This window comes from Jiangella alkaliphila, assembly GCF_900105925.1.
GTDB classification, from domain to species: domain Bacteria; phylum Actinomycetota; class Actinomycetes; order Jiangellales; family Jiangellaceae; genus Jiangella; species Jiangella alkaliphila.
In genome coordinates this window covers 6,931,962-7,047,304 of the sequence record NZ_LT629791.1, presented here as the reverse complement: position 1 = coordinate 7,047,304, position 115,343 = coordinate 6,931,962, and the positions used below count along the sequence as shown (strand labels likewise).

General features: G+C 72.8%; 98 protein-coding genes (2 of these 98 cut by a window edge). 52 read left to right on the top strand and 46 right to left on the bottom strand.

The features are described from left to right. The 3 genes in view from BLV05_RS32425 to BLV05_RS32415 are tightly spaced (at most 11 nt apart) and all read right to left on the bottom strand, a layout consistent with a single transcriptional unit that may run on beyond the window. Window positions 1–122, bottom strand: the start of a protein-coding gene (locus tag BLV05_RS32425; protein WP_046771079.1) for an SRPBCC family protein. The gene continues 331 nt to the left of window position 1, outside the view; only the first 122 of its 453 coding nucleotides appear in the window; the start codon lies at window positions 120–122; its stop codon lies beyond the left edge, outside the window. A gap of 11 nt (window positions 123–133) precedes the next feature. After that, window positions 134–460: a sulfatase-like hydrolase/transferase gene (locus BLV05_RS32420; RefSeq protein ID WP_046771078.1), complete on the bottom strand. Its 327-nt coding sequence runs from the start codon at window positions 458–460 to the stop codon at window positions 134–136. Then, on the bottom strand, window positions 457–2,529 hold the full coding sequence (locus BLV05_RS32415; RefSeq protein WP_152690938.1) for a glycogen debranching N-terminal domain-containing protein: 2,073 nt from the start codon (window positions 2,527–2,529) through the stop codon (window positions 457–459). Before BLV05_RS32415 ends, BLV05_RS32420 begins: the two co-directional genes overlap by 4 nt. A 133-nt stretch (window positions 2,530–2,662) precedes the next feature. On the opposite strand from BLV05_RS32415, the gene BLV05_RS32410 reads away from it, so the two are divergent. The 5 genes from BLV05_RS32410 (at window position 2,663) to BLV05_RS32390 (ending at window position 8,290) form a co-directional block, all read left to right on the top strand. Then, window positions 2,663–3,721, top strand: coding sequence for a LacI family DNA-binding transcriptional regulator (locus BLV05_RS32410; protein WP_046771076.1), 1,059 nt, complete (start codon window positions 2,663–2,665; stop codon window positions 3,719–3,721). Window positions 3,722–3,753: 32 nt separating this feature from the next. Then, complete coding sequence (locus BLV05_RS32405; protein WP_197683438.1) at window positions 3,754–4,998, top strand: sugar ABC transporter substrate-binding protein; 1,245 nt, start codon at window positions 3,754–3,756, stop codon at window positions 4,996–4,998. A 1-nt stretch (window position 4,999) separates the two neighbouring features. After that, a complete protein-coding gene (locus BLV05_RS32400) occupies window positions 5,000–6,076 on the top strand; it encodes a carbohydrate ABC transporter permease (RefSeq protein WP_082155587.1) in 1,077 nt (358 codons plus the stop codon). Beyond that, window positions 6,073–7,002, top strand: a complete 930-nt coding sequence (locus BLV05_RS32395) for a carbohydrate ABC transporter permease (RefSeq protein WP_082155586.1) — start codon at window positions 6,073–6,075, stop codon at window positions 7,000–7,002. Before BLV05_RS32400 ends, BLV05_RS32395 begins: the two co-directional genes overlap by 4 nt. 766 nt (window positions 7,003–7,768) lie before the next feature. Next, the gene (locus tag BLV05_RS32390; protein ID WP_152690937.1) at window positions 7,769–8,290 is read left to right on the top strand and encodes an AAA family ATPase; all 522 of its coding nucleotides are present in this window, start codon (window positions 7,769–7,771) and stop codon (window positions 8,288–8,290) included. A gap of 7 nt (window positions 8,291–8,297) precedes the next feature. Here BLV05_RS32390 and BLV05_RS32385 read toward each other — a convergent pair whose 3' ends face one another. Both BLV05_RS32385 and BLV05_RS32380 read right to left on the bottom strand, forming a co-directional pair. Continuing rightward, complete coding sequence (locus BLV05_RS32385; protein WP_197683437.1) at window positions 8,298–11,237, bottom strand: helix-turn-helix transcriptional regulator; 2,940 nt, start codon at window positions 11,235–11,237, stop codon at window positions 8,298–8,300. Between the two features lie 53 nt (window positions 11,238–11,290). Next, a complete protein-coding gene (locus tag BLV05_RS32380; RefSeq protein ID WP_083421458.1) occupies window positions 11,291–11,506 on the bottom strand; it encodes a hypothetical protein in 216 nt (71 codons plus the stop codon). A 212-nt stretch (window positions 11,507–11,718) separates the two neighbouring features. Between BLV05_RS32380 and BLV05_RS32375 the strand changes: the two genes are divergently transcribed. The 3 genes from BLV05_RS32375 (at window position 11,719) to BLV05_RS32365 (ending at window position 17,671) form a co-directional block, all read left to right on the top strand. After that, entirely contained in the window at window positions 11,719–13,152 is a 1,434-nt protein-coding gene (locus tag BLV05_RS32375; RefSeq protein ID WP_046771073.1) for an NAD-dependent malic enzyme, read from the top strand. A 55-nt stretch (window positions 13,153–13,207) separates the two neighbouring features. After that, the gene (locus tag BLV05_RS32370) at window positions 13,208–13,765 is read left to right on the top strand and encodes a YqgE/AlgH family protein (RefSeq protein WP_046771139.1); all 558 of its coding nucleotides are present in this window, start codon (window positions 13,208–13,210) and stop codon (window positions 13,763–13,765) included. Between the two features lie 63 nt (window positions 13,766–13,828). Continuing rightward, the gene (locus BLV05_RS32365; protein ID WP_046771072.1) at window positions 13,829–17,671 is read left to right on the top strand and encodes a HEAT repeat domain-containing protein; all 3,843 of its coding nucleotides are present in this window, start codon (window positions 13,829–13,831) and stop codon (window positions 17,669–17,671) included. Window positions 17,672–17,685: 14 nt separating this feature from the next. Here the strand turns inward: BLV05_RS32365 and BLV05_RS32360 are convergent, their stop codons facing one another. From BLV05_RS32360 to BLV05_RS32350, 3 genes are all read right to left on the bottom strand, one after another. Then, window positions 17,686–17,982 carry a hypothetical protein gene (locus BLV05_RS32360; protein WP_046771071.1) on the bottom strand — a complete coding sequence of 99 codons (297 nt, stop codon included), beginning with the start codon at window positions 17,980–17,982 and terminating at the stop codon, window positions 17,686–17,688. Beyond that, complete coding sequence (locus BLV05_RS32355; RefSeq protein ID WP_046771070.1) at window positions 17,969–19,069, bottom strand: calpain family cysteine peptidase; 1,101 nt, start codon at window positions 19,067–19,069, stop codon at window positions 17,969–17,971. Before BLV05_RS32355 ends, BLV05_RS32360 begins: the two co-directional genes overlap by 14 nt. An 80-nt stretch (window positions 19,070–19,149) precedes the next feature. Further along, window positions 19,150–19,410 (bottom strand): DUF3039 domain-containing protein, encoded by a 261-nt coding sequence (locus BLV05_RS32350; protein WP_046771069.1) that lies wholly within the window; start codon window positions 19,408–19,410, stop codon window positions 19,150–19,152. A gap of 64 nt (window positions 19,411–19,474) precedes the next feature. On the opposite strand from BLV05_RS32350, the gene BLV05_RS32345 reads away from it, so the two are divergent. Beyond that, window positions 19,475–20,923, top strand: coding sequence for an MFS transporter (locus tag BLV05_RS32345; RefSeq protein WP_046771068.1), 1,449 nt, complete (start codon window positions 19,475–19,477; stop codon window positions 20,921–20,923). Window positions 20,924–21,029: 106 nt separating this feature from the next. Next, the gene (locus BLV05_RS32340) at window positions 21,030–22,805 is read left to right on the top strand and encodes a DEAD/DEAH box helicase (protein WP_046771067.1); all 1,776 of its coding nucleotides are present in this window, start codon (window positions 21,030–21,032) and stop codon (window positions 22,803–22,805) included. 78 nt (window positions 22,806–22,883) lie between these two features. Here the strand turns inward: BLV05_RS32340 and BLV05_RS32335 are convergent, their stop codons facing one another. Together BLV05_RS32335 and BLV05_RS32330 are read right to left on the bottom strand one after the other, a co-directional pair. Beyond that, window positions 22,884–24,404, bottom strand: a complete 1,521-nt coding sequence (locus BLV05_RS32335) for a golvesin C-terminal-like domain-containing protein (protein WP_046771066.1) — start codon at window positions 24,402–24,404, stop codon at window positions 22,884–22,886. Between the two features lie 232 nt (window positions 24,405–24,636). Beyond that, entirely contained in the window at window positions 24,637–26,079 is a 1,443-nt protein-coding gene (locus tag BLV05_RS32330) for a helix-turn-helix transcriptional regulator (protein ID WP_052762854.1), read from the bottom strand. A gap of 115 nt (window positions 26,080–26,194) precedes the next feature. On the opposite strand from BLV05_RS32330, the gene aceA reads away from it, so the two are divergent. Next, window positions 26,195–27,484, top strand: coding sequence for an isocitrate lyase (gene aceA / locus BLV05_RS32325; RefSeq protein ID WP_046771065.1), 1,290 nt, complete (start codon window positions 26,195–26,197; stop codon window positions 27,482–27,484). 64 nt (window positions 27,485–27,548) lie between these two features. Here aceA and BLV05_RS32320 read toward each other — a convergent pair whose 3' ends face one another. The 4 genes from BLV05_RS32320 to dhaK (BLV05_RS32305) all read right to left on the bottom strand — a co-directional run bounded on the left by BLV05_RS32320 (window position 27,549) and on the right by dhaK (BLV05_RS32305) (window position 32,662). Further along, window positions 27,549–30,458, bottom strand: a complete 2,910-nt coding sequence (locus BLV05_RS32320; RefSeq protein WP_046771064.1) for a beta-L-arabinofuranosidase domain-containing protein — start codon at window positions 30,456–30,458, stop codon at window positions 27,549–27,551. Between the two features lie 184 nt (window positions 30,459–30,642). Then, window positions 30,643–31,041: a dihydroxyacetone kinase phosphoryl donor subunit DhaM gene (gene dhaM / locus BLV05_RS32315; RefSeq protein ID WP_046771063.1), complete on the bottom strand. Its 399-nt coding sequence runs from the start codon at window positions 31,039–31,041 to the stop codon at window positions 30,643–30,645. Next, window positions 31,038–31,667 carry a dihydroxyacetone kinase subunit DhaL gene (gene dhaL, locus BLV05_RS32310; protein WP_046771062.1) on the bottom strand — a complete coding sequence of 210 codons (630 nt, stop codon included), beginning with the start codon at window positions 31,665–31,667 and terminating at the stop codon, window positions 31,038–31,040. The genes dhaM and dhaL (BLV05_RS32310) overlap by 4 nt, the downstream gene beginning before the upstream one ends. Before the next feature lie 2 nt (window positions 31,668–31,669). Then, entirely contained in the window at window positions 31,670–32,662 is a 993-nt protein-coding gene (gene dhaK, locus BLV05_RS32305) for a dihydroxyacetone kinase subunit DhaK (protein ID WP_046771061.1), read from the bottom strand. A gap of 98 nt (window positions 32,663–32,760) precedes the next feature. Here dhaK (BLV05_RS32305) and BLV05_RS32300 point away from each other — a divergent pair, with 98 nt between their 5' ends. Continuing rightward, complete coding sequence (locus BLV05_RS32300; RefSeq protein WP_046771060.1) at window positions 32,761–33,402, top strand: IclR family transcriptional regulator; 642 nt, start codon at window positions 32,761–32,763, stop codon at window positions 33,400–33,402. Between the two features lie 15 nt (window positions 33,403–33,417). Here BLV05_RS32300 and BLV05_RS32295 read toward each other — a convergent pair whose 3' ends face one another. Together BLV05_RS32295 and BLV05_RS32290 are read right to left on the bottom strand one after the other, a co-directional pair. Then, a complete protein-coding gene (locus tag BLV05_RS32295) occupies window positions 33,418–35,226 on the bottom strand; it encodes a hypothetical protein (protein ID WP_046771059.1) in 1,809 nt (602 codons plus the stop codon). A gap of 37 nt (window positions 35,227–35,263) precedes the next feature. Continuing rightward, the gene (locus BLV05_RS32290) at window positions 35,264–35,761 is read right to left on the bottom strand and encodes a hypothetical protein (RefSeq protein WP_046771058.1); all 498 of its coding nucleotides are present in this window, start codon (window positions 35,759–35,761) and stop codon (window positions 35,264–35,266) included. Window positions 35,762–35,919: 158 nt separating this feature from the next. Here BLV05_RS32290 and BLV05_RS32285 point away from each other — a divergent pair, with 158 nt between their 5' ends. Then, window positions 35,920–37,392 (top strand): FAD-dependent oxidoreductase, encoded by a 1,473-nt coding sequence (locus BLV05_RS32285; RefSeq protein WP_046771057.1) that lies wholly within the window; start codon window positions 35,920–35,922, stop codon window positions 37,390–37,392. Here the strand turns inward: BLV05_RS32285 and BLV05_RS32280 are convergent, their stop codons facing one another. Beyond that, entirely contained in the window at window positions 37,393–37,857 is a 465-nt protein-coding gene (locus BLV05_RS32280; protein ID WP_046771056.1) for an Lrp/AsnC family transcriptional regulator, read from the bottom strand. Window positions 37,858–37,979: 122 nt separating this feature from the next. On the opposite strand from BLV05_RS32280, the gene hppD reads away from it, so the two are divergent. Beyond that, window positions 37,980–39,188, top strand: coding sequence for a 4-hydroxyphenylpyruvate dioxygenase (hppD, locus tag BLV05_RS32275; RefSeq protein ID WP_046771055.1), 1,209 nt, complete (start codon window positions 37,980–37,982; stop codon window positions 39,186–39,188). Here hppD and BLV05_RS32270 read toward each other — a convergent pair. Both BLV05_RS32270 and BLV05_RS32265 read right to left on the bottom strand, forming a co-directional pair. Then, complete coding sequence (locus BLV05_RS32270) at window positions 39,133–39,735, bottom strand: hypothetical protein (protein WP_197683436.1); 603 nt, start codon at window positions 39,733–39,735, stop codon at window positions 39,133–39,135. The two genes, hppD and BLV05_RS32270, sit on opposite strands and share 56 nt — an antisense overlap. A 27-nt stretch (window positions 39,736–39,762) precedes the next feature. After that, window positions 39,763–41,979: a preprotein translocase subunit SecA gene (locus tag BLV05_RS32265; protein WP_197683435.1), complete on the bottom strand. Its 2,217-nt coding sequence runs from the start codon at window positions 41,977–41,979 to the stop codon at window positions 39,763–39,765. A gap of 100 nt (window positions 41,980–42,079) precedes the next feature. On the opposite strand from BLV05_RS32265, the gene BLV05_RS32260 reads away from it, so the two are divergent. Genes BLV05_RS32260 through BLV05_RS32250 form a run of 3 tightly spaced genes read left to right on the top strand, consistent with a single transcriptional unit; the run spans window position 42,080 to window position 44,878 of the window. Beyond that, entirely contained in the window at window positions 42,080–43,501 is a 1,422-nt protein-coding gene (locus BLV05_RS32260) for a M1 family metallopeptidase (RefSeq protein ID WP_052762851.1), read from the top strand. A gap of 40 nt (window positions 43,502–43,541) precedes the next feature. Continuing rightward, a complete protein-coding gene (locus tag BLV05_RS32255; protein ID WP_046771053.1) occupies window positions 43,542–43,952 on the top strand; it encodes an ArsR/SmtB family transcription factor in 411 nt (136 codons plus the stop codon). Beyond that, window positions 43,952–44,878, top strand: a complete 927-nt coding sequence (locus tag BLV05_RS32250; RefSeq protein WP_046771052.1) for a cation diffusion facilitator family transporter — start codon at window positions 43,952–43,954, stop codon at window positions 44,876–44,878. The genes BLV05_RS32255 and BLV05_RS32250 overlap by 1 nt, the downstream gene beginning before the upstream one ends. A gap of 50 nt (window positions 44,879–44,928) precedes the next feature. On the opposite strand, the gene BLV05_RS36310 is transcribed toward BLV05_RS32250, so the two are convergent. From BLV05_RS36310 to BLV05_RS32230, 5 genes are all read right to left on the bottom strand, one after another. Continuing rightward, complete coding sequence (locus BLV05_RS36310) at window positions 44,929–45,198, bottom strand: hypothetical protein (protein WP_157524329.1); 270 nt, start codon at window positions 45,196–45,198, stop codon at window positions 44,929–44,931. Between the two features lie 26 nt (window positions 45,199–45,224). After that, the gene (locus BLV05_RS32245; RefSeq protein WP_172860705.1) at window positions 45,225–46,301 is read right to left on the bottom strand and encodes an IS4 family transposase; all 1,077 of its coding nucleotides are present in this window, start codon (window positions 46,299–46,301) and stop codon (window positions 45,225–45,227) included. Between the two features lie 135 nt (window positions 46,302–46,436). Continuing rightward, window positions 46,437–47,417 carry a hypothetical protein gene (locus tag BLV05_RS32240; RefSeq protein WP_083421457.1) on the bottom strand — a complete coding sequence of 327 codons (981 nt, stop codon included), beginning with the start codon at window positions 47,415–47,417 and terminating at the stop codon, window positions 46,437–46,439. Between the two features lie 305 nt (window positions 47,418–47,722). Beyond that, complete coding sequence (fahA, locus tag BLV05_RS32235) at window positions 47,723–48,937, bottom strand: fumarylacetoacetase (RefSeq protein ID WP_082155197.1); 1,215 nt, start codon at window positions 48,935–48,937, stop codon at window positions 47,723–47,725. Beyond that, window positions 48,934–49,779, bottom strand: coding sequence for a hypothetical protein (locus BLV05_RS32230; protein WP_046768601.1), 846 nt, complete (start codon window positions 49,777–49,779; stop codon window positions 48,934–48,936). Before BLV05_RS32230 ends, fahA begins: the two co-directional genes overlap by 4 nt. 105 nt (window positions 49,780–49,884) lie before the next feature. Between BLV05_RS32230 and BLV05_RS32225 the strand changes: the two genes are divergently transcribed. From BLV05_RS32225 to BLV05_RS32205, 5 genes are all read left to right on the top strand, one after another. Continuing rightward, entirely contained in the window at window positions 49,885–51,087 is a 1,203-nt protein-coding gene (locus tag BLV05_RS32225; protein WP_046768723.1) for a homogentisate 1,2-dioxygenase, read from the top strand. 135 nt (window positions 51,088–51,222) lie between these two features. Continuing rightward, window positions 51,223–54,522 carry a ThuA domain-containing protein gene (locus BLV05_RS37355; protein WP_152690728.1) on the top strand — a complete coding sequence of 1,100 codons (3,300 nt, stop codon included), beginning with the start codon at window positions 51,223–51,225 and terminating at the stop codon, window positions 54,520–54,522. Window positions 54,523–54,615: 93 nt separating this feature from the next. Then, window positions 54,616–55,626 (top strand): DUF6263 family protein, encoded by a 1,011-nt coding sequence (locus tag BLV05_RS32215; protein ID WP_046768602.1) that lies wholly within the window; start codon window positions 54,616–54,618, stop codon window positions 55,624–55,626. 94 nt (window positions 55,627–55,720) lie between these two features. Further along, a complete protein-coding gene (locus tag BLV05_RS32210; protein WP_052762412.1) occupies window positions 55,721–58,957 on the top strand; it encodes an NHL domain-containing protein in 3,237 nt (1,078 codons plus the stop codon). Further along, window positions 58,954–59,439, top strand: a complete 486-nt coding sequence (locus tag BLV05_RS32205) for a hypothetical protein (RefSeq protein WP_046768603.1) — start codon at window positions 58,954–58,956, stop codon at window positions 59,437–59,439. The genes BLV05_RS32210 and BLV05_RS32205 overlap by 4 nt, the downstream gene beginning before the upstream one ends. Before the next feature lie 211 nt (window positions 59,440–59,650). On the opposite strand, the gene BLV05_RS32200 is transcribed toward BLV05_RS32205, so the two are convergent. The 4 genes from BLV05_RS32200 to BLV05_RS32185 all read right to left on the bottom strand — a co-directional run bounded on the left by BLV05_RS32200 (window position 59,651) and on the right by BLV05_RS32185 (window position 65,041). Further along, window positions 59,651–60,088, bottom strand: coding sequence for a hypothetical protein (locus BLV05_RS32200; RefSeq protein ID WP_046768604.1), 438 nt, complete (start codon window positions 60,086–60,088; stop codon window positions 59,651–59,653). Between the two features lie 137 nt (window positions 60,089–60,225). Continuing rightward, on the bottom strand, window positions 60,226–63,096 hold the full coding sequence (locus BLV05_RS32195; RefSeq protein WP_052762413.1) for an AfsR/SARP family transcriptional regulator: 2,871 nt from the start codon (window positions 63,094–63,096) through the stop codon (window positions 60,226–60,228). Window positions 63,097–63,215: 119 nt separating this feature from the next. Then, window positions 63,216–64,139 carry an ABC transporter permease gene (locus BLV05_RS32190; protein WP_046768605.1) on the bottom strand — a complete coding sequence of 308 codons (924 nt, stop codon included), beginning with the start codon at window positions 64,137–64,139 and terminating at the stop codon, window positions 63,216–63,218. After that, complete coding sequence (locus BLV05_RS32185) at window positions 64,136–65,041, bottom strand: ABC transporter ATP-binding protein (protein ID WP_046768606.1); 906 nt, start codon at window positions 65,039–65,041, stop codon at window positions 64,136–64,138. The genes BLV05_RS32190 and BLV05_RS32185 overlap by 4 nt, the downstream gene beginning before the upstream one ends. A gap of 134 nt (window positions 65,042–65,175) precedes the next feature. On the opposite strand from BLV05_RS32185, the gene BLV05_RS32180 reads away from it, so the two are divergent. Genes BLV05_RS32180 through BLV05_RS32170 form a run of 3 tightly spaced genes read left to right on the top strand, consistent with a single transcriptional unit; the run spans window position 65,176 to window position 67,828 of the window. Next, entirely contained in the window at window positions 65,176–66,375 is a 1,200-nt protein-coding gene (locus tag BLV05_RS32180; protein WP_046768607.1) for a sensor histidine kinase, read from the top strand. Continuing rightward, a complete protein-coding gene (locus BLV05_RS32175; RefSeq protein WP_046768608.1) occupies window positions 66,372–67,049 on the top strand; it encodes a response regulator transcription factor in 678 nt (225 codons plus the stop codon). The genes BLV05_RS32180 and BLV05_RS32175 overlap by 4 nt, the downstream gene beginning before the upstream one ends. Continuing rightward, window positions 67,046–67,828 (top strand): HAD family hydrolase, encoded by a 783-nt coding sequence (locus BLV05_RS32170; protein WP_046768609.1) that lies wholly within the window; start codon window positions 67,046–67,048, stop codon window positions 67,826–67,828. The genes BLV05_RS32175 and BLV05_RS32170 overlap by 4 nt, the downstream gene beginning before the upstream one ends. Before the next feature lie 56 nt (window positions 67,829–67,884). Here the strand turns inward: BLV05_RS32170 and BLV05_RS32165 are convergent, their stop codons facing one another. Together BLV05_RS32165 and BLV05_RS32160 are read right to left on the bottom strand one after the other, a co-directional pair. Beyond that, a complete protein-coding gene (locus BLV05_RS32165) occupies window positions 67,885–68,442 on the bottom strand; it encodes an AAA family ATPase (RefSeq protein WP_046768727.1) in 558 nt (185 codons plus the stop codon). 29 nt (window positions 68,443–68,471) lie between these two features. Further along, a complete protein-coding gene (locus BLV05_RS32160; protein WP_046768610.1) occupies window positions 68,472–69,110 on the bottom strand; it encodes an NAD(P)-dependent oxidoreductase in 639 nt (212 codons plus the stop codon). A 65-nt stretch (window positions 69,111–69,175) separates the two neighbouring features. Between BLV05_RS32160 and BLV05_RS32155 the strand changes: the two genes are divergently transcribed. Next, window positions 69,176–69,550: a winged helix-turn-helix transcriptional regulator gene (locus BLV05_RS32155; protein ID WP_046768611.1), complete on the top strand. Its 375-nt coding sequence runs from the start codon at window positions 69,176–69,178 to the stop codon at window positions 69,548–69,550. Here the strand turns inward: BLV05_RS32155 and BLV05_RS32150 are convergent, their stop codons facing one another. Both BLV05_RS32150 and BLV05_RS32145 read right to left on the bottom strand, forming a co-directional pair. Continuing rightward, window positions 69,551–70,144, bottom strand: coding sequence for an isochorismatase family protein (locus BLV05_RS32150; protein WP_046768612.1), 594 nt, complete (start codon window positions 70,142–70,144; stop codon window positions 69,551–69,553). Next, window positions 70,141–71,439 carry a nicotinate phosphoribosyltransferase gene (locus BLV05_RS32145; protein WP_046768613.1) on the bottom strand — a complete coding sequence of 433 codons (1,299 nt, stop codon included), beginning with the start codon at window positions 71,437–71,439 and terminating at the stop codon, window positions 70,141–70,143. The genes BLV05_RS32150 and BLV05_RS32145 overlap by 4 nt, the downstream gene beginning before the upstream one ends. A 177-nt stretch (window positions 71,440–71,616) precedes the next feature. Between BLV05_RS32145 and clpS the strand changes: the two genes are divergently transcribed. The 9 genes from clpS (at window position 71,617) to BLV05_RS32100 (ending at window position 77,719) form a co-directional block, all read left to right on the top strand. Then, window positions 71,617–71,925, top strand: a complete 309-nt coding sequence (clpS, locus tag BLV05_RS32140) for an ATP-dependent Clp protease adapter ClpS (RefSeq protein ID WP_132104896.1) — start codon at window positions 71,617–71,619, stop codon at window positions 71,923–71,925. Further along, the gene (locus tag BLV05_RS32135) at window positions 71,889–72,515 is read left to right on the top strand and encodes a DUF2017 domain-containing protein (RefSeq protein ID WP_052762415.1); all 627 of its coding nucleotides are present in this window, start codon (window positions 71,889–71,891) and stop codon (window positions 72,513–72,515) included. Before clpS ends, BLV05_RS32135 begins: the two co-directional genes overlap by 37 nt. A 401-nt stretch (window positions 72,516–72,916) precedes the next feature. Next, window positions 72,917–73,339, top strand: coding sequence for a Mov34/MPN/PAD-1 family protein (locus BLV05_RS32130; protein WP_152690741.1), 423 nt, complete (start codon window positions 72,917–72,919; stop codon window positions 73,337–73,339). 66 nt (window positions 73,340–73,405) lie between these two features. Then, on the top strand, window positions 73,406–73,684 hold the full coding sequence (locus BLV05_RS32125; RefSeq protein ID WP_046768616.1) for a MoaD family protein: 279 nt from the start codon (window positions 73,406–73,408) through the stop codon (window positions 73,682–73,684). Between the two features lie 14 nt (window positions 73,685–73,698). After that, window positions 73,699–74,646 carry a PLP-dependent cysteine synthase family protein gene (locus BLV05_RS32120; protein ID WP_046768617.1) on the top strand — a complete coding sequence of 316 codons (948 nt, stop codon included), beginning with the start codon at window positions 73,699–73,701 and terminating at the stop codon, window positions 74,644–74,646. A gap of 25 nt (window positions 74,647–74,671) precedes the next feature. Then, window positions 74,672–75,247: a dihydrofolate reductase family protein gene (locus BLV05_RS32115; protein ID WP_046768729.1), complete on the top strand. Its 576-nt coding sequence runs from the start codon at window positions 74,672–74,674 to the stop codon at window positions 75,245–75,247. 80 nt (window positions 75,248–75,327) lie between these two features. After that, entirely contained in the window at window positions 75,328–76,161 is an 834-nt protein-coding gene (gene murI, locus BLV05_RS32110) for a glutamate racemase (protein ID WP_046768618.1), read from the top strand. Beyond that, window positions 76,158–76,910, top strand: coding sequence for an MBL fold metallo-hydrolase (locus tag BLV05_RS32105; protein ID WP_046768619.1), 753 nt, complete (start codon window positions 76,158–76,160; stop codon window positions 76,908–76,910). The genes murI and BLV05_RS32105 overlap by 4 nt, the downstream gene beginning before the upstream one ends. Continuing rightward, complete coding sequence (locus BLV05_RS32100; RefSeq protein WP_082155200.1) at window positions 76,910–77,719, top strand: PIG-L deacetylase family protein; 810 nt, start codon at window positions 76,910–76,912, stop codon at window positions 77,717–77,719. The genes BLV05_RS32105 and BLV05_RS32100 overlap by 1 nt, the downstream gene beginning before the upstream one ends. On the opposite strand, the gene BLV05_RS32095 is transcribed toward BLV05_RS32100, so the two are convergent. Continuing rightward, complete coding sequence (locus BLV05_RS32095; protein WP_052762416.1) at window positions 77,713–78,453, bottom strand: class E sortase; 741 nt, start codon at window positions 78,451–78,453, stop codon at window positions 77,713–77,715. The genes BLV05_RS32100 and BLV05_RS32095 overlap by 7 nt on opposite strands. 90 nt (window positions 78,454–78,543) lie before the next feature. Between BLV05_RS32095 and BLV05_RS32090 the strand changes: the two genes are divergently transcribed. Then, window positions 78,544–79,323 (top strand): SGNH/GDSL hydrolase family protein, encoded by a 780-nt coding sequence (locus tag BLV05_RS32090; RefSeq protein WP_063932540.1) that lies wholly within the window; start codon window positions 78,544–78,546, stop codon window positions 79,321–79,323. Here BLV05_RS32090 and BLV05_RS32085 read toward each other — a convergent pair. Together BLV05_RS32085 and BLV05_RS32080 are read right to left on the bottom strand one after the other, a co-directional pair. Continuing rightward, complete coding sequence (locus BLV05_RS32085) at window positions 79,320–79,898, bottom strand: PIN domain-containing protein (RefSeq protein ID WP_046768620.1); 579 nt, start codon at window positions 79,896–79,898, stop codon at window positions 79,320–79,322. The two genes, BLV05_RS32090 and BLV05_RS32085, sit on opposite strands and share 4 nt — an antisense overlap. An 18-nt stretch (window positions 79,899–79,916) precedes the next feature. Beyond that, window positions 79,917–80,438, bottom strand: a complete 522-nt coding sequence (locus tag BLV05_RS32080; protein WP_046768621.1) for a helix-turn-helix domain-containing protein — start codon at window positions 80,436–80,438, stop codon at window positions 79,917–79,919. Between the two features lie 130 nt (window positions 80,439–80,568). Here BLV05_RS32080 and BLV05_RS32075 point away from each other — a divergent pair, with 130 nt between their 5' ends. The 9 genes from BLV05_RS32075 (at window position 80,569) to BLV05_RS32035 (ending at window position 90,563) form a co-directional block, all read left to right on the top strand. Further along, window positions 80,569–82,362: a hybrid sensor histidine kinase/response regulator transcription factor gene (locus tag BLV05_RS32075; protein ID WP_052762418.1), complete on the top strand. Its 1,794-nt coding sequence runs from the start codon at window positions 80,569–80,571 to the stop codon at window positions 82,360–82,362. Window positions 82,363–82,463: 101 nt separating this feature from the next. Further along, entirely contained in the window at window positions 82,464–83,315 is an 852-nt protein-coding gene (locus BLV05_RS32070) for a class II fructose-bisphosphate aldolase (protein WP_197683431.1), read from the top strand. Then, entirely contained in the window at window positions 83,312–84,094 is a 783-nt protein-coding gene (locus BLV05_RS32065) for an HAD-IA family hydrolase (protein WP_197683430.1), read from the top strand. Before BLV05_RS32070 ends, BLV05_RS32065 begins: the two co-directional genes overlap by 4 nt. Next, window positions 84,095–84,814, top strand: coding sequence for a dihydroxyacetone kinase subunit DhaL (dhaL, locus tag BLV05_RS32060; protein ID WP_082155202.1), 720 nt, complete (start codon window positions 84,095–84,097; stop codon window positions 84,812–84,814). Continuing rightward, window positions 84,811–85,806: a dihydroxyacetone kinase subunit DhaK gene (gene dhaK / locus BLV05_RS32055; protein WP_063932541.1), complete on the top strand. Its 996-nt coding sequence runs from the start codon at window positions 84,811–84,813 to the stop codon at window positions 85,804–85,806. The genes dhaL (BLV05_RS32060) and dhaK (BLV05_RS32055) overlap by 4 nt, the downstream gene beginning before the upstream one ends. 47 nt (window positions 85,807–85,853) lie before the next feature. Beyond that, a complete protein-coding gene (rph, locus tag BLV05_RS32050; protein WP_046768622.1) occupies window positions 85,854–86,579 on the top strand; it encodes a ribonuclease PH in 726 nt (241 codons plus the stop codon). Continuing rightward, entirely contained in the window at window positions 86,576–87,184 is a 609-nt protein-coding gene (rdgB, locus tag BLV05_RS32045) for an RdgB/HAM1 family non-canonical purine NTP pyrophosphatase (RefSeq protein WP_046768623.1), read from the top strand. The genes rph and rdgB overlap by 4 nt, the downstream gene beginning before the upstream one ends. 584 nt (window positions 87,185–87,768) lie before the next feature. Further along, the gene (locus tag BLV05_RS32040) at window positions 87,769–89,349 is read left to right on the top strand and encodes a molybdopterin-dependent oxidoreductase (protein WP_201777971.1); all 1,581 of its coding nucleotides are present in this window, start codon (window positions 87,769–87,771) and stop codon (window positions 89,347–89,349) included. A 113-nt stretch (window positions 89,350–89,462) separates the two neighbouring features. Continuing rightward, window positions 89,463–90,563: an endonuclease domain-containing protein gene (locus tag BLV05_RS32035; RefSeq protein ID WP_046768624.1), complete on the top strand. Its 1,101-nt coding sequence runs from the start codon at window positions 89,463–89,465 to the stop codon at window positions 90,561–90,563. Here BLV05_RS32035 and BLV05_RS32030 read toward each other — a convergent pair. From BLV05_RS32030 to arfA, 6 genes are all read right to left on the bottom strand, one after another. Continuing rightward, a complete protein-coding gene (locus tag BLV05_RS32030) occupies window positions 90,552–91,547 on the bottom strand; it encodes a glycoside hydrolase family 43 protein (RefSeq protein WP_082155203.1) in 996 nt (331 codons plus the stop codon). The genes BLV05_RS32035 and BLV05_RS32030 overlap by 12 nt on opposite strands. Next, the gene (locus BLV05_RS32025) at window positions 91,544–93,802 is read right to left on the bottom strand and encodes a family 43 glycosylhydrolase (protein WP_046768625.1); all 2,259 of its coding nucleotides are present in this window, start codon (window positions 93,800–93,802) and stop codon (window positions 91,544–91,546) included. Before BLV05_RS32025 ends, BLV05_RS32030 begins: the two co-directional genes overlap by 4 nt. After that, the gene (locus tag BLV05_RS32020) at window positions 93,799–94,605 is read right to left on the bottom strand and encodes a carbohydrate ABC transporter permease (RefSeq protein ID WP_046768740.1); all 807 of its coding nucleotides are present in this window, start codon (window positions 94,603–94,605) and stop codon (window positions 93,799–93,801) included. The genes BLV05_RS32025 and BLV05_RS32020 overlap by 4 nt, the downstream gene beginning before the upstream one ends. A gap of 77 nt (window positions 94,606–94,682) precedes the next feature. After that, on the bottom strand, window positions 94,683–95,642 hold the full coding sequence (locus BLV05_RS32015; RefSeq protein WP_197683427.1) for a carbohydrate ABC transporter permease: 960 nt from the start codon (window positions 95,640–95,642) through the stop codon (window positions 94,683–94,685). A 3-nt stretch (window positions 95,643–95,645) separates the two neighbouring features. Next, complete coding sequence (locus BLV05_RS32010; RefSeq protein ID WP_197683426.1) at window positions 95,646–96,995, bottom strand: ABC transporter substrate-binding protein; 1,350 nt, start codon at window positions 96,993–96,995, stop codon at window positions 95,646–95,648. A 27-nt stretch (window positions 96,996–97,022) separates the two neighbouring features. Next, complete coding sequence (arfA, locus tag BLV05_RS32005) at window positions 97,023–98,543, bottom strand: arabinosylfuranosidase ArfA (RefSeq protein WP_046768627.1); 1,521 nt, start codon at window positions 98,541–98,543, stop codon at window positions 97,023–97,025. A 188-nt stretch (window positions 98,544–98,731) separates the two neighbouring features. Here arfA and BLV05_RS32000 point away from each other — a divergent pair, with 188 nt between their 5' ends. Continuing rightward, window positions 98,732–99,727 (top strand): LacI family DNA-binding transcriptional regulator, encoded by a 996-nt coding sequence (locus tag BLV05_RS32000; protein WP_157524366.1) that lies wholly within the window; start codon window positions 98,732–98,734, stop codon window positions 99,725–99,727. 10 nt (window positions 99,728–99,737) lie between these two features. Here the strand turns inward: BLV05_RS32000 and BLV05_RS31995 are convergent, their stop codons facing one another. Continuing rightward, window positions 99,738–100,793 carry an endonuclease domain-containing protein gene (locus BLV05_RS31995; RefSeq protein WP_083421455.1) on the bottom strand — a complete coding sequence of 352 codons (1,056 nt, stop codon included), beginning with the start codon at window positions 100,791–100,793 and terminating at the stop codon, window positions 99,738–99,740. A 156-nt stretch (window positions 100,794–100,949) separates the two neighbouring features. On the opposite strand from BLV05_RS31995, the gene BLV05_RS31990 reads away from it, so the two are divergent. After that, complete coding sequence (locus BLV05_RS31990; protein ID WP_082155206.1) at window positions 100,950–101,882, top strand: aldo/keto reductase; 933 nt, start codon at window positions 100,950–100,952, stop codon at window positions 101,880–101,882. Window positions 101,883–101,891: 9 nt separating this feature from the next. On the opposite strand, the gene metE is transcribed toward BLV05_RS31990, so the two are convergent. Further along, entirely contained in the window at window positions 101,892–104,162 is a 2,271-nt protein-coding gene (metE, locus tag BLV05_RS31985; protein WP_046768631.1) for a 5-methyltetrahydropteroyltriglutamate--homocysteine S-methyltransferase, read from the bottom strand. A gap of 361 nt (window positions 104,163–104,523) precedes the next feature. Here metE and BLV05_RS31980 point away from each other — a divergent pair, with 361 nt between their 5' ends. The 5 genes from BLV05_RS31980 (at window position 104,524) to BLV05_RS31960 (ending at window position 108,342) form a co-directional block, all read left to right on the top strand. Next, window positions 104,524–105,558, top strand: coding sequence for an energy-coupling factor ABC transporter permease (locus BLV05_RS31980; protein WP_046768632.1), 1,035 nt, complete (start codon window positions 104,524–104,526; stop codon window positions 105,556–105,558). Beyond that, on the top strand, window positions 105,555–106,316 hold the full coding sequence (cbiQ, locus tag BLV05_RS31975; RefSeq protein WP_046768633.1) for a cobalt ECF transporter T component CbiQ: 762 nt from the start codon (window positions 105,555–105,557) through the stop codon (window positions 106,314–106,316). Before BLV05_RS31980 ends, cbiQ begins: the two co-directional genes overlap by 4 nt. Further along, a complete protein-coding gene (locus BLV05_RS31970) occupies window positions 106,313–107,083 on the top strand; it encodes an energy-coupling factor ABC transporter ATP-binding protein (protein ID WP_046768634.1) in 771 nt (256 codons plus the stop codon). The genes cbiQ and BLV05_RS31970 overlap by 4 nt, the downstream gene beginning before the upstream one ends. A 111-nt stretch (window positions 107,084–107,194) precedes the next feature. Further along, complete coding sequence (locus tag BLV05_RS31965; RefSeq protein ID WP_046768635.1) at window positions 107,195–107,725, top strand: PadR family transcriptional regulator; 531 nt, start codon at window positions 107,195–107,197, stop codon at window positions 107,723–107,725. Beyond that, window positions 107,722–108,342, top strand: a complete 621-nt coding sequence (locus tag BLV05_RS31960) for a GyrI-like domain-containing protein (RefSeq protein WP_046768636.1) — start codon at window positions 107,722–107,724, stop codon at window positions 108,340–108,342. Before BLV05_RS31965 ends, BLV05_RS31960 begins: the two co-directional genes overlap by 4 nt. On the opposite strand, the gene hrpA is transcribed toward BLV05_RS31960, so the two are convergent. From hrpA to BLV05_RS31945, 3 genes are all read right to left on the bottom strand, one after another. After that, window positions 108,339–112,268 carry an ATP-dependent RNA helicase HrpA gene (hrpA, locus tag BLV05_RS31955; RefSeq protein WP_046768637.1) on the bottom strand — a complete coding sequence of 1,310 codons (3,930 nt, stop codon included), beginning with the start codon at window positions 112,266–112,268 and terminating at the stop codon, window positions 108,339–108,341. The genes BLV05_RS31960 and hrpA overlap by 4 nt on opposite strands. Window positions 112,269–112,332: 64 nt before the next feature. Next, entirely contained in the window at window positions 112,333–114,717 is a 2,385-nt protein-coding gene (locus BLV05_RS31950; protein WP_046768638.1) for a glycoside hydrolase family 65 protein, read from the bottom strand. Then, on the bottom strand, window positions 114,714–115,343 hold the 3' portion of the coding sequence (locus tag BLV05_RS31945) for a beta-phosphoglucomutase family hydrolase (protein WP_046768639.1). Its footprint extends 117 nt past the window's final position; only the last 630 of its 747 coding nucleotides appear in the window; the start codon falls outside the window, past its right edge; its stop codon occupies window positions 114,714–114,716. The genes BLV05_RS31950 and BLV05_RS31945 overlap by 4 nt, the downstream gene beginning before the upstream one ends.

Below are 115,343 nucleotides of genomic sequence, written 5' to 3'. Positions count from 1 at the left end.
GGCCAGTACCAGCCCGCGAGCCGACGCGGCTCGGTGAACATCGGGAACACGTCGTCCGGGTCGGCGTCGACCACCACCGAGACGACGGCGGTGGCGGCATCAGGGGTGGATGACTCGACCATGGTTGCGCACTTTAGGCCATTTTCGTGCGTCCTGACGAGGGGGTGCCCACCGGCTCGTCGCCGTCCGGACGCCGACGTGTGCGGGGACGTGGTTGGCTGCCGTCCAGGTGGTCCCAGTACCGGTAGTACATCGACGTGCTGTAGGTGCCGGTCAGGATCGCCGCCCGGCTCGGCGCGCACAGAGCGTTCGTGCAGAACGCCGCGTCGAGCCGCATGCCCTCGGCGGCGATCCTGTCCAGCTGCGGCGTCGGCATCAACTCGCTGCCGTACGCCGAGATCGCGTGCGCCGCGTGGTCGTCGGTGAGGACGAGGACGACGTTCGGGCGCACGTCGGTCACGCGGTCGTCTCGACCCTGAGCGGCGCTGACGTGTGGACGTCGGCGTTCCCCGCGGCGTCGACGGCGACGGCGAGCGGGTGGCCGGCCACTCGCAGGCCCTCGACCCGCAGCGGGAACCAGGCGGCGAACGCCGGGTCGGGCGCCACTCGCAGCGTGCCGGCCGGCACGTCCGCCGTCAGCCCGAGGGCCGCCTGCAGCAGCGCGATGACCGTCGCCGCCGACCACGCCTGCGGCCGGCACGCCGCCGGGTAGGCGAGCACCGGCTCGCCGGCGCGGGCGTCGGTGCCGGCGAACAGCTCAGGCAGCCGGTACGCGAAGTCGGGGGCGACCCGCAGCAGCCCGGCCGCCAGCGACGCCGCGACGCCGGGGAAGCCGTCGGCGGTCAGCCCGCGCACCGCGATGGCGGTGTCGTGCGGCCAGATGCTGCCCGCGTGGTAGCCGAGCGGGTTGAACCCGGCCGCGTCGGCGCTCATGGTGCGCAGCCCGTAGCCGGCGTCGAGGTCGGGCCGGCCCAGCCGGTCGGCGACGACGGCGGCCTCGTCCGGCCCGAGCAGGCCGGTGCCGAGCAGGTGGCCGAGGTTCGACGTCACGGTGTCGACCGGCCGCTTGGACCCGTCGAGCGCGATGGCGGGGAACCGGCCCTTCTCGTCCGACACCCAGAACCGCGCGGCGAACCGCTCGCGCAGCGCGGCCGCCCACTCGCGCAGCGGCTCGGCGCCCGGGCGCTGGAACGCGTCGAGCAGGGCCGCGCCGGCGAGGGCGGCCTCGTGGGCGTAGGCCTGGGCCTCGCTCAGCGCGATCGGCGGCTCGGCGATCGTCCCGTCGGGGTACTGGATGGAGTCGCCGGAGTCCTTCCAGCCCTGGTTGGCCAGCCCGCGGCCGCTGGTGTCGACGTACTCCAGGAACCCGTCGCCGTCGGAGTCGGCGTCGGTCGTCAGCCAGCGCAGCGCCGCCTCGAGCGGGTCGAGCAGCTCGGCGACGTCGGCCGCCGGCAGCCCCCAGCGCCAGGCGTCGTGCAGCAGGCAGATCCACAGCGCGGTCGCGTCGACGGTGCCGAAGTAGACCGGCGGCAGCCAGGAGCCGGCGTCGGGGATGCGGACCTCGTGCAGGATCTTGCCCGGCGCCTCGGCGGTGGCGGGGTCGTGCCGGCGGCCCTGACGACGGGCCAGCGTGCGCAGCGTGCCGCGGGCGGCGCCGGTGCCCAGCGGCAGCGTGAACCGGGCGGCCCAGAGCGAGTCGCGGCCGAACAGGGTGAAGAACCACGGGCTGCCGGCGGCGAGGAACGTGTCGGACGGGTCCAGCGGGTCCGTCAGCGCGAGCGCGCTCAGGTCGTCGACACTGCGCTCGGTCAGCCGGGCGAGGTCGGAGCGCCCCGTGACGGCGACGGCGTCCCACCCGGCGCCGTCGGCCGGGCCGAACGCGTTGGCCGGCGGCCCGTCGGCGAAGGCGGTCGTGACGTCGACGTCGACGGTCCAGGACGATCGGGGCGCGAGCTCGACGGTCCAGCTGAGGGCGGCGCCGGTGTCGTGCGGCTCGACGGCGGCGCCCGGCGCGGTGAGTGCGGTGCGCAGCTCGCCGCCGTCCCACGCGACGACACCCGGCCCGGACGACGAGGGCGGGCGGCCGCCGCCCTGCGCGCCGTCCTGCTTGATCGCGTCGGCGGCGGCGAAGTCGGCGGCGACGTGCAGGCGCACCGTGGCCGCGATCGGCACCCGCGCGTTGTTCACCAGTTCCAGCCGTTCCGCAATGCCGTCGGCGCGGGCGAACCGCCGGCGCTCCAGCCGCACCGTCGGGTCGGCGCCGGGGTCGCCGAGGTGCCGGACGATGCCGGTGAAGTGGGCGTGACCGGCGCCGCGCAGGCCGTGGCCGGCCGGCTCGGGCTCGTGGCCGTCGACGTCGGCGCGCAGCTCGGACAGGACGCGACGGTCGTGGCTGAGCACGCCTTGCGCGCCCGCCGCCCGGATCTGCCCGTCGGCGCCGGACAGCGCCACCGTCGGCGCCTTGACGCAGCTGACGAGGTCGTGCAGGAACGGCTGCGGCACCGGGCCGGAGGCGGGTGGAGCGGTCACCACGGTGATCCTTCCGTGACTTGACAGAACAGTCGACGCGTTCTTAACTCTGAACCAGATCCCATCTTTGAACGATCAAACGCCACGCTATCAATCGGATTTTGATCGTTCAACACGTCAAGGAGGACGGCCGATGGCGACACCGGAGAGTGGTGCCACGCTCGAGAGCGTCGCGTCGGTGGCCGGCGTCTCGCGGCAGACGGTGTCGAACGTCCTCAACGCGCCCGACCGGGTGGCGCCGGAGACCCGATCGCGGGTCGAAGAGGCCATCCGCGAGCTGCGCTACCGCCCCAACCGGTCGGCCCGGTCGCTGCGTACCCGCATGAGCAACCTCATCGGCTACTGCGTCCAGCCGGCCGCCGCCGCCAACCTCAACCCGGTCCTCGACCGGTTCGTGCACGCCGTCACCGAGTCCGCCGCCGAGCAGGGCTTCCACGTCCTGCTGTTCACCGCACCCGCCGGCGAGGCCGGCCTGGACCGCTACGCCGAGCTGCTGGCGCAGCGCGCGGTCGACGGGTTCGTCCTCACCGACACCGTGGTGGCCGACCCGCGGCCCGGCTGGCTGACCGACCAGGGCGTCCCGTTCGCCGCGTTCGGCCGCAGCTGGTCCGGACCTGACCGCGGCCGCTGGGTCGACGTCGACGGCGCGGCCGGCATGACCGAGGCGGTCGAGCACCTGCACGCGCTCGGCCACCGCCGCATCGCGTTCATCGGCTGGCCCGAAGGATCCGGCGTCGGCGACGACCGCGTCGCCGGGTACGCCGCGGCCTGCCTGCGCCTTGGCCTGGACCCGCGGATCGTCCGGGCCGAAGGCGGCACCGGCACCGGCCGCGCGCTGGCCACCGCACTGCTCGACGGCGCCGAGCCGCCGACCGCGCTGGTCTGCGTCAGCGACGAGTCGGCGTACGGCGCGCTGCGGGCGCTCGCCGACCGCGGCCTGCGCCCAGGAGAGGACGTCGCCGTCGTCGGCTTCGACGACACCCCCGCCGCCCGGCTGCCCGGCGTCGACCTCACCAGCCTGTCCCAGCCGATCGACCAGATCGGCCGCGAAGTCGTCCAGATGTTGCTCGGCCTGCTCGGCGCCGTGGAGACCCCGCCCGGCCCCGAGCATCGCCTGCTGCGCCCCACGCTGGTCGTCCGGGCCAGCTCCCGTCCCGCCGGACCCGCGCCGGCCGCCCTCTCGGAGGCTTGATCATGCGACAGTTCGCCCGTACCCCACTCGCCGTGGCCACGGCCGTGGCGGCCGCCACCCTGCTCGCCGCCTGCGGCAGCGGCTTCGACGACGACGAAGGCGGTGACGACGCCAGCTCCGAGGCCACCGGCGCCACCGAGGGCGGCGGCTCGCTCACCGTCATGATCGGCTCGTCCGGCGAGGCCGAGACGGTCGCCGTCCAGGAGGCGACCGCCCGGTGGGCCGACGAGACCGGCAACGAGGTCGAGGTCATCCCCGCCCAGGACCTCGTGCAGCAGCTGCAGCAGGGCTTCGCCGGCGGCAACCCGCCGGACCTGTTCTATGTCAGCCCGGACCGCTTCCGGATGTTCGCCGAGGGCGGCTCGCTGTATCCGTACGGCGACCAGATCGAGGACGCCGACGACATCTACCAGTCGCTGCGCGACGCGTTCACCTACGAGGACGAGCTGTACTGCGCGCCCAAGGACGGCGGCGTGCACGCGCTGGTCATCGACACCGCGGCGTGGGCCGAGGCCGGGCTGACCGAGGCCGACTACCCGCAGGACTGGGACCAGCTGGCCGCCGTCGCCCAGACCCTCACCGCCGACGGCCGCGTGGGCCTGGCCTTCACCGGCGACTACAACCCCGTCGGCACGTTCATGCTGTCCGGCGGCGGGTTCTTCGTGAACGACGACCAGACCGAGGTCACCGCGGACACCCCGGAGAACCTCGCGACGCTGCAGTACATCCAGCAGAACATGGACGCCGGCACGTTCGCGTTCGCGCCCAACATCGACGCGGCGTGGGGCGGCGAGGCGCTGGGCAGCGGCAAGTCGGCCATGACCATCGAGGGCGCGTGGATCGTCGGCGCCCTGCAGAACGACTTCCCGGACCGCCAGTGGACCGCCGTCCCGATGCCGGCCGGTCCCGGCGGGCCGGCGTCGACCGCGTTCACCAACTGCTGGGGCATCGCCGCCGACAGCGAGAACCAGGCCGCCGCCGTCGACCTCGTCAACTACCTCATCAGCCCGGACGAGCAGGAGGCGTTCGCCGAGGCGTTCGGCCCGATCCCGTCGCGGGCCAGCCTCGCCGACTGGAACGCCGAGACGTTCCCGGAGAAGGCGGCCTTCGCCGAGGGCATGGAGAACGCGCGCAGCCAGGTGGCGGTGCCCGGCTTCGAGTCCGTCCTGGCCGACTTCAACACCCAGCTCGAGGGCATGGCCGCCGGCACCGTCACCCCGGAGCAGGCGCTGCAGGCGCTGCAGACCAACGGCGAAGCGCTCCTCTCCCAGGAGTGACATGACCGCGACGGTCACCCGGGAGACGTCGGCGGACCGGCACCGGCCGGTCCGCCGACGCCGGGCCTCCGGACACCTGCGCCAGGAACGTCGCGCCGGCTGGCTGTTCGTCGCGCCGGCCGTGATCGTGCTGGTGGTGTTCCTGTTCGCGCCGATCCTCATGGCGGCGTGGGTCAGCCTGCTGGACTGGAACGGGCAGTCCAGCCCGTTCTCCGGCGACGCCGACTTCGTCGGGCTGGACAACTACCGCAACCTGCTGACCGAGGCCGGGCTGCTGCGCAACGACTTCATGCTCAGCGTGCGCAACACGCTCTACTACGTGCTGTTCGGCGTCGCGGGCGTGGTCGTGCTGTCGTTCGTGCTGGCGATGGCGGTCAACTCCTACGTGCTGCGTGGCCGCTCCTTCTTTCGCACCATCTTCTACTTCCCGGCCATCACCAGCTCGGTCGCGATCAGCGTGCTGTTCCTCTTCCTGTTCCAGGGCGCCGGCGTCGTCAACGTGATGCTGTCGTGGGTGGGCGTCGACGGGCCGTCGTGGTTCACCGACCCGCGCGGCGTGCTGCACATCGTGTTCTCGTGGTTCGGGGTCGACGCGGCGCCGGGCGCGCTGGCGGACACGACGCTGGGCGGGCTGAGCCTGTGGGACTGGTTCTCCGGGCCGTCGGTGGCGATGTGCACGCTGATCATGCTCACGGTCTGGACGACGTCGGGCACGTACATGCTGTTCTTCCTGGTCGGGCTGCAGGACATCCCGGTCGAGCTGGAGGAGGCGACGGCGATCGACGGCGCCGGCGCTTGGCAGCGGTTCCGGTACCTGACGCTGCCGCTGATGCGCCGCAGCCTCGTGCTGGTGATCACGCTGGCGCTGATCGGCAGCTGGCAGGTGTTCGACCAGGTGTTCATCCTGTCGCAGGGCGCGCCGGCCAAGACGACGCTGACCCCGGCCTACATCTCCTACGTGCGCAGCTTCGGCGACGGCCAGTTCGGCGTCGGCGCGGCGGTCGCGTTCGTGCTGTTCGCGATCATCATCGTCCTCACGCTCGTGCAGCGGTGGGTCGGAAGGGAGCGGCGGGCATGAGCGGGCTGACGCTACGACGGCGGGCCAGCCGGCCGGCGCGCGACGCCGTCCCCGTCGTGCTGACCGACCGGTACTCCCCGCTGCCGCGCAAGGTTGTCGTGCGGGTGATCGGCTACGGGCTGCTGGCGCTCGGGACACTGCTCTACCTCGGGCCGTTCCTCGTGCAGGTGGCGACGTCGTTCAAGACCGACGCCGACGCGGTCGGGGACCCCGTCTCGCTGATCCCGTCGCCGGTGTCGATGGCGGCCTGGGAGATCGTCGCGGGGTCCAACCCGGCGTACTCCGTGCCGGTGTTCCGCTGGCTGGGCAACTCGTTCTTCGTGACGATCTCGGTGACGCTCGGGCGGCTGATCATCGACAGCCTCGCGGGCTACGCGCTGGCCCGGCTGCGGTTCCGCGGCCGGGCGGTGGTCTTCGCGGGCGTGCTCGCGGTGCTGGCCGTGCCCGGCGTCGTGCTGCTGATCCCGAAGTTCCTGGTGCTGAACGAGCTCGGCATGTTCGACAGCTACTCCGGGATGATCCTGCCGCTGTTCTGCGACGCGGTCGGGATCCTGCTGATGAAGACGGCGTTCGAGGCGGTGCCGACGGAGCTGGACGAGGCGGCCCGCATCGACGGCGCCGGTGTGCTTCGGACGTTCTGGAGCGTCATCCTGCCGCTGGTCCGCCCGGCGCTGGTGACCGTGACGATCCTGTCCTTCCAGGGCTCGTGGAACGAGTTCACCCACTTCCTGGTCGCGACGTCCGACCCCGACCTCGCGACGATGAACCTCGGCATCGCCCGGCTCACCGCGGGTGACCTGCAGGGATCGCAACAGTTCCCGCTGAAGCTGGCGCTGGCGACGCTCTCGACCATCCCCATCGCGATCGTCTACGTCTTCTTCTCGCGGTACTTCCTGCGCTCCGGCAACGCCACCGGCATGAAGTAGGGTCCCGGGCGGTTTGCGTTGGCCAGGGTGTTTGCAACGTTGGCCGTCCCCCTGCTGGCCATTGTCTTGGCCGCGCACCCGCGCCTCAAGCGGACTATGGGGCGCTTCGCGCCGGCGATGACCGCTTGACCCGCGCGCACGCGGCCAAGAACTGGCAGCTATCAGGGGGACGGGGGTAGTACGGGCACAGCCCGCCACAGCGGCGACCGTTTCTCATCGGCGATCGCTGGTGTCCTGGCACCGGTGATAGCCGATGATCATGGGGACTGGTCCGTCGTCACTCGGGGACGGTGCACCTCGCTCGTGTGTGGACCGGATGGTGGCCGGATCGGTGCGGGGTGCGGTCTTTCGGCGGGTGAGGTGTATCGGTGACGGGTGAGGTCACACCGTCGTGCTGGTGAAACTGGCGGATACTCGAATTTCCGGTGGATGCGGGCCTGATCTGGGCTCCACTCGCCGGAAATTCGAGTATCGGTCGGTTCTTTGAGTATCCGGCGGCCGAGACGACTGCTTACCGAGATCGAGGTGTGCCCGGTTCTTCCCCGTCCCCTGATAGCTGCCCGCACTTAGACCGCGGACCCGCGGGTCAAGCGGTCGTCGCCGGCGCGAAGCGCCCCATAGTCCGCTTGAGGCGCGGGTGCGCGGCTAAGAAAGTGGGCAGCAGGGGGACGGCGAACGTCCGCACGCCGCCGGCGCACGGCCAGGCTCGTCCGGGTGGGCGAAATCCCGGTGACGGGCGGGCGCGGGCCTGGCAGAGTGGCCGCCCGTGTCCAGCGTCTACCTGATCACCGGCATCATGGCGGCCGGCAAGTCGACCGTCGCCCAAGCTCTGGCCGAACGGCTGCCGAAGGCGGCGCACGTGCGCGGCGACACCTTCCGCCGGGCGATCGTGTCCGGCCGGGCCGAACCCGTCCCCGGTAGCGAGGAGGGGATGGCGCAGCTGCGGCTGCGCTACCGCATCGCGGCCGGCGTCGCCGACGAGTACGCGGCCGCCGGGTTCACCGCCGTCGTGCAGGACGTCGTGATCGGCCCGGTGCTCGCGGAGTACGTACAGCTGGTGCGCACCAGGCCGCTGCACGTCGTCGTGCTGGCGCCGAGCCCGGACGCCGTCGCGGCACGGGAGGCCGGCCGGGGCAAGACCGGCTACGGCGCCTGGACGGTGGCCGACCTCGACACGTCGCTGCGCACCGAGACGCCGCGCCTGGGCCTGTGGCTGGACACGTCGGACCTGACGCCGGAGCAGACGGTCGACGCGATCCTCGCCCGGCGCGACGAGGCCGCCGTGTGACGGTCGCTCAGCCGGCGTCGGCGAGCAGGCCGCGCTGGTGCGCGATCGAGACGGCCTCGGTGCGGCTGGCGGCGCCGAGCTTCGTCATGACCCGCGACAGGTGCACGCTGACCGTCTTCTCGCTGATGAACAGCTCTTCGCCGACCTTGCGGTTGGTGTAGCCGCGGGCCACCAGCTCGAGCACGGCCAGTTCGCGCGGCGTCAGTAGCCCGCTGGCCGGCAACGCGGCGCCGGGCAGCGCGAGGTGGGCGCGCCGGGCGAGGTCGCGGACGCCGGCGGCCAGCGGCTCGGCGCCCAGCCGGTCGGCGGTCTCGAGCGCGGCGGCCAGCTCGGCGGTGGCGGCGTCGCGGTCGCCGGTCGCGATGAGCGCCTCGGCCAGCCGCCAGCGGCCCAGCGCGACGGGGTAGACCTCGCCGTAGCCGAACGCCTCGACGACCGCGCGCCACGGAGCGGGGTCGGTGCCGCCGGCCAGCCGGGACTCCTCGGCGTCGAGGCGGGCCAGCCAGGCCAGGCCCTCGGGGCCGAGCTGGTCGGTGCGGGGGATGCCGCGCTGGGCGGTGAGCCGGGCGAGCTCGCCGAACCGCTGTCCTTCGGCGACGGCGGCCGCCTCGGCCTCGGCGTGGTGCTCGAGCCGGGCCCGGCGCGCGACGTCGGCCAGCGAGCCGAGCGCCAGCACCGCCAGCCGGATGCTGCCCAGTGGCCAGCGGTCGTCGTCGCCCTTGCGCATGGAGGCGATGGCCTCGTCGGCGAACCGGACGGCGTCGTCGTGGCGGCCCTGCCAGCCGGCCATCTCGATGCCCGCGACGCCGGACAGCTGGGCGATCTGGCTGTCGCGGTGCCACTCCTGCCGGATGCGCGCGAGGTCGCGCTGCGCCTCGGCGAACCGGCCCCGGCCGACCTTGATGATGGCCGCCGACGCCGCGAGCAGCGCGGTGATGGTGTCGGAGACCTGTTCGCCGGGCGGGCTGGCGCCCGCGAGCGCTTCGTCCCAGCTGCCGTGCGCGTAGTGGACCATGGCACCCAGCCAGCGCAGTTCCAGGCCGTACATGCTCCAGGTGACGCCCAGCTCGACGGCGCGTGCGACACCGGCGTCGGCGATGGCGACGGCGTCGTCGAGCAGCCCCTGCTCGTACCGGGTGGTGACGAGATTGAAGGAGGCCCGCAGCTCGACGTTGGCCGCACCGACCCGGATGGCGTTCTGCCTGGCCTGCTCGAACAGCGCGCAGGCGTCCTCGACGGCGCCGGAGCGAAGGTCGTCGAAGGCGAGCGTGATGAGTGCGTCGGACTCGGCGCTGACGCTGCCGCTGGCCCGGGCGTCGGCGATGGCCTGCTCGGCGGACGAGCGCGACAGCTCCGCCTCGGTGCCGACCCGGGTGCGGGCCCGCAGCGCCAGCACCCAGGCGCGGGTGCGGCTGGGCGGCTCGGGCTCGACCAGCGCCCAGGCGTCGTCGATGGTCTGCCCGGCCTCGGTCCAGCGGTTGGTGGCCAGCAGCGTCTCGGTGAGCTGGCGGCGGACGTCGGCGCGGGTGACGGGGTCGGGGTCGTGGTCGCCCAGGACGAGGGCCGCCTGGGCGTAGGCGAGCGCCCGCTCCGGGTGCCCGGCCGCGCCGGCGACGTAGGCCGCCTTGCGGGTGAGCGCCAGCTCGTCGATGCCGGCGTGGGCCTTGGCGTCGTCGACCGCGGGCCACAGCTCGAGTGCCTGCTCGACGTGGCGCAGCTCGGCCGCGAGCGCGCCCACGCGCATGGCGTCGTCGGCCGCCTTCACCGACGCGGCCAGCGCCGCGGGGAGGTCGTTGCTGCGCAGGCTGTGGTAGGCGAGCGCGCCGGACAGCTCGTCCTGCTTCAGCTCGACGATGCGGCGCGCGTAGGCGGCGTGCAGCCTGACCCGCTCACCCGGCAGCAGGTCGGCGTAGACGGCCTCGCGCAGCAGCGCGTGCCGGAACGTGTAGCCGCCCTGGTCGTCGGTGACGAGGATGTGGTGCTGCAGCGCCTCGCGCAGCGCGGCGTCGAGCTCGTCGTCGGGGAGGTCGACGACGGTGCGGACCGCGGCGTGCCGGACGTGGCGCCGCCCGGTGACGGAGATGGCGCCGGCGACGCGCTGCGCGGCCTGGCTGAGCGTCTCGACCCGCGCCAGCAGCACGTCGGCCAGCGCGGTGGGGATGCCGGCGGCCGAGCCGGTGGCGCTGGCCGCGACCAGCTCTTCGGCGAAGAACGCGTTGCCCTCGGACCGAGCCGCGACGTCGGCCAGCAGCTCGGCGTCGGTGCCGCCGTCGGCCAGCGACTCGACGAACGCGAGCGCGTCGGCCGGGGCGAAGGGGGCGAGGTCGAGCCGCTCGACGGCCGGCAGCCGGACCAGCTCGGCGAGCAGCGGCCGTAGCGGGTGCTGGCGGTGGAGGTCGTCGGAGCGGTACGTGGCGACCACCAGCAGCCGCTGGCCGGACAGCCGCGAGATCAGGAACGACAGCAGGTCGCGGCTGGACGCGTCGCTCCAGTGCAGGTCCTCGATGGCGAGCACCACCGGCGCGTCGTCGCTCAGCTCGGCCAGCACCGTGAACATGGCGTCGAACAGCTGCAACTGCCCGAGGTCGTTCTCCTCACCCGACCGCGACGCGGTGGAGGCGGTGCGCCCGATCAGGCCCGACAGCGCCGGCCGGGCGTCGACGAGGTCGGGGCGCAGCCGGCGCAGCTGCTCGACGACCTCCTTGAACGGCAGGTACGGCAGCCCGGCCTCGCCGACGCTGACGCAGCGGCCCAGCAGCACGTGGACGCCGGCGGCCTCGGCCTCGGCGGTGAACTCCGTCAGCAGCCGGCTCTTGCCCACGCCGGCGTCGCCGGAGACCAGCACCGCGGTGCCGGTGCCCCCGCGGGCGCGGTCGAGCGCCGTACGCAGCTGAGCGAACTCGGTGCTGCGTGCGGTGAACGGGACGCCGGTTCCGAGTCGGGGCACGAGACCGATGCTTGCATACCCCTCTGACAACGCGTTGAGCATTTCGCGCCTCGTCAGCGGACGCCGCTGTGCGCCCGCTGACGAGGGACGGCCGGCCGGGCCGGCTCGACCCGCCCTCCGGTGGACCGGCCGGAGCGACGCTCGTCGCCCCGGCGGCCTGCCGGGCGGTCCTCGGCCTTGTCTGTCGCGGTGTCGCCCCGGGCGCCCGCGACGTCGCGCCGCACCCGGTCCTGCCGGTAGTCGATCTCGGCGCGGATGCTGTCGATCATGATGGCCTCCCTCGGGTGGATCTCGTACTCCCGAGAGTCGTGCTGAGGGCGCACCCGCGGCATCGGGCGTCTGCGCACACCCGTGCGGCGGCGACCCCTTACCCCGTCGCCGCCCCGGAGTAAGGGTTGTTGGGGCAAGCCGCCCGCCCCTGCCCGGAGGGTGCGGAATCATCTACGGTGGTCCTGCTCACATCTCGCCAAGAAGGGTCACCGTGGTCAGCGTTCCGAGCGTCTCCTACTCGATCACCGTCCGGCTCGAGGTCCCCGCGGGCGGCACGTCGGTGGGTCAGCTCACCGCCGCCGTCGAGAAGGCCGGCGGGCTCGTCACCGCGCTCGACGTGACCGCCTCCGGCGCCGACCGCATCCAGGTCGACGTCACCTGCGCCGCGACGTCGTCGGCCCACGCCGGCGAGCTGGTCATGGCCCTGCGCTCGGTGCCCGGCGTCGTCATCGGCAAGGTCAGCGACCGGACCTTCCTGGTGCACCTGGGCGGCAAGATCGAGGTCGTGTCGAAGGTCCCGATCCGCAACCGCGACGATCTCTCGCTCATCTACACCCCCGGCGTCGCGCGGGTGTCGCAGGCGCTCGTGGACAACCCCGACGACGCCCGCCGCCTGACCATCAAGCGCAACACGGTCGCCGTCGTCACCGACGGGTCGGCCGTGCTGGGGCTGGGCAACATCGGCGCGACGGCGGCACTGCCGGTCATGGAGGGCAAGGCGGCGCTGTTCAAGAGGTTCGGCGGCATCGACGCGTTCCCCATCTGCCTCGACACCCAGGACGTCGACGAGATCATCCGCACCGTCCAGAACATCGCGCCGGTGTTCGCCGGCATCAACCTCGAGGACATCTCGGCGCCGCGCTGCTTCGAGATCGAGGCCCGGCTGCGCGACCTGCTCGACATCCCGGTCTTCCACGACGACCAGCACGGCACCGCGATCGTGGTGCTCGCCGCCCTGCACAACGCGCTCAAGGTCGTCGGCAAGGACCTCGGCTCCATCCGGGTCGCGATGTCCGGCGCCGGCGCGGCCGGGCACGCCATCGCCCAGCTGCTGGTGGCGGCCGGCGTCACCGACATCGTCGCCGCCGACATCAACGGCGTCATCCACCCCGGCCGGGCCGACCTCACCGGCGTGCCGACGTGGTACCTCGAGTACTGCAACCCGCGCGGCGTCACCGGCGACCTGCGCGACGCCGTCGTCGGCGCCGACCTGTTCATCGGGGTGTCGGCGCCGAACGTGCTCACCGCGGCCGACGTCGCGACCATGGCCGACAAGGCCATCGTGTTCGCGCTGGCCAACCCCGACCCCGAGATCGACCCGCGGGCTGCCGCCGAGTACGCCGCCGTCGTCGCGACCGGCCGGTCGGACTACCCGAACCAGATCAACAACGTGCTCGCCTTCCCCGGCGTCTTCCGCGGCCTGCTCGACGCCCACAGCCGCTCCGTCACGACGGAGATGATGCTGGCCGCCGCCCGGGCGCTGGCCGCCACCGTCAAGGACGACGAGCTCAACCCGTCGTACATCGTCCCCAGCGTGTTCCACTCCGGCGTCGCCGAAACGGTCGCCGAGGCCGTGCGCGGCAGCGTCGAGACCATCAGGCGCGTCGCCGAGGAGACCGGCGAGTTCCCGGCCATCCCGGTCTGATGCGCCGCCTCGGTGACGCGGGCGGGGCCGACCGGGCACGATGGAACACGTGGGCATGAACACTGTGGCGCTGACCGGGAAACTGCTCGTCGCGGCGCCCTCGCTGCGCGGCTCGACGTTCGACCGCGCCGTCATCCTCATGCTCTCGCACGACGGTGACGGCGCGCTCGGTGTCATGGTCAACAAGCCGACCGAGGTCATGGTGGGCGACGTCCTGCCCCGCTGGATGACCGTGGTGTCCGAGCCCGGCGTCGTGTTCCAGGGCGGCCCGGTCAGCCTCGACAGCGCGCTCGGGCTGGTCGCCGTCGGCGGCAACGACGAGCCGCTCGGCATTCGCCGGGTCCGCGGCCGCCTCGGCGTCGTCGACCTGGACACGCCGGCCGAGATCATCGAGCCCGCGGTGACGGCCATGCGGGTCTTCGCCGGGTACGCCGGCTGGGCGCCGGACCAGCTGGAGGGCGAGATCGAGGAGGGCTCCTGGTTCGTCGTCGACTCCGAGCCGGGCGACGCCTTCCGCACCGACGCCCAGGACCTCTGGCCCGTCGTCCTGCGCCGCCAGGGCGGCCGGCTGGCCCTGATGGCCACCTTCCCCGCCGACCCCTCGATGAACTGAGCAGCCTCTCGGTAGTCTGTCCGCCCCTCGTCAGTTGATCGCGCCGCGACGCCTGGAGGTCGTATGGATCCGGTGACCATCGCCGTCCTGTCCGAGCTGGCAGCGACGATCGTCGCCTCAGGCGCCGGCAAGGCTTGGGCCAGGCTGCGCCGCGACACCGATGCCGGTCGGCTGCGCGAGGTGGTCGAGAGGACCCTGGAACGCGGGATCGACGCCACGGTGCGGCCGGGCGCGACCATCGACCGTAAGCGGCTGGCCCGCGACCTCGCCGAGGCCTTCCGTGGCGACGCGGCGCGGATCCTGACCTCGTCGCTGGATTCGTTCGGTGACGAGCGTGCGCGGGCCGGCCTCGACGAGCACCTGCGCGCGGCGATCACCGCCGGCGACGCCGACCTCGACGCGCTCCGGGCCGACATCGACGTCGACCGCTTCGTCCAGATCCTCCCCGACGTCCTCGTCGACGAGGTCATGCGCGCCGCTGACCTGCAGAGCCGATTGACCATGCAGCTGCTGTCGGTACTGGTCACCAACACGCGGCCGGACCGATTGCCCGAGCTCTCAGGCGCCGAGCTGCGCGCCGACGTCGAGCGGTTGCTGCGCGGCATCGTCGCGGCGACTGAGGATCCGCAGGTCCTGCCCCGGCACCTCCACCGCCATCACGACGTCACCGAGCTGACCCGGCCGGTATCGGTCCGGACCCAGGTGCGGCGCGCCTCCGCCGTCCGGCGCCGGGCCGACGGCGAGAACACTGCTGTGGACGCGACCATGTACGAGCAGCCCGGTGACCACAATCTCGCGCCGACGCTGCCCTGGCCCGAGGTCGTGCACGCCGAGCCGCGCATCGTCGTCCTGGGCGATCCCGGCATGGGGAAGTCGTGGCTGATCCGCGCCGAGACGCGGCGCCTGGCGAACGCCGCCCTCGAGACCCTGACCGAGGCGGACGTGCCGGCCGATCTCGCGCTGCCGGTCATGGCCCGCTGCGACGAGCTGGCCCGGGCCGACGGCGATAGGATCGGGGAGGCGTTGGCCCAGGTGCTCGGCAGGCGGCACCGGCTGGCGCCGAGTCTGCGCCACTGGCTGGCCGACCAGGTCGACTCCGGCTCCGCCGTGATCCTGCTGGACTCCTGGGACGAGCTGCGGCAGGGCGACGACCAGAACCGGGTCCGCGACCTGCTCGCCGGGATGCTCGCTCCGGCCGCCGACGGAACGGGTGGCCAGCGCTGCGTGATCACGAGCAGGCTGGCCGGCTACGTCGCGCCGCCGCTGGCTCGGCCCCTGGCGGAGGTCGAGCTGCGGCCGTTCGACCCGGACGACGTCGAGGCGACGGTGGCCGGCTGGCGGTTGCCCGTGGAGGCGGAGGGTCGGCTGCGCGCGCGGCTGGCCCAGCCGGCCTCGGCGGAGATGGCCCGCAACCCGCTGCTGTTGTCGTTGCTGTGTGCGCTGGCCGCCGACGGCGAAGAGCTGCCGTCGGTGCGCTGGCAGCTCTTCGAGCGGATCACCGACCAGTACCTGCGCCGCGATCGAGCCAGGCCGGCGACCGGCGGCCGGGACGATCAGGAGGTGGAGCGCTACCAGCGGCTCAGCGGTGTCCTGGCCGTCCACTTCGCCACGCGAGACGGCGGCTGGGCCGACACGATGAGCGTTCGGGAGATGGAGGACGTGCTCGGCAGCCGGCCCGAGACCGCGGCCGACGCCGGTGCGGTCGTCCAGATGCTGGCAGTGGAGTCCGGCCTGCTGACCCGGGTCGGAGGTGAGGTCGACGCCGGTTCGCCCTACCGTTTCGTGCACCGGACCATCGGTGAGTACCTCGTGGCCCGTGAGCTGAAGGAGCGCGGCCAGGACGACTGGCTGGCCGCGGTCGATCGGCACCTTTGGTTCGATCGCGACTGGGTCGAGGTCATCCCGATGCTCGGCGGCCAGCTCCACGACGTCCGGCCGCTGCTGGACCACCTGCTCGGCCTGCCCGCCGACGCGTTGCACCTCGGCCTGCGCACGGCCGCCCGGATCGTGGCGGAGCGACCCGACGCCGCGGTCCCCGCGCTGGCCGGCCAGGTCGACGAGATCATCGCCCGGTTGCTGGCCGACCAGGTCAAGCCCGGACTCTCGGAGCCGGCGGTGGCAGCCCTGGGCGTGCTGGCCCCCGTTGTCAGCGAGGCCGCACTGAGGCCGGTCCTCGACCGGCTCGACTCGGCTCGCGTCGGCCAGAGCCATCTGGCTGTGGCGCTTGCGGGTGCCGCCCGGCGTGACTCCGTGCGCCGCGCCCTGCTGGCCGTGCTCGACGACACCGGCCGCTGGACCCCGTCGGACGTGATCGAGGCGCTGGGCGGTGTCGCCGATCACCCGGACGTGCGTGCGGCGCTGCTCACCGCCCTCGCGACCGACGACCAGATGTCGCGGGCCGAGATCGTGCGGGCCCTCGCGGGCGCGGTGGATCACGATGACGTCCGGGAAGCGCTGCTGCGGTGCCTGACCGACCGGGACCGCCTGGTCCGGGACGCCGCGATCGACGGTTTATCGCGGGCGTGCGATCAGCAGTCGGTGCGCCGCGCAATGGTGACTCAACTGGACGGCCACCCGGACGCGCCGACCCGGACAGCGGTGGCTCGAGCCATGGCGCCGGTAGCCGCAGGCCGTCCGGACCTGGTCGGCGCCCTCTGCCGGGCTGCGCGGAGCGATGTCGACCCGCTGGTCCGCGGAACCTCAGCCGGAGCGCTGGCGGGCGCGATCGACGACGAACTGGTGCGGCAGACGCTCATCGAGGTGGCGCGGACCGATGCGTCCGTGTGGCCGGTCGACGGCGCGCTGGCGGCGCTGGCCGGTGCGGTCGATCACGAGGACGTCCATGCGCTGTTCGTGGAGAAGCTGGCGGACACCGGAGCAATCGTGCGGGTGAGGGTCGACAGTGTGCTCGGCGACATTCTCGTCTCCGCCGAGGCGCAGGCCCGTCTGCTCGTCCTCCTCCACAGCGACGATCCAGAGGTCCGGTTCGTGGCGGTGCGAGCGCTCGGCCGAGTGGCGGAGCCCGCCGAGTACCAGGCGGCATTCGAGGAGCGGGTGCGAGACGACCCGGATCTCGATGTGCGGATGGCAGCGGCCCGGGCGCTCACCGGAACCTTGAACCTGGAGCCGCGACAGGAGCGGGTCCTGCTGATCCGGCTGCTCAGCGGCGGCGATGCGCGGGAGTGGCTGCCGGCCGCCCGGTTGATGGCCGAGGCGGGGTCGCTCTCCGTTGTTGGCGACGCCGTGGCGGCGTTGCTCGGCGCCGACGCGGACGCCAAGGTTCGCCGTCACGCCATGCGGCTGGCGACAGATGACCTGGAACGCGCCGACGTGCGGGCGAAGTACGTCGGCGCGCTCGACGACGAGGACCCACTCGTCCGCCGAGAGGCACTCGACGCGCTGACGGGTGTCGCCGAGTACGAGGACGTCCTGGCGGCGATGGCCGCACGGATCCGGAGTAGTCCGCACGACAACGTGCGGCGGGGCGCAGCCGAGGCACTGGCGGTCGCGGCGGACGCGTCGACGTGCCGGACGATGCTCGGGCTGTTGCGCGACCATCCGGCGAAAGACGTGCGCAGTGCGGCTCTGGTAGCACTGAGTGGGTGCCTGGACGACGACGAGTTCTGCGGCGTGCTGCTGGATCAGCTGACCCGCACCGAGCTGTCATGGGAGGCCGAGCGGATCCTGCGCGATCGGGACGGCTTCTGGTCCCCGGAGCAGCTGGGTGGCCGGCTGGCGGCGGTCTGCGCCGTGCTCGAGTCCGCACCCTTCGTCACCAAGGTCGCGGCCTTCGAGCCACTCGTCGACCTCACCACCAAGGCCTACGCTCATGTGCCTGCCGGGCAACGGGCCGACGTGCATCGTGTGCTGGCCGAGCTGACCGAAGCGGTCGGGACGGCGTCGTGACGTAGAGCGGCCGGTCACGGCGCGAGGCGTTCGAGGACGGCGACGGTGTGGTCGCCGGCGGCGCCGGGAGGGGCGTCGGGGGCGAGGTGGGGCGGTTGGCTGGTGCTCAGCACCCGCCAGCGGACCCCGCCGGCCATGAGGACGTTGCCGGGCGCGTACCAGGCGGCGGTCTCGTGGCCGCCGGGCTCGTCGACGCCGAGGCAGATGAGGGGTGCGTCGACCGCGAGGACGGTGACGGAGGCGGCGCCGGCCGGCACGGGGTAGCCGAGCCGGACCCGCACCGTCGCGGCGCCGGGGTCAGTCGTCGTCATCGGACTCGCACCAGTCGATGCGGGTGAACAGCTGGCAGAACACGTCGAGCGGGACCGGCCGCGGGTGGCGCCGGCCCCAGGGGTTGTGCAGCAGGACCTGGTCGTCGGGGTCGAGGCCGCGGACGGCGTAGGCGTGGGCGACCGGGGCGAGCTGGTACCGCAGCGCGGCGGCCACCCCGAACCGGTCGTCGTCGAGGGGACGGCTGCAGGCGACCGCCGGCTGCCCGGACTCGACCAGCCCGGCCACGATGTCGTCGCCGGCGTTCGCGACCCGCAGCAGGTAGCTCGGCCGCCCGGTGAGCCAGTACAGCGCCTCGACCGGCAGGCCGCCGCGGCCGAGCTGGGCGTAGCCGCCGCCGTAGACGGCGAACGCCTTCTCGACGTACGGCGCCAGCGTCGAGCCGTCGGGGGAGTGGGCGTACGCGAGCTCGCCGCTGCCGTCGTCGACCGGGAGCGTCGGGCGCAGCCGGTACCGCCGTCCCGGCACGTCGACCATCACAGTGCCGTCGCCGGCGGACACGGCCGGCAGCAGCCACGGCGCGCGGTCGGCCACCGTGGCCAGGGCCGCGACGAGGTGGCAGTCGCTGATGCCGCCCTGCCGGACGAACTCGGGGCCGACGGACGCCGGCAGCGTGAGCGGGTGCTCGGCGTAGTGGACGCCGTGGGTGAGCTCGGGCTCCGGCGCCGGCGCTGGGAGCAACGGCGCCGGAGCTGGGGCGGGACCACCGGCCACCGGTGGGGTGGGTGCGAGGAGTGGTGGCCGGCGGCCCGTCTGTGGGGTGTCGTGGAGCAACGCCAGCAGCCGGGCCACCTCGGCGTCGACCGCCCGGAGCGCCGACTCGGCCGCCTCGTCGACGACGGCCGCCATCGGCCGCGCGAGGTCCGCCAGCTCGGTCAGCGACCGCGCCACGGCCCGAACGGCCGCCACATTCGGCCCGGCCGGCCCGTTCGGCGCACCGGCAGCCGCCCGCCCGACGACGTCCACCCGTCCGGCCGTGGCCGCGCGCAGGTCGTCGAACTCCGCGCCGGCGGCGGCGCGGAGGGACGTCAGGGCCTGGACGGCCGCACGGATGGGCCGCTCAGGCACGGCCGGACCCGGACGCCGTCGTCGTTGTCGCTCTCACACCCCCTATGGGTGCTTCTGGCGACCCGAATGTGACAGGAGGGTCAGGATTTCTCGCCGCCGCCGGGCTTCATCGACTCCCAGATCTCCTTGCACTGCGGGCAGACCGGGTACTTCTGGGGGTCGCGACTGGGCACCCACACCTTGCCGCACAGGGCGATGACGGGGGTGCCGTTGATCATGGCTTCGGTGAGCTTGTCCTTGGGCACGTAGTGCGAGAACCGCTCGTGGTCGCCGTCGCCGCTGGTCGGCTGGGTGCGGCGGTCCTCGATGGTCTCGGTGCCGGGGGTCAGCTGAGTGCTCACGGCGCCCAGTCTACGGACTGGGCAGTCGATCAGACCATGTCGGCAGCGTCGCTATGATTCGCTCGTGACGGAGCGGTCGGGCGACGAGGCGGCACAGGGGATCCTCGGCCCGAGGTACCGGCGGCTGTCGGTCGGCATCGTCTCGGCGGTGGTGTTCGTCGCGTTCGAGTCGATGGCGGTCGCGACGGCGATGCCCACGGCGGTGCCCGAGCTCGACGGCATGGCCCTGTACGCGTTCGCGTTCTCGGCGTTCTTCACCACCAGCCTGTTCGCCATGGTCGTCTCGGGTGAGCTGTGCGACCGCACCGGTCCGCGGCTGCCACTGATTCTCGGCACGGCGTCGTTCACGGTGGGCCTGCTGCTGGCCGGGTCGGCGCAGTCGATGTGGCCGTTCCTGGCCGGACGGGCGATCCAGGGCCTCGGCGGCGGGCTGGTCATCGTCGCGTTGTACGTGGTGGTCGGGCGGGCCTATCCGGAGCGGCTGCGGCCGAAGATCTTCGCCGGCATGGCGGCCGCCTGGGTGGTCCCGTCGATCGTCGGGCCGCTGCTGGCGGGGCTGCTGACGGACGAGCTGTCGTGGCGGTGGGTGTTCCTGGGCATCGCGCCGCTGGTGCTGATCCCGGTCTTCCTGGCGCTGCCCTCGGCCAAGGCGGTCGACGGGCCGCCGCCGGGCGGTGCGCCGCGACGGGCCGGGCGGAAGCGGTTCGCCGCGGCCGCCGCCCTCGGCGTCGGCCTGCTGCAGTACGCCGGCTCGCGCGCCGACCTCCTCGGGCTGGGCGTCGCCGTCGTCGCGCTGGCGCTGATGGTGCGGAGCGTGCCGAGGCTGCTGCCGCCGGGCACCATCGCACTCCGCCGCGGGCTGCCCACCGTCGTCGCGCTGCGGGGCATCTACGCGGGCGCGTTCTTCGGCACCGAGACGTTCCTGCCGCTGCTGCTGGTCTCCGAGCGCGGGCTGTCGTCGACGCTGGCCGGGTTGTCGTTGACGGGCGGCGCGCTGGGCTGGGCGGCCGGCTCCTGGTACCAGGGCCGCACCCGCACCGTCGCGCCGCGCTACCTGCTGGTGCGCGCCGGCGGGCTGTTCGTCGCGATCGCCATCTGCAGCGTGTCGCTGGCGCTGATCGACGCCGTGCCGCCGTACGTCGTGATGATCGGCTGGGTGGTCGGCGCGTTCGGCATGGGCATCGGGACGGCCAGCATGAGCGTGCTGCTGTTCCAGCTGTCGCCGGTCGAGGAGCACGGCGCGAACTCGGCGGCGCTGCAGGTCAGCGACGCGCTGTTCACGGCGACGTTCGTGGGGCTGGCCGGCACGATCTTCGGCACCGGGCACGCGGAGTCGATCGCCGAGGCCACCGTCGAGGACTGGGTGTACCTGGTGATCATCGCGGTCATGGCCGGTCTGGCGCTGTTCGGCGCATGGGCGGCCGGCCGCATCCGCACGCCGTCCGACGCCGCCTCGACCGGCATGACCGCCGGCCCGCCGCCACCCGGCCCCGCGGCCGAGCCGACGGCGTGAGCGCGTCCGGCCGCGGGCTGTCGGTCCCGGAGGTTAGGGTCGATCCATGGGTGTCGGCAGTGCCGCCGGCGGACCGGAAGTCTGACGTCGACGTCACGGGAGATGTGTGAGCACTTCGGCCGCTGAGCACCTGCCACCTGCCTATCCCGATCGTGCCCCGTGGGGAACCGCGGGGCGCCTGCGCGCTTGGCAGGCAGCGGCGCTCGAGGACTACATGACGCGTGAGCCGCGCGACTACCTCGCCGTGGCCACGCCCGGCGCGGGCAAGACGACGTTCGCGCTGCGCATCGCCGCCGAGCTGCTGGCCCGCAAGGTCGTCCACCAGCTCACCATCGTCGCGCCCACCGAGCACCTGAAGCGGCAGTGGGCCGAGGCCGCCGACAAGGTCGGCATCACCGTCGACCCCGCGTTCAGCGGCCGCACGGCCCGCACCAGCCGCGACTTCACCGGCGTCGCCGTCACCTACGCCGGTGTGGCCGCGCACCCCATGCTGCACCGCGCCCGCTGCGAGAACCGCCGCAGCCTGGTCATCCTCGACGAGGTGCACCACGCCGGCGACTCCATGTCGTGGGGCGAGGCCACGCGCGAGGCGTTCGAGCCGGCCGCCCGGCGGCTGGCGCTGACCGGCACCCCGTTCCGCTCCGACATCAACCCGATCCCGTTCGTCACCTACGCGCCCGACGTCCAGGGCATCCCGCGCAGCGTCGCCGACCATTCCTACGGCTACGCCGAGGCGCTCAAGGACGGCGTCGTCCGGCCGGTGCTGTTCCTCGCCTACTCCGGCGAGATGCGCTGGCGGACGCGGGCCGGCGACGAGGTCGCGGCGCGGCTCGGCGACCCGCTGACCAAGGACATCACCGCGCAGGCCTGGCGCACGGCGCTCGACCCGCACGGCGACTGGATCCCGTCGGTGCTGCAGGCCGCCGACACCCGGCTCACCGAGGTGCGCCGGCACGTGCCCGACGCCGGCGGCCTGGTCATCTCCACCGACCAGGAGTCCGCCCGCGCGTACGCGTCGCTGCTCAAGCGCGTCTGCGGCGAGTCGCCCACCGTCGTGCTGTCCGACGAGCCCAAGGCGTCGAAGAAGATCGCCGAGTTCAGCGACGGCGACAGCCGCTGGATGGTCGCCGTCCGCATGGTCTCCGAGGGTGTCGACGTCCCCCGGCTGGCGGTCGGCGTCTACGCCACGGCCACCCAGACGCCGCTGTACTTCGCCCAGGCGATCGGCCGCTTCGTGCGCGTCCGCAAGCGCGGCGAGACCGCGTCGATCTTCTTGCCGACGGTGCCGTCGCTGCTCTCGTACGCGGGCGAGATGGAGGTCTCGCGCGACCACGTCCTCGGCAAGCCGCCCGGCGCCGACGACGACCCGCTCGCCGCCGAGGAAGCCCTCATGCAAGCGGCGCAGAAGAAGGAGACCGGCACCGACGACCTCGGCCCGTTCGAGGCGCTCGGCTCGGACGCCTCCTTCGACCGCGTCCTCTACGACGGCGGCGAGTTCGGCACCCAGGCCCGGGCCGGCTCCGCCGAGGAGGCCGACTACCTCGGCATCCCCGGCCTGCTCGAGCCCGACCAGGTCACCACGCTGCTGCGCCGCCGGCAGGCCGAGCAGCAAGCCGCCCGCGCCGCCACCCCGTCGAGCGAGGGTGACGGCACGCAGGCGGCCGGCGGGCGCGACCCCGCGATGTTCGAACAGATCTCGGTGCTCCGGCGCGAGCTTAACGGGCTGGTCGGCGCCTGGAACCACCGCACCGGCAAGCCGCACGGCGTCATCCACACCGAGCTGCGCAAGACCTGCGGCGGCCCGCCGGCGGCGCTCGCCACCGCGGCCGAGATCCAGGAGCGCATCGACACCATCCGCGCCTGGGCCATCGCCCGCGGCTGACGGCTCGGCACACGCTCATGATCATGTTCCCTCGCGGTCGCTGAGGCGCCGCGAGAGAACATGATCAAGGTGGAACGGCTAACGAGAGATGCGGACGGCGTCTGCCTCGATGGAGCCGGCCGTCGACGTCCAGCGGCTGACGCCGACCACCGGCCGGCTGCCGGCGGCCAGCGCGAACGTCCCGATGGAGACCCACAGGCCGCCGTTGCTGCGCTGGTCGACGTAGACCGTCTGGTTGCCGCTCGGGGTGGCGACGATGTACGGCGTGCGGGAGTTGTTCGCCGGGTCCTGCGGGTACCAGACCTCGACCAGGTAGTTGGCGGCCGACGGGATGTTCGCGCTGAACCAGGCCGCGTCGCTGGCCAGCACCGGCTGCACGTGCCGGTGGTTGCTGCCGTACTGGCCGGGCGCCGACGCCGTCACCCAGTTGGCGCTGGCGGTGAACGCGCCACCGTTGTCGACAATGACGCTGAACGACGGCGGGGTGCCGCCGTTGACGTAGCCCATGTACCGGTTCCAGTCCCAGTTCGGGCCGGGGTCGGTGTGTGTGGCGCCGGGGGCCTCGCTGTGCGCGATGATGTTGGTGCGGGTGCGCGGGATGCCGTAGCGGTCGCAGACGTGGCGGGTCAGCGCGGCCGACGAGCGGTACATGGCCTCGGTGTACCAGGCGGGGTCGTTGACCCAGCCCTCGTGCTCGATGCCGATGGACCGGTTGTTGGTGTTGCCGACGTGCCAGGCGACGTCCTTGTTGCGCACCATCTGCGTCACCTCGCCGTCGGACGAGCGGATGACGTAGTGGGCGGAGACGTTCGCGCTCGGGTTCTGGAACCACGAGATGCAGCCGGCGTACGAGCCCTGCACGGTGTGGATGACAACCCGATCGATCGCGTAGTCACTCGGCCGGTTGGCGACGCGGTAGTTGCCGGAGTTGGCGGCCACCCAGCGGGCCGGGCCGTAGTCGTCGCTCTTGACGGAGAACCGCTGGTCGAGCGTGGGGACGGTGGCGAACGAGCCGTGCTCGGGGGCGACCGGGCGGGCGGCGACGGTGTAGGTCTCGCCGTGCGACTGCAGCGCCAGGCCGCGCTCCAGCGTCTCGTAGACGGTGTCGGCCTCGAGCCGGGCGACCGAGGGGTCGGCGTACCCGGAGTAGCGGGCGACCGGCTCGTACCAGGCGTCGATGCGGCGGCGCCCGGCGGCGGTCAGCCCGGCCTCGTCGGCCAGCGAGCGCAGCAGGGCGGCGGCGCCGTCGACGTTGGCCGCGACGTCGGTCTTGAGTGCGTCCAGGCCGTGGCCGGTGAGTGCGGCGGCCGTGCCCAGCGTGTCGGTGGACGGGTTGCTGATCAGGTGCATGACGCCGTAGCCGCCGGCCTGGCTGGGTTGGCCGGCGTGGTCGTCGATGCGGGTGACGGTGTAGGAGAGCGCGACCAGCAGGTCGCGCGGGACGCTGTGCCGGCGGGCCGCCGCGGCGAACGCGCCGGCGAGGTTCGTGACCGGCCGGACGGGGCTGCCTGCGGCGTTGGCGGCGGTCGTGACCACGGGCGTCACGACGATGGCGGCGCCGAGCGCCAGGACGGCGCGTCGGCTGGGTTGACTCGTCACTGCGGATCCCCTCTGTCGCCCTGAACATTGTTCAAGAGTCGGGTCATGCAACGATCACGAGCTCTCTCCAGTCGACATCAGCCCTGGACCGAGGCCTCAGGGGGACCTTCGGCCCCCATCGCCCCTCGGTATTGCATGACCCTCCTCGGGCCGGTGGATCGCACCGGCCGAGTAACAGCAGAACCTACCGACAGTTTGTGGGTCTGTCACCAGATTCCGGAAGAATGTCCGGTTAATCGGATCCGGCTCCGGAGTGTCGCTCCAGGAAGGTGTAGACGTCGGTGTCGTCCACCCCCGGAAAGGTGCCTGGAGGCAATGCTGCCAGGAGGTGCGAGTGGACCCGCGCGCTGGGCCAGGCCCGGCTGCTCCAGCGGCCGGCCAGCGCGGCCGGCGGGCGGCGGCAGCAGGACGGGTCGGGGCAGCCCGACGTGGCCCGGACGGTGGTCTCGCGGCCCTGGAACCACTTCGAGTGGGCGTACGGCACGCCGACGTCGATGGCGAAGTCGCCCTCGGGCGTGCTCTCGACGTGCGTGGTGCACCAGTACGTGCCGCGGCCCATGTCGGTGTACTGGTGGTGGGTGGCGTAGCGGTCGGGCGCGGCGAACACCGCCCGCGACGCCCAGAACCGGCAGACCAGCTGGCCCTCGATGGCGCCGGTGACGTCGGCGGGGAACGTGACGTCGTCGTTCTCGTAGGCCTTGTAGATGACGCCGTCCTCGCCGACCCGCATGAAGTGCACCGGCAGCCCGAGGTGGTGGGTGGCGAGGTTGGTGAACCGGTGCGCGGCGGTCTCGTAGGAGACGGCGAACACGTCGCGCAGGTCGTCGATGGCCAGCTCGCGCCGGGCCTTCGCCCGCTGCAGGAAGTCGGCGGCGGCCGCCTCGGGCATCAGCAGCGCCGCGGCGAAGTAGTTGGTCTCGACCCGCTGGCGCAGGAAGTCGGCGTAGTCGGCCGGCTCGCGATGGCCCAGCGCGAAATGGCCGAGCGTCTGCAGCACGATGGTCCGCGGGTCGTGCCCGCCGCGCCCCGACGCGGGCAGGTAGATGCGCCGGTCCTCGAGGTCGGTGATGGAGCGGGTGGCGCGCGGCAGGTCGGCGACCCGATGCAGGGTGAAGCCGAGGTGCGTGGTCAGCTCGCCGACGCCGCGCTCGGTGAGCGGGCCGCCGTCGTGCCCGACCGCGCGGGAGATGCCGGCCGCGACCTGCTCGGTCTCGGCGAAGTAGTTGCCGCGGTCGCGCATCTGCCGGCGCAGCTCGGCGTTGGCCCGGCGGGCCTCCTCGGGGGTCGCGGCCTGCTCGGTGGCTCGACGGCGCAGCTCGCCGTGCAGCCCGACCAGCGACTCGAGCACCTCCGCCGGCATGGTGGGGCCGGCCGTCACGTGCGGCAGCCCGAGCGACGAGTACAACGGGTCGGCCTGCGCGTGCTCGAGCGCGATCTCCAACGCCGCGCGGTGCGACGGCGGCTCCGGCTTCATCAGGTCGGCGACGTCGACGCCCAGCGCCGTCGCGATGGCCTGCAGCAGCGTCAGCCGCGGCTCGCGCCGTCCGTTCTCGATCTGCGAGAGCAGCGACGGCGCGCGGTCGACGGCGGTCGCGAGCGCGCCGAGCGTGAGCCCGGCGGCCTTGCGGGCGTGCCGGATGCGGCGGCCCAGGGTGACGAGGTCGAGATCGGCCATGAAGTTCCTATTCAGTGAAATTCGGTGAATCTTCACCCACTCTAGCGGTGGATGGAGGTGGTGAGGCCGCCGCACGGTGGAGGACGTCAGCAATTCACCGAACACGGGAGTGAGCATGACGACGACCCTGGACCGCCGGACCACCGAGGCCGCCGCCCTCGCCGAACAGTGGGCGAGCGACCCCCGCTGGTCCGGCGTGCGCCGCACCTACTCCGCCGAGGACGTCGTGCGGCTGCGCGGCAGCGTCCGCGAGGAGCACACGCTGGCCCGCCGCGGCGCCGAGCGGCTGTGGGAGCTGCTGCACCAGCCCGAGCACGTGGCCGCGCTGGGCGCGATCACCGGCAACCAGGCGGTGCAGATGGTCCGGGCCGGACTCAAGGCGATCTACCTGTCCGGCTGGCAGGTCGCGGCCGACGGCAACACGTCCGGCAACACCTACCCGGACCAGAGCCTCTACCCGGTCAACTCGGTGCCGACCGTCGTCCGCCGCATCAACAACGCGCTGCTGCGCGCCGACGAGATCACCTACGCCGAGGGCGCCGACCCCGGGTTCGACTGGCTGGCGCCGATCGTCGCCGACGCCGAGGCCGGGTTCGGCGGGCCGTTGAACGCGTACGAGCTGGCCAAGGCGCTGATCGCGGCCGGCGCGGCGGGCGTCCACTACGAGGACCAGCTGGCCTCGGAGAAGAAGTGTGGCCACCTCGGCGGCAAGGTCCTGGTGCCGACGTCGCAGCACATCCGCACGCTCAACGCGGCCCGGCTCGCGGCCGACGTCGCCGGCGTCCCGACGATCATCGTCGCGCGCACCGACTCGCTGGCCGCGGAGCTGATCACCAGCGACGTCGACCCGATCGACCAGCCGTTCCTCACCGGCGAGCGGACCGCCGAGGGGTTCTACCGGACCCGCTCCGGCGTCGAGCCGGTGCTGGCCCGCGCGCTGGCCTACGCGCCGTACGCCGACCTGCTGTGGGTCGAGACCGGCACCCCGGACCTCGCCCTGGCCCGCAAGGTGGCCGAGACTGTGCGCGAGCAGTACCCGGACAAGATGCTGGCGTACAACTGCTCGCCGTCGTTCAACTGGAAGGCGCATCTCGACGACGCCGAGATCGAGACCTTCCAGCGCGACCTCGCCGACCTGGGCTACCGGTTCCAGTTCATCACGCTGGCCGGGTTCCACCAGCTCAACTACGGCATGTTCGACCTCGCCCGCCGCTACGCCGAGAGCGCGATGACCGCGTACGTCGACCTGCAGCAGCGCGAGTTCGCCGCCGAGCACCTGGGCTACACGGCGACGAAGCACCAGCGCGAGGTCGGCACCGGCTACTTCGACCTGGTGTCGACGGCGCTCAACCCCGACAGCGACACCCTGGCCCTCAAGGGGTCGACCGAGGAGGAGCAGTTCTGACCGATGGCTGCGGGTGGATCACCGGGGTTCTGGGGCCGCCGGTGATCCACCCGCCGTCTTGTGGTTACAGCTCGGACGTCGCCCTCGCGGCCGCGACGATGATGTCCTGCCGCTGCCGCCGGGTGTGCCGGCCGGCGTCGGCCCACTCCTGGGAGACGGCCTCCACCTGACGGACGAGGTCGCCGTGGTTCGCGAACGGCGCGGCGTCCCAGACGCGGTCGAGGAACGTCTCGCCCTGCTGGTCGCGGATCGCGTCGTTCGGCACGCCGGTCCGCTGCGACCGGAACACCACCTCGGGCTCGACCCGCTTCACGTACGGGTGGAAGCTGTTGAACTGGCCGGGTACCGCGTCGGCGACGTAGTACGGCGCCAGCAGCAGGCCGTGCGTCGTGAAGTGCATCGACGCGTCGGTCGGCTCGATCGCCGCCGCCAGGTCGCCGTCCAGCCCGAGCTGCGGGAAGAACGTCAGCTCGCGGTAGCTCGGCGTCGCGTCGCGCACGACCATCAGCGTCGGCCCATACATGATCGACTGCACCGACTTGTCGTTGAGCGCCTTGTCGACCCAGAAGCTCAGCGGCATGGTGATGTCGACGACGTCGCCGGCCTGCCAGTTGCGGCTGACGGTGACGTACGACGTCGGCGTCGCGTCGACGTGCTGGTCCCGGCCGTTGACGGCGACTGTGTAGCCCTGCTTCGCCCAGCCGGGGACGCGCAGCTTGAGGTCGAGCGGGCCGCTGCCGGCCTGGATGCGCAGACGGGTCGAGCCGGCCGCCGGGAACGCGGTCTCCTGTGCGATGACGAAGCCGCGCTCCGGCCAGGTCAGCGTGGCCTGGACGAACAGGTTCAGGTAGAGCGCGCCGGCGTCGGCGGAGCGGAAGAACACCGTCTCCTGGTACTTCGTGTGGCTCTCGACGCCGGTGCCGTTGCAGCAGCTGCCGTTGCCGCCGTACCGGCTGTACTCGACGGTGTTGCCGATGCGCCGCGACCGCCCAGGCCACATGTTCTGGTGGTACGTCACCTCAGTGGCGGTGACGCTGTCGACGTCGCGGCGCGAGCTGAGGATCTGGTTGTGCAGCGCCTTCTCGTAGAAGTCCATGAAGGCCGGCTCGGGCTCGTGGAAGAACAGGTTCCGCGTGAGGCGGAGCATGTTGTAGGCGCAGCAGGTCTCGGCGTGCCGCGGGTCGCTGCCCGACGTGAACCCGGACGTGATGTCGCCGCGGGCGCGGAAGTGCTCGCTGCGTCCGGCGCCGCCGTTGCTGAACGTGCGGTGCGGCACCACCATGCCCCAGAAGTTGCGGGCGGCCGTGTGGTACTGCTCCTCGCCGGTGTGCTCGAAGATGCGCAGGTAGCCGATGTTCGGCGCCATGTACTGGTTCGCGTGCCGCCCGTTCAGCTGGTCGTCCTGGTCGATCGTGGCGTTGAACAGGGTGCTGAAGGTGAACATCTTGGCGGTCTCGAGGAACCGCTCGCGCTGTGCGGAATCCGTCGTGTGCGACGCGAGCTCGGCCATGACCTCGTTCATCGACCCGGCCTCGCCCGCGCTGTAGGTGTTCCACATCCGGTCGCGGCCCTCGGGCGTGAGGTGGCCGAGCCGGTTGTGCACCCACTCGCCCATGCGGAACAGGATCGGCAGCGCGTCCTCGTTGCCGGTGAGGTCGTAGGCGTTGAGCAGGCCGCGCATGATCTTGTGATGGGTGTACCAGACCGCCCAGACGGCGTTCGGGCCGCTGTTCGGCTGCACCATCGGCGGCTCGATCCGGATGAACTGGCCCTCCGGGAACGCGGCCAGGTAGCCGGGGTAGCCGGTGCCGACGATGGTGGCGTGCCGGCCGTTCCCGGACGCGTCCGGCGCGCTCTCGCCCTCGTCGTCGAAGGTCCAGCGGGCCCGCAGCGCGGTGGCGTCGACGGATCCGGTCGTCAGCGCCTGGATCTCCGCGGGGGTCAGCGCGCGGCCGTGCAGCTGGACGTCGTCGACGGCGGCGTTGAGCAGGGCGTGGTCGTTGCTGGTGGAGCGGCCGATCCAGTTGCTCGTCGTCGCGCCGACGGCGGCGGGGGTGAGGGTGAGCCCGGTGTTGACGGCGGCCTCGGTACCGTTGACGTAGAGCCTCGCGGTGCCGCCCTGGAGGGTGACGGCGACGTGGTTCCAGGTGTTCAGGGCGAGCTGGACGGGCGAGTCGACGCGCTGCTCGGCGTTGGCCCCGTCGACCGTGATCGCGAACCGGGGGCCGACCTCGTTCGAGACGCGCGCGGTGAGGGCCAGGTAGGCGCGGCTGCTGGCAGCGAGGGTGAGGATGCGGGCGTTCGTCTGGTTCGCGGCCGGGTTCACCCATGCGGCGAACGTGGCGTCTGTGAGGCCGGCGTTCAGGTCGGGCGGGAGCGTGACGAACTGGTTCGGGTGCGGGTCGCTGAGCCTGACGGCCTTGCCGAACCGGCCGGCGACGCGGCCGAAGTCGCGCTGGTCGAGCGCGTCCTGGACCTTCGCCAGCTCCGCGACGAGGTAGTCCAGCTTCGTCAGGAAGAGCTCCTCGCCGGTGGCCGCCCAGCACTGCGCCAGCATCGTCATCCAGTGGCCGGAGAAGTGGCCGCGGAGCAGGTGGTTCGGCGTGTCCCAGCCGCCCGGCCAGGTACCCGGCGCGGGGAGGCCGGCGTTGGCCCGGAACAGGTGCAGCATCCGGTCCGGCCCCGCCAGGACGTCGCCGGTGCCCGGGTAGTTGCGGGCGTAGTCGAGCATCCGGTCGCGCTTCTCCTTGTAGACGCCGTCGCCCAGCGTGACCTGGTTCAGCGCGAACGGCTGGACCTCCCACGCGTCGGACGTCCAACCGGGCCGGGGTGCGCCGCCGGGGATGGCCGCGGTGGCCGGGCCGGCTGCGTGTGCTGGTGCGACCGCGGTGGCGACGGCCGATGCGGCGGCCGGCGCGGCCGCGGCCATCGCCCCCAGACGCAGCGCGTCCCGCCGGGAGAATCTCCTGCTCATTCGCCCTCCTCATTGTGAGCGTTAACAACAGGGTGCTGAGTCCGCCATGGACGGATGTGAACTGTGATGTGTGAAATAGTGCACCGCGGGCGGAGCGCCGGTCAAGAGTGACTCCGCCCCATGATCATCGACCTTTTGCGTCGTCAGGACAGCACAAAAGGTTGATGATCATGGGGCGGGGTGGTCAGAGCTTGCGCATCGACCAGGCCTGCTCGGCGGAGCTGACGACGGTGTCGAGGTCCTGGCCGGTGGAGGCGAGCACCGCCGCCGCCACCGCGCCCTCGGTGAACGGGGCGTCGGCGAGCCGGACGACCGGGCCGCCGTCCTCGTCTTCCCAGTCCTCCAGCAGCGTCTTCGACGTCAGCACGGAACTGCCCATGTCCATGATCACGCAGACGCCGTCGCCGCTGTCGGCGGCGGAGACGGCGGCGGCGATCAGCTCGATGCTGGTGCCGAACCGGCCGTCGTCGGTGCCGCCCGCGGGCCGGATGGCGACCGAGGGCCCGGCCAGCTCCGACGCCAGTTCGGCGACGGAACCGGCGACCGCGGGACTGTGCGAGACCAGCACGATGCCGACCGTCACGCGGTGACCTCCGCGAGCGCCCGCAGGATCAGCGCCGTCGACGCGGCGCCGGGGTCCTCGTGGCCGATGCTGCGCGCGCCGAGGTAGCTGGCCCGGCCCTTGCGCGCCTGCATGGGGACGGTCGCGGCGAGCCCGGTCTCGGCGGCCTCGGCAGCGGCGGCGGCCGCCGCACCGACGGTCCCGCCGTCGGCGGCGACGGCCTGGAACGCGGCAACGGCCGGCGTGAGCGCGTCGACCATCGTCTTGTCGCCGTCGTTCGCGCCGCCCAGCTCCTTGATCGCCGTCAGCGCGGCCTCCAGCGCTTCACCCACCTCGGCGGCCTCGACGGAGGAAGCATCGCCCAGCGCCTTGCCGGCCCGGCGCAGCGCGGTGCCATATAGCGGGCCGGACGCGCCGCCGGTCTTGGCGACGATGCCGCGACCGGCCGTGACCAGCACGTCACCGGGGGTGGACGGTTGCTTGTCGGCGATGGCGACGACGGCGGCGGCCAGCCCGCGGGCGAGGTTGGCGCCGTGGTCGCCGTCGCCGATGGCGGCGTCGAGGTCGGTCAGCCGGGACTCGTTCGCCTTGACGGCGACCTCGGCCGCGCCGACCCAGGCCGTCGCCGTCTGTGCGTCGAACGCCATGCTCACCGTCCCCAGCGCAGCGCGGGCGTCTCGACGGGCGCGTCCCACAGCCGCACCAGCTCGTCGTCGAGCGACAGGACGGAGATGGAGAAGCCCTGCTGGTCGAGGCTGGTGATGTAGTTGCCGACCAGGCTGCGCGCGACCCGGGCGCCGTGGCCCTCGATCCAGGCGACGGCCTCGGCGAACGCGCCGTACAGCTCGATCAGCGGGCTGGCGCCCTGGCCGTTGAGCATGACCAGCACGTCGCCGGCGACCGGCCGGTCGGCGTGGATGACGTCGAGCGCGTAGCCGACGAGGTCGTGCACCGGCGCCATCGCGCCGCGCTCGCGGCCCGGCTCGCCGTGGATGCCGACGCCCAGCTCGACCTCGGTCTCGGCCAGCTCGAAGCCCGGCTTCCCGGCCGCCGGGACGGTGCCGGCGTGCAGCGCGATGGCGAACGACCGGGTCACCTCGTTGACGTGGGTGGCGATGCGCGCGACGGCGTCGAGGTCGGCGCCCTCCTCGGCGGCGGCGCCGGCGATCTTCTCGACGAACACGGTGCCGCCGACGCCGCGGCGGCCGGCGGTGTAGGTGGAGTCCTCGACGGCGGCGTCGTCGTTGGTGACGACGCTGACGACGCGGACGTCCTCGTCCTCGGCCAGCTCGGCCGCCATGCGGAAGTTGAGCACGTCGCCTGTGTAGTTCTTGACGATGTGCAGCACGCCCGAGCCGCTGTCGGCGGCCCGCGTGGCGGCGAGGATCTGGTCGGGCACGGGCGACGTGTAGACCTCGCCCGGAGCCGCGGCGTCGAGCATCCCGTAGCCGACGTAGCCGCCATGCAGCGGTTCGTGTCCGGAGCCCCCACCGGAGACCAGTCCCACCTTGCCCTGGGTCGCGCCGCTCGCCCGTGAGATGACCCGGTTCTCCAGGTCGACGGCGAGGGACGGATGGGCGGCGGCCATGCCGCGCAGCGCGTCGGCGATGACCGAGTCGGGGGAGTTGATCAGCTTCTTCATCGACGGACCGACCTTTCCGTGCTCACGCAGCGGGATTGTCATCTGCGTGACACAGTACGCGCGAAACCGCCCCCCGGACCTGGCTCCGGGGAACCTCTATGGTTGTCGCCGTGGTGGAGATCTCGCAGACGCTCGATCGCGGCCTTCGTCTGCTCGAGGTCCTGTCCGGATCGAGCGAGGGGCTCACCGTCGCCGAGGCGTCGAGCGTCCTGGGCGTCAACCGCACCATCGTCTACCGGCTGCTCGCGACGCTGGAGCAGCACGGCCTGGTGCGCCGGGTCGCCGGCGGCCGGTTCAGCGTCGGGTTCGGGGTATTGACGCTGGCCGGCAGCGTGCAGCCGTCGCTGCGTCAGGTGGCGCAGCCGGTGCTGCGGGCGCTGGCCGAGGACGTCGGCGCGACGGCCCACCTGACCATCGCCGACGGCGCCGAGGCGCTGGCCGTCGCCGTGGTCGAGCCGACCCGCACCGACTACCACGTCGCCTATCGCGTCGGCTCGCGTCACCCGCTGGAACGCGGCGCCGCCGGCCGGGCCGTCCTCGCCGGGCGGGAGGGTTCGCGCGACTTCGTCAGCACGACCGGCGAGCTGCAGACCGGCGCCAGCGGCATCGCCGCGCCCGTGCTCGGCGTGCCCGGCGTCGAGGCCAGCGTCGGCGTCATCGCGCTCGGGGCGCTGCCGGACGCCACCGTCGGGCCGCGGGTCGTCGCGGCGGCTGCCCAGCTGCGGGCTCGGCTCGGCTGACCCGGGAGACACACCCTAGCCCTCGACGATGACCTCGATCTCGTTCGAGACCATCTCCGCGTCGTCGACGTTGACGACGCGGAACAGGTTCGGGCCGGGCGCGTCGGTGGCGACGGAGCCGCTGAACGTGCCGTCGTCGCGGGTGGTCAGCGTGATGGGCCGGCTGGCCGGGTAGTCCTGCCACTCGCCGTCGCCGACCTTGTGCTGCAGTGACACCTCGATGCCACCCTCGACCGGCGCGAGCGAGCCGGCCAGCGCGATCAGGTCGTTCGGGGCGACCTCGACCGGGTCGGCGCTGAGCGTCAGGCCCTCCTCGGGGACCGGTTCGCCCGGCGCCGACGTGCCGGGGTCGGAGCTGCGCGCGTCGCCCGGCTCGCCGTCGTCGTCGGCGCGGGAGCCGAACCAGCCGCCCGCGGCGAACCCGATCACCGCGGCGACGACGAGGCAGGTCGCCAGCGCCCCGGCGGTCGCCTGGCCCGGCGGTGGTCCGCCGCCGGTGCGACGAGGCGCGGTGCGGGTGGTCGGGCGTCCGGTGCGGCCGGTCCGGTCCGTCCCGGGGCTCCGGTCCGCTTCGCGGTCGTCGATGTCGTCGTCGGCGGAGGTCGAAGGCGCGTGCCGGGCCTCGGGTGCCCCAGGGCCGAACGCGGCGGCGAAGCCGGGGCCGGGCTCGTAGACCGCGGTCTCGGGTGCTTTGGCGGTCGCGGCCGCGGCGGCCGTGGCGGGGCTGGGGTCGGACGCGGCCCGGCGGCTGCCGGCGCGACGGCCGCCGGCGGACCTCGATCCGCCCCGCGCCGACGGTTTGTTCGACGCGGCTTCGTCGGCCTCGTCCGGGTTGAAGTCGGCCCAGAACGCGGTGTGGGCGTCGGGGTCAGGGGTCGCAGCGGCGGCCGCACGGACGGTGGGGCCGGCGGGCTGATCCGGTTCGGGTCCGGCTCCGGCTCCGAGCGGGTCGTTCTCATCGATCCTGGCGTGCCCCGACGTCGGCCGTCGCCCCTGCCGTTGCCCGGCGTCGGGGCGGCCGGACGTGGACCCGCGGCCGTGTTGAGGCGCGGCCTCGGTCGCCGCATCGGGCGTCCGTGTGCCGCCGGGCTCGGGGACGTCGATGCGCCCGGTGCGGGACCGCCGGCCAGGCTGTGGCGCGGCACTCGGGGACGCACCGGCCTCGGGGGCGGCCGTCTCGACGGGACCGGAGCGGGACCGCCGGCCGGACTGCGGCGCGGCGCCCGCCGACTCGCCGGCCTCGGGGGCGGTGGTCCGGCTCGAGCCGGACCGGTGGCTGGGCTGCGGGGCGGCCTCGGTCGCCGCCTCGGGCGTCCGTGCGCCGGACTCGGGCACGTCGATGCGCCCGGTACGGGACCGCCGCCCCGGCTGTGGCGCGGCGCTCGGGGACGCACCGGCCTCTGCGGCGGCCGTCTCGACCGGACCGGAGCGGGACCGCCGGCCGGGCGGCGACGCAGCATCGGGCGGCGGAGCAATCGGGCGGCTGTGCTTGGAAGCGCGGCCGGACCCGGAACCGGATCCAGAACCGCGCCCAGCATCCCGGTCAGGCTCGGCGCCGGGCCAGAGCGGCCCGCCGAGGTCGTCGCCAGGAGCGGCCGAACCGCCGCCCAGCGGGGACAGCAGCGGCCCGGTCTCGTCGGGCGCGACGGTCGAAGACTCCAGCCAGGAGGCGATGCCGAGGTCGTCGTCAGCCGAGGCGCCGGCGCCGTCGTCCACCGAGTCGGACCGCCCGTCCGCGCCGTCGCCGGTACCGCGGCCCGCCGGGCGGCGGCCGCCGGCGGCGTGCTTGGCGGCACGCGCATCGCCTGAGGCTGGTCGGGACATCGTCGCCTATTGAAGCATCCGTCACCGACGCTCCGCCTCAGCCGACCGTGACCTGGACTTCGTTGGACACGACCGTGTCGTCGTCCTCACGGACGAGGCGGAACGTGTTGGTGCCCTCCTGGCCGGTGGAGGCGTAGGTGCTGAAGGCGCCGTCGGCGTTGGTGACGGGCTGGTTGTTGAGCGGGAACGTCTCCCATTCGCCGCCGTCGACGCTGCGTTCGAGCCGCAGCTGGACGCCCTCTTCGGGCGGGTCGATGGCGCCGCTGAGGTCGATCTGGCCGCCGGAGCTGACCTCGGTCTGCCCGGCGGTCAGCGTGAGCGCGCCGTCGCCGGCGGGGGTCTCGGACTCGGCCGGGCTCTCGCCGTCGCCCGGCGTCTCGCCGACGGGGGTGGTGCCGTCAGAGCCGGACGTCTCGGACCCGGACGGCGTGCTGCCGTCGGCTTGCGAGCCGAAGTAGGCCCCACCGCCGAAGCCGGCGATGGCGGCGATGATGAGGCAGGCGGCGAGCGCGCCGCCCGAAGCTCGACTGGACATCGGAGACATTCAACCCCGACACCCGGGGGGCAGGGCAAGTCGGCAGCGCCGCGACGTTCGATGTGACCAGGTGTGATGTCCAGTGTGACGACGCCGACAGGTACAGACCGCTTCCGGACGGGTACCGTGCCGACAGGCGGACCAGCCGGGAGGGATCGATGAGTCAGACGCCGGATGTCGTCGTGGTCGGTGGTGGGCCGGCCGGTCTGCTGCTCGCGGGCGACCTCGCCGCCGCTGGGATCTCCTGCACCCTGCTCGAACAGCGCACCGGCCGATCGCCGCTGACCCGCGCGTTCGCCGTCCACGCCCGCACCCTGGAGATGTTCGACGCGCGCGGCATCGCCGAGCGGGTCATCGAGACCGGACAGCGGGTGGCGGCGCTCAGCCTGTTCGGCACCATCGAGGTCGATCTGTCCGACCTCCCGACCCGCTTCCCGTTCGTCCTCGTCACGCCGCAGTACAACGTCGAGGACGTGCTGGCGGAGCGGGCCCGCGAGGCCGGCGCGACGCTCGTCGAGGGCGCCGAGGTCACCGGTCTGGTCCAGGACGGCGACGGCGTCACGGTGCGGGTGTCCGGCGACGGCGGACGGCGCGAGCTGCGCGCCGCCTACGCGGTCGGCGCCGACGGCGTGCGCAGCACGGTCCGCGAGGCGCTCGGGCTGCCGTTCCCCGGCGAGGCGGTCGTCGAGTCGGTGATGCTGGCCGACGTCCGGCTGACGGAGCCGCCCGACGAGGTGCTCGTGGCCAACGCCAACGACGACGGGTTCGCGTTCGTCGCCCCGTACGGCGACGGCTGGTTCCGCGTCATCGCGTGGGACCGCAAGCTGCAACGACCCGACGACGACCCCGTCGACCTCGACGAGGTCCGCGACGTCGCGAGCCGCGTGCTCGGCACCGACTTCGGCATGCACGACGCCCGCTGGCTGTCGCGGTTCCACAGCGACGAGCGGCTGGTCCCGAGCTACCGCGAGGGCCGGACGTTCCTGGCCGGCGACGCCGCGCACGTGCACTCGCCGGCCGGCGGCCAGGGCATGAACACCGGCCTGCAGGACTCCGCGAACCTCAGCTGGAAGCTCGCCGCACAGCTGCACGGCTGGGCGCCGCCCGGGCTCCTGGACAGCTACGACACCGAGCGCCGCGCCGTCGGGGCCAGCGTCGTGCAGGGGAGCGGGACGTTGCTGCGCATGGCGCTGACGGGGTCGGCGGCGCTGCGCGCGGTCCGCAACGTCGCCGGCGCGGTGGCCGCCAGCATCGGCCCGGTGCAGCGCAAGGCCGGCGAATTCGTGTCCGGGCTGGCCATCGGCTACGGCCGTTCCCGCGGCGACCACCCGCTGGTCGGCAAGCGCGTCCCCGACGTCGCCGTCATCACCGACTCCGGCACGAAGACCCGGCTCTACGAGACGCTGCGGGCCGGCCGGTTCGTCCTGCTCACCGGTCAGGACCACCACGGCCTGGTCGACCCGTGGGCCGGCCGCGTCGACCTCGTCACGACGGCGGACCGTTCGCACGGCCTCACGCTGGTCCGCCCCGACGGTTACGTCGCCTGGGCCACCGACGCCCGGCCGATGATCCGCCGCGACGCCGCACTGCGCGCCGCCCTCATCGCCTGGGCCGGCGACCCCGTCCCATGATCATGGCGTGACGGCGGACGCGACCAGCGGGAGGATCCGCGGCGCGACGACGGTCGAGAGCGCGATCAGCGTCGACGTCCGGACGATGTCGTCGTCGCCCACGAGGTCGTCGATGACCCGCTGCAGGTCGTCGTTGTCGCGGGCCACGATGCGGCAGAGCAGGTCGCCCTGGCCGGTGATGGTGTGCACCTCCAGGACCTCGGGGATCCGGCTCAGGTGCGCCGCGACGGACTCGCGGGCGCCCTGGCGGATGTCGAGCGAGGCGAACGCCGTCACCCGGAACCCGAGCGCTGCCGGGTCGACCGTCGGCGCGAAGGTGGCGATCACGCCGGTCTCGCGCAGCCGGTCCAGCCGCGCCTGCACCGTCCCGCGGGCCACCTGGAGCCGTCGCGACGCCTCCAGCACGCCGATGCGCGGCTCGCGGGTGAACAGCTCGAGGATGCGGGCGTCGAGGCCGTCGATCATGCGTCCTCCAGGCTGGACAATCTGCACAGCGAATCGTCGGTGACGGTGGCCACACCGTACACCGTGATCAGAGTGGCGCGGACCACTTGCTCACCGTGCGGCCGCCCCGGCAGAGTCCTGTCATGACGGCCACCGATCACACCCTGACGCCCGAAGAACGCGACGCCGACCTCGATCTCGAGCAGCTCAAGCAGCTCGTCGGACTGGTCGAGTACGACGAGAGCAAGGACCCGTTCCCGGTCACGGCGATGGACGCGGTGGTCTTCGTCGCGGGCAACGCCACGCAGGCGGCGCACTTCTACCAGTCGGCGTTCGGCATGCAGCTGGTCGCGTACTCCGGGCCCGAGACCGGCAACCGCGACCACAAGGCGTTCGTGCTGCGCAGCGGCTCGGCCCGGTTCGTCCTCAAGGGCGGTGTCGCGCCTGACAGCCCGCTGCTCGACCACCACCGCCGGCACGGCGACGGCGTCGTCGACCTCGCGCTGGAGGTGCCCGACGTCGACAAGTGCGTCGAGCACGCCCGGGCCCAGGGCGCCACCGTCCTGGAGGAGCCGCACGACGTCACCGACGAGCACGGCACCGTCCGCATGGCCGCCATCGCGACGTACGGCGAGACCCGCCACTCGCTGGTCGACCGGTCGCGCTACACCGGCCCCTACCTGCCCGGCTACGTCGCCCGCAGCTCTACCCACGTCAAGCGCGACGGCGCGCCGAAGCGGCTGTTCCAGGCCGTCGACCACTGCGTCGGCAACGTCGAGCTGGGCAAGATGGACTACTGGGTCGACTGGTACCGCAAGGTCATGGGCTTCGTGAACATGGCCGAGTTCGTCGGCGACGACATCGCCACCGAGTACTCCGCGCTGATGTCGAAGGTCGTCGCCAACGGCAACCACCGGGTGAAGTTCCCGCTCAACGAGCCGGCCGTCGCGAAGAAGAAGTCGCAGATCGACGAGTACCTGGAGTTCTACGGCGAGGCCGGCTGCCAGCACATCGCGCTGGCCACCAACGACATCCTGCGCACCGTCGACCTCATGCGCGCCGAGGGCGTCGAGTTCCTGGACACCCCCGACGCCTACTACGACGATCCCGAGCTGCGGGCCCGCATCGGCACCGTCCGCGTCCCCGTGGAGGAGCTGAAGAAGCGCGGCATCCTGGTCGACCGCGACGAGGACGGCTACCTGCTGCAGATCTTCACCAAGCCGATCGGCGACCGCCCGACGGTGTTCTACGAGATGATCGAGCGGCACGGCTCGCTGGGCTTCGGCAAGGGCAACTTCAAGGCGCTGTTCGAGTCGATCGAGCGCGAGCAGGAGCGCCGCGGGAACCTCTGATCTCGCTCGTCTGCACCAGCCCGTGCACGAAGCGGGCCAGTCGCGCCTGGCCGGTGGGCGTCGTGAACGCGACGTGCCACCGGCTCGGCGCGTCGCCCTCGAGGTGCTTCACGTCGGCATAGGTCCGCTCGACGTCGCCGATGACACACGACCACGGCTCGAGGTCGCCGTCGGCGGGTAGCTCGGGGACCGCGCCGCCCCGCTCGCGGGCCAGCCAGCCGTTGACGACACTGCCGGTGGCGCCGGCCAGCACCTCCCAGCGCAGCTCCGGCCAGAGCGGCAGGTACCAGTGGAACAGCCGGCACTTCACGTCGCCGATGGTCACGTCGCTCTCGCCGACCGGCGCGCCGAGCACGATGCGGTAGCGGTCCAGCCCACGCGGCGCCGTCCGGGACCGCTCCGTCCGCTGCCAGAACGCGTTCGCCGCCCGGGCCTCGGCCTGGGTGACGCCGAGCCGCTCCCAGGTCGCCTCGACCAGCTCGGGCTGGAAGTCCTGCATCCGCCGCAGAAGGACCAGCTGGAACTCGGTGACCCCGAACCCGCTCAAGCCTCCTGGCCTCATCGACTCAGTCTGTCAGCCGGGACCGACAGCCGGGCGCTCGTCGGGGTCGGGGCGGCCGAGCATGCGCTGGGTGATGCCGCGGAGGAAGCGTTCGAGCGGCGCGCCGAAGGGGTCGTCGCGGACGACGTAGGTCCAGGTCGCGGACGGACGGCCGAGGCCGAGCTCGGCGGCGTCGGTGAGGCCGGGGTGGGCGGCCAGGAACTCGTCGGCGTCGTCGTCGGCGCCGGAGAGCAACCCTTCGAACGCCTGGACGGCCTCGGCGTTGAACTCCACGACCGGCGCCTTGCCGGACAGCGAGCGCAGCGGCGTGGCGTCGCGCACCTGCGCCAGATGGGCCAGGTGGTCCGCCCACGCGCGGTCGAGGAAGTACAGCCGCACGCCGCGTTCGGGCTCGGGCTCGGCGAGCAGTTCCTCGCGGCGGGCCAGGACGTGTTCGCGCTGGCGGCGCGGCACGACGGCGTACTCCTGGGTGTTGGCGTAGATCCGCAGCGCCGTGCCCTCGGCCACCCGCTGCGCGTGCTCGGCCTGCGCGCGGCCGCCGGCGGTGGCGACGCGGCCGTCGGCGTCGGCGGAGGGGCGGATGCGGGCGTGCCGCGCGATCAGGTCGTCCTCGAGGCTGGCGAAGAACGCCGAGCCGCCGGGGTCGCCCTGGCGTCCGGCCCGCCCGCGCAGCTGGTCGTCCAGCCGCGCCGCCGCATGGGGCTCGGTCCCGATGACCAGCAGCCCGCCCAGCTCGGCGACGTCGGCCCGCGCGGCCCCGTCGGTGCCGCCCAGCCTGATGTCGACGCCGCGGCCGGCCAGCTGGGTCGAGACGGTGACCGCTCCGCGGCGCCCGGCCTCGGCGATGATCGGCGCCTCGGCCTCGTCGTTCTTCGCGTTCAGCACGACGCACGCGACGTCGGCCGCGGTGAGGAGGGCGGCCAGCTCCTCGCTATCGGCGACGCTGGGCGTGCCGGCGAGGACCGGCCGCCCGGCCGCGTGCGCGGCCGCGATGCGCTCGACGATCGCCCGCAGCTTGTCCGCACGCGTGGCGTAGAGGGCGAGCGGCTCGTCGGTACGGACGCACGGGACGTTCGGCGGGATCACCTCGACCCGGCGGCGGTACATCCGGTCGAACTGCTCGACCGCCGTCGCCGCCGTGCCGGTCATGCCGCAGAGCAGGCCGAACTCCTGCACCAGCTCCGGCGCCGTGATGGAGTCGAGGACCTCGCCGGCCTGGCTGGGCGTCAGCCCCTCCTTCGCCTCGACGGCCGCCTGCAGCCCGTCGGGCCACCGCTGCAGACTGGCGACCCGGCCCTTGGCGGCGTCGACGAGCTGGACGGCGCCGTCGCGGACCAGGTAGTCGACGTCGCGGGTCAGCAGCGCTTCGGCGTGGACGGCCAGGTTGGCCCGCGTGAGGGTGCCGCCGCCGTCGGACTCGGAGTACAGGTCGACGCCGAAGGTCCGCTCGATCAGCTCCTCGCCCGCCGGGGTGAAGGTGACGCCGTAGCCGTCGGCGCTCACCGCGTAGTGGGTGCCCGGCTTCATCGAGGCGACCAGCGCCGCCATCGTGGTGTCGGGCTCGGCGTCGTCGACGGCGCCGGCGAGGACGAGCGGCAGCCGGGCCTGGTCGATGAGCACCGAGTCGGCCTCGTCGACGATGACGACCTCGCGCCGGTCGCGGACCCGCTCGGCCTCGTCGTGGACCAGGCGGTCGCGCAGCGTGTCGAAGCCCAACTCGCTCGCCGCGACATAGGTGACGTCGGCGGCATAGGCGGCCCGCCGGTCCTCGGCGCCGGACGCGGCGTCGACCCAGGCCACGTCCACCCCGGCCGCGTCGTACAGCGGCCGCATCCAGGTGGCGTCGCGGCGGGCCAGGTAGTCGTTGGCGGCCAGGACGGTGACGTGCAGCCCGCGGGCGCTGGACAGCACGGCGGCGAGCGCGCCGACCAGCGTCTTGCCCTCACCGGTGTCGAGCTGCACGATCCGGCCGTCGAGCAGGCCCAGGACGGCGAGCAGCTGGTTGTCGTGGGCGCGCTCGCCGATCGCCCGCCGCCCGATCTCGCGCACGAGGGCGAGGCCTGCCGCGGGGTCGCCGTCGGCGCGCAGTCGCTCGGGCAGCTCGTCGTCGGGGACGGACGCCAACGCCGGCACGCCCTTCGCCGCGCGCGCCACCGTCCGCCGCGCTGCGCCGTCAGGAACGAGCGGCCGGACACCGAGGAACCCCGCGACACGCGCGCGCACACTCACGAACCCCCACCCTATGTCCTCGGCGGGGGCGTTCCCTTTTGCCCCGATGTCCGGCAGGCTGCGGTGATCACACGTCGTCCAGCCAGGGGGAGCGTCTTCGATGAGATCTCGTGTCAGGTCCGGCGTCGTCGCGGCGATCGCCGTAGGGCTGCTGGCAGCCGCCGTCGTCCCAGCGGGAGCGGCGCAGGGGCAGTCGTCCAGGCCGGCGCCGGGTGGGTCGGGCGCCGGCGACGCCTACTTCCCGTTCGCCGGGAACAGCGGCTATGACGCCGTGCACTACGACCTCGACGTGCGCTACCAGCCGCCGGCGCCGGCGCCCGCACCGCTGACCGGGCGGCTTGACGCCGTCGCGACCGTCACGATCGTGCCGACGCGGCATCTGACCAGCTTCAACCTGGACCTGCGCGGCCTCGACGTCGAGTCGGTCATCGTCAAGAACCGGCCGGCGGAGTTCACCCGCGAGGGCGACGAGCTGATCGTCACCCCGAAGACGATCCTGCCGCGCGGCAAGGCCGTGGACGTCGTCGTGACGTACGGGGGCGCGACCGGGCGGCCGGTCGACATCGAGGGAGCGCTCTACGGCTGGGTGACGACCCGCGACGGCGCCATGGTGGCGAGCGAGCCGGACGGCTCGATGACGTGGTTCCCGGTCAGCGACCACCCGACGGACAAGGCCACCTACGAGGTCGCCGTCGCCGTGCCGGCGGGGCTGGTCGCGGTCGGCAACGGCGACCTCGTCGGGTCCGCGACGGCGGGCGGCTGGACGACGTGGGAGTGGGCGTCGCGCGAGCCGATGGCCAGCTACCTGGTGACGGCGTCGGTCGGCAACTACGAGCTGCGCCAGACGACGACCCCGGGCGGGCTGCCGCTGATCGACGCGATCGACCGCGACCTCGCGCCGGCGGCGTCGGCCGGCCTCGCGCAGACCGCCGAGATGATCGCGCTCTTCGAGACCGAGTTCGGGCCGTACCCGTTCTCGTCGTACGGCGCCATCGTCGACGACGACAGCGTCGGCTACGCGCTGGAGACGCAGACCCGGCCGATCTACTCCCGGAACGCGTCGGAGGGCACCGTCGCGCACGAGCTGGCGCACCAGTGGCTCGGCAACTCCGTGAGTCCCGCTCGCTGGCAGGACATCTGGCTGAACGAGGGCTGGGCGAGCTACGCCGAGTGGCTGTGGTCCGAGCACGACGGCCGCACCACCGCGGCGGAGAACTTCGCCGACGTCATGGCGATACCCGCGACCAGCTCGTTCTGGCAGACGGTGATCGCCGATCCGGGTCCGCTCGGGCTGTTCGCCGGCGCCGTCTACGACCGGGGCGCGGCGACGCTGTACGCGCTGCGGCTGGAGATCGGCGAGGACGCGTTCGGCGCGCTCTCGCGGGAGTGGCCGGCTCGGTACAAGGACTCGGCGGCGACGACGGACGACTTCCAGGCGCTGGCCGAGGAGCTGTCCGGCCAGGACCTGGAGGAGTTCTTCGACGTCTGGGTGTGGACGGCGGGCAAGCCGGCTGTTCCCTGAGCGGTTCATCGGCGGTTTGCGTTATCATCGTCGTGTGACGATGAATAAGACGTCAGTCGACGCGGCGGCGGTGCGGCTGTTCCACAGCCTCGCCGACCCCGCGCGGCTGGAGATCGTGCGGTTGCTCGGCCACGGCGAGCGGCGGGTGGTGGACCTCACCGCCGAGCTCGGCCTGGCCCAGTCGACGGTCTCGGGTCACCTGGCCAGCCTGCGCACCGCCGGGCTGGTCGAGCCGCACCCGCACGGCCGGTCGACGTTCTACGCACTGGTCCGGCCCGAGCTGTGGGCGATGCTGGCCGCCGCTGAGGACGTCCTCGCGGCGGCCGGGTCGCCGTCGCGCTTGCGGCCGGACGGCGTGGCCGGCGGCACGGGGCACGGCCCGCACGCCGACGGGCACCGGGCCCGGCCCGACGCCGACGCGCCCGCGACCAGACCGGGGCAGGTGCACTGATGGGTGCCGGGCACGGGCACGGACTGCCGCAGGGCGCCACCGCGTCGTACGCGTACCGGCGGCGCATGCAATGGGTGCTGGTCATCATCGGCGTGGTGCTGGCGGTCGAGGTCGCCGGCGCGCTGTGGTCCGGGTCGCTGGCGCTGCTGGCCGACGCCGGGCACATGCTGGCCGACGGGCTGGGCGTCGCGCTGGCGCTGCTGGCCACCGCCATCGCGACCAAGCCGGCGAACACGGCGCGGACGTTCGGCTGGCAGCGGGCGGAGATCCTGGCGGCGCTGACCAACGGCGTCGTCGTCGGCGTGATCGGCGTGCTCGCGATCGTCGGAGGCGTCCGGCGGCTCGGCGACCCCGGCGAGATCGAGACCGGCATCATGCTGGCCGTCGCCGTCGTCGGCCTGCTCGCGAACGCCGGCGCGCTGCTGCTCCTGCGGTCCGGCCAGCGCGCGAGCCTGAACGTGCGCGGCGCTTACCTCGAGGTGGTCGGCGACACGCTGGGCTCGCTCGCCGTCGTCGTGGCGGCCGTGGTGATCATGACGACCGGCTGGGTCCGCGCCGACGCGGTGGCGTCGATGCTCATCGGCGTGCTGATCCTGCCGCGTGCATGGCTGCTGCTGCGCGACGTGCTCCACGTCCTCCTCGAGGCCACCCCCAAGGGCGTCGACCTCGAGGACGTCCGCCGCCACATCCTCGAGATTCCCGGCGTCGTCGACGTGCACGACCTGCACGCATGGACGATCACCAGCGGCGTGCCCGTGCTGTCCGCGCACGTCGTCATCGCGGAGGCTGCCGAGCCCGGCTGCGGCGCCGACTCCGTCCTCGACGGCCTGCACGCCTGCCTGGCCGGTCACTTCGACATCGAGCACAGCACGTTCCAGATCGAGCCGGAGGGCCACTCCGAACACGAGCACGCCGGCCACGCCTGACCCCGTCCCCCATGATCATCAAAGTTTCGGTGCGTCCTGGCGCAATGCCGTTAAGTTAGGGCGGTTTTGCTGGCCCGGCGAACTTTGATCTTGTGGGTGGCGTGGCTGGGTGGGCGGGTCTGGTCTCGTCGTTTGGCTTTGAAGGTGTTCCGGGGTGGTTTCTTGACGCGCTGCGTGACGCGGGCTCGTCGTGGCGGGTTGAGGTCGCTGCTGATGGCGGCGATGGCCAGGACGCGCGTGTTCTGGTCGAGTCGGCCGGCGGTGATGGTGTCTCGGGTGACGCGGATGGTGATGGTGAAGGAGATCCGGCGCGGGTCCACGCCGACGGTGTCCGCGGCGTCGGTTCTCAGGGTGCAGAGGGCTTGGTAGGTGACGAGCAGGGCGTAGATCTCCTGATCGACGAGGTCGGGTGACTTCGAGCGCAGGATGAACCCGGCGCCACGCAGTCGGGTCTTGAGTTCCTGGTAGCTGTTCTCCGATTCCCACCGCTGGTGGTAGGCCTCGGCGACGGCTCGGGCGGGCGCCTCGGCCGGGTCGAGCAGGGTGGTGACGAGCCTGATATCGCTGATGGTGACGGTATCGCCGACGTGGGTGGTGACTCGGTAGTCGACGATACGCACCGGGTGCCGGGCATCGGAGGCTCCGGCCAGCCCCGCCGGGCGGCGGTGCGCCAGCGCTTCTTGTAGCGTTGCGCGGTGATCACTGACAGGTAGGAGCCGTCGTCGAGGATCTTCATGGCGGGGAAGTCGGCGTTGCCCTTGATCCGCCAGATCAGGTCCGCGCCGGTGCTGGTGGCGATCTGGGCGAACAACCGGTGACCGAAGTTGCGGTCGGCGAGCACCAGCATCCCCGGACGCATCGCACCGATCAGCCGCTGGGTCAGTTCCTGCTCGCTGTGCCGGCACGCGTCGAACACCGCGTCGATGATCGCGTGGGTGGCGCATTCGATCAGCGCGACCAGCCGCACCTGTGCGAACCCCGAGGGCGTGCCGATGTGGCCGAACGCGGCCACGTTGGCCGCGGTGTCGGCCAGGTCCAGGGCGGTGCCGTCGAAGGCGACCAGCCGCCGCCCGAACAGCCACGCTCCCGCCGCGTCGGGCGCCGCGCGTGGGCCTCGGACCCGGTCGAACAGCAGCCGCAGCGGCGTGACGCCCAGGCGTTTGCGGGCCTGGCACAGCGCCGACGCGCTCGGCACGACCAGCCCCCGCAGGTACCCGAACGTGCTGGTCAGCCAGCACATCACCATGCGGTATCCCGGCGGGGAATGCGAGTCGGCGCCGCAGAACACGCATAACCCGAGCACGAAGACCATCACCGTCCGGGCCGGCAACAGCCGCCGCCGCTGCTCGCGCACACCGGCCTGCTCGATCACCTCGTCCAGCAGCTCCGGACAAAGATCACTTTCCAGTGCGCCCAGACTCACCTCGCCCGATCGCCACGTGGCAGACTCAGAACTCACAGGGCCCTCCGGCAGACGATGATCTTCGACAATCACCGTTCTAACGGAGGGCCCTGCCCACGAACCCCACCGACACGCCGCTGACCAGCACAAACCGCCCTAACTTAACGGCATTGCGTCCTGGCGCCCTGTTTCTTTGATGATCATGGGCACTGGGCAGGACGGACCGCAGGACCGGGGGCGTCCGGTCCAGCCGCGGGTTCGTAGGACGCGGGCGTGTTCGGCGGCGACGGTGCAGGGGTTGCCGAAGATGTCGGCGTGGCCGTAGCGGAGGGTGGCGTGGCCGTCGACGGTGGCGTGGTTGTCGCGGTGGTGGTCGCGGAAGCGGCCTTCGCCGGCGTGGCCGACCCGGCCGTCCAGCTCCACCCGCAGGTGGTGCTCGGGGTAGTCCACGTCGATCCAGATGACCCGGTGGCCGGCGCTGCGGCGTTGGCGGCGGCCGGTGGGCAGGCCGTGGGCGCGTTCGACCCGGCGCAGGTGGCGCAGTTCCAGTGGTGACTGGGCGCCGTCGGCGACGTCGGCGAGCATGGCTTCGATCATGGGTCGCCAGCGGATCTTCTTGCGCCGGCCGAGGGCGTCGGCGAGTCGTTCGGGGGTGGTGAGGCGGCGTTGGCAGGCGGCGGTGACCCAGGTCTCGGCGTCGCGTGGGTGGGTGGCGACGTCGACGAGGTCGAGGACGGTCTCGTCGACCCGGGTGCGTGGTGGTGTCGCGGCCGGGTGGCGGGTCCGCGGCAGCCGGTGGGCGTAGTGGACGCGGACGCCGTCGATCTTGCCGCCGACGTACCGGTCGGCCGGGATGGTCACGTGGATGACCGGGCCGGGGTCGTCGCACAGCCCGTCGAGGTGGGCGGCGGTGCGGTGGCTGGCGACGGCACCGGGGCCGGCGCGCAGGATCGCCGCCCACACCTGGGCCTCGTAAGGAACTGATCCGGTGAACGTCGCGAAGGTATGTGCGTGCACCTGTTGCCAGCGCAGGGACCGGACTAGCCACTTGATCCGATCGACCGTGAACCCCGCGGCCAGCGCCTGGGCACGGCTGACCACACCGCGCTGAGCGGCGAGGAGGTCGTCGAAGTCCACGCCGACCAGCCTGCGTCGGCCGCGGCTGTTTCGCCAGAGGCAGTTTGCTACCTGTGGATAACTCGGGTCATCCAGCGTTCGGGGCGTCCTGGAGCCTGTTGCTGAATGAGGCTCCGTCCAGGCGAGGTGGGGGGAACAACGCGAAAACGGGCTGAAAATAGGCCCAAGTGGAGGGCCCTTGATCAAATGGCGAAAGCCCACCTCGCTGACCAGCGCCTTTGCAGCGGCCAAGTTGCCCCGTGGATGAACATCGTTCTCATCTTTCAAAAAGCAACAGGCTCCCTGGCGCCCCGTTTCTTTGATGATCATGGGGCGGGGGGCGGGGTGATGGTGCCGGTCACCTCGCCCAGGCGTTGGCGGGTTCCGGCCGGGCCTGGCGCTGTCGCTCTGATGGTGACGGTGTCACCGTTCTCCAGGAAGGTGCGCTGGGTTCCGTCGGCCAACCGCACGGGGTCGGCGCCGTTCCAGGTCAGCTCCAGGAAGCAGCCGCTGGCGCCGGGACGGGGCCCGCTGATGGTGCCGGACGCGTAGAGGTCGCCGGTGCGCAGCGACGCGCCGTTGACCGTCAGGTGGGCCAGCTGCTGGGCCGGCGTCCAGTACAGGTCGCGCAGCGGCGGCCGCGAGACGACCGTCCCGTTCCACACCACCTCGAACTCGACGTCCAGGCCGCACGGCTCGCCGTCCTCCAGGTAGGACGCCACCGCAGGCGACCGCGGCGGCGGCGACACCCGGGCGGGCGCCAGCGCGGCCAGCGGCACCACCCACGGCGACACCGACGTCGCGAAGGACTTGCCCAGGAACGGGCCGAGCGGGACGTACTCGAAGGCCTGGATGTCGCGCGCCGACCAGTCGTTGACCAGCACCATCCCGAACACGTGGTCCTCGAAGGCGCCGACCGGCACGCGCGTCCCCAGGGCCGACGGCGTCCCGACGACGAAGCCGGCCTCGGCCTCGATGTCCAGCCGCGCCGACGGCCCGAACGTCACGGACGACCCCGGCCCGCCCGCCCGCCGCTGCCCGGACGGCCGCACGACCGGCGTCCCGGAGACGACGACGGTGCCGGCGCGGCCGTGGTACCCGATCGGCAGGTGCCGCCAGGCCGCCGGCAGGTCGGGGGAGTCGGGCCGGAACAGCTGACCGACGTTCTCGGCGTGGGTCTGCGAGGCGTAGAAGTCGACGTAGTCGGCGACGGTGAACGGCAGCCGCAGCTCGACGTCGCCCAGCGGCACGAGGTGCGGCTCGACCAGCTCGCGGTGCGCCTCCTCGGTGACCAGCTCCAGCACCCAGCCGCGCACCGCGTCCCACGCCCGCCGCCCGGCCGCGAGGAACGGGTTCAGCGTGCTCTGGGCGAACAGGTGCGCGCCGTCCAGCCCTTCGGCGGCGGCCAGCGGCGCGAGGTCGAGCACCCATGGGCCGACGGCGGCGCCCACCCGCGGCTCCTCGCCGGCGGCGGAGAAGGCGCCGTAGGGCAGCGTCCACGCGTCGAAGGGTGCGTCGTCGCCGAGGTCCAGCCAGGTCACCGCGCGACCCGCCCGGGTTCGGCGACCAGCCCGAGGGCGATCAGCTCGGCCAGCGGCTCGGCGATGCTGCACGACCCGTACGACGCGAACCAGCGCCGCACCGACGCGGCCGGCAGCTCGGCGACACCGGCCGCGAGCAGGGCGCCGTCGTCGATCGACAGGGTCGCGGCGACCTCCGCGGCCGGCGCGCCCGCCACGGCACGGCCCACCGCGAGCAGCAGGTTCAGGAAGCCGTGCTCGCCCGGCCGGCGGACGGCGTGGTGCAGCCCGGCGGTGAACTTGAACGGGATGCCGCGGTCGAGGCAGCCGACGACGAACGCCGCCACCTCGTCGTCGGACGGCAGGGCGTCGGCGGTGGCCCCGCCGGTGCGCAGCTTGGCCCGGTACCCGGCGTCGGCGATGACGTCCAGGGCGTCCTCCCACCCGGGCGACCGCGGCACCTCGACGTAGGCCGGCTCCTCGTCGTCGGGGCCGCCGAGCGCGGCGTCGAGCGCGGCCACCGTCCGCCGCGCGTTCTCACCCAGCGGCGACCCGCGCAGCGGCACCTCGACCCCGCGCAGCACCAGCTGCGACTCGTGTGCGACGGCGTCGGCGGCGGCCAGCACGCCGGCCGTCCCGGTGTCGACGACGACCGCCACTCCGACGGGCGTGGGCGACTCGCGCGTCAGCGACGCCAGCGACTCCAGCTCCGACGCCCGGCACAGCAGCGGCCCGACCAGTGCGGAGTACCACGCCGCCAGGTGCTCCGAGTGCGCCGGGACGGCCTCGGCCAGCGGCAGGGAGCCGGGCGGGAACACGGCGGCGTCGTCGACCAGCCGCTCGAACATCGGTGGAATCGTCATCGCCGACCTCGTCCTCCCTTGACACCCGTCGGAGCCATCCTCGACCCTGGTCGATATACGGGCAAGTCCGTCCGATATGCGAACAACGTCGAGAAGGTGACGGAGATGTTCTACCGCAGCATCGGTCAGGTCCCGCCGAAGCGGCACACCCAGTTCCGCCGGCCCGACGGCGGCCTCTACTACGAGGAGCTGATGGGCGAGGAGGGCTTCTCCTCCGACTCGTCGCTGCTGTACCACGAGGGCGTGCCGTCGGCGATCGTCGACTCCCGCATCTGGGAGCTGCCCGATGCGCGCACCGTCGCCAACCACCCGCTCAAGCCGATGCACCTCAAGCCGCACGACCTCTTCCCGGGCAAGGACTGGAAGGCGTTCGACGTCGTCACCGGCCGCCGGCTGCTGCTCGGCAACGGCGACGTCCGCATCGCCTACGTCGCGGCCGGCGAGTCGTCGCCGCTGTACCGCAACGCGATCGGCGACGAGTGCGTGTACGTCGAGGACGGCGAGGCGACGCTGGAGACGATGTTCGGCCTGCTGCACGTGCGCAAGGGCGACTACGCGATCATCCCGCGGGCGACGGTGCACCGCTGGGTCCCGACCGGCGACGGCCCGCTGCGCGCGTACGTCGTCGAGGCGAACTCGCACATCACGCCGCCGAAGCGGTACCTGTCGCGGTTCGGCCAGTTCCTCGAGCACGCGCCGTACTGCGAGCGCGACCTCACCGCGCCGGCCGAGCCGTTCGTCACCGAGGGTACCGACGTCGACGTGTACACGAAGCACCGCGGCCACGGCCCGTCCGGGCTGGTCGGCAGCATCGTGACCTATCCGACGCACCCGTTCGACGTGGTCGGCTGGGACGGCTGCCTGTACCCGTACACGTTCAACGTCGACGACTTCGAGCCGATCACCGGGCGCATCCACCAGCCGCCGCCGGTGCACCAGGTGTTCGAGGGCTACAACTTCGTCATCTGCAACTTCGTGCCGCGCAAGGTCGACTACCACCCGCTGGCCGTGCCGGTGCCGTACTTCCACTCCAACGTCGACTCCGACGAGGTCATGTTCTACTGCGGCGGCGACTACGAGGCGCGCAAGGGCTCCGGCATCGGGCAGGGCTCGATCACGCTGCACCCGGGCGGCCACTCGCACGGCCCGCAGCCGGCCGCGATCGAGCGGGCGCTGGGCAAGGACTACTTCGACGAGCTGGCGGTCATGGTCGACACCTTCCGGCCGCTGGAGATCGGCGAGGCCGGCCAGCAGAGCGACGACGGCGCGTACGCGTGGAGTTGGAGCGGCCGCGGCCCGACGGGTTGACGGTACGCCGCGGCGTCGCTCGGACTTCTGCCTCTTGACGATCAGCCTTTCGCAAGCCTATGGTCGGGAAAGCGCTTGCCGGAAAGCGTTTGCCAGGGGGACTGTCCGCAGTGTTGCGTACCTGGGAGGACGATCGTGGCACGGTATTTCGACCCGCGAATCCTGCTCACGACTAGGCCTTCCCGGCGACTCGCCGCGCTGGTCATGGCGTTGGCGCTGCTGCCGTTCCTGATGGCCGGACCGGCCCAGGCCGAACCGGCGCGGACGGCGCCGGCTCCGGAACCGGCCGACACGGCACGGTTCGACGTCCTGGTCTTCTCGGGCGTCTCGAACTTCTACCACGACTCGATCCCGGCCGGCATCGAGGCGGTGGAGGAACTCGGCGCGGAGCACGACTTCGACGTCACGGTCACCGACGACGCCGAGGTCTTCTCCGACAAGGGGCTCCGGCCGTTCGACGTCGTCATCTTCAACAACACGAACTCGACGCCCGAGCGGGGCAACCTGCTGGACGCCGATCAGCGGGCGGCGTTCCAGCGCTACGTCAACGGCGGCGGCGGCTTCGTCGGCTGGCACTCGGCCACCGGCACCGAGCGGGACTGGGACTGGTACGCCGGGCTGGTCGGCGCCAAGTTCCAGAACCACCCGGCACCGCGGCCCGGCCGCATCGAGGTACTCGACGGCGCCCACCCGTCCACGGCCGGGCTGCCGCAGCTGTGGGAGCGCAACGAGGAGTGGTACAACTGGCAGGCCTCGCCCAACGGTGACGTCCACGTCCTCACCGAGATCCGCACCACCGACAACCCCCAGGGCCTGACCGGGGGACCGGAGCACGCGCACTCCTGGTGCCAGGTCTACGACGGCGGGCGGTCCTGGTACACCGCCAGCGGCCACCACGCGGAGTCGTTCGACGAGCCGCTGTTCCTCGAGCACATCCTGGGCGGCATCGAATGGGCCGCCGGTGTCGCGCCGGGCGACTGCGGCGCGACGGAGTGGGACAGCTTCGACCGGGTCCAGCTCGAGGACGACACGAACCTGGCCGACCCGTACTCGATCGCGCCGCTCCCCGACGGCCGGGTCATGTACATCCAGCGCACCGGGCAGATCAAGCTGATCCACCAGGACGGTGACGACGCCACCACCACGCTGGCCGGCGACCTGCAGCTGAGCCTGCCGACCACGCGCACCGCCGACGGGCTCACCGGCGTCGCGATCGACGAGGACTTCGCCGCGAACGGCTGGGTGTACCTGCTGTACACGGTGCCGCCGGCCGAGCCGGTATATCGGCTGTCGCGGTTCACGCTCGTGGGCGACACGCTGGACATGGACAGCGAAGAGGTGGTCCTGGAGTTCCCGATCTGGCGCAACGAGCTGCTGGCGAACGTCCACATGGCCGGCTCGATGGACATGGACGCCGACGGCAACCTGTTCATCGCCACCGGTGACAACACCGACCCGTTCGCGCAGAACGGCTTCACGCCGATCGACGAGCGCGCGGGCCGGCGGGCCGCGGACGCCCAGGGGACGGCGGCGAACACGAACGACCTGCGTGGCAAGATCATCAGAATCCACCCGGAGGATGACGGCGGCTACACGATCCCCGAGGGCAACCTGTTCACCGGCGCGGAGGACGGCGGCGGGAAGACCCGCCCGGAGATCTACGCGATGGGCTTCCGCAACCCGTTCACCATCAGCTACGACGACGCCAACGACGCGCTGCTGGTGGCCGACTACGGTCCCGACGCGAGCACCCCGAATCCGCTGCGCGGCCCGGCCGGTCTGGTCGAGCAGAACCGCATCGTCGAAGCCGGCAACTACGGCTGGCCGTACTGCGTCGGCCCGAACACCCCGTTCATCGACTTCGACTTCGCCACCGGCGTGTCAGGTGCGGCGTTCGACTGCGCCAGCCCGGTCAACGACTCGCCGAACAACACCGGCCTCACGCAGTTGCCACCGGCCCAGGAGCCGCTGGTCTGGTACGGCAAGAGCGGTGAGCACTCCGCGCTGTTCCCGGAGATCTCCGGCGGCGGCGCACCGATGACCGGGCCGGTGTACGACTACGACGAGGACCTCGACTCCGACACGAAGTTCCCCGAGTACTACGACGACAAGTGGTTCGTCTTCGAGTACGGGGCGGAGTGGTACAAGACCATCAGCCTCATGGCGGAGGCGGCGCCCAGCGACCGGTTCACGCCCGCCGAGCCCGGCGACGTGCAGTCGATCAACTCGTTCCTGCCGGGCCTGACGTGGAACTCGCCGTTCGACGCCGAGTTCGGCCCGGACGGGTCGCTCTACACCATCGACTTCGGCGGCGGCTCGGGCGTCGGCCGCGGCGACCACAACGACGGCTCGGGCATCTACCGCATCGACTACGTCGGCGGCGAGGACGTGACCGAGCCCCGCGACCGTTGCTTCGGCGGCTACAGCACCGACGTCCCGGTCTGGTTCGGCGAGGGCTCGGACTCCGGCGTCCCCAACCGCGACTCCGGCGACGGCTGCACGATCATGGACCTGATCGAGCACGAGCAGCCGTTCACGAACCACGGCGACTTCGTCCGCACCGTCGAGGGCATCACGTCCGGCCTGGTCGGCGACGGCGTCCTCTCCCACCGCGAGCGGGCCTCCATCGTCCGGGCGGCGGCCGGCTCCGAGATCGGCAAGGCCGTCGAGCTCGACGGCGACCGCCAGGTGCCCGCCGACAAGATCGGTGTCGTCGGGTTCACCGTGCGGGCGACCATGCCGGCGCCCAACACCGAGGCGACGCTCGCGGCGCTGGCCACCTGCGGCTACCTGAACATGGAGCCCTCCGGCGGCCTTTACGGCTACACCGGCGCGCAGCTCGGCGCACTGATCGACGCGGCCGGAATGCAGGCGCCGTCCGTCGGCCTGGACCTGGGCCAGATCGAGAACGACATCGAAGGCGTGATCCAGACCGCGAAGGACCTGGGCGCGAGGTACGTGCGCATCTCCGGCTCGGCCGGCTGGGACGCCGAGGACTACTCCAGGGTCGCCGACGTCCTCAACGAGCAGGGTGCCCGGGCCAAGGAGGAGGGCATCACGCTCGCCTACCACAACCACGACTTCGAGTTCCGGTTCGAGGACGGGGTGCGCCTGTACGACGTGCTGGTCCGGGAGACCGACCCGAACCTCGTCGACATGGAGCTGGACCTCTACTGGGCCGTGGACGGCGGCGTCGACCCGGTCGGCCTCATCCAGCAGTACCCGGGCCGGTTCTCGCTGCTGCACGTGAAGGACCGGGCCGCCGACGGCTCGTTCGCCGACGTCGGTGAGGGCACGATCGACTTCGCCCGGATCTTCGCCCACAGCACGCTGGCCGGCGTCGACTACTACTTCACCGAGAACGACCAGCCCCGGCCGAACGGCATCTCGTCGGCCTGCGACAGCCGCGCCTACCTGGAGACCCTGCGCTACTGACGGATGTCCGGCGTTGGATTGTGGTGATGCTGGTTGTCACCGGCGGCCGCTAGAGTTCGGGACGATCAGCCCGAACCGTCCCGAGGAGTCGCTGTGCGCCGCATCACCGGCTGTCTGCCCCTGGCCGCCGTCCTGCTCGTCCTCGCCGGGTGCGGCGACGACTCCGGCGGCGGCTCGGCGGACGACACCGCCGCGCCGTCCGCCGCCGACTCGGGCGAGCCCGCCTCCGACGACTCGGGCGAGCCCGCCGACGAGCCGGCCGAGGAGCCGGCCGAGGAGCCGGTGTCCGACGTCGCCTGCACCGACGGCGCGCCGGAGGCCGTCGTCAGCGACCCCGGCGACGAGCCGCGGGCGCTGATGGAGCTGTCGCCCACGGCCGGCGACGCCGCCGCCGTCGACATGCGCATGGTCACGACCACCACGGCCAGCGTCGACGGCCAGGACTCGCCCACCATGCCGGCGCCGCCGATGATCATGGGCATGGTGGTGACCGTCGACGCCGTCACCGACGACGAGATCACCATGACGGTGGAGTACGACCGGGTCGAGGTCGAGGGCGGCGACGCGTCGATGCAGGCCATCCTCGACTCCATGATCGGCATCACCGGCACCGTCACCACCACGCGCAGCGGCGCCTTCGTCGAGGGGAAGATCGACACCGCCAGCGTCGACCCCACGATCGCCCCGACCATGCAGCAGTTCGAGAGCCAGCTGGCCAACCTCACCGTGCCGCTGCCCACCGAGCCGGTCGGCATCGGCGCCACCTGGGACGTCGCCACGGCGGTCGACTCGCAGGGCTTCACCTTCTGCAACACCTTCAGCTACACCCTCACGTCGTTCGACGGCGACGCCTACGAGCTGAGCGCCGACGTGGCGCAGCGGGCCGAGCCCACCACCATCGAGCAGGGCGGCGCCACGGCCGAGCTGATCGAGGCGAGCGGCACGGGCACCGGCACCAGCGCGGGCCGGCTGAGCTTCCCGGTCGCCATCTCCGGCAGCAGCGACACGAACACGTCCATCGAGATGGCGGTCGACGACGGCTCCACCGAGCAGACGCTGGAGATGGAGATGGCCATCGAGATGGAGATCAGCCCGCGCGAGTGACGGGGCTGACCTGCCGTGACGCATCCGTGAAAGTGAACAGAAAGTAGCGTCTGCCACGCTCTCCGGCGGTAAGGACCGACCGGAGGGGACGCCGTTGCTGCTCGGAGCGCTACTACCAGGTCTGCTGCTCACATCCGGACTGGCGCCGGCCGCGGCGCAGGCCTCGACGACGCCACCCGAGCCGCTGCCCGGCGAGGTCGTCCTGGTCGCCGGCACGGGGGAGATCGGCTACTCCGGTGACGGCGGACCGGCGACAGAAGCACGACTCCACCCCTCGCTGACGCTGTCCGTCGGGCCCGACGGGACGGTCTACCTCGCCGACCGGTACAGCGAGCGGCTGCGGTTCGTCGGCATTGACGGCGTCATCGACACCGTCGCCGGCGCCCGGGCCCAGCGCCCACCCGAGACCGACGGACCGGAGCCGCCGGGCGGGGGGTCTTCGAGCCTCAGCAGCACGCCGATCGCCAGCTCGGTCGGCCCCGACGGCAGCGTGTACCTGGCCGCCAACCAGGACGTCCGCCGCATCGCGCCCGACGGCGCCGTCACCGTGCTGGCCGGTGCCGGCGACGACACGATCGAGGCCGGCGACGCCGACGGGGGGCTCGCCGCCGACGCGGAGATCTTCGACCCCACGGACATCGCGGTCGACGCCGACGGCAACGTCTACCTGGCCGACACCATGAACGGCCGGATCCGACGCATCGGCACCGACGGCGTCATCACGACGGTCGCGGGCGGCGGCGAGGTGTTCGTTGGCGACGGGGCCGTCGGCGGACCGGCGACGGACGCGGCCATGGACACGCCGATCACCAGTATCGCCGTCGACACCGCCGGCACGGTGTTCTTCACGCTCGAGCCGTTCGGTGACGTGTACCACGTGGCTCCCGACGGGACCCTCGGCGTCATCGCCGACGCCGACCTCGCGCTGATCGACGCCGGGTCGGGGCTGGACGGCACGCCCGCCCGTGACGGCCGCCGGTTGGCAGCCGGCCCCGGCGGCGAGCTCTACGTCACCGACGAGGCCAACGGCCGCTTGCTCGTGCTACGCGAGGGCGCGATCGAGGTCGCCGGTCCGCTCCCGGCCAGTGTCGAGGACGTCGCCGCCGGGACCGACGGCGCGATCTACTACACGGCCGGCTCGCGGGTGTGGCGGCTCCCGGACGACGTCGCGGCGCGCGACGACCAGGTGCCACCGGCCGGGTCGCTCTGGGGCGACCGCGACCCCGGCGAGCTGGTGACGGTGGCCGGCGTGGCGGCCGACCCCGACATCGCCGCGCTGGAGGAGCTGGTGCCGCCGCCAGGCCCGGCGGCCGGCCCTTCGGGCGTCGCGGCCGGCCCTGACGGCGTCACCTATGTCGCCGACAGCCACCGCCACGTCGTCCACCGCGTCGACGCCGACGGCACCGTGACCGTCGCCGCGGGCACCGGCGAGGCCGGCCGCCGCGGCGACGGCGGACCGGCCGGCGAGGCGCAGCTGAACGGACCCGCCGGCCTGGACGTCGACGCCGAGGGCAACCTCTACATCGCCGACTCGTCGAACGCCACGATCCGCCGGGTCGGCACCGACGGCGTCATCACGACGGTCGCCGGCACCGCCCCCGACCAGAACGCCGACGACGAGCCGCCCCCGACGTGCGTGGGCGAGCCGGCCACCGAGACGGCGCTCGGCCTGCCTGCCGACGTGGCGATTGCCCCCGACGGCACCCTCTACCTGGCCGACCCCGGCCGAGACTTGATCTGCCGGGTCAGCCCGGACGGCCTGCTGACCCGGGTGGCCGGCGGCGGCGAACGCTACGCCGACGACCAGCCAGCCGTCGAAGCCAGCCTGGATGAGCCCGTCGCGGTCGAGGTCGACGCCGCCGGCAACGTCTACGTCGTCGAGAACGGCGTGCCGCGGGTGCGCATGGTCCGGCCCGACGGGACGCTGGTCGCGCTGGCCGGTGTCAGCTACTTCGGCTCCGGCGAAGGCGGCTTCGGCGGCGACGGCGGGCCGGCCGGGGCCGCGGAGCTGAACACGCCGCTCGACGTCGCTGCCGGCCCCGACGGGCTCTACATCGCCGACACCTTCAACAGCCGGATCCGCCGGGTCGGCGCCGACGGCGTCATCGCCACCGTCGCCGGCACCGGCTCGCCGCACGACACCGGCGACGGGGGCCCGGCCGCCGAGGCCGGTGTGAACGAGCCGGAGACGGTCGACGTCGCACCCGACGGCAGCCTGGTGCTCGGCGGCACCCGCGGCGACCTCGTCCGCCGCATCGGCGCCGACGGCATCATCGAGACGGTGGCCGACTTCCGCGACGTCGTGGCCGCGGAACCGGCCGACGCGGCGGATCTGACCGGCGACATGAGCGTCGCCGTCGCGCCGGATGGCACGCTCTTCGTCGCCGAGCCACAGGTCGGGCGGCTTCGGCGGCTCGAGGGCACCGAGCTGGCCGGTGCGCCGGCCGCCGACCCACGGCTGGACTCGATCCGGCGGCTGGCCACCGGCCCCGGCGGCGAGGTCTACGCGGCTCTCGGCGACTCCGTGGTGCGCATTTACCCCGACGGCCGGCTCGTCACCGTCGCCGGCGGGGCGTACAGCGAGCACCCGGTGGTCGACGGCGCGCTGGCGACCACCCAGTTGGTGCAGCCGCGCGACGTGGCCGTCGGGCCGGACGGCACGGTGTACCTGCTGGACATCGGGGAGCTGGTCTACCGCGTCGACTCCGATGGCCTGATCGCGGCGGTGCCGGGGTTCGACGCCGACACGCTCGCGCTCCCGTCCGCCCTCGCCGTCGGCGCGGACGGCACGGTGTACGTCGCCGACGAGGGGAGCGGGCAGGTCGTTGCCGCGGCCCCGGGCCAGGACGCCCGGACCTTCGCCGGCACCACCGACAGCGACGACGTCGTGGTCGACGACGACTACGGCGACGGCGGGCCGGCCACGCGGGCACAGCTGTGGGGCCTGGCCGACGTCGCCGTCGGCCCCGAGGGCGACGTCTACGTGGCCACGGGGGACGGCGTCCGTCGCATCGACGCCGAGGGCACCATCAGCACGGTGCTCGACACGGAGCTGGACGGCGACACGGAGCGCTCGATCACCGCCCTGGAGGTCGGCCCGGGTGGCGACCTCTACCTCGTCGACTCCGCGACCGACCAGGTGCTCGCCCTCGTCCGCCCCGCCGAGATCACCAGCGGCTCCTTCCCCTGGTGGCTCGTCGGCGCCGGCGCGGGCGTGCTGATCGCCGCCGCGGCGGCGGTGCTGCTGGTTCGGCGCCGCCGGGCGGCGCGTGCGGCGGCCGTCACGGCGAGCGAACCCGACCCCGCAACGGAAGGAACCACGACCGCATGACGCGCGACGACGACAACGGCCGGGTGTTCGACGGCTACGCCCGCCTCTACGGGCCCATCGCGGTGGCCGGCCTCGGCCTGATCTTCACGCCGATGTTCGACGACCTGGAGGTCGACCCGGAGACCGGCAGCGTGGCCAGCCGGCTCGGCAACCTGTGGGAGACCGCCTCGAACGCCAACGGCGACCCGGCCGTGCTCGGGATCATCCTGGCGCTGGTGCTCATGGCGCTGTGTCTCGTGGCGACGTTCCGGCCGCGGCCGCCGTCGTCCGCGCTGCCCATCGGCATCGGGGTGGTGAGCCTGCTGATCATCCTCATGCTCGCCACCAAACCCGGCGTCGGCGACCCGGCGCCGGACCTCAGCGCCGGTGGCGCCGGCTCGATGGCCCTCGCGTTGTTCACGCTGGCGCTGGCGGTCGTGCACGCGGTGCACCTCGCGCGCTGGAACCGGGAGCGGGCGGCCCCCGTCCGCCCGCTCCCCTAGGGTGTGTCTCCCGGGTCCATGGCCTACTGCGCGACGCCCAGGCGGCGCCTCGCTGCGTTCTCGTCAGTCGACGTAGAACCTCCCGCTATGACTCTTTCCTCGGCCTTGCGAGGCATCCACCTGGACGCCGCTCGCAACGGCCGAGACCCGGGAGACACACCCTGATGCGGCCGAGGTCACTTGACGGCGTGACCTCGGCCGCGGCTCGTCCTCAGCCGCACTCGGACTGGACGCTCTCGCCCAGCCGCTGGCTGATCGCGGTGAGGTCGCCGAGGTCTTCCAGCTGCTCGAGCGCCGCCGGGTCGGCCGGGTCGATGTCGGCCATCGCCTGCATGGCGTCGGCCATCGCGGTCCAGTCCGCGGCGACGTCGTCCGGCGCCGCGGCGGCGATCTCGCGGTAGGTCTCGACCAGCCCGGCGGCGGCGTCGGGGTCGGTGGCCGAGGAGCCGGCGAGGAGGTCGTCACCCATCGTCTCGAGCAGCCCGCAGTAGTCGCCGTCGCCGGAGGACTCCGGCTCGGTGTCCTCCTCGGCGTCCGCGGGCGGGTCGGTCATGGTCAGCTCGAGGTCGGACTCCGGCGCCGACGGCGGCGGCGGATCGTCGTCGGACCCGCAGGCGGCGGTCGCGAACAGCAGGGCTATGCCGGCCAACGGGACGAAGGCTCGGGATCGGATCGTCGAATTCACGCGCGCTATCTCCGGTACGTCAGTGTGGTCTGGTTCGGGCGAACCGGACGAGACGATCCCAGGTGCCGCTACACGCGCTCTACACGCCCACTGACCGGTGGTCAGGCCGGGTGGCGTGCGTCGCGGCCGCGGCGCAGGACGGCCGGCATCCGCGGGACCGGCGCGCCGAGCAGGTCGCCGGCCTCGTCGCTGGTCAGGCTGCGCATCTCGCGCAGCAGGTCGGTCGAGCGGCTCCAGCTGTGCCGGGCGTCGCCGTCGCGGCCGAGCAGCCGCAGGATGTCGCCGCGCAGCCACCTGGCCAGCGCCTCGTCGACGCTGGAGCCGCACGCCTGGAACGCCTCGATGGCCCGCTCGAAGCAGTCGAGGGCGCGCTCCGGCCGTCCGGCGTCGAGGTGTGCGTCGCCGAGCCGGAACCACGCGATGCCGGTGAGGTGCGGGCTGTCGTCCAGCCGCAGCGCCCGCTCCTGGCAGGCGATCGCCTCATCCAGCCGGCCGCTGCGATGGTGGCCGACGCCGAGCCGGGTGAGGGTGAGTGCCTGGCCCTTGGGGTCGGCGATCTCGCGCTGCAGCCGCAGCGCGCGGCGGTAGTGGACGAACGCCTCATCGGTGCGGTTCAGGTGGTGGAGGATGAAGCCGAGCGCGCTGCGGGCGTCGGCCTCGCCGTGGCGGTCGCCGCCCTCGTGCGAGGCCCGGACCGCCTCGAGTCCGTGGTGCTGCGCCTCCGGCAGGCGGTCCAGCATGAAGTAGCCGTCGCTGAGGCTCTGGTGCAGCTTGGAGCGCCAGCGGGCGTGGCCCGCGCCGTCGTCGGCCTCGTCGCCGAGGGTCGCGAGCGCGAGGCGGCCGATCGCGACGAGGTCGGTCCAGCGGTCCTGGCTGCGCAGCGGGTGCGCCATGGCCGCGGCCAGGCCGGCCAGGATGGCCGGGCCGTCGCCGTCGAGCGCCGCGGCGTGGATCGCGGCGGCGGCGATGTTGTCCGACTCCGCCCGCACCCAGGCCGAGATGGCGGCGCCGTCGGGGAGCTCGGCGGGGCCGGCGGGGTCGGCGCCGGCGCGGGCCGGCCCGGTGGTCGCCGGGCCGATGGATGCGTGGCGGTCGGACCAGGCGACGCTCATGCGCGACGCGTTGCGCGCGGTGGCGAGGTAGTGGTGCAGCGCCCGGCGCAGTGCGTCGTCGCGGCCGGACGGGGTCAGCGTGCGCTCGGCCCGCTCCCGCGCGTAGAGGCGAACGAGGTCGTGCAGCGTGAACCGGTCGTCCGGCGCCGCGATCAGCAGCTGGGCCTCGACCAGTTGGTCCAGCGCCCGCCGGGTCGCCGGCAGCGGACGGCCCGCCAGCGCGGCCGCGGTGTGCACGGTGAAGTCGGCGAACCCGGCCAGGCCCAGGCTGGTGAAGACCGCCGCCGGCGCCTCGGGCAACGCGTCGAACGCGACGTCGCAGCTGGCCCGCACCGCGAGGTCGTCGTGCTCCAGCTCGTCGAGCCGGTGCTGCGCGTCGTCCAGCCGGTCGCGCAGCGACGACAGCGTCCAGTCCGGCCGCGCCAGCAGCCGCGCCCCGGCCACCCGGACGGCCAGCGGGAGCAGGCCGCAGAGCGTCACGACGTCGGCGGCGGCCTCGGGCTCGGCCGTCACCCGCCCCGGGCCGGCCAGCGCCGCGAGCAGGTCGACCGCCTCGTCCGGCGGCAGCGTCCCGAGCGCGAGCCGGTGGGCGCCGGCGATGGTCGCGAGCACCCGGCGGCTGGTGACCAGCAGGGCCGGCCCCGCGCCCGGACCGGGCAGCAGCGGACGGACCTGCGCGGCGGAGTCAGCGTCGTCGAGCACGATCAGCAGCCGCCGCCCGGCGACGGTGCTCCGGAACAGCGCCGCGGCGGCGGACGGGTCGCCGGGGACCTGCCGCTCGTCGACGCCGAGCGAGCCGAGCAGCCTGACCAGCACGTCGTGCGGCCGCAGCGGCCGGACCCCGGGCGTCGCGCCGCGCAGGTTCACGTACAGCTGGCCGTCGGGGAACGTCTCGGCGACGGTGTGCGCCGCTCGCAGGGCGAGGGCGGACTTGCCCACGCCGCCGGGTCCGCTGATCGCCACGACGGCCGGCCGGCCGGCGCCGTGCCGCCCGGCGCCGTCCGTCAGCCAGGCGGTGACCCGCCGCACCTCGTCGCGCCGCCCGGTGAAGGCCGCGTCGGCGGGCGGCAGCTCGGCCGCGGGGCGGGTCGCGGGGCGGGTGGCCGGCGGTGGCGCGGCGAGCGCGGGGTCGTCGGTCAGGATGGCCTGCTCGAGGTCGCGCAGCTCCGGCCCCGGCTCCAGGCCCAGCTCCTCGACCAGCGTCGTGCGGGCCTGCCGATAGACGTCGAGCGCGTCGCCCGTGCGGCCGGACCGGTGCAGGGCGAGCATGAGCTGGCGGTACAGCCGCTGGCGCAGCGGGTAGGCGTTGACCAGGGCGCTCAGCTCCGCGACCAGCAGGTCGTCCTGGCCGCGCTCGAGGTCGGCGTCGATGCGCAGCTCGGTCACCGCGAGCCGCAGTTCGCCGAGCCGGGCCGCCTCCGGCTCGACCGCCCCCGACTCGGGGACGCCGGCGTAGGCGTCCGGCCCGCGCCAGAGCGTCGCCGCCCGGTGCAACAGCTCGGCCGCCCGCCCGACGTCGCCGGCCGCTCGGGCGGCCCGGCCCTCACCGGCCAGCCGCTCGAACTCCTCGTCGTCGGCCTCGCCGGGCCGCACCTCCAGCTGGTAGCCGGAGCGCTGGTGCACGATGCGGTCCTCGCCGAGCAGCCGCCGCAGCCGGTGGACGTAGCTCTGCAGGTTCGCCCGCGCCGACCGCGGCGGGCGCCCGCCCCACAGCGCGTCCAGCAGCGCATCGGCGGACACCAGGGTGTTGCGGCGGGTCAGCAGGACTGCCAGCAGCAGCCGCTGCTTGGCGGACGTGACCGCGACGGTCCCGCCGAGGTCGTCGTGGACCACCAGAGGGCCCAGGACGCCGTATTTCATCGCACCTCCCGCCGAAACGCCGCGACTCGGTAGCGTAACCACCCCCCTCATGATCATGTTCCCTGGCGGTCGCTATGACGCCGCCAGGGAACATGATCATGAGGGGGGGGGTACGTGGATCAGACGACGTCGCGGTGACGCATCAGCAGCCCTCCCACCACGGCGAAGGCCACCAGGTACGCGGCCACCAGCAGTGCCGCCGGCCGGCCGTCGAGCACGGTGAGCACGCCCGGCGCCCCGTCGGGGTCGCCCTCGGTGCCCGCGCCCAGGGCGCCGGCCAGCGACCCGGCCGCCGTCCCCGGCAGCACGTCGGTCACGTACTCGAGGCCGCTGAGCAGGTTGCCGACGCCGCGCAGCAGGTTCTCGATCACCAGCGACCACACCAGCCCGAGGCCGACCGCCAGCGCCGGGCTGCGGGTCAGCACGCCGACCAGCACGCCGGCCATCGCCCACATCCCGAAGATCAGCAGCCCGCCGCCGAACGACTCGGCCAGCGCGCCGAACTCCGGCCAGACGAAGCTCTGGCCCTCGGTGACGGAGATCAGCGACGACGCCGCGAAGTCCAGGGCCACGGTCGCCACGACCGCCCCGACGACCGCGATGCCGACCGCGGCCACCGTCCCGCCGAACGCGGACAGCCGGCCCGGGCCCTGCGTGAGCACGGTCTTCCAGCTGCCCCAGCCGAACCCGCTGCCGGCCGCCAGCGCGCCGAGGATGAACATGATCGCGCCGCCGAACATCGGCATGCCGCCGGTGAGGACCGACGGGATCGCCGCGGGCAGCAGCTCCGGCAGCAGGCTTTCCGTCGAGACGCCCTCGTTGGAGAAGCCGGACGACCCGGTCGCGTAGGCGACGTAGTTGAAGATGTAGGCGAAGGTGAGGTTGAGCAGCAGCCACACCGTCAGCAGGATCCAGACGGCGGGCCACTTGCGCAGCCGCAGCAGCTCGGCCCGGGTGCTGGCGAGCAGGCCGCCGAGCACGGTCGGGACGGTCCGGGTCTCGCCGCGGGCGGCGGGCCGTTCGGTCATCGTCGCGGTGCTCATCGGTTCTCCTCCTGGTCTGTCGTCATCTCGAAGAACACGTCCTCCAGGGACCGCTCACTCGGGCGGATCTCGTGGATGTCGGCGCCGGCCGCGACCAGCGCGCGGGCCAGGTCGGGCGCCCGGTCCTCGGGCAGCTCCAGCCGCACGCCGTCGTCGGTGAGCTGGACGGCGTCGTCGCCGGCCACCTCCATCGACACCGCCAGCGCCAGCTCCACCGGGTGCGCGCGGACCAGCAGCGTGCTGGCGCCGCGGAGCTCGGCGACGGTGCTCTCGGCCAGCAGCCGGCCGTGGGCGATGACGCCGACGCGGTCGCAGATCTCCTGCACCTCGGCCAGCAGGTGGCTGGACAGCAGCACCGTCTGGCCCTGCTCGGCGAGGTCGACGACGAGCTTGCGCATGTCGGCCATGCCGCCCGGGTCCAGCCCGTTCGTCGGCTCGTCCAGGACCAGCAGGTCGGGCTCGCCGAGCAGCGCCGACGCGACGCCGAGCCGCTGCTTCATGCCCAGCGAGTACGACTTGAAGGCGTCGCTGCCGCGCTCGCGCAGGTCCACCCGCGTCAACGCGTCCTCGACGGCGTGGTCGGAGACGCCCTGGTAGCGGGCCATCACGCGCAGGTTGTCGCGGCCGGAGAGGTAGGGGTAGAAGCCGGGGCCCTCGACGAGCGCGCCGACCCGGGCCGTCGCGCCGGGCGCACCAGGCGCGTGGCCCAGCACGATCGCGGTCCCGCTGGTGGGACGGACCAGGCCGAGCAGCATGCGCAGCGTGGTCGTCTTGCCGGCTCCGTTCGGTCCGAGGAAGCCGTACACCTCACCGCGCCGGACGGTGAGGCTCACGTCGCTGACGGCGAGCCGGTCGCCGTAGCGCTTGGTCAGCCGGTCGGTGACCACGATGGTGTTCGTCATGGCTCCACGCTCCCGCGCAGACGCCGTCGCCCGCGTCGGCCCAGGAGCGGCATCGGACGTACGCAGATCCGCGTAGTCCGGTTACGCCGCGCCGCCGACGCCGCGCGCGTGCCCGTCGCCCTAAGGTCGATGACGTGGAAAGATTCGCTCGATTCAAGGTGTCGCTGCTCGACGTGGGCATCGCGCTGGTCCTGCTGTTGTTCTGCGTCGCCGGTACCCACGGGGCCAGCGCCGGCGACGAGGGCGGGCGCGACGCCGATGCCGTCGCGTACGCGCTGGTGGTGCTGGCGGCGCTGTCGTTCGTGGTGCGCAGCCGGTACCCGCGCACCGTCCTCGTGGTGAGTGGCGCGGCCGTGCTGATCTACCTCGCGGCGAACTACCCGTACGGGCCGATCATGTTCACCGTCCTGCTGATCAGCTTCACCCTCGGCCACCTGCTGCCGCTGCGCACGGCGCTGCAGTGGGTCGGCGGCTACTGGGCGCTCATCGCTGTCGTGGCGGCGTCCCGGCTGCTCGGCGAGGGCGGCGACTTCTGGCGCGACGCCAGCCTCGGCGCCATCGGCTCGCTGGTCGCGTTCGCCGCGCCGCTGGCCATCGGCGCGGCGCTGAAGACCCGGCGCGAGTCGCAGGCCGACGTCCGCGCGGAGCAGGCCCGCCGTGCGGTGTCCGAGGAGCGGCTGCGCATGGCGCAGGAGCTGCACGACTCCGTCGGCCACGGCCTGGCGGTCATCGCGATGCAGGCCGGCGTCGCCCTGCACGTCCTGGACCGCAACCCGGAGAAGGTGCGGGGCGCCCTGGAGGCGATCCGCGACACCAGCCGGTCCTCGCTCGACGGCCTGCGGGCCGAGCTGCAGCTGCTGCGCAGCCCGGTCACCGACGCCGCGCCGCGCCGTCCGGTCGCCGGGCTGGCCGAGGTCGGCGTCCTGCTGGAGCGCATCCGGGCCGGCGGCGTCGACGTGGTGTCCGACCTGTCCGGCGCGTCCGGCGGCGATCTCCCGCCCGACGTCGACGTGGCGGCCTACCGCATCGTGCAGGAGTCGCTGACCAACGTGTTGCGCCACGCCGCCGCCACCCGCGCCGAGGTGCAGATCCGCCGCTCCGGCGACGAGCTGCTGGTGGACGTCAGCGACAACGGAGTGGGCGGGGCGGCCGCGCCTCCGGTGCGCGATGACGACGGATCCGGGACCGGGATCGCCGGCATGCGGGCCCGGGCCGAGGCGCTCGGCGGCCGGCTGCAGGCGGGTCCGCGCGGCGGTGGCGGGTTCGCCGTCCATGCCCGGCTGCCCCTCGCCGGCGCCGACCGCGCGGCGGACATGTCAGGATCGACACCATGACCGAAGACGTGAGCAGTGTCATCAGGGTGGCCGTCGTCGACGACCAGGCGCTGGTGCGCATGGGCCTGGCCACGCTGCTCGAGACGGAGGACGACACCGAGCTGGCCGGCGAGGCCGCTGACGGGCGCGCCGGGCTGGACCTCGTCCGCCGCACCAAGCCCGACGTCGTGCTGATGGACATCCGCATGCCGGTGCTCGACGGTCTGGCCGCGCTGCGCGAGATCACCGCCGACCCCGCCCTGTCCGACGTCAAGGTCATCGTGCTGACCACGTTCGAGCTGGACGAGTACGTGTTCGAGGCGCTGCGGGGCGGGGCCAGCGGGTTCGTGCTCAAGGACTCGCCGCCGGCCGAGCTGCTGCACGCCATCCGGGTGGTCGCCGACGGCGCCAGCCTGCTCTCGCCGTCGGTCACCCGCCGCGTCATCGAGCAGTTCAGCGGCCGTGACGTGCCCGCCAGCGCGCCGCACCCCGAACTGGACCGGCTCACCGAGCGCGAGCGCGAGATCGTCGCCTGGGTGGCGACCGGCCGGTCCAACGACGAGATCGCCGCCGAGCTGGTGGTCAGCCCGGCGACCGTCCGCACCCACGTCAGCCGCGCGATGGTGAAGCTGCACGCCCGCGACCGCGCCCAGCTCGTCGTCTTCGCCGTCCAGTCCGGGCTCACCCAGCCGTGAAGGTGGTCGCCACCGACCTCGACGGGACCCTGCTGCACAGTGACGGGACGGTGTCGCCGCGGACCCGGGCCGCGCTGGCCCGGGCCGAGGACGCCGGCGCGACCGTCGTGTTCGTGTCCGGGCGGCCGCCGCGCTGGATCGACGTCCTGGCCGCGGAGGTCGGAGCGCACGGGCTGGCGATCTGCGCGAACGGCGCCCTGGTCTACGACGTGCGCCGCCGCGAGGTGATCGAGGAGCACGGCCTCCCCGGCGACGTCGCGCTCGAGGTGGCGCGGGCGATCCGGGCCAGCGTGCCCGGCGCGACGTTCGCCATCGAGCGGCGGCTGACGTTCGGGCAGGAGCCGTCCTTCCGGGGTACCTGGCCGACGCCGGACGGCACCGTCGTCGCCTCGCTCGAGGAGCTGCTGGCCGAGCCGGTGTCGAAGCTGGTGGTCACGCACCCGGACCTCGACGCGCGCGAGTTCGTGTCCCGAGCGGCGGCCGTGGTCGGCTCGCTCGCGGCGGCGACGTACTCGGGCCACGCGCCGGTCCTGGAGGTCAGCCGGGCCGGCGTCTCGAAGGCGTCCGCCCTGGCGGCGTTGTGCGGGTCGCTCGGCGTCGACGCGCACGACGTGGTCGCGTTCGGCGACATGCCCAACGACGTCCCGATGCTCACCTGGGCGGGGACGTCGTACGCCGTCCGCAACGCCCACCCCGACGCCGTCGCCGCCGCGTCCCACCGCTGCCCCTCGAACGACGAGGACGGCGTCGCCCAAGTCCTGGAGCGCCTCTTCCGCTGACCCCTTTGCAATGAGCACCTATACGCACCACTTGCGCCGGTGGTGCGTATAGGTGCTCATTGCAAAGGGGTCGACGGCAACAGCGCGGCCAGCTGGTCGTCCAAGGGCGGGGCGCCGCGGCGGTTGTCGATCTCGGTGTGCGGCGCGAGCGGCGGGACGTCCGGCAGGGTGGCCGCGGTGAAGCGGGCGAAGTTCGCCAGCTTCTCGCCGTCGCGGTCGTGCCCCCGGGCGGTGATCCGCGAGCGCAAGGTATCGCCGTCCGACCGCACCCAGAGCAGGTGCACCGGATCGCCGCCGAGCCGGTCGACGTAGGCGGCCCAGCGGTCTGCATCGCGGGTCTGGCCGGTGAACGGGCCGACCAGGATCACCGGGCAGCCGGCCGACCGGACCTCCGCGGCGGTGTCGGCGAGGCCGCCGTACTCGTGCACCTTGACGTGCTCGTCGTACCAGGGGCCCTCGCGCTCGCCGAACGGCCGCCCGTTCGCCGCCAGCGTCGCGGCCACGAACGACGCGTAGACGGTGTCCTTGTCGAGCAGCGCCGGGACGGGATCGAGCAGCGCGGCCAGCTTGCGGGCGACGGTGGTCTTGCCGGCGCCGGGTGCGCCCGCGACCATCCACACGGCGGGGATCACGCCTGCCGACCCTACCGAGGCGCCTCCACGCCCAGCAGCAGCCGGTGGTGCCGCGGCTGCTCGATCTCGTCGGCGACGGCCACCGCGAGGTCGGCGTAGGTGATCCGCGCGGCGGCGTCGCCCGGGACGATCCGGTACCCGCCGGCGGGCCTGCCGCCGTGGTCGAAGTCGCCGGCCGGCGCGACGACCAGCCAGTCGACGTCCGTCCGAGCGGTGCGGAACACGTGCAGCCCGGCGCCGTGGCCGAGCATGAAGTCGCGGTACTCCGACGGATAACCGGGGGTCTCGAGCAGCGGCGTCCCCGTCACGTCCGGCAGCTGCGACGCCAGCCCGACGGCCACCAACCGGCCCGTGCCGGCGGCGGCCACCCCAGCGAGCAGGGCCGACGCGGCCGCGGGGAAGAACTCGGCCGCCGGGACGGTGAGGTTCGCGGCGGCGTGCACGGCCGCGTCGTGGCCGGCGGACAGGGTCGCGACGGCGTCAGCCTCGGTCACGTCGCCGGCCGCCAGGTCGACCCCGTCGCCGCCGAGGTCGGCATGTCGCGCGGGGTCGCGCACCACCGCCGTCACGTCCCAACCCCGGCCGGCCGCCTCGGCCAGCACCGCCCGCCCGGCCCGTCCGCCGGCTCCGAACACCACGATTCTCGTCATGCCGCGCACGCTAGGCCGCGCCCTGGTCAGCCCGGCATGAGCACGCAGGTCAGTACGGTTGAGACATGCCGACGCCGCTCGATCCCGACATGTTCGACCCCGTCTGCCCGTCGACGCTGATCCCGCTGCGGTTCGCCGACAAGTGGGCCGGCATGGTCATCCGCTGCCTCGAGCACGGCCCGCGCCGGTTCTCCGAGCTGCGCGTCCCGCTGCGCACCGTCAGCGCCCAGTCGCTCACCGCGTCGCTCAAGAACCTGCAGCGCGACGGCCTGGTCGCGCGCACCGAGCGGCCCGGCCCCGAGCGGCACGTCGAGTACGCGCTGACGCCGCTCGGGCGGACGATGCTGCCGGTCATCGAGGCGCTGTGCGCGTGGGGCACGGAGCACTGGGACGAGCTGCTGGACGCCCGCGAGGCGTCGGCCACCGCGCGTACCGCCTGATCAGCGGACGATCGGAGCGCCTTCCAGCCGGATGCCGGCCGCGCGCATGGTGTCCAGCGCCGCCGACGTCGTCCTGGCCGCGACCCCGGCGGTGAGCTCGAGCAGCACCGTCGTCTCGATGCCGTTCCCGGCGGCGTCGAGGGCGGTCGCGCGGACGCAGTGGTCGGTCGCGATGCCGACGACGTCGACGGAGCCGACCTCGTGGCCGCGCAGCCAGTCGGCCAGCCCGACACCGTCGTGCGACTTGCCCTCGAAGCCGGAGTAGGCGGCCTGGTACTCGCCCTTGTCGAAGACCGCGTCGAACGGCTGCGGGTCGAGGTTCGGGTGGAACGCGACGCCATCGGTGCCGGCCACGCAGTGCGGTGGCCAGCTGTCGACGTAGTCGGGGGTCTCGGAGAAGTGGTCGCCGGGGTCGATGTGGTGGTCGCGGGTGGCGACGACGTAGTCGTAGCGGCGGTCCCCTTCGTCGCCGTCGGTCCAGCGCTTGAGCACCTCGGCGATGCCGAACGCGACGTCCGCGCCGCCCGCGACGGCGAGGCTGCCGCCCTCGCAGAAGTCGTTCTGGACGTCGACGACGATGAGTGCGCGCTTCATGGGCGGTCCTCCCAGCGGGTGGGGATGGCGGGCTCACCGCGCGACAGCTTCAGCGCGATGCGGGGCAGCTCGGCGCGGGCCCGTTCGTGCCGCTCGCGGGCGGCGGCCAGCGGCTCGCGGCCGACGGTCTCGCCGTCGCGCACGAGCGGCACCAGCAGCGGGCGGTCGTCGCCGTCGTCGGCCGGCTCGTGTCCGACCCCGATGACCTCCGCCTCGGCGACGCCGCGGACGTTGCGGCGGCGCAGCGCGTACTTGCGCCCGCCGTGGCTGACCTTGCCGGCGCTCTTCTTCTCGACGGAGGCCAGCGTGCCGTCGCCGCCGGTCCGGGCCACGAGCTTGTAGACCATGCCCGCCGTCGGGGAGCCGGCCCCGGTGACCAGCTGGGTGCCGACGCCGTACGCGTCGACGGGCGCGGCGGCCAGCGCGGCGATGGCGTGCTCGTCGAGGTCGCTGGTGACGACGATGCGGGTGTCGCGGGCGCCGAGGGAGTCCAGCAGCGCGCGGACCTCCTTCGCCTGCGGCAGCAGGTCGCCGGAGTCGAGCCGGACGGCGCCCAGTTCAGGCCCGGCGACCTCGACGCCCAGCCGCACCGCCTCTTCCACGTCGTACGTGTCGACCAGCAAGGTCGTGCCCTTGCCCAGGGAGTCGACCTGCGCGGTGAACGCGTCGCGCTCGGTGTCGTGCAGCAACGTGAACGAGTGCGCGCTGGTGCCCTGGGTGGGTACGCCGTACGTGCGACCTGCCTCGAGGTTGCTGGTGGTGGCGAACCCGGCGATGTAGGCGGCCCGCGCGGCGGCGACGGCGGCCCGTTCGTGGGTGCGTCGCGAGCCCATCTCGATGCACGGCCGCCCGCCGGCCGCCGTCGTCATACGCGAGGCCGCCGTGGCGATGGCGGAGTCGAAGTTCAGCACCGACAGCGCGAGCGTCTCGAGCACGACCGCCTCGGCGAACGACGCCTCGACGATGAGCAGCGGCGAGTTCGGGAAGTACGCCTCACCCTCGCCGTAGCCCCAGACGTCGCCGGTGAACCGATAGTCGGACAACCAGGCCAGCGTGGCGCCGTCGACGACACCGTTGCGCTCGAGGTGGGCGAGCGCGTCGTCGTCGAACCGAAACTCCTCGATCGCGTCGAGCAGCCGGCCGGTGCCGCCGACGATGCCGTAGCGGCGTCCGCCGGGTAAGCGTCTGGCGAACACCTCGAACACCGAGCGCCGTCCGGCGGTGCCCCGGGCCAGCGCCGCCTGGAGCATCGTCAGCTCGTAATGGTCGGTGAGCAGGGCCGTCGTCTCCGACACAACCACCAGACTATGCGGCTGCGCCCCGAATGGCCCGGATCCCGCGGAGACTGGCGAAGGCGTGGCGTGGGGTGGATGATGAGATGTCGTGGACCGGCGGGAACAACGCCGGCCCAGAGCATAGTTGTGCTTGGCAGCGCGAGGACGGCGCGGGGTGATGGCCGGAAGATGACACCATTGGGGGCCGTGATGACCGCACCCGTCGAGATCGAGCGCCCGGAGGCCGCCGAGGTGCCGCTGGCCGACGTCCCGTGGGTCACCGTGGTGTGGAACGACCCGGTCAACCTCATGTCGTATGTCACCTACGTCTTTCAGGCATACTTCGCGTATCCGAAGACGAAGGCCGAGAAGCTGATGCTCGACGTCCATGAGAAGGGGAAGGCCGTCGTGTCCTCCGGCACGCGTGAAGAGATGGAGCGCGACGTCGAGGCCATGCACTCCTACGGGCTTTGGGCCACGCTGCAGAAGGCGGGGGACCGAGTCTGAGCACCGCGTTCCGTCGGGCCCGCGGGGGCGTCGTCGCCGCGTCGTTCCACGTCGTCGAGGTCGAGCTGCTGCGCTCTCTGGTGGGTCAGCTGCTGGAGCTGGTGCGCGAGGAGCCCGCTGACCTCGCCGCCGGTGACGGCTGGGCCGCCGAGCTCGGCCTGTCCGACGACACGATGTCCCGCCCGACCGACCCGGTGCTGCTGCGGCTCTTCCCCGACGGCTATCGCGAGGACACCGAGGCCGCGTCCGACTTCCGCCGGTTCACCGAGCGCGGCCTGCGCGACCGCAAGGCGGCGACGGCGGCGACGGTGCTCGCCTCCCTGGCCACGGCCGACGGTGCCGGGGCGGCGTCGAAGAACCGCGAGAAGATCCGCATCGAGCTGAACGCCGACGAGTCCGAGGCCTGGCTCCGCACGCTCACCGACCTGCGGCTGGCCCTCGGCACCCGCCTCGGCGTCACCGACGCCGACGGGGACGACTGGCTCTCCCTCGACGAGAACGACCCCCGCCGCCACGTCCACGACGTCTACGACTGGCTCGGCTGGGTCCAGGAGACGCTCGTCCGGACGTTGTCCTCCGCCCTGGAGTAGCTGGCTGAGTTGCCCGTCCCCCTGCTGCCCGCGGTCTTAAGAACTCGGCAGCTATCAGGGGGACGGGGGGAGTGTGGCGACGGGTCGGGCGTCGATGCCGGCTGTCGTCTTCGATAGTGGTGACCGTCTTCGATGGGGCGCTAGGACGGTTTCTGCCATCGAGGACGGTCCTGCCTATCGAGGACCCGGCGGACCAACCTGGGTGTGAGGCGCGTCCTGGGTGTGAGGCGCGGTTTCGGGCTCGAAACGGGTGTTCGGCGCGCGTGAGACCCAGGACGCGCGTCACACCCAGGATGCCGACGCTGCAGGATCCGGCGGACGGTGTATTTGGGCCGCGGCAGCGGGGGACCGCCCACACGGCCCCCCGGCCAGCGGCACGTCAGCCCGTCATGCTCCGTATCCTGGCAACCGTGCTGAGCATCCGCCGTGACCTCGTCGACGCCATCGTGGAGCATGCCCGCAAGGACCACCCGGACGAGGCGTGCGGCGTGATCGCCGGCCCGGCCGGCACCGATCGCCCGGAGCGGTTCGTCCCGATGCTCAACGCGGCCCGGTCGCCCACGTTCTACGAGTTCGACTCGATGGACCTGCTGCGCCTATATCGCGAGATGGACGACAACGACGAGGAGCCGGTCGTCGTCTATCACTCGCACACGGCGACCGAGGCGTACCCGTCCCGCACGGACATCGCCTACGCCAACGAGCCGGGCGCCCACTACGTCCTGGTCTCGACCCGCGACGAGGACACGCACGAGTTCCGCTCGTTCCGGATCGTGGACGGCGTGGTGACCGAGGAGGAAGTCCAGGTCATCGATGGGGAATGATGTGACCCAGCACCGCCGTTGCGGTGGGTGACCGTCCCAGCAGCAGAAGAGTCCAGGAGCAGTCCGATGGCCGTCGAGGTCCGCATCCCCACGATCCTGCGCCAGTACACCGGCGGCGCGAAGACCGTCGAGGGCACCGGTGACACCCTGACGGCGCTGATCGACGACCTCGAGTCGCGGCATCCGGGGCTGCGCGACCGGCTGGTCGAGAACGGGTCGCTGCGCCGGTTCGTGAACGTCTACGTCAACGACGAGGACGTCCGGTTCCTGGGCGCGGAGAAGACGGCGCTGAACGACGGCGACAGCGTCACCGTGCTGCCGGCGGTCGCCGGCGGCGCGCGCTGACCAGCGGCGAACTCATGCGCTACGACTCCCTGCTCGACTCGCTCGGCCGGACGCCGCTGGTCGGGCTGCCAAAGCTGTCGCCGTCGCCTGACGTGCGGCTGTGGGCGAAGCTGGAGGATCGCAACCCGACCGGCTCCGTGAAGGACCGCCCGGCGCTGCGCATGATCGAGGCCGCCGAGGCCGACGGGCGGCTCACGCCGGGCGCCACGCTGCTGGAGCCGACGTCGGGCAACACCGGCATCGCGCTGGCCATGGCGGCCAAGCTCAAGGGCTACCGCCTGGTCTGCGTGATGCCGGAGAACACCTCCGAGGAACGCCGTCAGCTGCTGCGCATGTGGGGCGCCGAGATCATCCCGTCGCCCGCGGCCGGCGGGTCGAACGAGGCCGTCCGCGTCGCCAAACAGCTGGCCGAGCAGCATCCCGACTGGGTCATGCTCTACCAGTACGGCAACCCCGGCAACGCGCTCGCGCACTACGAGACGACCGGCCCCGAGCTGCTCGAGGACCTGCCCGAGATCACCCACTTCGTCGCCGGGCTGGGCACGACGGGGACGCTCATGGGCGTCGGCCGCTACCTGCGCGAGAAGCTGCCCGAGGTGCGCGTCGTCGCCGCCGAGCCGCGGTACGGCGAGCTGGTCTACGGCCTGCGCAACCTCGACGAGGGGTTCGTGCCCGAGCTGTACGACGAGACGGTGCTGACGTCGCGGTTCTCGGTCGGCCCGCGCGACGCCGTCCAGCGGACGCGGCAGCTGCTGGAGCTGGAGGGCATCTTCGCCGGCATCTCCACCGGCGCCGTTCTGCACGCCGCGCTCGGCATCGCGCGCAAGGCCGTCCAGGACGGCGACCGCGCCGACATCGCCTTCATCGTCGCCGACGGCGGCTGGAAGTACCTCTCGACCGGCGCCTACGAGGGCACCGTCGACGACGCCGAGGACCGGCTCGACGGCCAGCTCTGGGCCTGACGGCCGCGTGACGTACGGTGCACTGATGCGCCAGCTGGTCTACTACATCGGACAGTCCATCGACGGCTTCATCGCCGGCCCGGGCGACGAGGTCGACTTCTTCCCGGTGCCCGACGAGTACGCCACCTGGATGTTCACCCAGTTCGGCGACGCGCTGCCGACCCACGCGCGCAGGCTGGGCCGCGTCGACGACGTCCCCAACTCGCGGTTCGACACCATCGTCATGGGCCGGCGCACCTACCAGCCCGCGCTCGACGTCGGCATCACCAGCCCGTACGCCCACCTGCGGCAGTACGTCGTGTCGACGACGATGACGCAGTCGCCGGACCCTGCCGTCACGATCATCGGCGGCGACCCCGTCGCGGCCGTCCAGGCGCTCAAGGCCGAGGACTCGCCGCTGGACGTCTACCTCGCCGGCGGCGCGGGGCTGGCCGGCGCGCTGCTGCCGGAGATCGACCGCTTGGTGGTCAAGCAGTACCCGGTCGTCGCCGGGGCCGGTGTGCCGCTGTTCTCGACGGGGTTCGCGCCGACGTCGTTCGAGCTCACCGACGTCCAGTCGTTCGGAAGCGGCCACGTGGTGCTCGACTACCGCCGCGCGTAACGAGCGTCACCGCCGGCGCGACGTGGCGTTCGCCACGTCCGGCGGCCAGGGTCCGCCGGTCGGCGTACGCTCTTGCTCCGATGAACGACGCACCGATCGGGATCTTCGACAGCGGAGTGGGCGGTCTGACGGTCGCCCGGGCGCTGCTCGACCAGCTCCCGCACGAGCCCGTCCTGTACGTCGGCGACACCGCGCGTGGCCCGTACGGACCGCGGCCGATCGCGCAGGTGCGCGAGTATGCCCTCGACGTCATGGACACCCTCGTGGCCGAGGGCGTGAAGATGCTGGTCATCGCGTGCAACTCGGCCAGCAGCGCGGTCCTGCGCGACGCCCGCGAGCGCTACGACATCCCCGTCGTCGAGGTCATCCAGCCGGCCGTGCGCCGGGCCGTCGCCGCGACCCGCAACAACACCGTCGGCGTCATCGCCACCCGGGCCACCGTCACGTCGCGCGCCTACGAGGACTCCTTCGCCGCCGCGCCGCACCTCTCCATCACCACGCAGGCCTGCCCGCGGTTCGTCGAGTTCGTCGAGGCAGGCATCACCCACGGCCCGGAGCTGGAGACCGTCGCCCGCGAGTACCTCGAGCCGGTCCGCGCGGCGGGCGTCGACACCCTCGTCCTCGGCTGCACCCACTACCCGCTGCTCACCGGCGTCGTCTCGTACGTCATGGGCGAGGCGGTCACGCTGGTCAGCAGCGCCGAGGAGACCGCGAAGGACGTTTACCGCACGCTGGTCGACCACCGGCTGATGCGCGACGACACCTTGCCGGCGCCGACGCACCAGTTCCGCTCCACCGGCGACGCCCGGCCGTTCCGCGAGCTGGGCCGCCGCTTCCTCGGCCCGGAGATCGCGTCGGTCGAGGAGACGTCCGAGCTGCCGGTCGTCGGGCGCAACCTGGCGGTCGGCTCTTGAGGCTCACGGTCCTGGGCTGCTCGGGCTCGATGCCCGGTCCCGGCTCGCCCGCGTCCGGCTACCTGGTCGAGGCCGGCGGGGTCCGGCTGGTGCTCGACCTCGGCAACGGCGCGCTCGGCCCGCTGCAGCAGCTGGTCGGCGTCGCCGGGCTGGCCGAGCTGGACGCCGTCGTGCTCACCCACCTGCACCCGGACCACTGCATGGACCTGTGCGGGCTGTACGTCGCGCTGCGCTACGGGGTGCCGTCGGCGCGGCGGATCCCGGTCTACGGTCCCGCCGCGACGGCCGAGCGGATGGCCGCCGCCTACGGCAAGGAGCCCGACCCCGGGCTGTCCGGCGAGTTCGACTTCCTCCAGTACCCGGCGGACGGGTTCGCCGTCGGGCCGCTGACGGTGCGGGTGGCGCGGGTCGCGCACCCGGTGCCGGCGTACGCGATCCGGGTCGAGCACGACGGCCGGTCGCTGGTCTACTCGGGCGACACGGCGGCGTCGCCGGCGCTGGTCGAGCTGGCCCGCGACACCGACCTGTTCCTGTGCGAGGCCGCCTACGCCGACGGCGACGACAACCCGCCCGGCATCCACCTGACCGGGCGCGAGGCCGGCGAGCACGCGGCCGCCGCCGGGGCCCGTCGACTGGTCGTCACGCACGTGCCACCATGGGGCGACCCGCAGCGTGCGGCCGAGCACGCGAGCGCGGTCTACGACGGCCCGGTCGAGCTCGCCGTGCCGGGGGGTCACTGGGAGGTCTGATGACGGAGAACACGGTCGCGCCCGAGCAGCCGGCGGCAGAACCGGAGGCGGCGCCGTTCGAGCCGCCGTTCCCGGTGCCGACGACGCCGCTGGAGCCGCTGCCCGAGGACTGGGAGCGCGCGCTGGTCATCGCCGCGCACCCCGACGACATCGAGTACGGCGCCGCCGCGGCCATCGCGCGCTGGACGGGGCAGGGCAAGCAGATCGTCTACTGCATGGTCACCAGTGGTGAGGCCGGCATCGACTCCATGCCGCCCGAGCAGACCGGCCCGCTGCGCGAGAAGGAGGAACGCGACGCGGCCGCCATCGTCGGCGTCGACGTGGTGGAGTTCCTCGGCTATCCCGACGGCGTCGTCGAGTACGGTCTGCCGCTGCGCCGCGACATCGCGCGGTCCATCCGCCGGCACCGTCCGGACATCGTCATCACCGGCAACTTCCACGAGACCTTCGGCCCGGGCATGCTCAACCAGGCCGACCACATCGCCACCGGGAAGGCCGTGCTCGACGGCGCCCGCGACGCCGGAAACCGCTGGGTCTTCACCGAGCTGCTCGACGAGGGCCTCGAGCCGTGGAACAAGGTGCGGGCCATCTGGGCGGCCGGGTCGCTGGAGGCCGGGCACGGCGTCGACATCACCGACACGTTCGACCTGGGCGTGCAGTCGCTCGAGGCACACGCCGGCTACCTCGGCGCGCTGCCCGGCCACCCCGAACCGCGCGACTTCCTCGGCATGTTCGCGCGGATGACCGGCCCGCGGCTGGGCGTCGAGTACGGGTCGATCTTCGAGGTCTACCCGCTGATGCTCTACTGATCCCGCGGCGCCTCGTCGACGAGCACGCCGGTCGCGTACATCCGCTTCTCCGACCCCCACCGCGGCCAGCACGTCGTCAGCGTCAGCCGGGCCTCGGTGGGCTCGGTCTCGGTCGGCTCGCCTGGCACCGGGTCGACCACCCACAGCTCCGTCGCCTCGATGACGTTGCCGTCGTTGTCGCCGCCGGGCGCGTCGTCCAGCTCGTACCGGAACACGCCGTCGACCGTCTCCATCTCGACGATGTCGCCCTCGCGCAGCTCGGCGAACTCGGCGAACGGTTCGCCGTGGCCGGACCGGTGCGCGGCGACGGCGAAGTTGCCCAGCTGGCCGGGGTCGACGCTGTCGACGTAGTGACCCGGGCCGTCCTTGAGGTCGCCGGGGTCGGTGCCCTCGATGACGATGCGCTCCCAGTCGTCGCCGAAGCGCGGGATGCGCAGGATGCCGTAAGCGTCGCCGAGCTCCAGCGGCGCCGGCTCGGCCTCCGCGCCGTCGGTCTCGGCCGGCTCGTCCGAGCGGGTGAGCAGGTGCTGCTGGAACTGGTCGCGCAGGTCGTCCTGGGCGGCCGCGGTCTGCAGGCCGGTGCCCCAGAACGTGTAGACGACGAACAGCAGCACCAGTGCGCCGGCGGTGAGCAGCAGCTCGCCGGCGATCCCGGCGGCCGCGAACAGCGTGCGGCGGCCGGGGACCCCCGTCCGGGCCGCCCGGCGATGCCTCGGCGCCGCCCTGCGCTGCACGGTCCCGAAGGTAACCCGTCACACCCTCGGTACGCAGGCGATTCATGGTGTTCGCCGGCTGGCCACGTGATCGTGTCATCGTGAAGATCCGTGAGCGTTCGCTTGGTCGCGCTGGGCGACTCGACCGTGTGCGGCATGGGCGACCCGTTGCCGGACGGGAGCTGGCGCGGTTTCGCCGGCCTGCTGGCGGCCACGTTTCCGACGTCTGAGTACACCAACCTCGCGGTGAGCGGCGCCCGCACTCCACACGTCAGGCACGGTCAGCTCGCGGCGGCGCTGGAGCTGCGGCCCGACCTCGCCTGCCTGCTGGTCGGCGTCAACGACACCATGCGCTCGGACTTCGCGCCCGCCGTCGTCCGCGCCCACCTGACGGAGACCGCGGCGGCGCTGACCGGTTCGGGCGCGACGCTGCTGACGGCGCGCGTGCACAACCACGCCCGGGTGTTCGGGCTGCCGCCGCTGCTCGGCCGGCCGCTGTGGCGGCGGCTCTGCGCGCTCAACGAGATCTACGACGAGGTGTACGAGCGGTTCGGCGGCGTGCGGGTCGACCTCACCTCCGTTTCGTGGATCTACGAGCGCGCCAACTGGAGCGTCGACCGGCTGCACCCGTCCGAGCTCGGGCACCGGCGGCTGGCGCACGCCTTCGCCGTCCAGCTGCGCGACGCCGGCTGGCCGGTCGCCGAGCTGCCTTCCCTGACGGCGTCCGGCGGGCTGCCTCCGACGCCGCTCGCCGACCTGCGCTGGATGCTCGTCGAGGGCGTCCCCTGGGCCGGCCGCAAGGCCCGCGACCTCGTCCCCTGGGCGGCCACCCTCGCCGGCCGCGAGCTCCTCCGCCGCGCCCGCCTCGCCGAGCGGTCGCCCGCGTCCTAGGGCTCGATCACCGGCGCGAGGATCTCGCCCACCTCGGTCATCTGGTAGCGGCGGACGAGCAGGTCCAGCAGCTCCGCGGCGGTACGCGGGGGCCTCTGGTGGCGCCTCGCGAGCACCTGGAGCGCCTGGGCGGCTCGGCTGGGGTCGACATCGGCGGTGTTGGCGGCGAACTCCTGAGCGCTGAGAATCTGAAGGTGTGACGGCACGACCTCCGCGGGGAAGTCCTTGACGTTGTCGGTGACGATCGCCCCAGCACCTCCTACGACGGCAGCGGCGACGACGTGCTCGTCGTCGGGATCGGGGAGGCCGTACGTCCCGTCGAGCCCGTCCCACCCGATCACCAGTGCGTCATCGAAGTAACGGCGCATCTGGTTGATCAGGTGGTCGGCACGCTCGGCCGCCTCGTCGGGGTCCGCGCCACGTCTCTCCAGCTTGAGTACCTCGTGGCGGTGCAGTTCGGCGAGGATGGCGTCGCTCCAGAGCGGCCGGTACAGGCCCTCGATCGCCATGGACAATATGAAGTCGCGCTGCAGGCTGGGCCACAGCACGCAGGTGTCGAGGACCGCCGCGAACATGCGGCCATCTTGGCAAGATCAGCGGTCGTGGTGCGACCGCTTTGCGGCGACTTCGGCGCGGATGCGGCGGAACTCCTCGGCCATGACCTCCGGGCTGTCCTCGACATCGTCGTAGTCGACCGAGGTCTCCAGCAACGCGCGGTACTGCTGTTCGCGGCGTTGTGTCCGGTACCGCAACAGGTCGTCGAGCTTGACCATGCGGCGGCGCTTGCCCGGCGTCTCCGCAGGGAGCACGCTGTCGTCGATCAGCTTGACCACCGTCGGGCGACTGACACCCAGGAGGTCCGCCGCCTGCTGGGTGGTGAGCAGCTTGTTCTGCGGGACCACCGTGACCGCCTTGCCGGCCTGCAGCGCCTCGACGATCTGCCGCAGCGCGCGGTGGATGGACGCGGGAACCTCGACGCTGTCGTGCTCGTCGGCTCCGACCAGCAGGTAGCGTGTCGCCGGTCGGGCGCCGTGGACACGCTCGTGTGCGTCGAGGAAGCTCAGCACATCGGCGAGCTGCTCGGATTGCTCAGGTAGATAGGTCTGCTGCTCCATTGCCACGACTGCGCCCTCCTCAATTACGAAACAATCGTAACTCGCTTCGTAAGTTTCGTAAACACGTTGCGGGGCATTTTCGCGGCGTACGATGCGAGGCGAGAGCTTCCCACACCGCCGTGGAGGGGCCGTGGGTCAACGCAGGCACGAGGTCGAGCGCACGGCTGAGGCGCGCGCCGACGCGCTGGCGTCGGTGGTCGAGGACCTGGCCGGCAAGTTCTCGCTCCGCCCGCTGCTCGACCGGATCCTGCGCCGTTCGGTGGAGCTCCTCGGCGCGGACGCCGGCTCGATCTGCAGCGTCGACGAGACCGCGGGCGTGTACCGCAAGGAGGCCGACTTCGGCATCGCCTGCCAGTCGGGCCGCAGCTTCCCGCTGTCCGAGGGCATGACCGGCGCGGTCGTCGCCGCCCGCGCGCCGCTGGTCTTCGCCGAGTACGCCCAGGTCCCCGGCGGGCACGTGTCGCCGGCCGACCGCGCCACGCTGCACGGGGTCATCGGGGTGCCGATCGCCTGGCGCGACAGCGTCATCGGCGCCTGCATCGTCTTCAGCCGGGATCCCGATCGGACCTTCACCGACGACGACGCGCGGCTGCTGGAGCTGTTCGCCAAGCACGCCGCCATCGCGATCGTCAACGCGCGCATGCACGAGCAGCTGGAGGAGCGCACCCGCGCCGAGGCCACCGCCGCCGAGCGGGAGCGGCTGGTCAGAGAGGTGCACGACAGCGTCGCGCAGGGCCTCGCCGCCGTGCTCGTCCACCTCGAAGGGGCGACGGAGCAGGACGGCGGCAGGCTGGCGGCCGCGCGCGAGGCGGCCCGCGGTGCGCTGGCGGAGTCGCGGCGCACGGCGCTGGGGCTGCCACCGTCGCTGCTGGAGGGCCACTCGCTGGAGGAGGCCATCGGCGTCGAGGTCGCCTGGGCACGAGCGACCGGGAACCTCGACGCGAAGCTGGTCGTCGCGGGGCAGCCGGCGCCCCTGACGCCGGAGCTGGCGCACCAGGCGTTCCGCATCGTGCAGGAGGCGCTGACGAACATCGTCCAGCACGCGGCGGCGTCGTCGGCGCGGGTCGGGGTGGTGTACGGGCCGGACGAGCTGGTGCTCATGGTGCAGGACGACGGCCGCGGCTTCGACCGGGCCGCGTCCCAGCAGCCGGGCCACGGCTTCGGCCTGCGCGGCATCGTCGCCCGGACCCGGACCTACGGCGGCACCGTCGAGGTCGAGTCGACGCCGGGCTGGGGGACGCAGATCCGCGCCGGCCTGCCGTACCAGCCGGCCGAGACCGGTGACCCGGACGGGACGGCGGCGCCCCGGCTGCGCGTCCTCGTCGTCGACGACCAGCCGGTCACGCGGGCCGGCCTGGCCCGGCTGCTCGCGGCCGCCGAGCCGGGGGTGCAGGTGGTCGCCGAGATCGACAGCGCGCCCGCGCTGCTCGACGCGTACCGGCTGCTGCGCCCCGACGTTGTGCTGGTCGACGCCTACCTGGGCGGCCATGACGGGGTCGAGTGCACCCGGCAGCTGGTCGCCGAGGACCCCGGCGCGGCGGTCCTGCTGCTGGGCGCGACGGCGGGCGACCCGATCGTCGGCCAGGCGCTGCGAGCCGGCGCCCGCGGCTGCGTCGGACCGGACGCCGACGGACCCGAGCTGGCCCGCGCGGTGCTCGCGGCGGCGCACGGCGGCATCACCCTCTCGGCCAGCGTCCGCGACGGCCTGCCCCGGCCGGCCGTGCCCGACGCGGACGGCGCCGCGCTCACCGTCCGCGAGCGCGAGGTCCGTGACCTGCTGGAACGCGGGCTGCGCGACAAGCAGATCGCCGAGCGGCTGAACATCTCCGTCAAGACGGTCGAGAAGCACGTCGGCGCCGTCCTGCGCAAGACCGGCGCCAGCAGCCGCACGGAGGTCGCCGCCCGCGGCGCGGCCCGGCGGTAGGGAGATCCCGCACACAGACGGGGAGGTTCCCCGAGGCGCCGCCCCCGCGCCCCGCCTAACGTCGGAAGCAGCCAGCAAAGGGGGTGGGCCGGGTGGCGGTCGTGCCGACACGGGAGATCCTGGACCGGGCCTTCGCCGAACGCTACGGCGTCGCGGCCATCAACATCGTCAACGACCTGAGCATGGAGGCCGTCCTCGCGGCGGCGGTCCAGGAGCGGGCGCCGGTGATCGTCCAGACGTCGGTGAAGACGGTGAAGTCGATCGGGCTGGACCTGCTCTTCGCGATGTGGCGGGAGCTGACCGCCGGCATCGACGTCCCCGTCGCGCTGCACCTGGATCACTGCCCGGAGCGCGAGGTCATCACCGACTGCCTGCGCAAGGGCTGGAACAGCGTCCTCTTCGACGCGTCGCGGCTGCCGGTACAGGAGAACCAGCGCCAGACCGTCGACGTCGTGAAGGAGGCGCACGCGCTGGGCGCGCACGTCGAGGGCGAGATCGAGTCGATCACCGGCGTCGAGGACGGCGTCGGCTCGGACGAGGAGGCGGAGCGGCAGACGCTGGAGACGGCGCTGACGTTCATCCGCACGACCGGCGTGGACGTGTTCGCGCCGGCCATCGGCAACGCGCACGGACGCTACAAGGCGGCGCCGAAGCTCGACGCGCAGCGGGTGACGGACATCGTCGAGGCCGAGCCGATCCCGATCGCCCTGCACGGCGGCACCGGGATGTCCGACGAGCAGTTCGCCGACCTCATCGCCCGCGGCTGCGCGAAGGTGAACATCTCGACGGCGCTCAAGGTGACGTTCATGCAGTCGAACCTGGCGTACCTGCGCGACGCCGAACAGCGCGACAGCTGGGACCCGCCGTCGCTGTTCACGCACGTCCGCGGCGACGTGCTGGGCATGGCCGCGGGGTTCATGCGGCAGTTCGGCAGCGCCGGGAAGGCGTGGTGACGGACGTGCCGGCGCTGGTCTTCGACTGCGACGGCGTCCTCGCCGACACCGAGCGCTACGGCCACCTGCCCGCGTTCAACCAGACGTTCGCCGAGTTCGGCCTGCCGGTGCGGTGGAGCGAGGACGAGTACGCGGAGAAGCTGTTGATCGGCGGCGGCAAGGAGCGGATGGCGAGCCTGCTGACGCCGGAGTTCGTCGCGGCGAACGGGCTGCCGGCGGACCCGGACGGGCAGCGCGAGCTGCTGGCCCAGTGGCACCGGCGCAAGACCGAGCTCTACACCGCGATGGTCGCCGCCGGCCGGCTACCCGGCCGCCCGGGCGTCGCACGGCTGGTCGAGGAGGCGGCCGCGGCCGGCTGGGCGCTCGCCGTCGCGTCGACGTCGGCCGAACCGTCGGTGCGCGCGGTCCTTGAGCACGTCGTGGGGGACGAGCGGGCCGCGGACTTCACCGTCCTGGCCGGCGACGTCGTGCCGCGCAAGAAGCCGGCGCCGGACATCTACCTGCTCGCACTGGACCGGCTCGGCGCCGAGCCTGACGCCGTCGTCGTGGTCGAGGACAGCCGCAACGGGCTGCTCGCCGCCGACGGGGCCGGGCTGCGCTGCCTGGTCACGGTCAACGGCTACACCGAGCACGAGGACTTCGCCGAGGCCGCCCTGGTCGTCACCGCCCTGGGCGACCCGGACGGCGAGCACACCACTGTGCTCGCGAACCGCTCCGCGGCCCGGCCCGGCGAGTGGATCACGCTCGACGACGTCGCCGCGCTGCTGAAGGAGGCATGAATGGACGGCAATTTTTCCCCGGCTGCGCCCTCGGCGGGCGGCCACTTGTCGGCTTTCCCCGCCGTCGAGTACGTCGTCCGCACGATCGCCCAGACGGCGGTCGACAACGAGACGTACTTCGGCGACCTCGACGCCGTCGTCGGCGACGGGGACTTCGGCTACTCGATGGCCCGCGGCTTCGAGATCGTGCTGGCTGACTGGGACGCGATCGACCGCACCGACGTCGGCACGTTCCTGAAGAAGGTCGCCCTCACCATCACCGGGCGCATCGGCGGCACGTCCGGGCCGATCTGGGGGACGGCGTTCATCCGCGCCGGCGTGGCGGCCGGCGACCGGACCGCCGTCACGGCCGACGACGCCGTCGCCATGCTGCGGGCGGCGATCGAGGGGATCAAGACCCGCGGCCAGTCCGACGTCGGCGACAAGACGCTGCTGGACGCCCTGATCCCGGCCGTCGACCGGCTGGAGGCCGAACTGGCCGCCGGAGCCGGCGGGCAGGCGGCGCTGGAGGCGGCGGCGACGACGGCGCGCGAACGAGCGGAGGCGACGCGGGAGCTGATCGCCAAGCGGGGCCGAGCTGCGTACACGGGGGAACGCAGCATCGGCACGCTCGACGCGGGCGCCGTCGCCGTCGCCGTCATGGCCGAACGAGTCGCCGGGGGCTGGGCGGACCACGCCACCCCCACCGTCACGCCCACCACGCCCGAGGAGGCGCCGTGAAGAAGTTCGTCAACGACCCGAAGCAGTACGTGCCGGAGATGCTCACGGGCATCGCGCTGGCCAACCCGGACACGCTGCGATACGTGCCTGAGTACAACCTCATCATGCGCGCCGACGCGCCGAGCGACGACAAGGTGTCGATCGTCCAGGGCTCCGGGTCCGGGCACGAGCCGGCGCACGTCATGGTCGTCGGCAAGGGGATGCTCGACGCCGCCTGTCCGGGTGACGTGTTCTCGGCGCCGCCGATGGACTACGTGCTCGAGACCAGCAAGCTGCTGAACTCGTCGAAGGGCGTCCTGCACCTGATCAACAACTACACCGGCGACCGCATGGCGTTCGACATGGGCCGCGAGCTGGCCGAGGCCGAGGGCGTCACCATCAAGACCGTCGTGGTCGACGACGACGTCGCGGTGAAGGACTCGACGTACACCGTCGGGCGGCGCGGCGTGGCCGGCAACTTCTTCGTCATCAAGGCGGTCGGCGCGGCGTCGGAGCAGGGCGCGGACCTCGACGAGCTGGTGCGCATCGGCGACAAGGTCAACTCCGTCACCCGGACCATGGGCATGGCGCTGACGTCGTGCACGCCGCCGGCCAAGGGCTCGCCGCTGTTCGATCTCGGCGCCGACGAGATGGAGATGGGCGTCGGCATCCACGGCGAGCCCGGCCGACGGCGCGAGAAGCTGGCCGGCGCGAACGAGATCGTCGACGAGCTGCTCGAGGCCGTCGTCACCGACCTGCCCTACGAGCGCGGCGACAACGTCGCCCTGATGATCAACGGACTGGGCGGCACGCCGATCAGCGAGCTGTACATCCTCTACGGACGCGCGCACCAGCAGCTCGCCGACCGCGGTATCAACGTCGGGCGCAACTACGTCGGCGAGTACTGCACGTCGCTGGACATGGCCGGCGTCTCGCTCACGCTGGTGAAGCTGGACGACGAGCTGGTGTCGCTGTTCTCGGCGCCGGCGGAGATCGCGATCCGGACGTTCTGAGCGGGGGTCGGCGCTGTGGCGGCCGCCGAGGCGATAGCTTGGGCGGCATGACCCGTATAGACGGCCGCAGTGCCGACCAGCTCCGCACCGTCCGGCTCACCCGGAGCTGGCTCGACCACGCCGAGGGCTCGGTGCTCGTGGAGTTCGGCAAGACCCGCGTGCTCTGCGCCGCGTCGGTCACCGAGGGTGTGCCGCGCTGGCGCAAGGGCTCGGGCCTGGGCTGGGTGACGGCCGAGTACGCCATGCTGCCGCGGTCGACGAACACCCGCTCCGACCGCGAGTCGGTGAAGGGGCGCATCGGCGGACGTACGCACGAGATCTCACGGCTCATCGGCCGGTCGCTGCGCGGCATCATCGACACCGCGGCGCTGGGCGAGAACACGCTGGTCATCGACTGCGACGTGCTCCAGGCCGACGGCGGCACCCGCACCGCGGCCATCACCGGCGCCTACCTCGCGCTGTACGACGCCGTCGAGTGGATGCGCTCGGAGAACCTGCTGTCGTCGTCGGAGAAGGTGCTGACCGACTCCGTCTCCGCCATCTCCGTCGGCGTCGTCGACGGCGAGCCGCTGCTCGACCTCTGCTACGAGGAGGACGTCCGCGCCGAGACCGACATGAACGTCGTCATGACGGGCGACGGCCGGTTCATCGAGGTGCAGGGGACCGCCGAGGGCGCGCCGTTCGACCGCCAGGAGCTCGACTCGCTGCTGGCGCTGGCCGGCACCGGCTGCAAGGAGCTGACCGACCTGCAGAACGCGGCGCTGGTCGGGTGAGCGCTTCGCCGAAGGTCGTCCTCGCGACCCGCAACGCGCACAAGGTCCCGGAGATCTCACGGATCCTGGCCGCTGCCGGAGCGCCGGTCTCGCTCGTGCCGGTCTCGGACTTTCCCGGCGTCTCCGACGTCGAGGAGACCGGGCTGACGTTCGAGGAGAACGCGCTGCTCAAGGCCCGCGCGGTTGCCGTCGCGACCGGGTTGCCCGCGCTGGCCGACGACTCCGGGCTCACGGTTGCGGCATTGGGCGGGATGCCGGGCGTGTTCTCGGCGCGCTGGGCCGGGGTCCATGGCGATGACGTCGCCAACTTGCGGCTGGTTCTGGCGCAGTTGACGAGCGTGCCCGACGAGTCGCGGCAGGCGGCGTTCGTGTGTGTGGCTGCGCTGGCGCTGCCCGATGGTCGTTCGTTCACCGCTGAGGGCCGCTGCGACGGGGTGGTCGTGCGGTCGCCGCGAGGGTCGAACGGGTTCGGCTACGACCCGATCTTCGTCGCGTCCGGGTCGACATTGACGACTGCTGAGCTGTCTCCCGCCGGGAAGGATGCCATTTCGCACCGGGGGCGGGCGTTCCGGGCGATCGCCGTGCATCTCGCCGAGTTGGCCTGAGTTTCCCCAGTTGGCCGTCCCCTGCTGCCCATTTTCTTAGCCGCGAGGGTGCGCCTCAAGTCCGCGCCGCTGTGGTGCTTCTCTGCTGGTGGTTGGGGGCTTGGACTTGACCCGCACCCTCGCGGTCTAAGTGCGGGCAGCTATCAGGGGGACGGGGGAGTGTGGCGACGTCGCGGTGTCCACGGGGTGAGATTTACCGGTGTTTCTGGGGCCGTCATGAGGATTACCCGAGCCTCAACACGCTTACAACCGTGTCGAGGCTCGGGTAATCCTCATGATGTCCGCGATCGTTGATGATCATCGCTGTCCACACGCTCTGGAAATCCGGCGAACGCCGCGAATCGGACGCGGGCTGTGCCCGGTTCTTCCCCGTCCCCCTGATAGCTGCCCGTTCTTAGGCCGCGTGGCCGCGGGTCAAGCGGTCATCGCCGCGCGAAGCGCCATCGGTCCGCTTGAGGCGCGGGTGCGCGGCTAAGAGAATGGGCAGCAGGGGGACGCCCCACCAGAAACCAGGAATTCTGAACTTTCGCTGACGATCATGGTCCCTGGTGGGCGGAACGGCCGGCCGGGAGGATGATCGGAGGGTGACCGACTCCGTGACGGCAACGCCGTCCGCCGCGCTGCCGTCGACACCGCGCAGGCCGTGGTGGCCGCCGGCGCTGGCGGGGGTGCTGGCGCTGGGCCTCGGGCTGGCCGTCGCCGAGGTGGTGGCGGGCGCGCTGGGAAGGGCCGAGACGCCGGTGGTGGCGGTCGGCGAGGAGTTCATCGACCTCACGCCGCCGTGGCTCAAGGACTTCGCCATCGAGACGTTCGGCACCCACGACAAGACCGCGCTGCTGGTCGGCATGGGTGTGGTGCTGACGGTGCTCGGCGGGCTGATCGGCCTGCTCACGGCCCGCCGCAAGGGCGCCGGCATGCTCGCCGCCACCGTCCTGCTGGTGATCGCCGGATTCGCCGTCAACAACCGGCCGGACACCACGATGGCCGACCTCATCCCCACGGTTGCGGCCGGGATCGTCGCGCTGCCGACCCTCAGCTGGCTGGTCGGCAAGGCAACCGCACCGCCACCCACCGGCGACGCCGAGACGGCCCGCGGGCCGAGCCGGCGGACGTTCCTCACCGCGGCGGGCATCACCGCGGGCCTGGCCGTCGTCGGCACGGGGCTCGGGCAGCTGCTCGGCGCCCGGCGAGCCGGTGTCGAGACGTCCCGCGACGACCTCGCGACCAGCCTCGACCTGCCCCGGGCCACCCCGCCCGACGGCGCCGACCTCACCGTCAGCGGCGCGGAGCCGTGGCGCACCCCGAACCAGGACTTCTACCGCATCGACACCGCGCTCTCGGAACCGCTGGTCCGGGCCGAGGACTGGACGCTGCGCGTGCACGGCATGGTCGAGAACGAGGTCGAGCTCGACTACGACCAGCTGGTCCGCATGGGCCTGGAGGACCGCTGGCTGACGCTGAACTGCGTCTCCAACGAGGTCGGCGGCCACCTCATCGGCAACGCGCTGTGGACCGGCGTGCCGATCGCCGACGTGCTCGCGCTCGCGCAGCCCAGTCCCGACGCCGACGCCGTCCGGTCCCGCTCGCAGGACGGCTGGACCGCCGGCACGCCGCTCGACGTGCTCACCGACGGCCGCGACGCGCTGCTGGCGGTCGGCATGAACGGCCAGCCGCTGCCGCTCGCGCACGGGTTCCCGGTGCGGATGATCGTGCCCGGCCTGTACGGCTACGTCAGCGCGACCAAGTGGGTGGTCGAGCTCGAGGTGAGCCGGTTCGACCAGTTCAACGCCTACTGGACGACGCGCGGCTGGGCCGAGCGCGGCCCGGTCAAGGTCGCCTCACGCATCGACGTCCCGAGCAGCCAGGCGAACGTCGACGCCGGCACCGTCGCGGTCGCCGGGGTCGCGTGGGCGCAGCACCGCGGCATCGACGCCGTCGAGGTGAAGGTCGACGACGGCGACTGGAACGCCGCGCGGCTGGCCGCCGTCCCGAGCACCGACACCTGGCGGCAGTGGGTGTGGGGGTGGGACGCGGAGCCCGGCGACCACCGCCTCCAGGTCCGCGCCACCACCGCCGACGGTGAGGTGCAGACGTCCGAGCAGGCGCCACCCGTCCCCGACGGCGCCAGCGGCTGGCACACCATCGACGTCACGGTGAACGGGTGATGGCGCTCTTTCTGCTGCTCTAGCCGTACAAAGTGCGCCATGCTCACTCGAGTTGTCCACAGATCGCGAGCCGGGGGTGGTAGCGCGCTCTCGAACGACGCAGGCTGGGCTGCGTGCCACATGTACGAGCTCAGCGGCTGGCCGCGGTCCAGGACGGCCTGATCACGCGCAAGCAGGCACTGGCGGCCGAGATGTCGCCGGCCGCGATCACGCATGCGGTGCGGGCAGGCGGTCCGTGGCAGCGGGTGTTGCGTGGCGTGTTCGCGACGTTCACCGGACCGCTGTCGCCGCTGCACCGGCTGCGGGCCGCCCGCCTGTACGCGGGTGACGGCGCGCTGGTCACCGGTGCGTGGGCATGCTGGATGTCGGGTCTCGCCTATGGCCCGCCGGTCGGGGACGAGATCGAGGTGCTGGTGGGTCGGGCCGTACGGCTGCACGGAACGGGCTTCGTGGTGGTCCGGCGCACCGTGCGGATGCCCGCGGCGTCCGGCTGGATCGGCGTCGACGACGCCGACGCGCTACCGCCGCCGCACGTGGTCCTCGATGAGCTGGCGCCGACGGCACGACCGGGCGAGATCCTCATGGTGCCGGCGGCGCGTGCCGTCGTCGACACCGTCGTCTTCACCGAGCACGCGCCGCCGGACTGGTCGCCAGGGTGCCGGTGCCGCTACGGGTGCTCGAAGCCCGCGACGCACCGGACCAGGGCACTGCGGAACGTCCGGGCGCTGATGTGCGAGGCCGTGCAACGACGGATGGCCGGACCGGCCGCATTGCGCAACGAGGTCGAAGCGGCCTGGCCGCGCCGCTCGGTGCTGGCGAAAGTGGCGTTGGCGGACATCGAGGCGGGCTGCCGGTCCGCGCCGGAGTGCGAGCTGCGCGACCTGGTGCGCCGCAGCAGGATTCTGCCGGAGCCGCTGTGGAACCGTCCGTTGCCCGGGGTCCGCGGGATCGTCCCGGACGCCTGCTGGCCGGAGCGGCGGCTGATCGTCGAGGTCGACTCGCGTTCGTTCCACGGGTTCGGCGACGCGCCGGAGCGGACCGAGCAGCGCCGTGCCCGGCTGGCCGCGCTGGGCTGGGTGGTGCTGCCGGTGTCGCCGGCCCGGCTACGCGCGGACCCGGCAAGGGTGCTGACCCAGATCGAGGCCGCGTATCTCGCCGGTCATGGCGCTCTATCTACTGCTGGGGCCGTACAAAGAGCGCCATCAATCCACTGACGCGCGCGGGCCGTCCAGCACGGGGACGCCGTCCTCCCAGGTGACCTCGGTGAGCCACATCGTCCGGCCGGGCAGCACGGAGCCGACGGCGTCCGGTGGCCAGGCGTGGTGCACCATCCACGTCCGGCCGTCCTTCTCGATCAGCACGCAGTGCCCCGGCCCGGCGGCGTCGTCGGACGACACCAGGATCGGCGCGTCAGCAGGCTTGCGACACGGCCCGAGCGGCCCGTCGCAGACGGCGTACCCGACGGCGTAGTCGGCGGAGTCGTAGGCGTTCGCCGAGTAGAACAGGTAGTACGTGCCGTCGCGCAGCCACAGGAACGGCGCCTCGACCAGGTCGCCCTCCCACGGCTGGTCCTGCTTCATCAGCTGCACCGGCGACCCCACCAGCGACAACCCGTCCTCGGACAGCGGCTGGGCGTAGATCCAGGTGTCGACGCCGACCGCGTTGCCGTCGTTCTTCCACAGCAGGTAGCGAGTGCCGTCGGCGTCGGTGAACGGGCTGGCGTCGATCGAGCCGCCGTCGCCGGCCTGGCAGATCAGCGGCTCGGCGGAGTCGTCGACGAACGGGCCGGCCGGCGACGTCGCCACGGCGCGGCCCACGCACTGCCGCCCCGACGCCGTCCCCAGCGCCGTGTAGTAGAGGACGTACCGGTCCGGCGCGTGCACCGCGATCTCCGGCGCCCACGTTCGCCCGCCCGTCACCCACGGCGCCAGCACCGGCATCGCGTCGCCGGCCGGCTCCCACGACACCAGGTCCGACGACGTCAGCGCCGGCACGTTGCCGAGCGGCGAGTTGGTCGCGTAGGCGTAGTAGCCGCCATCCGCCTCGATGACGGCCGGGTCGGGGAAGTCCTCGTCGAACACCGGGTTCGTGAAGCCCACGGGTTGTTCCTCCTGAACGGGTTCGGGGTCGGGCTCGTCACTGCCGCAGGCGGCCAGGACGACGACCAGCGCCGTCCCGGCCGCGGCGAGCAGCCTCATCGCACCTCGTACAGGCGGAACCAGTCGAAGGTCGCGACGGTGGCCGGGGTGGCGCCGCCGCCCGCGTAGAGGCCGATCGACGGCGACGTGTCCGCGGGCAGCGTCCACGTCGCGCCCCACCGCCAGGTCTCGCCGTCGCGCGACGACGCGGACCGGTACTGGTGCTCGCCGGTCTCCGGGTCGGTCGTGTGGTGGATGCGCAGCCACATCGTCGACGCGACCGGGCCGCCGAGGTGCGCGCCCCAGCGCAGGGCGCCGTTCTCGTTCAGCTCCTTGCCGAACTCGACCTGCCGGCTGCCCCAGATCGCGACGTCGCCCAGCCGCAGCAGGTTGTCGTCGTCGACGCGGACGATCAGCCCGGCCTGCTGGTAGTTGCGGATCGTGCCGGAGCCGAGGTCGAGGTTCAGCTTGGTCTCGGCGATCCACTCGCCCTCCGGCGGAGTGCGCAGCAGCAGCGGCCCGGTGTTGCCGGCGCCGACGACGTCGACGGAGGCCAGCGGCCAGTTCAGGACACCGTCGCCGACGGTCACGGACGACGACGGCCGCAGCCACTCCCAGCCGGGACGCAGGTCGCCGCCGAAGTTCTCGGTGAACACGGTGCGCCCGGTCCTGGGCTCGTCCACCCGCTCGGTCACGGGCTCATGGGCCTCGACGACGGTGAGGTTGTCGACCTGCGCCGTGCCGCTCAGCGTCACCGGACGCGACCCCGTCAGGCCGCGCGGCAGGTCCACGGCGACCTCGGCGTCGGCGTCGCCGAGCCGGCTCTCGGCCAGCCGGGCGACGACGCGGCCGTCGCGGACCTCGACCGCCAGCGCCGTCCACTCCTCGCCGGACCAGCGCGACGGCAGCGGCGCGGTGTCCCGCTCGACCCGGCCGCCCCGCGTCGCCGTCGCGGTCAGCGTCCGAGCCGCGGGGTCGACGGTGACCGTGATGGCGTTGCGGCCGGACCGTGCGACCTCGACGGAGAACGTGCCGGCCGCCCGGACGTCCGCCTCCACCCGCACATCCCGCGGCGCATTGCGCGTGGTCCGCGCCTCGCCGGACAGCACCGCAACGGCGCCGCCGTCGCCGTTCGAGTCGGTGCCGGCCGACCAGTCGCCGCGCAGCGCCCCGTTCGACGCCGGCGCGGACGCGTCGATCCCGAGCGAGCTCGCCGTCACCGGCGCCGGCTGCGGCGTGTCCGACGGACCGGCCCCGGCCCGCGCGACCGGCCAGCCGTCGATCCAGTCCAGCCGGTCGACCAGCGTCGGCCGCTCGTTCACCCCGCCGGGCGCGTCCAGCCAGGCGTCGTCGCGGTCGATCGCGTGGTAGACGATGTGGTCCTGCCCGGACACGTCGGTGACGATCGTGTGGTGGCCGACGCCGATCCAGCGGTTGCCGTTCTGCGCCAGCACCTGGGTGCCGCCGACGCGCGAGTCCAGCATCGAGACGCCCTCGTGGTCGACGAACGGGCCGAGCGGGCTCGTCGATCGTCCGGCGTAGACGCTGTACCCGGTGACCGGCCCCGCGCAGCAGTTCGCCGACGACGCCGTCAGGTAGTACCAGCCGTCCCGCTCGACCACGAACGAGCCCTCGTACCGGTCCGCGATGGTGACCTGCGTCGGCGACCCGACGGCGCGCAGCCCGGTCTCGTCCAGCTCGGTCACCCACAGGCCGCCGTGGAAGCCGCCGAAGTACAGGTACCGCTTGCCGTCCGACGCCGACAGCAGCGCCGGGTCGATGGTGTTGAAGTAGTCGCCGTTGCCGGTCGGCCGCGGCGCGACCACCGGGCCGCCGGTGTCCGTCCACGGCCCGGCCGGCGTCGGCGCCGTCGCGGCCCCGATCGCATAGTTCCACGGCCCGGCCTCGGCGACCGTGTCGGTGACGGTGTAGTACATGACGTACTGACCGTCGACGTAGCGGATGTCCGGCGCCCAGTAGAAGGACGTGTTCGTCGTCCAGGCCGGCCGGTCGCCCTCCTCGAACACCGTCCCGAGGTACTCCCAGTCGGTGAAGTCGCGGGATCGGGCGATGTGCATGAGGCCGAACTCGCTCGGCGCCTCGTGCAGCGGGTCACTGGTCGCGTACAGGTACCAGTAGCCGTCCTTGCCGCGGATGACGGCCGGGTCGGCGTAGGTGTCGGAGAACGAGCCGGAGATCGGGTTCTGGGTGACGGGGTCGGCTGCGGGTTCGGCGGTGGCGACCGGGGCCGCGGCGGGCAGTGCCAGCACGACGGCGGCGATGCCGGCGAGGAACCTACGACGCACGGGGATCATCCCTTCAGTCCGCTGCGCGAGACGCCTTCGATGACGTAGCGCTGCGTGAACAGGAACAGGATCAGGACGGGGACGCTGGCGACGAACGCGCCGGCCATGATGACGGGGTAGTCGGTGGTGTACGCGCCCTGCAGCAGCCGCAGCCCGGCCGGCAGCGTCAGCCGCTCCGGGCTGAACAGGACGTAGATCGGCCAGATGAAGTCGTTCCAGTTCGACAGGAACGACAGCACGGCCAGCGTGGCCAGCGCCGGCTTGGAGTTCGGCAGCACGATGCGGGTGAAGATCTGCCACTGGTTGGCGCCGTCGATCAGCGCCGCCTCCTCCAGCTCATTGGGCAGCATCGCGAAGAACTGCCGGAGGAAGAACACCCCGAACGCGCCGGCCGCGCCGGGCACGGCCAGCGCCCAGACGGTGTCCAGCCAGCCCAGTTGGTCGATGATCAGGTAGTTCGGGATGAGGAACACGAACCCCGGCACGAACAGCGTCGACACGATCACCACGAACAGCACGCCGCGGCCGCGGAAGTGCAGCCGGGCCAGCGCGTACGCCGCCGTCGACGCGACCACCAGCACCAGCACCATGTGCAGCGTCGCCGCCAGCAGGCTGTTGAGGAACCAGCGCAGCACCGGGTAGGCGCCGTCCAGCCGCAGCAGCCCCTCGTAGGCCCCGAACGTCGGCGACGACGGCAGCAGCGTCGGCGGGACGGAGGTCGCCTCCGGGTTCGTCTTGATCGACGTCAGGAACATCCAGACGATCGGCCCGATGAAGATCACCGTCAGGACCAGCAGGAACAGCCAGAACATGCCCTGCCGGAAGAACGCTCCGGGCGCCGCGCCGCCGTGGCGTGGGGCGGCCGGGCGCGGGCCGGCGTCGGGACGCGTCACGACCGCCATCGCGGCCTCCTCTCCCGCATGGCCAGCACCTGGACGATCGAGACGATCCCCAGGAACACCGCGAGCAGGTACGACATCGCCGCGGCGCTGCCCATCCGGAACGACTCCAGGCCCTCGGCCAGCATGACGATCAGCGCGGTCCGGGTGGTGTCGCCCGGCCCGCCGTTGGTCACCAGCAGCGCCTGGCCGAACATGTTCGCCGAGGCCAGGATCGTGATCGTCACGACGAACAGGTGCACCGTCCGCAGCCCAGGCAGCGTCACGTGCCGGAACTGCTGCCAGGCCGACGCGCCGTCGACGCGGGCCGCGTCGTACAGCTCACCGGGGATGTCCTGCAGCCCGGCCAGGTAGATGATCGTGTTGAAGCCGAGCGTCCACCACACCGTCATCGCGACCAGGCTGATCCACGCCCACGGCTGGGCGGTGATCCACGGTGTCGACGTGCCGAGCAGGCCGTTCACGATGCCGATGTTCGGGTCCAGCATGAACCGGAACAGCAGCCCGACGACGGCGACGCCCAGCACGTACGGCATGAAGAAGATCGCCCGGAACACCGTCCGGCCGGGGAAGCGCCGGTTCAGCATGATCGCCAGCCCGAGCGGGATCGCGACCAGGAGCGGCACGCTGGCGACGGTGAAGATCGCCGTGGCGCGCATGCCGTGCCAGAACGTCTCGAACACGGCGGACGTGGAGTCGAACAGCGCGGCGTAGTTGTCCAGCCCGACGAACGGCCGGTTCGGCAGCATGAAGTCCCAGTCGTGCAGGCTCATCCAGATCCCCAGCACGGCCGGGGCCAGCACGAACGTCACGAAGATGACCAGGAACGGCGCCATGAACGCGTACGGCGTCCACGGCGCGTGCCGGCGGATACGCGTGGGGGAGGACCGGCCCGCGGGCCCGCGCGCGGCCGGGCCGCGCGCGGGTGCGGTGGCGGTGGGGGAGACCACGGGCTATCCCTCGTACCGGTCGGCGTTCTCTTCCAGCTTCCGGGTGGCCCGCTCGGCCGCCTCGGAGAGCGCCGCGGCCGGCTCCTTGGTCAGCAGCACGGCCTCGTTCAGTGCCTGGTTGAAGTCCGCGAACACGTCGCCGATGCCCGGGACGGCCGGCGGGAAGTGCAGGTAGTCCACCTGCTGGGCGAGCGCGGCCTGCTCGGGCAGCGCCTCGAACTCGGCCGACTCGCGCACCGAGTTGCGGGCCGGCACCTGGCCGCCCTCGGCCCACGCGATGGACTGCTGGCTGACCCAGTTGATGAACACCCGCGACGCCGCCAGCTTGTCGTCGTCGGGGGTGCGCTGGCGCATGATGACGAAGTTGTGCGAGCCGGCCCAGGCCGCGTCGGTGCCGCCGATGTTCGGCAGCGGCGCCACGCCCCACTGCAGGTCAGGCACCTCTTTGAGGGTGTTGATGTGCCAGATGCCGTTCCAGTTGAACGCCGTCTGGCCGTTCTGCAGCGCGATCGCGTCGGCGTCCTGGCCGACGTCCCTGGCGCTCCAGCCGTTGTTGACGGCGTCGACCATCCAGGTCAGCGCCTCCACGGCCGGATCCTCGGCCCAGGTGACCTCGGTGCCGTCGGCGTTGAACAGGTCGCCGCCGAACTGCCAGATCAGCGACTGCAGCGTCAGCCCGCCGGTGAACGGGTGCGGCGACATCCAGTGCCCCTGGATCCCGGCCGACGCCAGCGACTCCAGCGCCGCCTCGTACGACGTCCGGTCCATCGGCGGGTTCTCCGGGTCCAGCCCGGCGGACTCCAGGACGGTCTTGTTGTAGAAGTACCCGAGCGGGTGCACGTCCAGCGGGATGCCGAAGCGCTGCCCGTCGTACTCGCCGGCGGACCAGACGGCCTCGGCGAAGTCGCCGGCCTGCAGCTCCAGCGCCGAGGCGACGTCGTCGAGCGGGACGATGACGTTGCGGGCGGCGTTCGTCGACAGCGAGTCGATGTGCATGATGCCGACGTCCGGGCCGTTGCCCGACTGCACCGCGGTCGGGACCTTCTGGTAATAGTCGGCCCACTCCGAGACCGTCATCGTCACCGCGATGTTCGGATGCTCGGAGTTGAACGTGTCGACCAGCTCCTGCATGAACGGGCCGTCACCGCCGGTGAAGCCGTTCCAGAACGCCAGCTCGACGTTGGGGCCGTCGTAGCCGCTGGCGCCGCCGTCGCCCTCGGCCGGCTCGGCGCCGGGGGACTCCGAGCCGCCGCCGCAGCCGGCGAGGAGCGTGCCGGCGCCGGCCAGGCCGGTCACGGCGAGGAAGCGTCGTCTGGTCAGTGGGTGTCCCAATGACTGTCGTGGTGTGGTCACAGCTGCTCCTTCGCAGGCAGTGCCGGGTCAGTCGCCCAGCCGGATGAGGTGCCAGGACGACGGCGGCAGGGTAGCGGTCAGCGTCTGCTCGCCGTCGAGGACGGTGCCGGTGACCGGACGCGGGACGACCCGGTCCGGGTGCTCGGCGGTGTTGGTGGCGGACGGGTCGGCGTCGGCGATGGCGACGTGCTCCAGCAGCCGCGGCCGCCGTCCGTGCTGGTCGAACGCGCGGAGCGGGACGGTGAGCCGGGCCGGCTCCGTGCGGTTCCGGTTCGCGGCCAGCAGCGTGAGCGCGCCGGTCTCCGGGTCCTGGACGGCGGTCACCCGGGTGCCGGGGACGTCGCCGTAGCGCTGGGTCGGCAGCGGCGCCGTCCGCACAGCCGCGCGCAGCACCGTCCCGCGGGCGTGCCGGGCGGTCAGCGCGAACGGGTGGAAGATGGTCTGCCGCCACGCCGGCCCGCCGATCCGCGTCATGATCGGCGCGATCACGTTGACCAGCTGCGCCTGGCAGGCGATCGCCACCCGGTCGCAGTGGTCCAGCAGCGCCATCAGCAGGTCGCCGACCACGACCGCGTCGGTGACGTCGTACACGTCCTCGATCAGCGGTGCGTTCTCGTTGACGTCCAGGCCGGCCTGCCCGGAGAAGCGGTGCTGGTACCAGACGTTCCACTCGTCGAAGGAGATGGTCAGCCGCTTGCCGCTGCGCCGGACCGCGCCGACGTGGTCCGCGGTGGCGGCGATCGCGGTGATCATCCGCCGCATGTCCTCGGACGAGGCCATGAAGCTGTCGACGTCGCCGCCGACCGGCTCGAAGTAGGCGTGCAGCGAGATGTGGTCGACGAGGTCGTAGGTGTGCTCCAGGACGGTCCGCTCCCAGGTGCCGAACGTCGGCATGGCGCCGTTGGAGCTGCCGCAGGCGACCAGCTCGAGGTCGGGGTCGGCGCGGCGCATCGCCCGCGCCGTCTCCGCCGCCAGCCGCCCGTACTCGTCGGCGGTCTTGTGGCCGACCTGCCATGGCCCGTCCATCTCGTTGCCCAGGCACCAGGTGCCGACGGCGTGCGGGTCCTTGTTCCCGTTGGCGACCCGCCGGTCGGCGGTGCTGGTGCTGCCGGGCGCGAAGTTCGTGTATTCGAGCAGGTCGACGGCGGCGTCGACGCCGCGGGTGCCGAGGTTCACCGCCATGATCGGGTCGATGCCGACGCCGCGGGCCCACCGGCAGAACTCGTCCGTGCCGACGGTGTTCGGCTCCAGCGAGCGCCAGGCGAGGTCCAACCGGCGCGGCCGCTCGGCGACCGGGCCGACGCCGTCCTCCCAGCGGTAGCCGGAGACGAAGTTGCCGCCGGGGTAGCGGATGGTGGTGACGCCCAGCTCACGGACCAGGTCGGCGACGTCCTGACGGAAGCCGTGCTCGTCGGCGGTCGGGTGGTCGGGCTCGAAGATGCCGCCGTAGACGCACCGGCCCATGTGCTCGACGAACGATCCGTACAAGCGCGGGTCGACGGTGCCCACGGTGAATGCCGGATCGAGTCCGACCTCGACGTCGTACACGCAGTCTCCTCGATGGATTTACAACGGATAACCGTGCGGACAGTTTTACAACGGATAACCTTCGTTGGGAAGAGTGCAGGGGGAGTTGGTCCGGTCCGGTGCGACAGCGCCGGAAAACGGGTCGGCCGGATGCCGGGCGGTGCCTACACTCGGTCAGGGTCGTCCTGGGCAGGCGAGAGGGGCAGCAGGTGGGCACGCGGCTGAAGGACGTGGCGGACCTCGCCGGGGTGTCGTTCAAGACCGTCTCCAACGTCATCAACAACCACCCCAACGTCACCGAGAAGACCCGCGAGAAGGTGCTCAAGGCCATCGCGGAGCTGCGCTACCGGCCCAACGTGTCCGCGCGCAGCCTGCGGCACGGGCGGTCCGGGTTCCTCGCCATCGCGCTGCCCGAGCTGACCTCGCCGTACTTCGCCGCGCTCGCGTCCGAGATCGGCGCCGTCGCCAAGCGGCAGAGCCTCACGGTGCTGATCGAGGAGACCTTCGGCGAGGCCGAGCGCGAGCGGATCGCACTGGACTCGCTCGACACCCAGCTGATCGACGGCGTCGTGTTCAGCCCCATGGCGATGACCGTCGAGGACGTCGCGGCACACCCGGGCTCGACGCCGATGGTGCTGCTCGGCGAGCGCGGCCACCCGGCCGGCTTCGACCACATCGCCATTGACAACGTCCGGGCCGCGCGCGAGGTCACCGCGCACCTCGTCGCCCTGGGCCGCCGGCACATCGCGGCCGTCGGAGCGCAGCGGGCCGGCACCGGCGGGGTGCGCGCCCGCGGCTACCGCGCCGCCCTGCACGACGCCGGGCTGCCGGTCGACCGCCGGCTGGTCGTGTCCGACCTCGACTTCGACCGCGCCAGCGGCGCCCAGGCGATGAACGCCCTGCTCGACAGCGGCCGCCCGGTCGACGCCGTCTTCTTCTTCAACGACCTCATGGCGCTGGGCGCGCTGCGGGTCCTGCACGAGCGCGGCCTGCGAGTCCCCGAGGACGTCGCTGTGGCCGGCTTCGACGACATCGAGGACGGCCGCTACTCGACGCCCTCGCTCACCACCGTCTCGCCCGACGTGCCGTTCCTCGCCGCCGAGGCGATCCGCCTGGTCGTCCGCCGCCTCGCCGACCCCGAGGCCAAGGCCGAGCGCATCGACGTCCCGTTCAGGCTGGAGATCCGCGAGAGCACCGCCGGCTGACGCCCGCCGGTTAGTGAGGCGGGAGTTTCCCCGGTGATGGCGAGGAAAACTCCCTCCCGGCTGCTCGGTATGCCGCCTCGATCTGGGCCAGCACCCCGGCAGGGCTCGAGCGCAGCCGGGCCGGCGACACCGGCAACACCACCCAGCCCAGCGCCGCAAGCCGGGCACGCCGGTGCTCGGTCCGCTCCGGTGCATCGCCGAATCCGTGGAACGATCGTGAGTCGACCTCGACGATCAGCCTTCGCTGCGGCCAGCAGGCGTCCGGGATGATCCCGCGCACGCCGGGCAGCGGGCGGTTCCACACCGGCTCGGGCAAGATCCGGCTGCGGCGCACCAGGTCGCGAAGCTCGCACTCGGGTGCGGACCGGCAGCCCGCCTCGACGTCCGCCAACGCGACCCGCGCCAGCGCGGAGCCACGCCTCCGTGCGGCCAGCACCTCCGACCGCAGGTCGCGCAGTGTCGCTTTCCGGCGTTGTACCGCCTCACACATCAGTGCCCGGATGTTCCGGAGCGCCGCCTCAGAGTGCGCCGGCGTCCAGTCGGGTCGTTGCGACTCCGTGAGCACGATGGCGTCGACAACGGCCCGCGCTGCCGGCACCTTGGGGATCATCCTCGGTCGAGCCGTGGGCACGAGCACGTCCAGCACCACTTCGGCCGGAACCGGTGCCTGGACCGACATCTCGTCGCGGTCGACCCAGAACTGGGCTCGCGGTAGCCGCCCGGTCTGATGGACCCTGACGAAGCCCGTGTGCGCGCGGTCCACCGATCGCGCGACCAGTACGTCCACCACCTCGCCTGGCTGAGGCCCGTACCTCAGCCCGGACATCCAGCACGCCCACGCCCCGGTGATCAACGCGCCGTCGCCCGCCCGCAGGCAGGCCGCCCGCAGCCGGTGGATCGGCGCGAGCGGACCGGTGAACGTCGCGTAAACGCCGCGGACCACGCGCTGCCAAGGCCCGCCCGGCCGTAGTGCATGCTCGATCGCCGACGATGTCAGTCCTGTGGCGAGCGCCTGGGCTCGAGTGATGAGGCCGTCCTGCACCTGGGCCAGCTGCAGCGCGCGCACATGGGACATGCTCGACAGCCTGCGCCGCGACCGCGCGGTTCGCCAGGGCCGTCCGGCGATCTGTGGACAACTCCGCCGCGTTGCCCTTGATCGGGTGGGAGTTCTCCCTGCTATAGCGAGGAGAACTCCCTCCCGTAGGGTCGGGTCGTGACTGACATGCGCTATCGCCAGCTGGGCGAGTCCGGGCTCACCGTCTCCGTCGTCGGCATCGGCTGCAACGCGTTCGGCCGGCGCATCGACGAGGCGGCCGCCACCGCCGTCGTGCACGCCGGGCTCGACCACGGCGTGACGCTGTTCGACACGTCCGACACCTACGGGCTCGGCGAGAGCGAGCGGATGCTCGGCGCCGCCCTGGCCGGCCGCCGCGACGACGCCGTCATCGCGACCAAGTTCGGCGGCGACATGCAGGGCGCGAACGGCGCGGACTGGGGCGTGCGCGGGTCGCGGCGCTACGTCCGGCGCGCCGTCGAGTCCAGCCTGCGCCGGCTCGGGACCGACTGGATCGACCTGTACCAGCTGCACTTCCCCGACCCGCTGACGCCGCTCGAGGAGACGCTCGCCGCCCTGGACGAGCTGGTGGCCGAGGGCAAGATCCGCTACGCCGGCTCGTCCAACCTCGACGGCTGGCAGGTCACCGAGGCGGCCTGGATCGCCCGCACCGAGGGCCTGACCCCGTTCGTCAGCGCCCAGAACCAGTACTCGCTCTACGACCGGGCCGCCGAGGACGAGCTGATCCCCGCCGCCGAGAACGCCGGCGTCGGCATCCTGCCGTACGGGCCGCTCGCGTACGGCCTGCTCACCGGCAAGTACCGGCGCGGCGAGCCGGCGCCCGCCGGGTCACGGCTGGACACCGCATCCGGCGCCGAGCGCCTCGCGACCGCCGACTTCGACCGCATCGAGGCGATGGAGCGGTTCGCCGCCGATCGCGGCCGCACCCTCCTCGACGTCGCCATCGGCGGGCTGGCCGCCCAGCCCGCCGTCGGCTCCGTGATCGCCGGCGCGGTGTCGGCTGAGCAGGTCGCGGCGAACGTCGCCGCCGGCTCCTGGGAGCCGGACCTCGACGACCTCGCCGCCCTCGACGACCTGTAGCGGACGGCGTCAGCGCACCCGCGCCGCGGCGGCGACGAGCGCGGTGAGGGCAGGCTCGACCTGCTCGTACGTCCGCGTCTTCAGGCCGCAGTCGGGGTTCACCCAGAGCCGGTCGCCGGGGATGTCGGCCAGGGCGCGCCGCAGCAGCGCCTCGACCTCGTCGGTGCCGGGCACGCGCGGTGAGTGGATGTCGTAGACGCCGGGGCCGATGCCGCGGTCGAAGCCGGACGCGGCCACGTCGGGCACGATCTCCATCCGCGACCGCGCCGCCTCGATGCTGGTGACGTCGGCGTCCAGCCCGTCGATGGCGGCCACGACGTCGCCGAACTCGGAGTAGCACAGGTGGGTGTGCACCTGCGTCGTGTCGGCCACGCCGGACGTCGCCAGCTGGAACGCCGTCACCGACCACTCCAGGTACGCCGCCCGGTCGGCGACGCGCAGCGGCAGCAGCTCGCGCAGCGCCGGCTCGTCCACCTGCACGATGCCGACACCGGCCGCCTCGAGGTCGACGGTCTCGTCGCGGATGGCCAGCGCGACCTGCCGGGCGGTGTCGCCGAGCGGCTGGTCGTCGCGGACGAACGACCAGGCGAGGATCGTGACCGGGCCGGTCAGCATCCCCTTCACCGGACGCTCGGTGAGCGACTGCGCGTACGTCGCCCACTCGACGGTGATCGGCGCCGGCCGCGACACGTCGCCGTAGAGGATCGGCGGCCGGACGCAGCGCGAGCCGTACGACTGCACCCAGCCGTGCTCGGTGGTGACGAACCCGGCCAGGTGCTCGGCGAAGTACTGCACCATGTCGTTGCGTTCAGGCTCGCCGTGGACCAGCACGTCGAGGCCGAGCCGCTCCTGCAGCCGGATCACCCGCTCGATCTCGGCCCGCATGCGCGCCGTGTACTCCGCGCGGTCCAGCTTCCCGGCCCGGAACGCCGCCCGCGCTCGCCGGATGTCGCCGGTCTGCGGGAACGAGCCGATCGTCGTGGTGGGCAGTGGCGGCAGGCCGAGCCGGTCGCGCTGCGCGGCGGCTCGCTCGGCGTACGGTCCGCGGCGGGTGTCGCCGGGGCCGAGTCCCGCGAGCCGCGAGCGGACGCCGTCGTCGACGACGCTCGGGGCGGCGGCGCGGCCGGCGAGGGCGGCCCGGGCCTCGTCGAACTCCGCCGACCGGTCCTCGCCGCGCAGCGCCGCCGCAAGCGTCACGACCTCGGCGACCTTCTGGTCGGCGAAGGCCAGCCACGACCGCAGCTGCGGGTCCAGCGCGGTCTCGGCGTCGAGGTCGTACGGGACGTGCAGCAGCGAGCACGACGTCCCGACGGCGACGGCGCCGGCCAGCGACTCGACGGCGCGCAGGGTCGCCAGCGCCGCGTCGAGGTCGGTGCGCCAGACGTTGCGCCCGTCGACGACGCCGGCGACGACGGTCTTGCCGGCCAGCCCGGGGACGTCACCAACCGGCAGCCCGCCCGCCACCAGGTCCAGCCCGATCGCCTCCACCGGCGACGACGCCAGCACCGGCAGCGCGTCGCCCAGCGAGCCGAAGTACGCCGACACCAGGATCGACGGCCGCTCGGCCAGCCCGCCGAGCCGCTCGTACACCCGGCGCAGCGCCTCGAGCTCGTCGGCGGTCCGGTCGGCGACGTAGGCCGGCTCGTCCAGCTGCACCCACTCGACGCCCTCGGCGGCCAAGGTCGTCAGCAGCAGTGCGTAGACCGCGACGAGGTCGTCGAGCCGGTCGAGCGGCTCGAATCCGGACGGCGCGCCGGACACCGGCTTCGACAGCAGCAACAGGCTGGCCGGGCCGAGCAGCACCGGCCGCGTCTCGAGGCCGAGCGCTCGCGCCTCGCGGTACTCGTTCACCGGCTTGGCCGGGTCGAGGTGGAAGCGGGTGGCCGGGCCGATCTCCGGGACCAGGTAGTGGTAGTTGGTGTCGAACCATTTGGTCAGCTCCAGCGGGGCGACCCCGCCGGCTCCGCCGGCCCCGCGGGCCATCGCGAAGTACGTGCCGAGCCCGTCCAGGCCGAGCGACGCGAACCGCGGCGGCACGGCGCCGGCCAGCACGACGGCGTCGAGGACCTGGTCGTACAGCGAGAACGTGTTCGACGGGACGGCGTCCAGGCCCAGCGCGGCGAGCCGGCGCCAGGTCCGCTCGCGTTCGGCGCGCGCGGCCGCGTCCAGCTCGTCGCGGCCGGACTCGCCGGCCCAGTAAGCCTCGAGGGCGCGCTTGAGCTCGCGGTCCGGGCCGATGCGCGGATAGCCGGGCACGGTCGATGCCAGGGTTCGGGGCATGATCAGGGGTCTCCTCGGGAGCGCGGACATGCGTTCGCCCGGAGGCCGGCCTCCCGGTCGACGTCAACCGCGCCGAGGGCCTCTTGCGTCGGCCGGATCGCACCCATCAGGTGCCCGCCGGCCGAACCACCAGTGTCTGCGATCCTACGAACGCGCCGGGCGACCGCAAGGTGACGTCCCGCCATACGGACAGTTGCGTCTCATGATTCGGGAAATGAACGGCGTTCTTGTGCTCTTGCGTCATGTGCGACTCTGTCGCATCATTCTGTGGACAAGGGGTTCTCTGCTTGTCGTGGCTGGTCAGATACAGGATCTCGATCCGTAACCGGACATTTCGCCCCCGTTCACGAGGAGGACACCCATGCACGTCCCCGACGGGTTCCTGAACGCTCCCACCTCGGTCGCGACGGGCGCCGTCGCCGCCGCCGGGGTCGCCCTCGCGCTGCGCAAGGCGCAGGACGAGCTGGACGAGCGCACCGCCCCGCTGGCCGGCCTCACCGCGGCGTTCGTGTTCGCCGTGCAGATGCTGAACTTCCCGGTCGGCGTCGGCACCAGCGGCCACCTGATGGGCGGCGCGCTCGCGGCCGTGCTGGTCGGCCCGTGGACGGCGGTGCTGTGTCTCTCGGTGGTGCTGCTCGTGCAGGGTCTGTTGTTCGCCGACGGAGGGCTGACCGCGCTCGGGACCAACATCTCGCTCATCGGCATCACGACGGTGGTCGTCGGCTGGGTGGTGACGCGCGCGGTGCTGGCGGTGCTGTCGAAGCGGCCGGCGTCGGTGGTGCCGGCGGCGACCATCGGCGCGCTGGTGTCCGTGCCGGTCGCCGCGCTGGTCTTCGTGCTGCTGTTCGCGGTCGGCGGCGAGGCGTCGCTGCCGCTCGGCACCCTCACCGTGAGCATGCTCGGCTGGCACACGCTGATCGGCATCGGCGAGGCGGTCATCACGGGGCTGACGGTGAGCGCCGTCGTCGCCGTCCGGCCCGACCTCGTCTACGCCGCCCGCGGGCTGCGGCCGGCGCTGCAGCTCAAGCAGGCTGACGGCACGCTGGTGCCGGTGGGTGCCCCGGAACCCGCGGGTGCGGCGGCGCGGGGGAGCGTGCGGCCGTTGCTGATCGGCGGCAGCCTGGTCGCGCTGGCGCTGGCCGGCATCGTCAGCTTCTTCGCCAGCGCGAACCCCGACGGCCTGGAGTACGTCGCAGAGGGTGAGGGCTTCCTCGAGACCGCCCGCGACCACGCGTTCGGCGACTTCGCGCTGGCCGACTACGGCGACGTCGGCGGCATCCCGGTCGGTCTGGCCGGCATCCTCGGCGTCGCGGTGGTCGTCGTGATCGGTGTGGTGCTGTTCCGGCTGGTCGGCGGCCGGTCCTCGGCTCGTGCGACGGAGAACGCCGTCCGGTGAGCGGCGGCCACGGGCATTCGCTGTACCGGCCGGGCGACTCTCCGGTCCACCGGCTGCCTGCGCACGTCAAGGTGCTGGCGCTGCTGGCGTTCGTGCTGGTGGTGGTCGCGACGCCGCGGGAGCAGTACTGGGCGTTCGGCGCCTACGCGGTCCTGCTCGGCGTGGTCGCCGCCGTGGCCCGGGTGCCGGCCGGGGTGATCGTCCGGCGCATGGTGGTCGAGGTCCCGTTCGTGGTCTTCGCGCTGCTCATGCCGATCGTGTCGCAGGGTCCGCGGGTCGACGTGCTCGGACTGTCGCTCAGTGAGCACGGGCTGCTGACCGGCTGGAACATCCTGGCCAAGGGCACCATCGGCGTGGTCGCGTCGATCCTGCTGGCGGCGACGACGGACGTCCGGGCGCTGCTGGCCGGACTGCAGCGGCTGAAGGTGCCGGAGCGGCTGGTCGAGATCGCGTCGTTCATGATCCGCTACGCCGATGTCGTCACCGGCGACATGCGGCGCATGCGCATCGCCCGTGAGTCGCGCGGCTTCGAGGCCCGGCACCTCGGGCACGTCCGGGTGGTCGCGCAGGGCGCCGGCGCGCTGTTCGTCCGGTCCTACGAACGGGGTGAGCGGGTGCACCTGGCGATGCTGTCGCGTGGCTACGCTGGCGCCATGCCGCTGACCTCCACCGCCGTCGCGACCCGCGCCGATTGGTTGCGCGGCGCCGTGCTGCCGCTGGCCGCCGCCGTCGTCGCGCTGACGGCGGTGCTCGCATGAGCGCGGACGTCTCGCTGGCGGTCGACGGGCTGGCCTTCGCCTACCCCGACGGTCACCAGGCGCTGTTCGGCATCGACCTCAGCATCGCCCGGGGCGAGCGGGTCGCGCTGCTCGGGCCCAACGGCGCCGGCAAGACCACGCTGGTGCTGCACCTCAACGGCATCCTCTCCGGCGGCGTCGGCACCGTCCGCGTCGGGGGGCTGGAAGTGCGTCCGGACGACCGCGAGACGCTGCGCGAGATCCGCCGCCGCGTCGGCATCGTCTTCCAGGACCCCGACGACCAGCTGTTCATGCCCACCGTCCGCGACGACGTCGCGTTCGGCCCGGCGAACCTCGGCCTGCGCGGTCCCGAACTGGACGAGCGGGTCGACGAGGCACTAGCGCTCGTCGGCATGACGGACGTCGCCGACCGCCCGCCGCACCACCTCTCGTTCGGCCAGCGCCGTCGCGTCGCGGTCGCGACCGTGCTGGCGATGCGGCCGGAGATCCTGGTGCTGGACGAGCCCACCAGCAACCTCGACCCGGCCAGCCGGCGCGAGCTGTACGAGATCCTCGACTCGCTGGACGTGACGCAGCTGGTGGTCACGCATGACCTGCCGTACGCGCTGCAGCTGTGCCCGCGCTCGATCGTGCTGTCCGGCGGGACGGTGGTGGCCGACGGCCCGACCGCCGACGTGCTGGCCGACGAAGCGCTGCTGGCCGCACACCGGCTGGAGCTGCCGTACGGCTTCGACCCCCGCTCCGTCGCCCCCGCTCCTCGAAGTTGATCTTGGAGTAAACGCGGTATCTATCGGGCAACTCGCCCAGCAATTGCGCCATTACTCCAAGATCAACTTGAGCTAGGGGCGGAGAGTTATCCTAGTGCTAGGATAGCGGGCGTGGAGTTGACGCCGGCGGAGCTGACAGTGCTCGGGCTCGTCATCGAGCGGCCGCAGCATGGGTATGACCTCGAGCAGGTCATCGAGCGGCGCGGCATCCGGCAGTGGACCGACATCGGGTTCTCCTCGATCTACTACCTGCTCGCCAAGCTGGAGCGGCGTGGCCTCGTCGAGGTGCCCGACGCGCCCGCCGCGGCCAAGTCCCGCCGGGTGTTCCACGCGACCGCCGCCGGACGCGACGTCGCGGCCCGCACCACACGTGCTCTGGTCGAGGAGCCGCGTCCGGTGCCGCACCCGCTGCTGGTCGGCCTCGCGAACCTGCCGCTGCTCTCCGCCGACGAGTACGCGCAGGCGCTGCAGGCCCGGCTGGCGTGGCTCGAGGGCCGGATCGCCGGCATCGAGGCGGCCCGGCAGGCTCAGGCGGCGCAGTCGCCGCTGCCGCTGCCTGCCCGTGAGGTGTTCTCGTACTCCCTGAGCCTCCTGGAGGCGGAAAGGCAGTGGCTCGCCGGCCGAGTCCAGGTGCAGCGATGACGCAGAAGACCGACTTCAAGAAGACCCTCGACGGCTACCGGGCGCGGGCCGGCCGGTTCAGCCTGCTGGACGTCCCCGACCTGCGCTACCTGATGATCGACGGGCACGGCGACCCCAACACGTCGCCGGAGTTCGCCGCGGCGGTCGAGGCGCTCTACCCGGTCGCGTACAAGCTGAAGTTCGCCAGCAAGCTCGACCTCGGGCGCGACTATGTGGTCCCGCCCCTGGAGGGCCTGTGGTGGGCCGACGACCTCGACGCGTTCACGGCCGCGCGGGACAAGTCGCGGTGGGACTGGACGATGATGCTGATGGTCCCGGACTGGCTCGACGACGACGCCGTCGCGGCCGCCGTCGAACGGGTGGCTGCTACGAACCGGCCGCCGAAGCTCGACGACGTCCGCCTGGAGACGCTGTCCGAGGGGCGGTGCGTGCAGACGCTTCACATCGGCTCGTTCGACGACGAGGCGGACGTCCTGGCGCGGCTGCACGACGAGTTCATCCCCGGCCAGGGCTTGCGGATGACCGGCAAGCACCACGAGATCTACCTCAGCGACTTCCGGAAAGTCGCGCCGGATAAGCAGCGCACCGTCCTCCGGCAACCGGTCGCCGGCGCCTAGGAGGGCTGGTCGTAGAGCGCGTCGATGGCCTTGAGCAGCCGCTTCTCCGACACCGCCTGCGCCGTGCCGAGCTCCTGGGCGAACAGGCTGACCCGCAGCTCCTCGATCAGCCAACGGACCGCGTCGTGGGCGGCGGTCGGGCCGTGGCCGGGTGCGAGGGCGGCCAGCGCCGCCTCGTACTCGTCGGTGATCCGGCGGACGGTGTCCATGTTCTGCCGGTCGCGCTGCGGCGACGTCGGCAGCTTCTCCAGCCGCCGCTCGATCGCCCGCAGGTAGCGCAGCAGGTCGGGCAGCCGCTTCCGGCCGGTGGACGTGACGAAGCCGCGCGGCAGCAGCCGGGCGAGGTGGTCGCGGGCGTCGACCAGCGACGCCGTCAGCGCGAGGCTGGTCGTGCTCTTCAGCGCCGTCGAGACCCGATGGGACACCTCGAGCACCTTCTCGACGTCGCCGACGACCTCGAAGACGGTCTCGATGAGGTCGGACCGGACCCGCTCGCGCAGCGCTGCGAACGCCGCCTCGTCCCACGCCGGGCCGCCGGCCTGCGCCACCAGCCAGTCCACCGACGCCGCGGCGACGTCGTCGAGCAGGTCCGCGACCGACCCGTCGGGGTTCTGGCTGAGCACCAGCTTCGACCGGTTCGCGAGGTGCCGCTGCACGAACGACGTCGGCGACGGGACGCCGAGCAGCAGCAGCCGCCGGTTGCCGGTCCACATGGCGCGGGCCTGGTCGGACGGGGTCGGCAGCACCCGCAGCGCGACCGTCGTCCCTTCGTCGACCAGCGCCGGATAGCCGGTGACGACGTGCCCGGAGCGGCGCTGTTCGAATGTCCGCGGCAGCTCGCCGCCCGGCCACGCCGTCAGCCCGGCGCGCTCGATGCTGCTGGCCGCGGCCGCCATCGTCTTGCGTAGCTCCTTCTGCAGCATGACCTTGAGCTCGTCGAGGTCCTTGCCCTCGGCGGCGAGCCGGCCCTTCTCGTCCAGGACGCGGAAGGTCATGCGCAGGTGGTCGGGCACCTTGCTCAGGTCGAAGTCGGACGGCGCCACCGGCACGGCCCGCGCCCGGTGCAGCACCCGGGCCAGCGCGTCGATGAACGGCTGGCCGGCCGGCGACGGCGGCAGCTGGGCCAGCGCCTCGCGGGCGGTGTCGGGCGCCGGGACGAACGAGCGGCGCAGCGGCTTCGGCAGCGCCTTGATCAGCGCCGTCACCAGCTCCGGCCGCAGCCCCGGCACCTGCCAGTCGAAACCGTCGGGCTCGACCTGGTTGAGCACCTCGATCGGGATGTGCACCGTGACGCCGTCGGCGCTGGACCCCGGCTCGAACTGGTACGTGAGCTTCAGGTCGAGGTCGTCGACCGGCCAGCTGTCGGGGTAGTCGGCCTGGGTGACGGCGCCGGCGGCGTCGGTGGTCAGCAGGTCGGTGTCGAAGGTGAGGAGGTCGGGGCGCTCGTGCCGGGCGTTCTTCCACCAGCTGTCGAAGTGCCGGCCCGAGACGACGTCGGCGGGGATGCGCTCGTCGTAGAACGCGAACAGCGTCTCGTCGTCGACGACGATGTCGCGGCGCCGGGCGCGGTGCTCGAGCTCCTCGACGTCCTCCAGCAGCTCGCGGTTCTCGTGGAAGAACTTGTGGTGCGTGGTCCAGTCGCCCTCGACCAGCGCGTGCCGGATGAACAGCTCGCGGCTCAGCTCGGGGTCGACGCGGGAGTACTGCACCTTGCGCCGCGGCACGATGACGACGCCGTAGAGCATGACCTTCTCGTAGCCGACGACGGCGCCGGCCTTGCGCTCCCAGTGCGGCTCGCTGTACGTCCGCTTCACCAGGTGCTCGGCCAGCGGCTCGGCCCACGCGGGGTCGATGCGGGCGTTGACCCGGGCCCACAGCCGCGACGTCTCGACCAGCTCGGCCGACATCACCCAGCGCGGCGGCTTCTTGAACAGCGCCGACCCGGGGAAGACGGCGAACTTCGCGCCGCGGGCGCCCTGGTACTCGTTGCCCGCCTCGTCCTTGACGCCGATGTGCGACAGCAGGCCGGAGAGCAGGGCTTGATGGATGTGTTCCTCGGACCCGTCGGCGCTGTTGAGCGTGACGCCGAGCGGCTTGACCAGCTGGCGCAGCTGCGACTCGAGGTCCTGCCACTCGCGGATGCGCAGGTAGTTGAGGTGCTCGGTGCGGCACAGCCGGCGGAAGGCGCTGGACGACAGCTCGTCCTGCTTCTCCTTGACGTAGCGCCAGAGGTTGAGGAACGCCAGGAAGTCAGACGTCTGGTCGGCGAACCGGGCGTGGAAGGCGTCGGCCACGTCGCGCTGGTCGCTCGGCCGCTCGCGCGGGTCCTGGATGGACAGCGCCGCGGTGAGGACGAGCAGCTCGCGGACGGAGCCGTTGCGGCCGGCCTCGAGGATCATCCGGGCCAGCCGCGGGTCGATGGGCAGCTGCGACAGCGACCGGCCGACGGTGGTGAGCCGCTCCTTGTCGTCGCGGGCCGACGGGTCCAGCGCGCCCAGCTCGACCAGCAGGTTGACGCCGTCGGCGATGCTGCGCCGGTCGGGCGGGTCGAGGAACGGGAACGCCGCGACGTCGCCCAGCCCGAGCGCCGTCATCTGCAGGATCACCGACGCGAGGTTGGTGCGCAGGATCTCCGGCTCGGTGAACGCCGGCCGCGACTCGAAGTCCTCTTCGGAGTAGAGCCGGATGCAGATGCCGTCGGACAACCGGCCGCAGCGTCCGGCCCGTTGCCGCGCCGACGCCTGCGACACCGGCTCGATCGGCAGCCGCTGCACCTTGGTGCGGTTGCTGTAGCGGGAGATGCGCGCGGTGCCGGGGTCGACGACGTAGCGGATGCCGGGCACCGTCAGCGACGTCTCGGCGACGTTCGTGGCCAGCACGATGCGCCGGCCGGTGTGCGGCTGGAACACCCGGTGCTGTTCGGCCGCGGACAGCCGGGCGTAGAGGGGCAGGACCTCGAGGGTGCCCTGCGGGGCGTTGGCGTACCGTTTGCGCAGCGCGTCGGCGGTGTCGCGGATCTCGCGCTCGCCCGACAGGAACACCAGCACGTCGCCCGACGCCTCCAGCGCCAGCTCGTCGCAGGCCTCGACGATGGCCTGGATCTGGTCGCGCGGCTCTTCGTCGTCCTCGAGGTCGAGCGGGCGGTAGCGGACCTCGACCGGGTAGGTACGGCCGGACACCTCGATGATCGGGGCGTCGTCGAAGTGCTCGGCGAACCGCTCGGGGTCGATCGTCGCCGAGGTGATGATCACCTTGAGGTCGGGCCGCCGCGGCAGCAGCTGCTTGAGGTAGCCGAGGATGAAGTCGATGTTCAGGCTGCGCTCGTGCGCCTCGTCGATGATCAGCGTGTCGTAGCGGCGCAGCAGGCGGTCCTGCCCGATCTCGGCCAGCAGGATGCCGTCGGTCATCAGCTTGACCAGGGTGTCGTCGCCGGCCTTCGCGGTGAACCGGACCTGGTAGCCGACGGCGCGGCCCAGCTCGGTGCCCAACTCCTCGGCGACCCGCTCGGCGACGGTGCGCGCGGCCAGCCGGCGCGGCTGCGTATGCCCGATGGTCCCGCGGACGCCGCGGCCCAGCTCGAGGCAGATCTTCGGCAGCTGCGTCGTCTTACCGGACCCGGTCTCACCGGCGACGATGACGACCTGGTGGTCGCGGATGGCGGCGGCGATGTCGTCGCGCCGCTGGCTGATCGGCAGCTCCTCCGGGTACCGGACGGCGGGGACGGTCGCCTGGCGCCGCTGCAGCCGCCGCTCCGCCGCCTCGACCTCGCCCGCGATCTGCGTGACGGCGGCCGCCTTCGCCTCGGCGTCGCGGACCTTGCGCACGCCGTCGAGCCGGCGGGCGAGCCGCCGTTCGTCCCGCAGCATCAGCTCGGGCAGCCGCGCACGCAGGTCGGCCAAGGTGTCGGTGCTGGGGGAGGTGGGCATACGCCATCAAGCGTACGGTGCCCGGCAAGGACGGATCACCTGGTTATCGCCCCGGCCGCCGACGTCAGTCGCCGGCGACCTGCCCCGCTCCGCGGCGGACGGGGGCGCGTCCGGTCGGCTGCTGCGGCTCGGGCTGCGGCGGCGGCGCCGGCGGGATGGGCACGGTGACCGGCGCGCTGACGCGGACCGTCACCGCCTCGCCGTGGTGCAGCAGGTCGATGCGGGAGCCGTCCTCGTGGTCGCCCTCGCGCAGGTAGTACGTGACCTCGTCGGGCCGCACACTCACCCGCAGCCGCAGCCCACGCCACAGCAGCGAGAAGTCCAGCCGCTCGAACCGGCTCGGCAGCCGCGGCGCGAACGACAGCACGCCGTCGTGGTCGCGCATGCCGCCGAACCCGGCGACCAGGCCGAGCCAGGCCCCGGCGAGCGCCGCCAGGTGCACGCCGTCGCTGGTGTTGGAGTGGCTGTCGTGCAGGTCGGTCATCGCCGCCTCGCCCAGGTAGTCGTGCGCGAGCTCCAGGTGCCCGGTCTCGGCGGCGATGACGGCCTGGGTGCACGACGACAGCGAGGAGTCGCGGACGGTGCGGGCCTCGTAGTAGGCGAAGTTGCGGACCTTCTCCTCCGGCGTGAAGGCGTCGCCGCGCCAGTGCATGGCCAGCACGAGGTCGGACTGCTTGATGACCTGGCGGCGGTACAGGTCGAAGTACGGGTGAGTGAGCAGCAGCGGATAGTCGTCGGGGGCGGTCTCCTCGAAGTCCCACTCCTGGAACCGGGTGAACCCCTCGGACTGCTGGTGCACGCCCAGCTCGGCGTCGTACGGGACGGTCATGGCGTGGGCGGCGTCGCGCCAGGAGGCCGCCTCCTCCTCGCCGACGTCGAGGGCGTCGGCGACGTCGGGGTGACGGAGGACGGCGTCGGCCGCGCCGAGCAGGTTCCGCTGCGCCATGAGGTTCGTGTAGACGTTGTCGTTCGACACCGCCGAGTACTCGTCCGGGCCGGTGACGCCGTCGATGTGGAACGCGCCGTGGCGGTCGTGGTGGCCGAGCGAACGCCACAGCCGGGCCGTCTCGACCAGCAGCTCGACGCCGACCTCGCGCTCGAACGCCTCGTCGCCAGTGGCCTGGAGGTAGCGCATCGTGGCGTCGGCGATGCCGGCGCCGATGTGGAAGCCGGCGGTGCCGGCCGGCCAGTAGCCCGACGTCTCGTGGCCCCGGATGGTCCGCCAGGGGAACGCGGCGCCCTTCAGCCCGAGGGTGCGGGCTCGCTCCCGGGCGAGGTCGAGCGTGGCGTGCCGCCAGCGCAGCACCTGCGCCGCCGCGTCGGGCTGCGAGTAGATCAGCACCGGCAGCACGAACATCTCGGTGTCCCAGAAGGAGTGGCCGTCGTACCCCGGGCCGGTCAGGCCCTTCGCCGCGATGGGCCGCATCTCGTTGCGGGCGCCGGCCTGCAGGACGTGGAACAGCCCGAACCGGACCGCCTGCTGGACCTCGGGATCGCCGTCGACGCGGACGTCGGCCGCGTCCCAGAACGCGTCGAGGTACTCGCGCTGGCCCTTGCAGAGCCCCTCCCAGCCGGACAGCCGGGCCGACGCCAGCGCGGCGCCGACCTGGTCGCGCAGCGCCGGCAGCGACCGCTGGCTGGAGAACCCGTAGGCGAGCAGCTTGATCACGCGCAGCCGCTCGCCCGGCTTGAGAACGCAGGCGATCGTGGTCCGCGCCCAGTCGGGGAACGCCTCGGTGCTAACGACGGTGCGGTCCGGGCCCTCGACGACGTGCGTCATCGCCGCGGCCATGCGCAGGCCGCTGGCCTTCGTCCGGTGGATCAGCAGGCCGCCGGCGCCGTTGGCGAGGTACTGCTCGGACTCCAGCGGCTCCTCCAGGACGGCCGCGACGCGCGGGTCCTTCTTCGTGACCGGGACCTCCTCGTTGGCGACCAGCCCGGACTGGATGACGACCCGGGCCTCCTTGTCGACCGGCTCGACCTCGTAGCAGATGGCGGCGACGGCCCGCTGGGTGAACGACACCAGCCGGGTCGAGCGCACCCGCACCGCCTGGCCCGCCGGCGACACCCACTCCACCGTGCGGTCGAGCGTGCCGGCCCGCATGTCCAGGACGCGCTCGTGCGCGCGCAGGTCGCCGTAGCGGACGTCGAACGGCTCGTCGTCGACCAGCAGCCGGATCAGCTTGCCGTTGGTGACGTTGACGATGGTCTGGCCCTGCTCGGGGTAGCCGTAGCCGGCCTCGGCGTACGGCAGCGGGCGCAGCTCGTAGAACGAGTTGAGGTAGCTGCCCGGCAGTCCGTGCGGCTCGCCCTCGTCGAGGTTGGCGCGCAGGCCGATGTGGCCGTTGGACAGCGCGAGCACCGACTCGGACTGCGCCAGCAGCTCGAGGTCCAGCGTCGCCTCGCGGATGCGCCACGGCTCCGTCGGGTAGGCGCTCTCTCGGATCACCGGCCGGCCTCCAGCAGGTCGGCGAGGTCGGTGACGACGACGTCGGCGCCGTGCTCGCGCAGGGCGTCGGCCTGGCCGACGCGGTCGACCCCGACGACGTGCCCGAAGGCGCCGGCGCGGCCCGCCTCGACGCCGGCGAGCGCGTCCTCGAACACCGCGGCCTCGCCCGGCGCGACGGCCAGCCGCTCGGCCGCGGCGAGGAAGGTGTCGGGCTGCGGCTTGCCGCGCAGCCCGTCCGCCCGCGCCGTCAGGCCGTCGACCCTGATCTCCAGCAGGTCGTCGATGCCGGCCGCCGCGAGCACCTCGCCGGCGTTCGCGCTGGCGGACACCACGGCCCGGCGCAGCCCGGCCTCGGCGGCTGCGCGCAGGTAGGTCACGGAGCCCGGGTAGGGGCGCACCCCGACCTCGCGCAGCCGCTCCAGCAGCACGGCGTTCTTGCGGTTGCCGAGGCCGTTGACGGTGTCGGCGGTGCCGGGGTCGTCATGGCTGCCCTCGGGCAGGGTGATGCCGCGTGCGGCGAGGAACGACCGTACGCCGTCGGCACGTGACTTGCCGTCGACGTAGACGTTGTACTCGCGCTCGAGATCGAAGGGGACGAAGGCGTCGTCGGTGCGCTGCGCGTGGTC

Excerpts from the sequence above, each read along its gene's own strand:
- BLV05_RS32410 (WP_046771076.1), top strand. The coding sequence starts at position 2,663 with ATGGCGACACCGGAGAGTGGTGCCACGCTCGAGAGCGTCGCGTCGGTG.
- BLV05_RS32400 (WP_082155587.1), top strand. The coding sequence starts at position 5,000 with ATGACCGCGACGGTCACCCGGGAGACGTCGGCGGACCGGCACCGGCCG.
- BLV05_RS32395 (WP_082155586.1), top strand. The coding sequence starts at position 6,073 with ATGAGCGGGCTGACGCTACGACGGCGGGCCAGCCGGCCGGCGCGCGAC.
- BLV05_RS32380 (WP_083421458.1), bottom strand. The coding sequence starts at position 11,506 with ATGATCGACAGCATCCGCGCCGAGATCGACTACCGGCAGGACCGGGTG.
- BLV05_RS32370 (WP_046771139.1), top strand. The coding sequence starts at position 13,208 with ATGAACACTGTGGCGCTGACCGGGAAACTGCTCGTCGCGGCGCCCTCG.
- BLV05_RS32365 (WP_046771072.1), top strand. The coding sequence starts at position 13,829 with ATGGATCCGGTGACCATCGCCGTCCTGTCCGAGCTGGCAGCGACGATC.
- BLV05_RS32360 (WP_046771071.1), bottom strand. The coding sequence starts at position 17,982 with ATGACGACGACTGACCCCGGCGCCGCGACGGTGCGGGTCCGGCTCGGC.
- BLV05_RS32330 (WP_052762854.1), bottom strand. The coding sequence starts at position 26,079 with ATGGCCGATCTCGACCTCGTCACCCTGGGCCGCCGCATCCGGCACGCC.
- aceA (WP_046771065.1), top strand. The coding sequence starts at position 26,195 with ATGACGACGACCCTGGACCGCCGGACCACCGAGGCCGCCGCCCTCGCC.
- BLV05_RS32320 (WP_046771064.1), bottom strand. The coding sequence starts at position 30,458 with ATGAGCAGGAGATTCTCCCGGCGGGACGCGCTGCGTCTGGGGGCGATG.
- dhaL (WP_046771062.1), bottom strand. The coding sequence starts at position 31,667 with ATGGCGTTCGACGCACAGACGGCGACGGCCTGGGTCGGCGCGGCCGAG.
- dhaK (WP_046771061.1), bottom strand. The coding sequence starts at position 32,662 with ATGAAGAAGCTGATCAACTCCCCCGACTCGGTCATCGCCGACGCGCTG.
- BLV05_RS32300 (WP_046771060.1), top strand. The coding sequence starts at position 32,761 with ATGGTTGTCGCCGTGGTGGAGATCTCGCAGACGCTCGATCGCGGCCTT.
- BLV05_RS32295 (WP_046771059.1), bottom strand. The coding sequence starts at position 35,226 with ATGTCCCGACCAGCCTCAGGCGATGCGCGTGCCGCCAAGCACGCCGCC.
- BLV05_RS32290 (WP_046771058.1), bottom strand. The coding sequence starts at position 35,761 with ATGTCCAGTCGAGCTTCGGGCGGCGCGCTCGCCGCCTGCCTCATCATC.
- BLV05_RS32285 (WP_046771057.1), top strand. The coding sequence starts at position 35,920 with ATGAGTCAGACGCCGGATGTCGTCGTGGTCGGTGGTGGGCCGGCCGGT.
- BLV05_RS32280 (WP_046771056.1), bottom strand. The coding sequence starts at position 37,857 with ATGATCGACGGCCTCGACGCCCGCATCCTCGAGCTGTTCACCCGCGAG.
- hppD (WP_046771055.1), top strand. The coding sequence starts at position 37,980 with ATGACGGCCACCGATCACACCCTGACGCCCGAAGAACGCGACGCCGAC.
- BLV05_RS32260 (WP_052762851.1), top strand. The coding sequence starts at position 42,080 with ATGAGATCTCGTGTCAGGTCCGGCGTCGTCGCGGCGATCGCCGTAGGG.
- BLV05_RS32255 (WP_046771053.1), top strand. The coding sequence starts at position 43,542 with ATGAATAAGACGTCAGTCGACGCGGCGGCGGTGCGGCTGTTCCACAGC.
- BLV05_RS32250 (WP_046771052.1), top strand. The coding sequence starts at position 43,952 with ATGGGTGCCGGGCACGGGCACGGACTGCCGCAGGGCGCCACCGCGTCG.
- BLV05_RS32230 (WP_046768601.1), bottom strand. The coding sequence starts at position 49,779 with ATGACGATTCCACCGATGTTCGAGCGGCTGGTCGACGACGCCGCCGTG.
- BLV05_RS32225 (WP_046768723.1), top strand. The coding sequence starts at position 49,885 with ATGTTCTACCGCAGCATCGGTCAGGTCCCGCCGAAGCGGCACACCCAG.
- BLV05_RS32205 (WP_046768603.1), top strand. The coding sequence starts at position 58,954 with ATGACGCGCGACGACGACAACGGCCGGGTGTTCGACGGCTACGCCCGC.
- BLV05_RS32195 (WP_052762413.1), bottom strand. The coding sequence starts at position 63,096 with ATGAAATACGGCGTCCTGGGCCCTCTGGTGGTCCACGACGACCTCGGC.
- BLV05_RS32190 (WP_046768605.1), bottom strand. The coding sequence starts at position 64,139 with ATGAGCACCGCGACGATGACCGAACGGCCCGCCGCCCGCGGCGAGACC.
- BLV05_RS32185 (WP_046768606.1), bottom strand. The coding sequence starts at position 65,041 with ATGACGAACACCATCGTGGTCACCGACCGGCTGACCAAGCGCTACGGC.
- BLV05_RS32175 (WP_046768608.1), top strand. The coding sequence starts at position 66,372 with ATGACCGAAGACGTGAGCAGTGTCATCAGGGTGGCCGTCGTCGACGAC.
- BLV05_RS32165 (WP_046768727.1), bottom strand. The coding sequence starts at position 68,442 with ATGGTCGCGGGCGCACCCGGCGCCGGCAAGACCACCGTCGCCCGCAAG.
- BLV05_RS32160 (WP_046768610.1), bottom strand. The coding sequence starts at position 69,110 with ATGACGAGAATCGTGGTGTTCGGAGCCGGCGGACGGGCCGGGCGGGCG.
- BLV05_RS32155 (WP_046768611.1), top strand. The coding sequence starts at position 69,176 with ATGCCGACGCCGCTCGATCCCGACATGTTCGACCCCGTCTGCCCGTCG.
- BLV05_RS32150 (WP_046768612.1), bottom strand. The coding sequence starts at position 70,144 with ATGAAGCGCGCACTCATCGTCGTCGACGTCCAGAACGACTTCTGCGAG.
- BLV05_RS32125 (WP_046768616.1), top strand. The coding sequence starts at position 73,406 with ATGGCCGTCGAGGTCCGCATCCCCACGATCCTGCGCCAGTACACCGGC.
- BLV05_RS32120 (WP_046768617.1), top strand. The coding sequence starts at position 73,699 with ATGCGCTACGACTCCCTGCTCGACTCGCTCGGCCGGACGCCGCTGGTC.
- BLV05_RS32115 (WP_046768729.1), top strand. The coding sequence starts at position 74,672 with ATGCGCCAGCTGGTCTACTACATCGGACAGTCCATCGACGGCTTCATC.
- murI (WP_046768618.1), top strand. The coding sequence starts at position 75,328 with ATGAACGACGCACCGATCGGGATCTTCGACAGCGGAGTGGGCGGTCTG.
- BLV05_RS32100 (WP_082155200.1), top strand. The coding sequence starts at position 76,910 with ATGACGGAGAACACGGTCGCGCCCGAGCAGCCGGCGGCAGAACCGGAG.
- BLV05_RS32085 (WP_046768620.1), bottom strand. The coding sequence starts at position 79,898 with ATGTTCGCGGCGGTCCTCGACACCTGCGTGCTGTGGCCCAGCCTGCAG.
- BLV05_RS32080 (WP_046768621.1), bottom strand. The coding sequence starts at position 80,438 with ATGGAGCAGCAGACCTATCTACCTGAGCAATCCGAGCAGCTCGCCGAT.
- dhaL (WP_082155202.1), top strand. The coding sequence starts at position 84,095 with ATGGACGGCAATTTTTCCCCGGCTGCGCCCTCGGCGGGCGGCCACTTG.
- rph (WP_046768622.1), top strand. The coding sequence starts at position 85,854 with ATGACCCGTATAGACGGCCGCAGTGCCGACCAGCTCCGCACCGTCCGG.
- BLV05_RS32030 (WP_082155203.1), bottom strand. The coding sequence starts at position 91,547 with ATGAGGCTGCTCGCCGCGGCCGGGACGGCGCTGGTCGTCGTCCTGGCC.
- BLV05_RS32025 (WP_046768625.1), bottom strand. The coding sequence starts at position 93,802 with ATGATCCCCGTGCGTCGTAGGTTCCTCGCCGGCATCGCCGCCGTCGTG.
- BLV05_RS32020 (WP_046768740.1), bottom strand. The coding sequence starts at position 94,605 with ATGTTCTGGCTGTTCCTGCTGGTCCTGACGGTGATCTTCATCGGGCCG.
- BLV05_RS31990 (WP_082155206.1), top strand. The coding sequence starts at position 100,950 with ATGCGCTATCGCCAGCTGGGCGAGTCCGGGCTCACCGTCTCCGTCGTC.
- metE (WP_046768631.1), bottom strand. The coding sequence starts at position 104,162 with ATGCCCCGAACCCTGGCATCGACCGTGCCCGGCTATCCGCGCATCGGC.
- BLV05_RS31980 (WP_046768632.1), top strand. The coding sequence starts at position 104,524 with ATGCACGTCCCCGACGGGTTCCTGAACGCTCCCACCTCGGTCGCGACG.
- BLV05_RS31970 (WP_046768634.1), top strand. The coding sequence starts at position 106,313 with ATGAGCGCGGACGTCTCGCTGGCGGTCGACGGGCTGGCCTTCGCCTAC.
- BLV05_RS31960 (WP_046768636.1), top strand. The coding sequence starts at position 107,722 with ATGACGCAGAAGACCGACTTCAAGAAGACCCTCGACGGCTACCGGGCG.
- hrpA (WP_046768637.1), bottom strand. The coding sequence starts at position 112,268 with ATGCCCACCTCCCCCAGCACCGACACCTTGGCCGACCTGCGTGCGCGG.